The sequence below is a fragment of the Prauserella salsuginis genome (genome assembly GCF_024648885.1).
GTDB classification, from domain to species: domain Bacteria; phylum Actinomycetota; class Actinomycetes; order Mycobacteriales; family Pseudonocardiaceae; genus Prauserella; species Prauserella salsuginis.
The window spans coordinates 461,373-576,283 of the sequence record NZ_JANBBF010000011.1; the positions used below are offsets into that span (position 1 = coordinate 461,373).

General features: G+C 71.3%; 111 protein-coding genes, 2 tRNA genes and 2 pseudogenes (2 of these 115 cut by a window edge). 62 read left to right on the forward strand and 53 right to left on the reverse strand.

Annotation, left to right across the window (positions count from 1 at the left end; all coding sequences use genetic code 11):
* A protein-coding gene (locus LY40_RS17010; RefSeq protein WP_258937419.1) for a helix-turn-helix transcriptional regulator crosses the window boundary here: on the forward strand, positions 1–2,340 show its 3' portion. The gene continues 429 nt to the left of window position 1, outside the view; 2,340 of the gene's 2,769 nt are visible here — the last part of the coding sequence; its start codon lies beyond the left edge, outside the window; it ends in the stop codon at positions 2,338–2,340.
* Positions 2,341–2,613: 273 nt separating this feature from the next.
* Here LY40_RS17010 and LY40_RS17015 read toward each other — a convergent pair whose 3' ends face one another.
* Entirely contained in the window at positions 2,614–2,949 is a 336-nt protein-coding gene (locus LY40_RS17015; protein ID WP_183778368.1) for a cupin domain-containing protein, read from the reverse strand.
* Positions 2,950–3,401: 452 nt separating this feature from the next.
* Positions 3,402–3,683, reverse strand: coding sequence for a DUF2631 domain-containing protein (locus LY40_RS17020; protein ID WP_183778366.1), 282 nt, complete (start codon positions 3,681–3,683; stop codon positions 3,402–3,404).
* Positions 3,684–3,776: 93 nt separating this feature from the next.
* Between LY40_RS17020 and dxr the strand changes: the two genes are divergently transcribed.
* The 11 genes from dxr (at position 3,777) to LY40_RS17075 (ending at position 17,373) form a co-directional block, all read left to right on the forward strand.
* The gene (gene dxr, locus LY40_RS17025) at positions 3,777–4,997 is read left to right on the forward strand and encodes a 1-deoxy-D-xylulose-5-phosphate reductoisomerase (protein ID WP_258937420.1); all 1,221 of its coding nucleotides are present in this window, start codon (positions 3,777–3,779) and stop codon (positions 4,995–4,997) included.
* Between the two features lie 3 nt (positions 4,998–5,000).
* On the forward strand, positions 5,001–6,224 hold the full coding sequence (locus LY40_RS17030) for a M50 family metallopeptidase (RefSeq protein WP_183778362.1): 1,224 nt from the start codon (positions 5,001–5,003) through the stop codon (positions 6,222–6,224).
* Between the two features lie 404 nt (positions 6,225–6,628).
* Positions 6,629–7,780, forward strand: coding sequence for a flavodoxin-dependent (E)-4-hydroxy-3-methylbut-2-enyl-diphosphate synthase (gene ispG, locus LY40_RS17035; protein WP_183778360.1), 1,152 nt, complete (start codon positions 6,629–6,631; stop codon positions 7,778–7,780).
* A 228-nt stretch (positions 7,781–8,008) separates the two neighbouring features.
* On the forward strand, positions 8,009–8,782 hold the full coding sequence (locus LY40_RS17040) for a helix-turn-helix domain-containing protein (RefSeq protein WP_258937421.1): 774 nt from the start codon (positions 8,009–8,011) through the stop codon (positions 8,780–8,782).
* Entirely contained in the window at positions 8,779–9,225 is a 447-nt protein-coding gene (locus LY40_RS17045; RefSeq protein ID WP_258937422.1) for a VOC family protein, read from the forward strand. Before LY40_RS17040 ends, LY40_RS17045 begins: the two co-directional genes overlap by 4 nt.
* A gap of 80 nt (positions 9,226–9,305) precedes the next feature.
* On the forward strand, positions 9,306–10,157 hold the full coding sequence (locus LY40_RS17050) for a GNAT family N-acetyltransferase (protein ID WP_183778348.1): 852 nt from the start codon (positions 9,306–9,308) through the stop codon (positions 10,155–10,157).
* A 30-nt stretch (positions 10,158–10,187) separates the two neighbouring features.
* Complete coding sequence (locus LY40_RS17055; RefSeq protein WP_258937423.1) at positions 10,188–11,975, forward strand: penicillin-binding transpeptidase domain-containing protein; 1,788 nt, start codon at positions 10,188–10,190, stop codon at positions 11,973–11,975.
* Positions 11,976–12,120: 145 nt separating this feature from the next.
* Entirely contained in the window at positions 12,121–12,978 is an 858-nt protein-coding gene (gene map / locus LY40_RS17060; protein ID WP_183778344.1) for a type I methionyl aminopeptidase, read from the forward strand.
* 318 nt (positions 12,979–13,296) lie between these two features.
* A complete protein-coding gene (locus LY40_RS17065) occupies positions 13,297–14,091 on the forward strand; it encodes a 3-hydroxybutyrate dehydrogenase (protein WP_183778342.1) in 795 nt (264 codons plus the stop codon).
* A 55-nt stretch (positions 14,092–14,146) separates the two neighbouring features.
* On the forward strand, positions 14,147–15,550 hold the full coding sequence (locus LY40_RS17070; RefSeq protein WP_307876895.1) for an MFS transporter: 1,404 nt from the start codon (positions 14,147–14,149) through the stop codon (positions 15,548–15,550).
* Positions 15,547–17,373 carry a helix-turn-helix domain-containing protein gene (locus LY40_RS17075; RefSeq protein WP_183778338.1) on the forward strand — a complete coding sequence of 609 codons (1,827 nt, stop codon included), beginning with the start codon at positions 15,547–15,549 and terminating at the stop codon, positions 17,371–17,373. Before LY40_RS17070 ends, LY40_RS17075 begins: the two co-directional genes overlap by 4 nt.
* A 140-nt stretch (positions 17,374–17,513) precedes the next feature.
* Here the strand turns inward: LY40_RS17075 and LY40_RS17080 are convergent, their stop codons facing one another.
* Positions 17,514–18,191: a FadR/GntR family transcriptional regulator gene (locus LY40_RS17080; protein ID WP_183778336.1), complete on the reverse strand. Its 678-nt coding sequence runs from the start codon at positions 18,189–18,191 to the stop codon at positions 17,514–17,516.
* Between the two features lie 100 nt (positions 18,192–18,291).
* Here LY40_RS17080 and LY40_RS17085 point away from each other — a divergent pair, with 100 nt between their 5' ends.
* The gene (locus tag LY40_RS17085) at positions 18,292–19,578 is read left to right on the forward strand and encodes an MFS transporter (RefSeq protein WP_372497688.1); all 1,287 of its coding nucleotides are present in this window, start codon (positions 18,292–18,294) and stop codon (positions 19,576–19,578) included.
* 173 nt (positions 19,579–19,751) lie between these two features.
* Here LY40_RS17085 and LY40_RS17090 read toward each other — a convergent pair whose 3' ends face one another.
* Positions 19,752–21,152, reverse strand: coding sequence for a mycothione reductase (locus LY40_RS17090; RefSeq protein WP_183778335.1), 1,401 nt, complete (start codon positions 21,150–21,152; stop codon positions 19,752–19,754).
* A 105-nt stretch (positions 21,153–21,257) separates the two neighbouring features.
* On the opposite strand from LY40_RS17090, the gene LY40_RS17095 reads away from it, so the two are divergent.
* A complete protein-coding gene (locus LY40_RS17095; RefSeq protein WP_307876896.1) occupies positions 21,258–22,661 on the forward strand; it encodes a CobW family GTP-binding protein in 1,404 nt (467 codons plus the stop codon).
* Positions 22,662–23,091: 430 nt separating this feature from the next.
* Here LY40_RS17095 and LY40_RS17100 read toward each other — a convergent pair whose 3' ends face one another.
* On the reverse strand, positions 23,092–24,585 hold the full coding sequence (locus LY40_RS17100; protein ID WP_258937424.1) for a cobyric acid synthase: 1,494 nt from the start codon (positions 24,583–24,585) through the stop codon (positions 23,092–23,094).
* A gap of 107 nt (positions 24,586–24,692) precedes the next feature.
* On the opposite strand from LY40_RS17100, the gene LY40_RS17105 reads away from it, so the two are divergent.
* From LY40_RS17105 to LY40_RS17120, 4 genes are all read left to right on the forward strand, one after another.
* Positions 24,693–25,505 (forward strand): S1 family peptidase, encoded by an 813-nt coding sequence (locus tag LY40_RS17105; RefSeq protein WP_183784781.1) that lies wholly within the window; start codon positions 24,693–24,695, stop codon positions 25,503–25,505.
* Positions 25,506–25,579: 74 nt separating this feature from the next.
* A complete protein-coding gene (locus tag LY40_RS17110) occupies positions 25,580–26,014 on the forward strand; it encodes a GNAT family N-acetyltransferase (RefSeq protein WP_183778332.1) in 435 nt (144 codons plus the stop codon).
* A 314-nt stretch (positions 26,015–26,328) separates the two neighbouring features.
* Positions 26,329–26,616 (forward strand): Rv1322 family protein, encoded by a 288-nt coding sequence (locus tag LY40_RS17115; protein WP_183778331.1) that lies wholly within the window; start codon positions 26,329–26,331, stop codon positions 26,614–26,616.
* A gap of 115 nt (positions 26,617–26,731) precedes the next feature.
* Complete coding sequence (locus tag LY40_RS17120; RefSeq protein ID WP_258937425.1) at positions 26,732–27,577, forward strand: alpha/beta fold hydrolase; 846 nt, start codon at positions 26,732–26,734, stop codon at positions 27,575–27,577.
* Here the strand turns inward: LY40_RS17120 and LY40_RS17125 are convergent.
* The gene (locus LY40_RS17125) at positions 27,552–28,430 is read right to left on the reverse strand and encodes a phosphotransferase (protein ID WP_183778327.1); all 879 of its coding nucleotides are present in this window, start codon (positions 28,428–28,430) and stop codon (positions 27,552–27,554) included. The genes LY40_RS17120 and LY40_RS17125 overlap by 26 nt on opposite strands.
* A gap of 121 nt (positions 28,431–28,551) precedes the next feature.
* Between LY40_RS17125 and ctaD the strand changes: the two genes are divergently transcribed.
* The 4 genes from ctaD to LY40_RS17145 all read left to right on the forward strand — a co-directional run bounded on the left by ctaD (position 28,552) and on the right by LY40_RS17145 (position 33,142).
* Entirely contained in the window at positions 28,552–30,336 is a 1,785-nt protein-coding gene (gene ctaD, locus LY40_RS17130) for an aa3-type cytochrome oxidase subunit I (RefSeq protein ID WP_183778326.1), read from the forward strand.
* A 2-nt stretch (positions 30,337–30,338) separates the two neighbouring features.
* Positions 30,339–31,568 carry a phosphoserine phosphatase SerB gene (gene serB, locus LY40_RS17135; protein WP_183784779.1) on the forward strand — a complete coding sequence of 410 codons (1,230 nt, stop codon included), beginning with the start codon at positions 30,339–30,341 and terminating at the stop codon, positions 31,566–31,568.
* A complete protein-coding gene (locus LY40_RS17140; protein ID WP_258937426.1) occupies positions 31,565–32,326 on the forward strand; it encodes an aminoacyl-tRNA hydrolase in 762 nt (253 codons plus the stop codon). The genes serB and LY40_RS17140 overlap by 4 nt, the downstream gene beginning before the upstream one ends.
* A gap of 186 nt (positions 32,327–32,512) precedes the next feature.
* On the forward strand, positions 32,513–33,142 hold the full coding sequence (locus tag LY40_RS17145) for a class I SAM-dependent methyltransferase (protein ID WP_258937427.1): 630 nt from the start codon (positions 32,513–32,515) through the stop codon (positions 33,140–33,142).
* 9 nt (positions 33,143–33,151) lie between these two features.
* Here the strand turns inward: LY40_RS17145 and LY40_RS17150 are convergent, their stop codons facing one another.
* The gene (locus LY40_RS17150) at positions 33,152–33,499 is read right to left on the reverse strand and encodes a hypothetical protein (RefSeq protein WP_258937428.1); all 348 of its coding nucleotides are present in this window, start codon (positions 33,497–33,499) and stop codon (positions 33,152–33,154) included.
* A 29-nt stretch (positions 33,500–33,528) separates the two neighbouring features.
* The gene (locus tag LY40_RS17155) at positions 33,529–35,631 is read right to left on the reverse strand and encodes an ATP-dependent DNA helicase (RefSeq protein WP_372497687.1); all 2,103 of its coding nucleotides are present in this window, start codon (positions 35,629–35,631) and stop codon (positions 33,529–33,531) included.
* 179 nt (positions 35,632–35,810) lie between these two features.
* Here LY40_RS17155 and LY40_RS17160 point away from each other — a divergent pair, with 179 nt between their 5' ends.
* Positions 35,811–36,629, forward strand: coding sequence for a hypothetical protein (locus LY40_RS17160; RefSeq protein WP_183778317.1), 819 nt, complete (start codon positions 35,811–35,813; stop codon positions 36,627–36,629).
* Here the strand turns inward: LY40_RS17160 and LY40_RS17165 are convergent.
* The 3 genes from LY40_RS17165 to LY40_RS17175 are packed head-to-tail and all read right to left on the reverse strand — an operon-like array spanning position 36,617 to position 39,446.
* On the reverse strand, positions 36,617–37,570 hold the full coding sequence (locus tag LY40_RS17165) for a sugar kinase (protein WP_183778315.1): 954 nt from the start codon (positions 37,568–37,570) through the stop codon (positions 36,617–36,619). The genes LY40_RS17160 and LY40_RS17165 overlap by 13 nt on opposite strands.
* The gene (locus LY40_RS17170) at positions 37,567–38,139 is read right to left on the reverse strand and encodes a nicotinamidase (protein WP_183778313.1); all 573 of its coding nucleotides are present in this window, start codon (positions 38,137–38,139) and stop codon (positions 37,567–37,569) included. Before LY40_RS17170 ends, LY40_RS17165 begins: the two co-directional genes overlap by 4 nt.
* Before the next feature lie 17 nt (positions 38,140–38,156).
* On the reverse strand, positions 38,157–39,446 hold the full coding sequence (locus tag LY40_RS17175) for a nicotinate phosphoribosyltransferase (RefSeq protein ID WP_183778311.1): 1,290 nt from the start codon (positions 39,444–39,446) through the stop codon (positions 38,157–38,159).
* A 237-nt stretch (positions 39,447–39,683) separates the two neighbouring features.
* Between LY40_RS17175 and clpS the strand changes: the two genes are divergently transcribed.
* The 6 genes from clpS to LY40_RS17205 all read left to right on the forward strand — a co-directional run bounded on the left by clpS (position 39,684) and on the right by LY40_RS17205 (position 43,592).
* Positions 39,684–39,968: an ATP-dependent Clp protease adapter ClpS gene (gene clpS / locus LY40_RS17180; protein ID WP_183655273.1), complete on the forward strand. Its 285-nt coding sequence runs from the start codon at positions 39,684–39,686 to the stop codon at positions 39,966–39,968.
* Positions 39,965–40,522, forward strand: coding sequence for a DUF2017 domain-containing protein (locus LY40_RS17185; protein WP_183778309.1), 558 nt, complete (start codon positions 39,965–39,967; stop codon positions 40,520–40,522). Before clpS ends, LY40_RS17185 begins: the two co-directional genes overlap by 4 nt.
* A 25-nt stretch (positions 40,523–40,547) precedes the next feature.
* Positions 40,548–41,579, forward strand: a complete 1,032-nt coding sequence (locus LY40_RS17190; protein WP_183778307.1) for a P1 family peptidase — start codon at positions 40,548–40,550, stop codon at positions 41,577–41,579.
* A 176-nt stretch (positions 41,580–41,755) separates the two neighbouring features.
* Positions 41,756–42,268, forward strand: coding sequence for a M67 family metallopeptidase (locus LY40_RS17195; protein ID WP_308216672.1), 513 nt, complete (start codon positions 41,756–41,758; stop codon positions 42,266–42,268).
* A 92-nt stretch (positions 42,269–42,360) separates the two neighbouring features.
* Positions 42,361–42,639: a MoaD/ThiS family protein gene (locus tag LY40_RS17200; protein ID WP_183778305.1), complete on the forward strand. Its 279-nt coding sequence runs from the start codon at positions 42,361–42,363 to the stop codon at positions 42,637–42,639.
* Between the two features lie 2 nt (positions 42,640–42,641).
* Positions 42,642–43,592 carry a PLP-dependent cysteine synthase family protein gene (locus LY40_RS17205; protein ID WP_183778303.1) on the forward strand — a complete coding sequence of 317 codons (951 nt, stop codon included), beginning with the start codon at positions 42,642–42,644 and terminating at the stop codon, positions 43,590–43,592.
* Positions 43,593–43,681: 89 nt separating this feature from the next.
* Here the strand turns inward: LY40_RS17205 and LY40_RS17210 are convergent, their stop codons facing one another.
* Positions 43,682–44,308, reverse strand: a complete 627-nt coding sequence (locus LY40_RS17210) for a nucleoside/nucleotide kinase family protein (RefSeq protein WP_258937429.1) — start codon at positions 44,306–44,308, stop codon at positions 43,682–43,684.
* A gap of 246 nt (positions 44,309–44,554) precedes the next feature.
* Here LY40_RS17210 and LY40_RS17215 point away from each other — a divergent pair, with 246 nt between their 5' ends.
* From LY40_RS17215 to rdgB, 5 genes are all read left to right on the forward strand, one after another.
* A complete protein-coding gene (locus LY40_RS17215) occupies positions 44,555–45,220 on the forward strand; it encodes a rhomboid family intramembrane serine protease (RefSeq protein ID WP_183784773.1) in 666 nt (221 codons plus the stop codon).
* A gap of 10 nt (positions 45,221–45,230) precedes the next feature.
* Complete coding sequence (gene murI, locus LY40_RS17220) at positions 45,231–46,013, forward strand: glutamate racemase (protein ID WP_183778299.1); 783 nt, start codon at positions 45,231–45,233, stop codon at positions 46,011–46,013.
* Positions 46,014–46,110: 97 nt separating this feature from the next.
* Positions 46,111–46,881, forward strand: a complete 771-nt coding sequence (locus tag LY40_RS17225; protein ID WP_258937430.1) for an MBL fold metallo-hydrolase — start codon at positions 46,111–46,113, stop codon at positions 46,879–46,881.
* 74 nt (positions 46,882–46,955) lie between these two features.
* Entirely contained in the window at positions 46,956–47,738 is a 783-nt protein-coding gene (rph, locus tag LY40_RS17230; protein ID WP_308216671.1) for a ribonuclease PH, read from the forward strand.
* Complete coding sequence (gene rdgB, locus LY40_RS17235) at positions 47,735–48,349, forward strand: RdgB/HAM1 family non-canonical purine NTP pyrophosphatase (RefSeq protein WP_183778295.1); 615 nt, start codon at positions 47,735–47,737, stop codon at positions 48,347–48,349. Before rph ends, rdgB begins: the two co-directional genes overlap by 4 nt.
* Before the next feature lie 150 nt (positions 48,350–48,499).
* On the opposite strand, the gene bcp is transcribed toward rdgB, so the two are convergent.
* From bcp to LY40_RS17270, 7 genes are all read right to left on the reverse strand, one after another.
* Positions 48,500–48,979 (reverse strand): thioredoxin-dependent thiol peroxidase, encoded by a 480-nt coding sequence (gene bcp, locus LY40_RS17240; RefSeq protein ID WP_183778294.1) that lies wholly within the window; start codon positions 48,977–48,979, stop codon positions 48,500–48,502.
* A gap of 41 nt (positions 48,980–49,020) precedes the next feature.
* Positions 49,021–49,575 carry a hypothetical protein gene (locus LY40_RS17245; RefSeq protein WP_183778293.1) on the reverse strand — a complete coding sequence of 185 codons (555 nt, stop codon included), beginning with the start codon at positions 49,573–49,575 and terminating at the stop codon, positions 49,021–49,023.
* A 316-nt stretch (positions 49,576–49,891) separates the two neighbouring features.
* A complete protein-coding gene (locus LY40_RS17250) occupies positions 49,892–50,068 on the reverse strand; it encodes a hypothetical protein (protein WP_183655237.1) in 177 nt (58 codons plus the stop codon).
* Between the two features lie 169 nt (positions 50,069–50,237).
* Positions 50,238–50,663, reverse strand: a complete 426-nt coding sequence (locus LY40_RS17255; RefSeq protein ID WP_183778292.1) for a DMT family transporter — start codon at positions 50,661–50,663, stop codon at positions 50,238–50,240.
* 62 nt (positions 50,664–50,725) lie between these two features.
* Complete coding sequence (locus LY40_RS17260; protein ID WP_258937431.1) at positions 50,726–51,046, reverse strand: DMT family transporter; 321 nt, start codon at positions 51,044–51,046, stop codon at positions 50,726–50,728.
* A gap of 24 nt (positions 51,047–51,070) precedes the next feature.
* Entirely contained in the window at positions 51,071–51,553 is a 483-nt protein-coding gene (locus tag LY40_RS17265; RefSeq protein ID WP_221212602.1) for a deaminase, read from the reverse strand.
* Positions 51,550–52,146, reverse strand: coding sequence for a DsbA family oxidoreductase (locus LY40_RS17270; RefSeq protein ID WP_183778290.1), 597 nt, complete (start codon positions 52,144–52,146; stop codon positions 51,550–51,552). Before LY40_RS17270 ends, LY40_RS17265 begins: the two co-directional genes overlap by 4 nt.
* Positions 52,147–52,268: 122 nt before the next feature.
* On the opposite strand from LY40_RS17270, the gene LY40_RS17275 reads away from it, so the two are divergent.
* A complete protein-coding gene (locus tag LY40_RS17275; RefSeq protein WP_183778288.1) occupies positions 52,269–52,631 on the forward strand; it encodes a MerR family transcriptional regulator in 363 nt (120 codons plus the stop codon).
* A gap of 30 nt (positions 52,632–52,661) precedes the next feature.
* Here LY40_RS17275 and LY40_RS17280 read toward each other — a convergent pair whose 3' ends face one another.
* The 5 genes from LY40_RS17280 to LY40_RS17300 form a co-directional block, all read right to left on the reverse strand.
* Complete coding sequence (locus LY40_RS17280) at positions 52,662–53,141, reverse strand: nucleoside deaminase (protein WP_183778286.1); 480 nt, start codon at positions 53,139–53,141, stop codon at positions 52,662–52,664.
* Positions 53,142–53,179: 38 nt separating this feature from the next.
* Positions 53,180–53,941 (reverse strand): SDR family NAD(P)-dependent oxidoreductase, encoded by a 762-nt coding sequence (locus tag LY40_RS17285; protein ID WP_258937432.1) that lies wholly within the window; start codon positions 53,939–53,941, stop codon positions 53,180–53,182.
* Positions 53,934–54,353 carry a nuclear transport factor 2 family protein gene (locus tag LY40_RS17290; RefSeq protein ID WP_183778282.1) on the reverse strand — a complete coding sequence of 140 codons (420 nt, stop codon included), beginning with the start codon at positions 54,351–54,353 and terminating at the stop codon, positions 53,934–53,936. The genes LY40_RS17285 and LY40_RS17290 overlap by 8 nt, the downstream gene beginning before the upstream one ends.
* Positions 54,350–55,678 (reverse strand): MFS transporter, encoded by a 1,329-nt coding sequence (locus LY40_RS17295; RefSeq protein WP_183778280.1) that lies wholly within the window; start codon positions 55,676–55,678, stop codon positions 54,350–54,352. Before LY40_RS17295 ends, LY40_RS17290 begins: the two co-directional genes overlap by 4 nt.
* A gap of 146 nt (positions 55,679–55,824) precedes the next feature.
* Entirely contained in the window at positions 55,825–56,739 is a 915-nt protein-coding gene (locus tag LY40_RS17300) for a LysR family transcriptional regulator (RefSeq protein WP_258937433.1), read from the reverse strand.
* A 127-nt stretch (positions 56,740–56,866) separates the two neighbouring features.
* On the opposite strand from LY40_RS17300, the gene LY40_RS17305 reads away from it, so the two are divergent.
* Positions 56,867–57,919, forward strand: coding sequence for a DMT family transporter (locus tag LY40_RS17305; protein WP_183778278.1), 1,053 nt, complete (start codon positions 56,867–56,869; stop codon positions 57,917–57,919).
* Here LY40_RS17305 and LY40_RS17310 read toward each other — a convergent pair.
* The 5 genes from LY40_RS17310 to LY40_RS17330 all read right to left on the reverse strand — a co-directional run bounded on the left by LY40_RS17310 (position 57,894) and on the right by LY40_RS17330 (position 61,274).
* On the reverse strand, positions 57,894–58,070 hold the full coding sequence (locus LY40_RS17310; protein WP_183778276.1) for a helix-turn-helix transcriptional regulator: 177 nt from the start codon (positions 58,068–58,070) through the stop codon (positions 57,894–57,896). The two genes, LY40_RS17305 and LY40_RS17310, sit on opposite strands and share 26 nt — an antisense overlap.
* Positions 58,071–58,096: 26 nt before the next feature.
* Positions 58,097–58,507 (reverse strand): hypothetical protein, encoded by a 411-nt coding sequence (locus LY40_RS17315; protein ID WP_183778274.1) that lies wholly within the window; start codon positions 58,505–58,507, stop codon positions 58,097–58,099.
* A gap of 168 nt (positions 58,508–58,675) precedes the next feature.
* Positions 58,676–59,884: an NlpC/P60 family protein gene (locus LY40_RS17320; protein WP_183778272.1), complete on the reverse strand. Its 1,209-nt coding sequence runs from the start codon at positions 59,882–59,884 to the stop codon at positions 58,676–58,678.
* Between the two features lie 34 nt (positions 59,885–59,918).
* A complete protein-coding gene (locus tag LY40_RS17325; RefSeq protein WP_183778270.1) occupies positions 59,919–60,233 on the reverse strand; it encodes a hypothetical protein in 315 nt (104 codons plus the stop codon).
* Positions 60,234–60,566: 333 nt separating this feature from the next.
* Positions 60,567–61,274: a TetR/AcrR family transcriptional regulator gene (locus LY40_RS17330; protein WP_258937434.1), complete on the reverse strand. Its 708-nt coding sequence runs from the start codon at positions 61,272–61,274 to the stop codon at positions 60,567–60,569.
* A 94-nt stretch (positions 61,275–61,368) separates the two neighbouring features.
* Here LY40_RS17330 and LY40_RS17335 point away from each other — a divergent pair, with 94 nt between their 5' ends.
* Positions 61,369–62,976, forward strand: coding sequence for an FAD-dependent oxidoreductase (locus LY40_RS17335; protein ID WP_258937435.1), 1,608 nt, complete (start codon positions 61,369–61,371; stop codon positions 62,974–62,976).
* A 281-nt stretch (positions 62,977–63,257) separates the two neighbouring features.
* Here the strand turns inward: LY40_RS17335 and LY40_RS17340 are convergent, their stop codons facing one another.
* From LY40_RS17340 to LY40_RS17350, 3 genes are all read right to left on the reverse strand, one after another.
* Complete coding sequence (locus LY40_RS17340; protein WP_183778264.1) at positions 63,258–63,422, reverse strand: hypothetical protein; 165 nt, start codon at positions 63,420–63,422, stop codon at positions 63,258–63,260.
* 392 nt (positions 63,423–63,814) lie between these two features.
* Positions 63,815–64,072, reverse strand: a complete 258-nt coding sequence (locus tag LY40_RS17345; RefSeq protein ID WP_258937436.1) for a BBE domain-containing protein — start codon at positions 64,070–64,072, stop codon at positions 63,815–63,817.
* A gap of 36 nt (positions 64,073–64,108) precedes the next feature.
* Positions 64,109–64,182: transfer RNA gene (locus tag LY40_RS17350), tRNA-Leu, on the reverse strand.
* Positions 64,183–64,300: 118 nt separating this feature from the next.
* Here LY40_RS17350 and LY40_RS17355 point away from each other — a divergent pair.
* The gene (locus LY40_RS17355) at positions 64,301–64,522 is read left to right on the forward strand and encodes a DUF3618 domain-containing protein (RefSeq protein WP_183778257.1); all 222 of its coding nucleotides are present in this window, start codon (positions 64,301–64,303) and stop codon (positions 64,520–64,522) included.
* 211 nt (positions 64,523–64,733) lie between these two features.
* Here LY40_RS17355 and LY40_RS17360 read toward each other — a convergent pair whose 3' ends face one another.
* Positions 64,734–65,459 carry a hypothetical protein gene (locus LY40_RS17360; RefSeq protein WP_228725939.1) on the reverse strand — a complete coding sequence of 242 codons (726 nt, stop codon included), beginning with the start codon at positions 65,457–65,459 and terminating at the stop codon, positions 64,734–64,736.
* Positions 65,460–65,704: 245 nt separating this feature from the next.
* Entirely contained in the window at positions 65,705–66,298 is a 594-nt protein-coding gene (locus tag LY40_RS17365; RefSeq protein ID WP_183784767.1) for a TetR/AcrR family transcriptional regulator, read from the reverse strand.
* 162 nt (positions 66,299–66,460) lie between these two features.
* On the opposite strand from LY40_RS17365, the gene LY40_RS17370 reads away from it, so the two are divergent.
* Positions 66,461–67,930 carry a flavin-containing monooxygenase gene (locus tag LY40_RS17370; RefSeq protein WP_258937437.1) on the forward strand — a complete coding sequence of 490 codons (1,470 nt, stop codon included), beginning with the start codon at positions 66,461–66,463 and terminating at the stop codon, positions 67,928–67,930.
* 160 nt (positions 67,931–68,090) lie between these two features.
* On the opposite strand, the gene LY40_RS17375 is transcribed toward LY40_RS17370, so the two are convergent.
* From LY40_RS17375 to LY40_RS26400, 4 genes are all read right to left on the reverse strand, one after another.
* Positions 68,091–68,594 carry a helix-turn-helix domain-containing protein gene (locus tag LY40_RS17375; RefSeq protein ID WP_183784766.1) on the reverse strand — a complete coding sequence of 168 codons (504 nt, stop codon included), beginning with the start codon at positions 68,592–68,594 and terminating at the stop codon, positions 68,091–68,093.
* Between the two features lie 215 nt (positions 68,595–68,809).
* Positions 68,810–70,273: an LCP family protein gene (locus LY40_RS17380; RefSeq protein WP_258937438.1), complete on the reverse strand. Its 1,464-nt coding sequence runs from the start codon at positions 70,271–70,273 to the stop codon at positions 68,810–68,812.
* A gap of 656 nt (positions 70,274–70,929) precedes the next feature.
* Positions 70,930–73,059 carry a phospholipase A2 gene (locus LY40_RS17385; RefSeq protein ID WP_258937439.1) on the reverse strand — a complete coding sequence of 710 codons (2,130 nt, stop codon included), beginning with the start codon at positions 73,057–73,059 and terminating at the stop codon, positions 70,930–70,932.
* 273 nt (positions 73,060–73,332) lie between these two features.
* The gene (locus LY40_RS26400; protein WP_258937494.1) at positions 73,333–74,565 is read right to left on the reverse strand and encodes a GGDEF domain-containing protein; all 1,233 of its coding nucleotides are present in this window, start codon (positions 74,563–74,565) and stop codon (positions 73,333–73,335) included.
* A gap of 1,133 nt (positions 74,566–75,698) precedes the next feature.
* On the opposite strand from LY40_RS26400, the gene LY40_RS17395 reads away from it, so the two are divergent.
* On the forward strand, positions 75,699–76,589 hold the full coding sequence (locus tag LY40_RS17395; protein ID WP_183778251.1) for an SDR family NAD(P)-dependent oxidoreductase: 891 nt from the start codon (positions 75,699–75,701) through the stop codon (positions 76,587–76,589).
* Between the two features lie 60 nt (positions 76,590–76,649).
* On the opposite strand, the gene LY40_RS17400 is transcribed toward LY40_RS17395, so the two are convergent.
* Complete coding sequence (locus LY40_RS17400; RefSeq protein ID WP_258937440.1) at positions 76,650–78,518, reverse strand: AMP-dependent synthetase/ligase; 1,869 nt, start codon at positions 78,516–78,518, stop codon at positions 76,650–76,652.
* Between the two features lie 143 nt (positions 78,519–78,661).
* Between LY40_RS17400 and LY40_RS17405 the strand changes: the two genes are divergently transcribed.
* From LY40_RS17405 to LY40_RS17430, 6 genes are read left to right on the forward strand one after another with little or no spacing between them, the layout of a single operon-like run.
* A complete protein-coding gene (locus LY40_RS17405; RefSeq protein WP_183778247.1) occupies positions 78,662–79,468 on the forward strand; it encodes an SDR family oxidoreductase in 807 nt (268 codons plus the stop codon).
* On the forward strand, positions 79,461–80,372 hold the full coding sequence (locus LY40_RS17410) for an SDR family oxidoreductase (RefSeq protein WP_183778245.1): 912 nt from the start codon (positions 79,461–79,463) through the stop codon (positions 80,370–80,372). Before LY40_RS17405 ends, LY40_RS17410 begins: the two co-directional genes overlap by 8 nt.
* Positions 80,372–81,121, forward strand: a complete 750-nt coding sequence (locus LY40_RS17415) for an enoyl-CoA hydratase family protein (RefSeq protein ID WP_183778243.1) — start codon at positions 80,372–80,374, stop codon at positions 81,119–81,121. Before LY40_RS17410 ends, LY40_RS17415 begins: the two co-directional genes overlap by 1 nt.
* A complete protein-coding gene (locus tag LY40_RS17420) occupies positions 81,121–81,987 on the forward strand; it encodes a CoA transferase subunit A (RefSeq protein WP_183778242.1) in 867 nt (288 codons plus the stop codon). Before LY40_RS17415 ends, LY40_RS17420 begins: the two co-directional genes overlap by 1 nt.
* Entirely contained in the window at positions 81,984–82,718 is a 735-nt protein-coding gene (locus LY40_RS17425) for a CoA-transferase subunit beta (protein WP_183778241.1), read from the forward strand. Before LY40_RS17420 ends, LY40_RS17425 begins: the two co-directional genes overlap by 4 nt.
* Positions 82,715–83,806, forward strand: coding sequence for an NAD(P)H-dependent flavin oxidoreductase (locus LY40_RS17430; RefSeq protein WP_307876899.1), 1,092 nt, complete (start codon positions 82,715–82,717; stop codon positions 83,804–83,806). Before LY40_RS17425 ends, LY40_RS17430 begins: the two co-directional genes overlap by 4 nt.
* Positions 83,807–83,983: 177 nt before the next feature.
* Here LY40_RS17430 and LY40_RS17435 read toward each other — a convergent pair whose 3' ends face one another.
* Positions 83,984–85,159, reverse strand: coding sequence for an aminotransferase class I/II-fold pyridoxal phosphate-dependent enzyme (locus LY40_RS17435; RefSeq protein ID WP_258937441.1), 1,176 nt, complete (start codon positions 85,157–85,159; stop codon positions 83,984–83,986).
* Between the two features lie 72 nt (positions 85,160–85,231).
* Between LY40_RS17435 and LY40_RS17440 the strand changes: the two genes are divergently transcribed.
* On the forward strand, positions 85,232–85,939 hold the full coding sequence (locus LY40_RS17440) for a PIG-L deacetylase family protein (RefSeq protein WP_307876950.1): 708 nt from the start codon (positions 85,232–85,234) through the stop codon (positions 85,937–85,939).
* A gap of 198 nt (positions 85,940–86,137) precedes the next feature.
* Here LY40_RS17440 and LY40_RS17445 read toward each other — a convergent pair whose 3' ends face one another.
* On the reverse strand, positions 86,138–87,544 hold the full coding sequence (locus LY40_RS17445; RefSeq protein ID WP_258937443.1) for a DEAD/DEAH box helicase: 1,407 nt from the start codon (positions 87,542–87,544) through the stop codon (positions 86,138–86,140).
* A 285-nt stretch (positions 87,545–87,829) separates the two neighbouring features.
* Here LY40_RS17445 and LY40_RS17450 point away from each other — a divergent pair, with 285 nt between their 5' ends.
* The gene (locus LY40_RS17450; protein ID WP_183778239.1) at positions 87,830–88,960 is read left to right on the forward strand and encodes an NAD(P)/FAD-dependent oxidoreductase; all 1,131 of its coding nucleotides are present in this window, start codon (positions 87,830–87,832) and stop codon (positions 88,958–88,960) included.
* Positions 88,961–88,981: 21 nt separating this feature from the next.
* On the opposite strand, the gene yaaA is transcribed toward LY40_RS17450, so the two are convergent.
* Positions 88,982–89,722: a peroxide stress protein YaaA gene (yaaA, locus tag LY40_RS17455; RefSeq protein WP_183778238.1), complete on the reverse strand. Its 741-nt coding sequence runs from the start codon at positions 89,720–89,722 to the stop codon at positions 88,982–88,984.
* A gap of 113 nt (positions 89,723–89,835) precedes the next feature.
* Between yaaA and LY40_RS17460 the strand changes: the two genes are divergently transcribed.
* Both LY40_RS17460 and LY40_RS17465 read left to right on the forward strand, forming a co-directional pair.
* The gene (locus tag LY40_RS17460; protein WP_258937444.1) at positions 89,836–91,584 is read left to right on the forward strand and encodes a proline--tRNA ligase; all 1,749 of its coding nucleotides are present in this window, start codon (positions 89,836–89,838) and stop codon (positions 91,582–91,584) included.
* Positions 91,585–91,613: 29 nt separating this feature from the next.
* Positions 91,614–92,795 (forward strand): DUF8017 domain-containing protein, encoded by a 1,182-nt coding sequence (locus LY40_RS17465; protein WP_258937445.1) that lies wholly within the window; start codon positions 91,614–91,616, stop codon positions 92,793–92,795.
* A 40-nt stretch (positions 92,796–92,835) separates the two neighbouring features.
* On the opposite strand, the gene LY40_RS17470 is transcribed toward LY40_RS17465, so the two are convergent.
* Positions 92,836–93,534 (reverse strand): HAD family hydrolase, encoded by a 699-nt coding sequence (locus LY40_RS17470; RefSeq protein WP_258937446.1) that lies wholly within the window; start codon positions 93,532–93,534, stop codon positions 92,836–92,838.
* Between the two features lie 108 nt (positions 93,535–93,642).
* On the opposite strand from LY40_RS17470, the pseudogene LY40_RS17475 reads away from it, so the two are divergent.
* A pseudogene (locus tag LY40_RS17475) lies at positions 93,643–94,710 on the forward strand (YhgE/Pip domain-containing protein); the annotation flags it as partial.
* On the opposite strand, the gene LY40_RS17480 reads toward LY40_RS17475, so the two are convergent.
* Entirely contained in the window at positions 94,654–95,070 is a 417-nt protein-coding gene (locus LY40_RS17480) for a YjbQ family protein (RefSeq protein ID WP_183778233.1), read from the reverse strand. The pseudogene LY40_RS17475 and the gene LY40_RS17480 sit on opposite strands and share 57 nt — an antisense overlap.
* 157 nt (positions 95,071–95,227) lie before the next feature.
* Between LY40_RS17480 and LY40_RS17485 the strand changes: the two genes are divergently transcribed.
* From LY40_RS17485 to LY40_RS26630, 4 genes are all read left to right on the forward strand, one after another.
* Positions 95,228–96,352 carry an NAD(P) transhydrogenase subunit alpha gene (locus LY40_RS17485; RefSeq protein WP_183778231.1) on the forward strand — a complete coding sequence of 375 codons (1,125 nt, stop codon included), beginning with the start codon at positions 95,228–95,230 and terminating at the stop codon, positions 96,350–96,352.
* Positions 96,353–96,685 carry an NAD(P) transhydrogenase subunit alpha part 2 gene (locus tag LY40_RS17490; RefSeq protein WP_183778228.1) on the forward strand — a complete coding sequence of 111 codons (333 nt, stop codon included), beginning with the start codon at positions 96,353–96,355 and terminating at the stop codon, positions 96,683–96,685.
* Entirely contained in the window at positions 96,682–98,073 is a 1,392-nt protein-coding gene (locus tag LY40_RS17495) for an NAD(P)(+) transhydrogenase (Re/Si-specific) subunit beta (protein ID WP_183778226.1), read from the forward strand. The genes LY40_RS17490 and LY40_RS17495 overlap by 4 nt, the downstream gene beginning before the upstream one ends.
* Before the next feature lie 346 nt (positions 98,074–98,419).
* Positions 98,420–99,184: a hypothetical protein gene (locus LY40_RS26630; RefSeq protein WP_307876900.1), complete on the forward strand. Its 765-nt coding sequence runs from the start codon at positions 98,420–98,422 to the stop codon at positions 99,182–99,184.
* 32 nt (positions 99,185–99,216) lie between these two features.
* On the opposite strand, the pseudogene LY40_RS26635 reads toward LY40_RS26630, so the two are convergent.
* A pseudogene (locus tag LY40_RS26635) lies at positions 99,217–99,495 on the reverse strand (Lsr2 dimerization domain-containing protein); the annotation flags it as partial.
* Here LY40_RS26635 and LY40_RS17505 point away from each other — a divergent pair.
* On the forward strand, positions 99,464–100,870 hold the full coding sequence (locus LY40_RS17505) for a dihydrolipoyl dehydrogenase family protein (RefSeq protein ID WP_258937447.1): 1,407 nt from the start codon (positions 99,464–99,466) through the stop codon (positions 100,868–100,870). The pseudogene LY40_RS26635 and the gene LY40_RS17505 sit on opposite strands and share 32 nt — an antisense overlap.
* Positions 100,871–100,891: 21 nt before the next feature.
* Here LY40_RS17505 and LY40_RS17510 read toward each other — a convergent pair whose 3' ends face one another.
* Positions 100,892–102,745 (reverse strand): hypothetical protein, encoded by a 1,854-nt coding sequence (locus tag LY40_RS17510; RefSeq protein WP_258937448.1) that lies wholly within the window; start codon positions 102,743–102,745, stop codon positions 100,892–100,894.
* 233 nt (positions 102,746–102,978) lie between these two features.
* Here LY40_RS17510 and LY40_RS17515 point away from each other — a divergent pair, with 233 nt between their 5' ends.
* Positions 102,979–103,470 carry a DUF3145 domain-containing protein gene (locus LY40_RS17515; RefSeq protein WP_258937449.1) on the forward strand — a complete coding sequence of 164 codons (492 nt, stop codon included), beginning with the start codon at positions 102,979–102,981 and terminating at the stop codon, positions 103,468–103,470.
* Positions 103,471–103,596: 126 nt separating this feature from the next.
* Entirely contained in the window at positions 103,597–104,190 is a 594-nt protein-coding gene (locus tag LY40_RS17520; protein ID WP_258937450.1) for a hypothetical protein, read from the forward strand.
* An 81-nt stretch (positions 104,191–104,271) separates the two neighbouring features.
* Here the strand turns inward: LY40_RS17520 and LY40_RS17525 are convergent, their stop codons facing one another.
* The 7 genes from LY40_RS17525 to LY40_RS17555 form a co-directional block, all read right to left on the reverse strand.
* On the reverse strand, positions 104,272–105,519 hold the full coding sequence (locus tag LY40_RS17525; protein WP_258937451.1) for a beta-ketoacyl-[acyl-carrier-protein] synthase family protein: 1,248 nt from the start codon (positions 105,517–105,519) through the stop codon (positions 104,272–104,274).
* A gap of 35 nt (positions 105,520–105,554) precedes the next feature.
* Positions 105,555–105,800, reverse strand: a complete 246-nt coding sequence (locus LY40_RS17530; RefSeq protein ID WP_183655120.1) for an acyl carrier protein — start codon at positions 105,798–105,800, stop codon at positions 105,555–105,557.
* 83 nt (positions 105,801–105,883) lie between these two features.
* On the reverse strand, positions 105,884–106,858 hold the full coding sequence (locus tag LY40_RS17535; protein ID WP_183778216.1) for a beta-ketoacyl-ACP synthase III: 975 nt from the start codon (positions 106,856–106,858) through the stop codon (positions 105,884–105,886).
* On the reverse strand, positions 106,855–107,760 hold the full coding sequence (locus LY40_RS17540) for an ACP S-malonyltransferase (protein WP_258937452.1): 906 nt from the start codon (positions 107,758–107,760) through the stop codon (positions 106,855–106,857). The genes LY40_RS17535 and LY40_RS17540 overlap by 4 nt, the downstream gene beginning before the upstream one ends.
* A 202-nt stretch (positions 107,761–107,962) precedes the next feature.
* The gene (locus LY40_RS17545; protein WP_183784753.1) at positions 107,963–109,144 is read right to left on the reverse strand and encodes a PucR family transcriptional regulator; all 1,182 of its coding nucleotides are present in this window, start codon (positions 109,142–109,144) and stop codon (positions 107,963–107,965) included.
* Positions 109,145–109,889: 745 nt separating this feature from the next.
* On the reverse strand, positions 109,890–112,697 hold the full coding sequence (gene aceE, locus LY40_RS17550; RefSeq protein ID WP_183778212.1) for a pyruvate dehydrogenase (acetyl-transferring), homodimeric type: 2,808 nt from the start codon (positions 112,695–112,697) through the stop codon (positions 109,890–109,892).
* Between the two features lie 51 nt (positions 112,698–112,748).
* Positions 112,749–112,904: a hypothetical protein gene (locus LY40_RS17555; protein WP_183778210.1), complete on the reverse strand. Its 156-nt coding sequence runs from the start codon at positions 112,902–112,904 to the stop codon at positions 112,749–112,751.
* A 339-nt stretch (positions 112,905–113,243) separates the two neighbouring features.
* On the opposite strand from LY40_RS17555, the gene LY40_RS17560 reads away from it, so the two are divergent.
* The 4 genes from LY40_RS17560 to LY40_RS17575 all read left to right on the forward strand — a co-directional run.
* A complete protein-coding gene (locus tag LY40_RS17560; RefSeq protein WP_183778208.1) occupies positions 113,244–113,669 on the forward strand; it encodes a DUF3052 domain-containing protein in 426 nt (141 codons plus the stop codon).
* A gap of 125 nt (positions 113,670–113,794) precedes the next feature.
* Entirely contained in the window at positions 113,795–114,256 is a 462-nt protein-coding gene (locus LY40_RS17565; protein WP_183778206.1) for a peroxiredoxin, read from the forward strand.
* Positions 114,257–114,301: 45 nt separating this feature from the next.
* Positions 114,302–114,376 (forward strand) — tRNA-Val (locus LY40_RS17570).
* Positions 114,377–114,460: 84 nt separating this feature from the next.
* Positions 114,461–114,911: the 5' portion of a tyrosine-type recombinase/integrase gene (locus LY40_RS17575; protein WP_183787557.1), read on the forward strand. The gene runs 455 nt beyond the window's last position; only the first 451 of its 906 coding nucleotides appear in the window; the start codon lies at positions 114,461–114,463; its stop codon lies off the right edge, out of view.

Genomic DNA, 114,911 nt, shown 5'->3' on the forward strand with positions numbered 1-114,911 from the left:
CAGTGGGCCGACGAGGAGTCCCTGCGGGCACTGGTCTCCGCGGTGCGGTACCACTCGACGGCGAGGCTGCTGGTGGTCGCCGCGACGCGCACCACCGACCGGGACGTGCTGCGCCAGGCGACGACGACGGTCGTGCACCTGCCCGCTCTCGACGTCCGCGAGGTGGCCGATCTCGCCGCGGCTCACGGCATCGTGCTGTCACGGGCCATGGCCGAACAGCTGGCCCGGCACACGTCCGGCGTCCCGGCGCACGTCGTCGAGCTGCTCACGGAGGTGCCGGCGGACACGTGGCGCCGTTTCGACCCGCACCTGCCCGCACCCGCCGCGGTCGTCCGGCGCGTGGCCGCCGCTCGGGAGCGCTGTTCCGCGGAGGCCCGCAGGCTCATCGACGCCGCGGCGGTGCTCGGACAGGGCGCCGCGGTCCGTGACGTCGCGCTGCTGGCGGGGCTCGGCGACGGCCCGGGTGGCCTGCTCGACGTCGCCGACGAGGCCTGTGCCAGTGGTCTCGTGCGCACCGGGCCGCGCGGACTCACCGAGCTCGGTCCCGCCGACCCCATGGTGCGTGCGGCCGTGCTGGCGACGCTGGGGCACGCGGCGGCAGCGGAGCTGCGCACGCGGGCCGCCGAGCTCGTCGACGATCCGGTGCAGCAGACGCGGTTGCTCGTCGCGGCCACGCCCGTTCCCGACGCGGCGCTCGCCGACAGGCTCGACGCGCTGGCCGCCGACCACGCCGAGGAAGGCGCGTGGGGTGTCGCCGCGTCCCTGCTGAGCGACGCGGGCAGGCTCACCGAGGACCGACTCGTCCGCGAACGCCGTATGACACGTGCCGTCGACGCGCTGATCGGGGCGGGGGACGCCCTGGGAGCGGGCGCGCTCGTCCCCGAGGTCGAGGGGCTGCGGGAGACCCCGCTGCGCAACGCCGTGCTGGGGTATCTCGCCGTCGTGCGGGGCAGGCCGGCCGAGGCACAGGCGCGGCTCGACCGGGCGTGGCGCCTCGTCAACTCCGACCGCGAACCGGGCGTCGCCGCGGTGATCGCCCAGCGATACGTGCTGCACTGCCTGTGCCGGTGCCACGCCGAGGACCTCGTGACCTGGGCCGACCGGGCGATCGCCTTGGCGGGCGAGCACGATCCGACCACGGTGGAGGCGGCGGCCATCCGAGGTCTCGGCCTCGCGGGAACCGGCCGGGGCGACGAGGCGGCCGCGGCCTACTCCGAGCTGGCCGACCTCGTGCCCTCGGGAGCGCAGTGGCAGCGGATCGTGATGGGACGCGGTTGGCTGGGGCTCGGCCGCGACGCGCTCGACGACGCGCGAACCGACCTGGAACTCGGCGTCCCGACGACCGTCCTGGGCGGGTCGACCCGCGTGTCGTTGTGGGCGCGCGGGTGGCTGGCGCGGACGCAGTTCCTCACCGGTGAGTGGGACGAGGCGCTGCGCACGGTGCACGCCGCGCAGGACGTGCTCGACCGCAGCGGTATCGCCGTCACCGGGCCGCTGCTGCACTGGTCGGCGGTCGCCGTGCACGCGCTGCGTGGTGAATGGGATGCCGTCGAGGCGATGATGCAGCGCGTCGACGCCGGGCCGCGCGATTACGAGATCATGCAGGTGCCCTCATACCTGGCGCACGCACTGGTGGCCGAGGTGAAGGCCGACCCCGCGGGCGTGCTGCGGGCGTTGCGGCCGTTGACGAAGCCGTGGGCGCGCAGTTCGGTCGACGACGAACCGGGCCGCTGGCCGTGGGCCGACATGTACGCGCACGCGCTCGTCGCCGCGGGCCGCGTCGACGAGGCCGACACGTTCCTCCTCCCGCACGAACAGCGTGCGGCGGAACGCGGGCCCGCATCGGCGCGGGCCCGGCTGCGCGCTGCCCGCGGCAGGATCGCCGCCGCCCGCGGCGACCTCGGCGCGGCGCGCACCGCGTTGGGCGAAGCCCTCGAACTGCTCGAAGGACTGCCCCTGCGCTACGACCGCGCCCGCACCGAATTCGTCCACGGCCAGGTGCTGCGGCGGGCGGGCAAACGCAAGGAGGCCGACGAGGCGTTCACGGCGGCCCGCGAGGTGTTCGCCGCGCTCGGTGCGGTGACCTACGTCGAGCGCTGCGACCGCGAGACCAAGGCGGGCGGCGTGCGCGCGCCGCGCACCGAGCGGGACCCCGGTGAGCTGACCCCGCAGGAACAGGCCGTCTCACGGCTCGTGGCGCAGGGCATGACCAACCGGGAGGTGGCCGCCGAGCTGTATCTGTCGACGAAGACGGTGCAGTTCCACCTCACTCGCGTGTACGGCAAGCTCGGAGTCCGCTCCCGGTCGGAACTGGCCGCCCGGCTCGGCGGCACGGAGTGACCGGCCTGCGCGGCGAAGGCCATCGATGTAGCCACGCAGCGCGGTGCTCTCCCTGCGCCGTTCTTCCGTGTGGCGTCCTCACCCCAGGCAGACGTTCGCTGCCCGGCGTGGTGACCGCCGCGCAAGCAGCGTTGTGACCGCAGGGCAGTGTTGTTCAGCGCAGCGCAGTGTTGCCGGCGCAGCGCAGTGTTTGTCGGCGCGGGGCAGTGTTGCCGGCGCGGCGCAGTGACCGCCGTGCAGTGCACGCAGTGTTGTCGGCGCGGGGCGGCGTCGTCAGCGCAGGGCGACGGTCAGCAGCACGACGGTGTCGGTGAGGGCGTCCAGGCTGTGCCGTTCGGGCGGCACCGGCAGGAGGTCGCCGGCCTCGACGGACCATTCGCGGTCGGCGGTGTGCAACCGGGCGCGGCCGACGAGGACCTGCAGCGTCGCGGCCGGTGGTGCGTCGTGCTTGCCCAGTTGCGCGCCCTCGGCCAGCGCGATGACCGTTGCCCGCTGGGACGGGCCGGAGGCGATGGTCCGGGCAGCGCGCCGGGAATCGTGCTCGCGTGCGGTGCCGAGCAGCTCGTGGGCCAGGTCGGTGAGCGGGGTCTGCTCTTGAGTGGTGGTCATGTCGCCGGCCTCCGCCTACGCGCGGCCGTCACCGCGTCGATCGTGGGCTTGCCGTCCGAGCGCTTGTTCGCCATGTCCCGCCGCCTCCGTACGAGTCAGGTGGTCCGACGACCTCACCCGGTCATTGTCGGTCGAGTGCCGCCCCGACGCCACGTGGCGAGGGCAGAGCTGGTCTCGCCGCTCGGACGAGACCGCCCGCATCGCTCGCGTGCCGTGTCCGCTGATCGGTTCCGCGATCCGGGGGAGCCGACGACTCGCACGTGGCCTCGTGCGTGATCCGTCGAGCGCAGCGACAGGACCCGACACGACGGTGACAACGACGACGGTGACAACGCGGGACACGCGCGCGGACGCAGCCGCGCGGCGGCGCGTCCATGAGGGTGCGCCGATGAGGAGGAGTGGTCGCCGGCCGACGTCACTCCGGGTGCGTCATGCCGGCCGCGGGGTCCTGCTCAGTTCCGGCGCCAGGCCGTGCGGCGGCGCTTGAGGTCGTAGACCAGACCGAGAGCGATGGCGATGGCCGTGCCGACCAGCCAGACGTTCTCGGTGTTGTTCTCGTGGTTGCCGATCAGCATGATCAGCAGCGCGAACACGGTGAACCAGCCGGCGCCCTGCGTGGCCTTGGGGAACCCGCCGTGCCAGCCCCACTCGGCGGACGGCTCCTCGTGGGGGTCGACCCCGTTCGAGTAACTCACCTCGTTGTCGGTGCGCTTCTCGACCGCGTTGCCAGCCACGTTCGCTCCTCACGTGCTCGGACTCGTGCTCGTCAGGCATGATCCCACATGCCTGCCGTCACGCCGCGGTCAGGAGTCCGAGAGAATGGCCACGTGACCTACCCACGCAGCGTCCTCGTCCTCGGTTCCACCGGGTCGATCGGCACCCAGGCACTCGACATCGCCGGGCGCAATCCGCAGCTGTTCCGGGTGGCCGGCATCGCCGCGGGCGGCTCCGATCCGAAGGTGCTGGCCGCGCAGGCCATCGAACACGGCGTGAACTCGGTGGCGATCACGCGGGCCACGTCCGTCGAAGATCTGCAGCTCGCGCTGTACGCCGAGGCGCAGCGGCGCGGTTACGCCCGCGGCGAGTTCGCGCTGCCGCGGATCTTCGCGGGCGCCGACGCCGTGACCGAGCTCATCGACGCCGAGCGGGTCGACGTCGTGCTCAACGGTCTGCCCGGCTCGCAGGGGCTGCGGCCGACGCTCGCCGCCATCGACACGGGCGCCTCGCTGGCGCTGGCCAACAAGGAGTCACTGATCGCGGGCGGTCCGCTCGTGCTCGGTGCCGCCGCCCCCGGGCAGCTCGTGCCCGTCGACTCCGAGCACTCGGCACTCGCGCAGGCCCTGCGCAGCGGGCGGGCCGACGAGGTCGACCGGCTCGTGCTCACCGCGTCCGGCGGCCCGTTCCGCGGGCGCAGCAGGGCGGAGATGGCCGACGTCACGGTCGACGACGCCATGGCGCATCCCACGTGGGCGATGGGCCCGCTCATCACGATCAACTCGGCGACGCTCGTCAACAAGGGGCTCGAACTGATCGAGGCGCACCTGCTGTTCGACATCCCGTGCGAGCGCATCGACGTGACGGTGCACCCGCAGTCGATCGTGCACTCGATGGTCACGTTCACCGACGGTTCGACGATCGCCCAGGCCAGCCCGCCCGACATGCGCCTGCCCATCGCGCTGGCGCTGCACTGGCCGGACCGGGTGCCCGGCGCGGCCAGTCCCTGCAGGTGGGACACCGCTGCGCAGTGGACGTTCGAGCCGCTGGACGGCGAGGCGTTCCCCGCGGTGGAGCTGGCCCGCGAGGCCGGTGCCGCGGGCGGCTGCCTGCCGGCCGTGTTCAACGCCGCCAACGAGGAACTGGTGGGAGCCTTCCTGGCCGGCAACGCCGGTTTCACGTCCATCGTGGACACTGTGAGTGCGGTGGTCGCCGCAGCCGACGAATGGCGCCGCGAACCCGCGGGCGTCGACGACGTCTTCGCCGCAGAGGAGTGGGCACGTGCGCGTGCCCGCGAGGTCGGGGGACCGATGATCGGTAACGGAGGAAAGTAGCGGGTGCTCGTCTACATCCTGGGGGTCGTGCTCTTCGCGCTCGGCATCTGCATCTCGGTGGCGTTGCACGAGGCGGGCCACATGATCGCCGCCAAGTCGTTCGGGATGAAGGTCCGGCGCTACTTCGTCGGCTTCGGCCCGACGGTGTTCTCGTTCCGCCGCGGCGAGACCGAGTACGGCCTGAAGTGGCTGCCCTTCGGCGGGTTCTGCGACATCGCCGGCATGACCGCGCTCGACGAGGTCACCGACGACGAGCGGCCACGCGCGATGTACCGGTTCAAGACGTGGAAGCGCACCGTCGTCATGGCCGCCGGGTCGTTCACCCACTTCGTGCTGGGCTTCGTCGTGCTGTACCTGATGGCGGTCACGATGGGCCTGCCGAACCTGTTCGGCACGCCGGAGATCTCGCAGGTCTCGTCGTGCGTCCAGGACGCGCGCACCAACCAGCAGTACACGAACCCGACCTGTGAGCCGGGAGCGCCCGCACCCGCCCGCGACGGCGGCATCCGGCAGGGCGACGTGATCGTCTCCGTGAACGGGCAGGAGACCCCCACCTACAACGACGTCGTGGCCGAGGTACAGAACCTGTCCGGCCCCGCCGACTTCCGAGTCGAGCGTGGCGGCGAGGTCATTCCGCTGACCGTCGACGTGGAGAAGGTCACACGGCCGGTCTCCGACCCGGAGAATCCCGAGGCCACCCGGCTCGTCGACATCGGGTCGATCGGCGTGACGTTCACCAACCGCTGGGAGTACGGCGCCGCGGGCGCGGTCGGCGGCACGGCGGCGTTCACGGGCGACCTCGTGGTCGAGACGTGGAACCGGCTGCTCCAGCTGCCCGAGCGCGTGCCGGCGGTCGTCGAGTCGATCTTCGGCGCGGAACGGGACCCGAACACGCCGATCAGCGTCGTCGGGGCCAGCCGCATCGGCGGCGAGGCCGCTCAGGAAGGCCTGTGGGAGCTGTTCTTCTTCCTGCTGGCCAGCCTCAACTTCTTCGTCGGCATCTTCAACCTGCTGCCGTTGCTGCCGCTCGACGGCGGTCACATCGCGGTGACCTGGTACGAGCGTGTCCGCGACTGGCTGCGCAAACTCCGTGGCAAGGCGGCGGCCGGGCCGGTGGACTACACGAAGCTCAACGCCGTGACGATGGTCATCGTCGTCATCGGCGGTGCGTTCGTGCTGCTGACCATCACCGCCGACGTGGTCAACCCGATCCGCATCACCGAATAGGTCCGTCCGGGCGCATCGTCGCCTGTGCCCCGAAGATGACCTTCGGGGCACGAGCACGGCCACGCGTGGGCGTGTCCGTGAGGGCCGGTGGCCGGGCCGACGGGAAGGCGCCACTGATCTTCCCGTGATCATGGTCGCTCGGTTGGGGTTGCCGAGGCGGGATGAACCGGCGCGGGCGCGCGCGGGCCGACTGCACGCGGCCCGCCGGGTTCGCGTGCCGGGCGGGCCGCGAACCGGCGGGGCACGGCGTCATGGTGTGCCCCGCGGCAGAGGTTACGGCCGGGCGGGGACCACACGAAGCTCGACGCCGTGACGATGGTCATTGTCGTCATCGGCGGCGCGTGGCCGATTCGCGCGCGAGTATCGTGGGAGCGAACGCGTTCGCCGACTTTGCAGAGGAATCGATGACCGTCGACCTTGGTCTGCCCGGCACACCACCCCCCGTACTGGCCGAACGGCGTAAGACCCGGCAACTGCAGGTCGGACCCGTCGGCGTCGGCAGTGACCACCCGATCTCGGTGCAGTCGATGACCACGACGAACACCGCGGACATCAACTCCACGCTGCAGCAGATCGCCGAGCTGACCGCCTCGGGCTGCGACATCGTGCGCGTGGCGTGCCCGAGCGCCGACGACGCCGAGGCGCTGCCCGCGATCGCGCAGAAGTCGAAGATCCCGGTGATCGCCGACATCCACTTCCAGCCGAAGTACGTCTTCGCTGCGATCGAGGCCGGTTGTGCGGGTGTACGCGTGAACCCGGGCAACATCCGTAAGTTCGACGACCAGGTCAAGGAGATCGCCCGCGCCGCGAAGGACCACGGCACGCCGATCCGCATCGGCGTCAACGCCGGCTCGCTCGACAAGCGGCTGTTGGAGAAGCACGGCAAGGCCACGCCGGAGGCGCTCGCCGAGTCCGCGCTGTGGGAGGCGTCGCTGTTCGCCGAGCACGACTTCCACGACCTGAAGATCTCGGTCAAGCACAACGACCCGGTCGTGATGGTGCGCGCCTACGAGATCCTCGCCGAACAGTGCGACTACCCGCTGCACCTCGGCGTCACCGAGGCCGGACCGGCGTTCCAGGGCACGATCAAGTCCGCCGTGGCGTTCGGCGCGCTGCTGCGGCAGGGCATCGGCGACACGATCCGGGTCTCGCTGTCGGCGCCGCCGGTCGAGGAGATCAAGGTCGGCACGCAGATCCTGCAGTCGCTCAACCTGCGCCCGCGCAAACTCGAGATCGTCTCGTGCCCGTCGTGCGGCCGTGCGCAGGTCGACGTCTACAAGCTCGCCGACGAGGTCACCGCGGGCCTGGAGGGCATGGAGGTGCCGCTTCGGGTGGCCGTCATGGGGTGTGTCGTCAACGGCCCCGGTGAGGCGCGCGAGGCGGACCTCGGCGTCGCCTCCGGCAACGGCAAGGGGCAGATCTTCGTCAAGGGTGAGGTCATCAAGACCGTGCCTGAGGCGCAGATCGTCGAGACCCTCATCGAGGAGGCCATGCGCATCGCCGAGGAGAACGGTGACGTCGACGGTTCGGGGGAACCGGTCGTCACGGTGGGCTGACGTCGCGGCCCGCCCCGGCGGGCGCCTTCCCCGCGGCGCTGGTGACCGTCGCCCGCTTCTGCCACGCTCGGCGGTGTGGGAGACGGATGGGCCGTTGCGCGACCGCGGCCACGGCTTCGGCCGTGGGTGGCGCGGTACGTCGGCTACCGGTCCGCCACTGCGCCGTCCGCCATCACGCCGGCCGTAATCACGCCGGTCGGCGTTGCGCCGTCCGGCTCGGAAACCGGTGTGACGGTCGGCCGGCGAGCGGATGGGGCCGTCCATCGAGGCCTGCCGAGCGGACACCTGACCCTCAACATCAGTCTGGGCGAGCCGGTCCGCATCGTGGGTATGCCGCGCGGCGACCAGGCGCCCGGCGAGTTCCGTGCACTGCTCGGCGGACTGCACACCGCGCCGGTGCTCATCGCGCGCAACGGCACCGAATACGGGATGGAGCTGGCGCTCGAACCCTCGGGTGCGGCCGCGATACTGGGCGTGCCCGCCGCCGAACTCGCCGGCCACGTCGTCGACCTGGCCGACCTGGGCGGTGACGACTTCGCCGTGCTGCCGGAGCGGCTCGCGGAGGCGCCAGGCTGGCCGAGCCGGTTCGCGATCCTCGACGACGTGCTGAGCGCGCGAGTCAACGAGGACGCGAACGGCCCCGCGACGGACGTCGCGTGGGCATGGCGGCGGATCCGCAGCTCCGGCGGAACCGTCCGGGTGGAGGCGCTCGCCCGCGAGGCAGGGTGGAGCAGGCGCCACTTCGGTGAGCGCTTCCGACGTGAGATCGGGCTGACTCCCAAGCAGGCCGCGAGGGTCGTCCGATTCGAACGTGCCGTGGGGTTGCTGAAGGCGGGCGGTGGCCTCGCCGAGACGGCGGCGCGGTGCGGGTTCTCCGACCAGCCGCACCTGACCGCGGAATGGCGGGCGCTCGCAGGCTGCGCGCCGACGGCGTGGCTGGCCGACGAGCTCCCGTTTCTCCAAGACCCGCTCACCGCTCCGGTCCCAGACTCGGAGCCATGACGGATACGACGACCGACACCACGACCGACCCGGCCACGTCCGGTCACGCCCTGCCCAAACCGGGCGTGTGGCCGGGCGTGCTCTACGACGACATCGCCGCGGCCCGCGGGTTCCTCACCGGCGTACTCGGTTTCACCGAGGCGCTGATCGTGCCCGACGAGAACGGCGCGGTCGTACACGGCGAGCTCCGCTGGCCGGAGGGCGGCGGGGTCATGGTCGGCTCCCGCAGGCCCGACGCGCACGGCGGGACGGGGACGCTCGAGCGGGCGCCGCAGTGGATCTACGTCGTGACGGCCGACCCCGACGCCGTGTACGAGCGTGCGCGGGCCGCGGGCGCGACGGTCGAGCAGGAACCGCACGACACCGACTACGGATCCCGCAACGTCGCGATCGCCGACCCCGAGGGCACCGTCTGGGTCTTCGGCACCTATCCGGGCGCCTGACACCGGCGCGCCCCGCAGGGGATACGCCCACCGGGGTGGTCGTTCCCCGTTACGGGGTGTTCTCTGGCAGGCTGGGCGATGTGTTGCGGGTTGCTGGCGCGCGGCTGCTCGATGACAGGGACTATCCGGCCGTCCGGGCCGCGCTCGGCGCGAACCCGGTGGCGAGCTGCATGGTGTCCGCGCGCGTCGAGATTGCGGGCGTGGACCCGTGGCGCCTCGGCGGTGAGTTGTGGGGCTCCGACGGGCGCGAGACGAAGGGCGCGCTCGACGGACTGTGCTTCGCTGGGCCGAACATGATCCCGCTTTCCGGTGGCAGTGCCGCCATCCGGTCGTTCGCGGACCGTGCGCTGCGTCGATCGCGGCGCTGTTCCTCCGTGGTCGGACCGTCCGAGCAGGTGCTGGGCCTGTGGGACGAGCTCGCCGTGGACTGGGGGCCGGCTCGCGAGGTCCGCGCGGAACAGCCGCTGATGGCGCTCGACCGCAACCCGGACGTGCTGCCCGACCGGCTCGTGCGGCCCGTGCGACCGGACGAACTGGAACGCTACTTACCCGCGGCCGTCGCGATGTTCACCGAGGAGGTCGGGATCGACCCGCGTGCCGGCGACGGAGGTGCCGGGTACCGGGCCCGGGTGGCGGAGCTGATCGCGAGCGGGCGTGCGTTCGCCCGGTTCGAGGACGGCGAGGTCGTGTTCAAGGCCGAGATCGGCGCACTGTCCCAGCACGTCGGCCAGATCCAGGGCGTCTGGGTGCATCCGGACCGCCGCGGTGAAGGCCTCGGCGCCGCGGGCACGGCTGCGCTCGCGTCCCGTCTGGTCAAAGGGATGGGGCGGGTCGCGAGTCTGTACGTCAACTCGTTCAACACACCGGCGCTCGCGTCGTACCGCAAGATCGGATTCCGGCAGGTCGGCAGTTTCGCGACGGTGCTGTTCTGATCCATGGCGAAACGTGCTGCTATCGCTTTCGTGCTGACGGCTGTGCTGACCGTGTCCGGTTGCAGCGTGTTCGGCGGCAGCGAGGCCGAGAACGTCCTCGACGAGTTCCTCACCACGTGGCAGGAGAACGCGCTCGGTGAGGCGGCGGCGCTGACCGACGCTCCGGGCACGGCCCGTGAGACGTTGGCCGGAACTCGGGACGCGCTCGGCGAACCGACTCTGTCGACCGAGATGGGCGAGGTCACCGAAACCGCGGACGGCGAGCGTGCGGACGCCCGCTACACCCTCACCTGGAAGCTCGGCGACCGGCGCACCTGGCGCTACGAGGCACAGGCCGAACTACGCTCGACCGACGACGGCTGGAAGGTCCACTTCGCGCCCACCGTCGTGCATCCGGATCTCGGTGCACAGCAGAGCCTGTCGCTCGTCACCGACACCCCCGCACCCGCACCCGTGCTCGACCGGAACGGTGCCGCGCTGCTGAAGACCGACACCGTCATCGGCGTCATGCTCGACCGCAAGGCCGCCGGCGACCGGCTCGACGAGGTCGCCGGCACGCTGGCCGACACGGTGTCGCAGTTCGACGAGCGCATCACCAAACGCTCCATTCTCGACGGCGCCCGCGACACGGAGGACGGGCAGGGCTACCTCGTCGTCAGCCTGCGATCGGCCGACTATCAACAGGTCAAGCCGCAGATCTACGAGCTTCCGGGGGTGCGGTTCACCAGCAGGGAACGGCTGCTGTCGGCCGAACGAGGTCTCGGCGACACGATCCTGCCGATGATCCGGAACCACGTGTCCGACCGCGTGGCGGGCAAGGACGGCTGGCGGATCGCCGTCAACGACAGCGCCGGTGCGGAGGTGCGCGAACTGCACTCGGTGGAGGCGAAACCGGCGTCGGCCGTGCACTCGACGTTGAGCCTGCCCGTCCAGCAGGCCGCCGAGCGTGCGCTGCAGAAGGTCGACGGGCCTGCGGCGATCGTGGCCGTCCGCCCGTCGAACGGTGACCTGCTGGCGGTCGCCCAGAACGAGGCCGCCGACGACCAGGGTGCGATCGCACTGACCGGCCGGTATCCACCCGGCTCGACACTGAAGATGGCCACTGCCGCCGCTGCGCTCGACGCCGGTGAAACCCGGCCGAACGCGACGGTGGCGTGCCCGGCGACAACCACGATCGGCCACCGGCTCATCCCGAACGAGAACCGATTCGACCTGGGCCGAGTGCCGCTGCACACGGCATTCGCCGAGTCGTGCAACACGACGTTCTCCCAGCTGGCGGCGACGTTGCCCGCCGACGCGCTCACCGAAGCCGCGCGGTCCATGGGAATCGGCGCCGACTTCGTCATACCCGGGATCACGACGATCACCGGGGCTGTGCCGGCATCCGACGACCGAGTGCAGCGCGCCGAGAACGGCATCGGCCAGGGCAAGACCCTGGCGAGTCCGTTCGGGATGGCACTGGCCGCCGCGACGGTCGATGCCGGCGAGATGCCCACACCCGGGCTCGTCCGCGGCGACCGCACCAAGGCGAGTAAGACGGGCGAACCGCTGCCCGGCAACGTGCTGCGGCCGCTGCGGCGGATGATGCGCGAAGTCGTCACCGACGGCACCGCGACCGCGTTGCGGGACCTACCCGGCGTGCACGGCAAAACCGGAACCGCCCAGTACGGCGACGGCAACGACGCCCACGGCTGGTTCGCCGGCTACGGCGACGCCGGACCGCTGGACGACGTCGCGTTCGCGACACTGCTCACCGGCGCGGGCTCGTCGAAACCCGCCGTCGACGTCACCCGCGACTTCCTGTCCGGCCTGCGGTGAGGCCGGACGCCGCGCTGCCGCGCGACTAGGCCCACCCGTCGCCCGGCCGCCACCCCCCAACGCCGCGCTGCCGCGCGACTAGGCCCACCCGTCTCCCGGCCGCCACCCCCCAACGCCGCGCTGCCGCGCGACTAGACTTCTGGGTATGCCCGCTCGTGCTCCGCTGAAGCCCGGCGTCCAGACACCGCGCCGTGAGGTCCCGCCGTCGATCACCCGTCCCGAATATGTCGACAAACCCGCCCCGAAGCGGGACGACAGCGGTGCGGTCCGCACCCCCGAGACCATCGAGGCGATGCGGGTGGCCAGCAAGATCGCGGCTCAGGCGTTGCAGGAGGGTGGCAAGGCGGTCAAGCCCGGCAACACCACCGACGACGTCGACAAGGTCGTGCACGAGTTCCTGATGGACCACGGCGCCTACCCGTCGACCCTCGGCTACCGGGGTTTCCCCAAGTCGTGCTGCACCTCCATGAACGAGGTCATCTGTCACGGAATCCCGGACTCGACGGTCATCGAGGACGGCGACATCTGCAACATCGACGTCACGGCCTACATCGGCGGCGTGCACGGTGACACCAACGCCACATTCCTGGCAGGCGACGTCGACGAGGAGGCCCGCCTTCTCGTCGAGCGCACCGAGGAGGCGTTGAAGCGCGCGATCAAGGCCGTCCGGCCGGGCAGGCAGCTCAACGTCATCGGCCGTGTCATCGAGGTCTACGCCAAGCGGTTCGACTACGGCGTCGTGCGCGACTTCACCGGCCACGGTGTCGGCCCGGCGTTCCACACCGAGCCGACGGTGCTGCACTACGAGGAGCCGAACGTCACCACGCTCATCGAGGAGGGCATGACCTTCACGATCGAGCCGATGATCACCCTGGGCACGATCGACTACGACGTGTGGGACGACGACTGGACGGTCACCACCAAGGACAAGAAGTGGACCGCCCAGTTCGAGCACACGCTCGTGGTGAACGCCGACGGCGCGGAGATCCTCACCCTGCCCTGAATCCGCGGACCGGCGGAAGTCCGGGCGCAGCCGCCCCGTCGAGGGCGGCAGCTTGCGGGGGACTGTCACGTCGCCGAGTTCGGCCACCCGCGGCCGGCCGGCCAGCCTTCCGCCGCTGAGTAGGACCAGGGGAACGGCGCCGTGGCGAGGCGGGCCGTCGTCGAATCCGGACCCCATTGCCGGGGCCCGTCTCATCGCGCCGCGGATTGCCACGTCGTGTGATCAGCCGTGAATGTCGCCGGCATACACTGCACACCCGCGAGGTGTATGGCGTGACCACATAGCAGCGGCGGGGTGTTCCACTTATGGTCGACACCTGTGACCACGACCACTCCCATTGCCGCCGGAGCGGCGGCCACGTCGCCGTACCCGCCGCTGCACGGGCGCAGCGTGCTCGTCACGGGTGGTGCGGGCGGCATAGGCCGTGCCTGCGTCCGCGCGTTCGCGGAAGCGGGCGCGTCGGTACATCTCGTCGACGTCGACGAGCAGGCCGCCGCCGCGGCCGCGGACGACAGCGGGGCCCAGGCGCATACCGCCGACCTCACCGACCCCGCCGCGATCGACGGGCTTCCCTGCGACGTCGACATCCTCGTCAACAACGCGGGAATCCAGCACGTCGCGCCCATCCCGGATTTCCCACCCGAGATGTTCCGCACCATCCAGAGCCTCATGGTCACGGCGCCGTTCTTGCTGCTGCGCCGCGTGTTGCCGGGCATGTATGAACGCGGCTGGGGCCGCATCGTCAACATCTCGAGCGTGCACGGCCTCCGCGCCAGCCCGAACAAGTCCGCCTATGTGGCGGCGAAACACGCGCTCGAAGGACTCAGCAAGGTCACCGCGCTCGAAGCGGCAGCCCACGGGGTGACCAGCAACTGCATCGACCCCGGCTACGTGCGCACACCCCTGGTCGCCGGTCAGATCGCCGACCAGGCCCGCACCCGCGGCATCGGCGAGGACGCCGTCACCGACGACGTCTTCCTCGCCCGCACGGCGGTGAAACGCCTCATCGAACCGGAGGAGGTCGCCGCCGTCGCGATGTGGCTGTGCGGTGATCACGCGGCCTACCTCACCGGCGCGTCGATCCCGGTCGACGGCGGCTGGACCGCCGCCTGAGGCGGCCCGCAGACTCCCCACCCGTCCCCGCACACACAACGAAGTGGTGATCGAGATGACAGATCCGACGTCCGGGCCGACCCCCGGCGCCGCCGAGTCCGGAGAGCAGCCGAAACGGACCTCCATCGTCCGCGTCGTCAGCGCGAGCATGATCGGAACCACCGTCGAGTGGTACGACTTCTTCCTCTACGGCTCGGCCGCCGCGCTCGTGTTCAACAAGCTGTTCTTTCCCGACTACGACCCGCTGGTCGGCGTCATGCTGGCGTTCGCCACCTACGCCATCGGCTTCGTGGCCCGCCCGCTCGGCGGGCTCGTGTTCGGTCACTTCGGCGACAAGCTCGGCCGCAAGAAGCTGCTCGTGCTGAGTCTGCTGCTCATGGGTGTCGCCACGTTCCTCATGGGTCTGTTGCCCACCTACGCGACCATCGGTATCGCGGCGCCACTGCTGTTGATCTTCCTGCGGCTGGTGCAGGGTTTCGCGGTCGGCGGCGAATGGGGCGGCGCCGTGCTGATCGTCTCCGAACACGGCGATGCGAAGCGGCGCGGGTTCTGGGCCTCGTGGCCGCAGGCCGGCGTTCCGGCCGGCAACCTGCTCGCCACCGCGGTGCTGGCGATACTGGCCGCCGTGCAGAGTGACGCGGCGTTCGAGGCCTGGGGCTGGCGGATCCCGTTCCTGCTTTCGGGCGTGCTCGTGGGAATCGGCCTCTGGATCCGGCTCGCGGTCGAGGAATCACCGGTGTTCGTCGAGGCGGTCAAGAAGGCGGGCGACAACCCGGCGCCCGAGAAGGCGCCGATCCTGACGGTCCTGCGGTACAACTGGCGCCAGGTGCTCATCGCCATGGGCGCGCGCTTCGGCGAGAACGCCTCGTACTACGTGATCACCGCGTTCGTGCTCACGTACCTCACCACGCATCTGGAGCTCCCCAAATCCCTCGGCCTCAACGCCGTGCTGATCGGTTCGGCCGTGCACTTCGCGGTGATCCCGTTCTGGGGCTGGCTCTCCGATGTCGTGGGCCGCCGTGCCGTGTACCTGTTCGGGGCGATCGGCATGGGCGTGTGGGCGTTCGTGTTCTTCGCGCTCCTCGACACTGCATCGCCGCTGGGCACCATCGTGGCGGTCACGGTCGGGTTGGTCCTGCACGGCGCCATGTACAGCCCGCAGGCCGCGTTCTTCTCCGAGCTGTTCGGCACGAAGGTGCGCTACTCGGGCGCGTCGATCGGATACCAGCTCGCCTCGATCGCCGCGGGCGGGCTCGCACCGCTCATCGCGACGGCGCTGCTCAGCAGCACCGGCGCCAGCCTGGCGATCTCGCTGTACGTCGCCGCGACCTGCGCGATCACGATCGTCGCGGTGTACCTGGCCAAGGAGACCAGGGGCCGCTCGCTGGTCGACGAGGACGGAGCCGATGACGCCGGCGAGGCCCGTCCGGCCGACACCGGTGCGACGATCGAGCGGTGACCGACGGCGCTGCCCGACTCCTGCGACTGCTGGCCGACGGCGCTTCGGCGGAGGACCTCGCCCGGGCCGACACCGGGGAGACCGACGACGAAGCGCTGCGGCTGGCGTTGACGATCCGGCGCACTCTCGACGCCCACACGCGGCGCGAGACCGAGCTGGCCGCGCTGTTCGACACGGCCAGTGACCTCGCGCGGTTGCGGGACCTGGACGCCGTGCTGCGGTCGATCGTCCACCGGGCGCGCATGCTGCTGCGGGTCGACATGTCGTATCTGAGTCTCAACGACGAGGAATCCGACAACACCTACATGCGCGTCACGGACGGCTCCGCGTCGGCGCTGTTCCAGCAGGTGCGTCTCGGGATGGGGGAAGGTCTCGGCGGGCTGGTCGCGCAGACGGTGCGGCCCTACGCCACGTCGAACTACCCGGCCGACGACCGGTTCCGCCACACCGGGTCGATCGACAAGGCCGTGCGTGACGAGGGACTGATCGCCATCCTCGGCGTCCCGCTGGCACTCGGCGACCGCGTCATCGGCGTGCTCTACGCCTCGGACCGCAGGCCACGGACGTTCACGCCGGACGAGGTCGCGCTGCTGTCGTCGCTGGCCGATCACGCCGCGATCGCGATCGACAACGCCCGTCTCATCGAGTCCAGCGCCGCGGCGCTGGACGAGCTGGGCCAGGCCAACGAGACGATCCGCGCGCATCACGAATCGCTCGCGCGGGCGCAGGACGCCCACGACCGGCTGGCGGAGCTCGTGCTCGGGGGCGCGGACGTCCAGCGCGTCGCCGAGGCCGTCGCGGCGGTGCTCGACGGTGGCATCGTCGTGCACGACCCCGATGGGGTGCGGCTGGCGTGCGCGGGCGCGGAGCCTGCCGACCTGAGTCCGTACGCGTTGGCGGCCTCGCGTGCCTCGGGTCGCGCCGTCGCCGATGCCGGCGACTGGGTGTGCGCGGTCATGGCAGGACCGCAACTGCTCGGCAGCATCACGCTCACCGGAAGGCCCGACCTGGGCGATGCGGATCGGCGGCTGTTCGAACGGGCGGGCATGGTGACGGCGCTGCTGCTGTTGCTGCGCTCGTCGGCTGCCGAGGCCGAGGACCGGGTGCGCGGTGAGCTGCTCACCGACCTGCTCAGCGTCCCCGAGCGGGACCCCGCGACCCTGCTGGAACGCGGACGCAGGCTCGGCGTGGATCTGAACGAACCGCATGCCGTGCTGCTGCTGCACGCCGACGGCGAGGCGGGCCTCACCCGCGCTCGGCTGGCCTCGGTCGCAGCCCGCTACGGCGTGCTCGCCGGTGTGCACGCCGACCGGGTGGTGCTGTTGATCGGAAGCGAACGGCCGGGAGAGGTGGCGCGTACGGTCGCCGCGGACCTCACGCGGCAGCTCCACGGTCCGGTCACGGTCGGTGCGGCCGGTCCGGCAAGCGGGCCCGCGCAGATCGCCGAGGCACACGCCGAGGCCGCCCGCTGTCTGCGCGGGCTGCTCTCACTGGGCAGGCAGGGAACCGGCGCGGATGCGGCGGACCTCGGATTCGTCGGACTGCTGCTCGGGGACAGGGCGAACGTGCCCGACTTCGTGCGCGCCACGCTCGGACCGGTACTCGACTACGACGCCGAGCGCGGTACGGACCTGGTCAACACCCTGTCCGCCTATTTCGCCTGCAACGGCAGTCTGACGCGCGCCAAGGACCGGCTGCACGTCCACGTCAACACCGTGGCGCAGCGGCTCGAACGCGTGTCCTCGCTGCTCGGCGACGACTGGCAGGAGCCGGAGCGCGCGCTCGAACTCCAGCTCGCGCTGCGGCTGCATCGGCTCGGCTGACCACGCGGTCGTCACCGCCGCAACACGGCCGCCGGGAACCCAGTCGCGCGGCCGTGAGGGGTGGCGGTCGGGTGGAGGGGAGAGCAATACGGGCCGGGAACCGCGCCCCGGGGTCGTCGGTGCGTCGTCCGCCGGTGCGTTCAGCTCAGGTTGCTGTGTGCGTCGAGCTCGTCGAAGAAGGCGCACACCTCGGTGGCCGCGCGGTCGGCGTCCCTGGCGACGAGTGCGGCGAGCAGGCCGCGGTGGCCTTCCTCCTTGGGGTGGGGGAGGCCGAGCCTGGTCATCGCCGCGACGCTGGCGACGACCACTTCGGTCAGTCCGCGGTACAGCTCGGTGAGCACGGAGTTGTGCGCCGCTTCGACAGCCGCCTGGTGGAACGCGGCGTCGATGCGGACGTAGTCGTCCATGTCGCGGTCGGCCCATGCGCGGTCGCGGCCGTCGAGCAGCTCGCGTAGCCGGGCGAGGTCGTCGTCGGTGCGTGCCAGGGCGGCTAGGCGGGCACCCTCGACTTCGAGGGGTTTGCGTACCTGGAGCACTTCGCGCAGTTCGGTGCCCGCGAGTTTGCGGATCGCGCCGGACACCTCGCTCGTGGCGCGCACGTAGGTCCCGTCGCCCTGCCGGACGTCGAGCAGGCCGCTGTGCGCCAGTGCGCGGACCGCCTCGCGCACCGTGTTGCGTCCCACGCCGAGGTCGGCCGCCAGCGACGCCTCGGTGGGGATGCGTTCACCGAGTGGCCATTCACCGCTGCGGATCGCCTCACTCAGCTGGCCGATCACCTGGTCGACCAGCCCGGAGCGCTGGGGTGCGGACAGTGGCACGGGCGGCACCTCCTTCGGGATCGGCCATTCTGCCGAACGCCGATCACACCATGAAAGGTTGGTTCGCCCGGTCATCCTACCTTTTGTTAGCGTCGTGGGTATGGCGAGCAGTTCCATGGAGTCCCGTACCGCGGGCCCCGGCACCACGGCTGCCGACGCGGAGGAACCCGACGCCGCGGCGACACCGGCCGCAGCGGGGCGCGGGCGATCCCGGTGGCATGGCGCGGTGGGTGCCGGGGCCGGTCTGCTCGCCGTGGCGGTGGTGCTCGCCGCGATGAACCTCCGGCCGGCCGTGACCTCCGTGGGCGCCATCCTCGACGAGATGACCCGCGCCCTCGGTGCGAGCGGGTCGTGGGCCGGCGCGCTGACGACGATGCCCGGGCTGTGTTTCGCACTCGCCGGCTTCGGGGCGCCCTGGCTGGCGCGCCGGATCGGACTGTCCGCCGCCGTCGCCACGGCACTGGCGGTGCTCACCTGCGGACTGCTGCTGCGCATCGTCGACGGTCCGCTCGTGGTGCTGGCGGGAACGTTCGTGGCCAGCGCGGGTATCGCACTCGCCAACGTCCTGATCCCCGTCGTCATCAGGACCTCGTTCGCCGCCCGAGTGGGCCTGATGACCGGGATCTACACGGCGGCGCTGCAGACCGGTGGCGCGCTGGGGTCCTCGTTCACGCCACCACTGACGGAACTCACCGGCGGCTGGCGAGGCGGTCTCGGTGGTTGGGCGGTGCTCGCCGTCGTCGCGCTGGTGCTGTGGTTCGCCGCGACCCGCGGCGGCGGCCTCAGCGCATCACACGCGGCGCAGTCGGCAGAGCCCCGGCGATCGCTGCTGCGCAACCGGCTCGCATGGATCGTCACCGGCTTCTTCGGCACACAGGCGTGCTTCGCCTACATCATGATGGGCTGGATGCCGCAGGTGCTCATCGACGCCGGGGTGAGCCGGACCAGCGCGGGACTGCTGATGGGGCTGGTGTCGCTGCTGGGCCTGCCGGTCAGTTTCTTCGTCCCGCCACTGGTCGTCGCCCGCGGCGGCCTCGGCTTCTGGTCGGTCGGGCTCGGACTGCTCGGCATCACCGGACTGACCGGCCTGCTGCTGGCCCCCGCCGCCGCGCCGCTGCTGTGGTCCATCCTCATCGGACTCGGCATGGCGGTGTTCTCCCTCGCCATCACCGCGATCACGCTGCGCGGCCGGACCGGCACCGACACCGCGTCGCTGTCCGGCATGGCACAGGGACTCGGCTACCTGCTGGGCGCGCTCGGCCCGTTCGCCTTCGGTGTGCTGCACGACCTCACCGGCGGCTGGACGGTGCCGCTGACGATGGTGCTCGTCGTCGTGACCGCCCAGCTCGCCTTCGGCTGGTACGCGGGCAAACCGCGATACGTCTAGCGGCCGCCTGCACAAGGGCGGCGAGACCCGCGCGGGGCATGATCAGGGGAAGACTCGTGGCGCCCTCCCGTCGGCCCGGCCACCAGCCCCTCACGGACACGCCGATGCGTGGCTGTGCGCGTGCCCCAAGGTGCCCTTGGGGCGCCTCGGGGGCACTGAACCGGGGCGCGCCGTCAGTCGAGCGGCAGGTTCAGCAGCGCGTTCTCGATCAGTTCCGGCATGGCCGGGTGGATCCAGTACTGGCCGCGGGCCATGCTGCGCGCGTCTAGGTCGAAGCTCATCGCCTGGATCAGCGGCTGGATCAGCGTCGGCGCCTGCGGGCCGATGATGTGCGCGCCGAGCAGCTTCCCGGTCGACGGATCGGCGAGCAGCTTGGCGAAGTGCGCCTCGTCCTCCATCGCCCAGCCGTAGGCGATGCCGCCGTAGTCCTGGGTCGCCGTCACGTACGCCACGCCCTGGGCCGCGGCGTCCCGTTCCGTCAGCCCCACCGAGGCGATCTGCGGTGAGCCGAACACCGCGTGCGGCACGAACCGGTGGTCGGCCGCCACGGCGGAATCCTCGACTCCCAGGTCGTGCAGCAGGTTGTGCTGCACCACGCGCGCCTCGTGGTTGGCCACGTGCTTGAGTTCGGCGGGGGAGCTGATGTCGCCCAGCGCGTAGATCCCGTCGACGGCCGTGCGCTGGTACTCGTCGACCTCGACGTGCCCCGACGGTGTCACGGCGACGCCGGTCGTCCCGACGTTCAGCAGGTCCGCGTTCGACCGCCTGCCGGTGGCCACCAGCAACAGATCACCGTCGACCGTCTCGTGTCCGCCCGGACCGTCGAGATCCAGCGCGATCCCCGTCTCCGTGCGGCGGGCGCGGGTCGTGGTGCGGTTGAGGCGCAGGTCGATCCGCTGTGCGGCGAGCTCGGTGTAGCGGCGGCTGACGTCCTCGTCCTCGGCGCGCAGCATCGCCCCGGAACGGGCGATCAGCGTGACCTCGACGCCGAACGCCGAGAACACGTGCGCGAACTCGGCCGCGACGAACCCGCTGCCGAGGATGACCAGCCGTCGCGGCAGCTCGTCGATCCGCATGACCGTGTCCGACGTGTGGAAGCCGGTCTCGGCCAGGCCCGGAACGTCGGGAGCGACCGCCCGGCCGCCCGCCGCGAGCACGAAACGGTCGGCGGTGATCGTCTCCGGCCCGTCGGCCAGCTCGACGGTCAGCTCCTTGTGCCCGGTGAACCGGCCCTCGCCTTCGTAGACGGTGACGTTCGCGTTGTCGTCGTGTTCGATGCGGTACTCGCGGCCGCCCGCGGCGATCGCGTCGATACGCCCGAAGATGCGGTCACGGATGTCGCGCCAGCGCACCCCGTCCAGCGTCTCGTCGACCCCCAGTCGTGCCGCCGCCGCCGGCGTCGCGGCGAGGTCCGCGGGGTGGACGAACATCTTCGTCGGGATGCAGCCCACGTTCAGGCACGTGCCGCCGAAGACGCCCTTCTCGACGATGGCGACCTTCCGGTCGGCGAAACGCTGGTCGAGGATCGAGTTCCCCGAGCCGGTCCCGATGATGACGATGTCGTAGTGCGGCACGTCGGTACCCTCTCAGGCCGTGGGTTTGCCGGTCTGTCCGCCTACCTCAACCCGTCCAGACGCCCGAGTGTTCCCAGGAGGTCGACACGTGGCTGGGAGGCAAGTATGACTGCGAGCGGTCAGCAGCGGCGTCGCGGTGCTGCGGGCCGTGGCGCGGCCCGCCGGGTGCCGGTCGTGATCCTGGCCGGCTTCCTCGGCGCAGGGAAGACGACGCTGCTCAACCACCTGCTCGCGGGCGCACGCGGCACGCGCATCGGCGTCGTCGTCAACGACTTCGGCAGCGTGAACGTCGACGCGCTGAGCGTGGCGGGCCAGGTGGACTCGATGGTCTCCCTCGAGAACGGGTGCCTGTGCTGCGCCGTCGACGCGAGCGGACTGGACCGGATGCTGTCGGTGCTCACCGACCCGGCGGCGGAGCTGGACCTCGTCGTCGTGGAGGCGAGCGGTCTCGCCGAACCGCGCAGCCTCGTGCGGCTCGTACTCGCCAGCGAGGACCCGTACGTCGAGTACGGCGGCCTGGTCGAGCTCGTCGACGCCGCCGAGTTCCCCGCACTGCGCGAGCGGCATCCCGAGCTGGCCGACCAGGTGGCGATGGCCGACCTCGTCGTGCTCAACAAGGTCGACCGCGCCGCCGACGGCGTCGCGGACCTGGTCCGCGAACTGGCGGGCCCGACGCCGGTGCTGCCCGCCGAGTTCGGGCGGATCGACCCGGAGCTGCTGTTCGACCGCGTCACCGCCGCGCCGGACGACGGCCCGCGCCAGCTCACGTTCGACGACCTGCGGCTCGCCGAGGCCGACGCGGACGACCACGATGATCACTCCACGCACGCACACGCCGTCTACGACACCGTCACCGTCGAGACCGGCCCACTGCATCCGCGCCGGTTCGCCGCGTTCCTCGAGGCCCGGCCCGCCGGGCTGTATCGGATGAAGGGCACCGTGACCGTCGGTGTGCCCGCCCGTCGCGAGGGGTACGAGGTGCATACCGTCGGGGCGTACGTGCGCGCTGAGCGGGTGGCGCGGCCCGGCGACCGGGGGAGCAGGCTGGTGCTCATCGGTGCCGGAGTGGACGCCGAGGGGCTGCGCGCCGAGGTGGAGAAGTGTTCGACGGCCGTCGCCGGCGAGGCCGTCGAACAGGATCTGTTGCCGCTGCTGCGGTACGTCGCCGATCAGTCCAGGGACGCGGGTGACGCCGGAGAGGACGTGGACGCAGGGGGAGTGGACGGCGATACGGCCGACGGCCTCGACGTCGCCGACCCTGCGGCTGACATCACCGATCCTGTGGTCGCTGCGGAGTTCACGGCCGCCGACGCCGTGGCCCGGGACGACGCCGTTGCCGGGGACGACGCCGTGGCCTGGGACGACGCTGTGGCCCGGGACGACGCTGTGGCCTGGGACGACGACATGGTTGCGGACGACGACGCCGAGCCGGAGCCGACCGGCTGCGTCGCTCATCCCGAGGCGTTCGACACGCTGGTCGCCCCGGAGGATTTCGATCCCGAGCGGTAGGTGAGACCTGTCCCGCCGCCGGTTCGCCGGGCGCACCACCACGGCCGGACGGCCTCCGCAACCCGCACCTGCGCGCTGCCGTGTCGCGCCGCGTTGCCGTGTCGTTGTGTCGGCGAGGTGGCGGTCGGGCGCCGAGCGTGCGCAACACGGTCCGGTACCTGGTGGCACGGCCCCGGAAATGCAGTCGCACGGGGTGTGCCGGGGACGGCGCCCGGGTTACGGGCGCAACCCCGCTTCCCCGAAGCGGCAACCGAGGCCGCGGGAACACAACATGGGCCCTGGAATCCGCAACACGGCCTCTGGAATCCGCAACACGGCCCCCTGAACCCGCAACACGGGCCCCTGAAAGCGCAACACGGCCCGGTGGGTGCACCGACGGGGCAGAGGCACAGAGGCACAGAGGGTTAGAGAGGGGCAGAGGGTCGGAGGGTCAGCTCTTCGTGAGTGTCAGGGTCGGCAGGTCGGCAGGGACGCCCTCGGTGATCAGCTTCTCGAGGGCGGCGGTGTCCACGTTGTCGTCGATCGCGTCGGCCAGGCCGTCGAGCATCGCCTCGCGCCGTTCGGCGAAACCGGGCGCGTCGGCGGGCACCCAGTCCACTCCGGACTGACGGGCGGCCTCGGCGAGCCACGCCCTGCGGAACGCGTCGTTCTCGAACACGCCGTGCCACATCGTGCCCCACACCGCATCGGTGCGGAGCCCGTCCAGGAACGGTTCCGCGGCGTGTCCGGGATCGTGGCCGGCGACGCCGTGATGGATCTCGTAGCCGCGCACGTCGTGTCCCCGCCACGACGTCGACGGTGTGGCGAGCGTCTTGTCCGCGCTGAAGGTCACCGACATCGGCAGCAGGCCGAGTCCGGTGGCACCGGCGTCGGAGGATTCGATGCCGTCGGTGATCGCCCCGCCGAGCATCTGGTAGCCGCCGCAGATGCCGAGCACCGGCCTGCCCGTCTCGGCGCGGTGGCGGACGGCGTCGTCGAGCCCTCGCTGCCGCAACCACGCCAGGTCATCCACAGTGGACCGAGTGCCGGGCAGGACGGCGATGTCGGCGGCGGCGACCACGTCCGGGTTGGCAGTGACGGTCACGTCGACGCCCGGTTCGGCTGCCAGCGGGTCGAGATCGGTGGCGTTGGACACGCGGGGAAACCGCACCGCCGCCACGCGCAGGGTCGCGCCCGCCCCGCGGCGGTGCCCGTCCCAGCCCGCGATGGCGAGCGCGTCCTCCGAGTCGAGCCACACATCGGGGAGCCAGGGCAGCACGCCGAGCACGGGACGCCCGGTCAGTTCGGTGACCGACCGCAGCCCCGGTTCGAGCAGCGCGGCGTCGCCGCGGAACTTGTTCACCAGGAACGCCGCGAGATGTGCCTGGTCGGCCTCGTCCACGATGCCGACCGTGCCGGCCAGCGCCGCGAGCAACCCGCCCCGGTCGACATCGCCGACCAGCAGCACCGGCAGGTCGGCCGCGCGGGCCAGGCCCATGTTCACGTAGTCGCCGTCGCGCAGGTTCGTCTCCGCGGGGCTGCCCGCGCCCTCGCAGACGACGACGTCGAACCGCTCGCGCAGCTCGTCCAGCGCGGCGAAGGCGGCGTCCGCCAGTTCCCGGCGGCCGTGAGCCCAGTCACCCGCATGGAGGTCGCCCCAGGGGGTGCCGCGCAGCACGACGTGACTGCGCCGGTCACCGCCCGGCTTGAGGAGTACGGGGTTCATCGCGGACTCGGGCTCGGCGCCCGCGGCGACGGCCTGCAGCCACTGGGCCCTGCCGATCTCCGCGCCGTCGGCGCAGACCATCGAGTTGTTCGACATGTTCTGCGCCTTGAACGGCGCCACTCGCACGCCGCGGCGCGCGAGCCAGCGGCACACGCCGGCGGCCACTGTGGACTTGCCGGCGTCGGATGTCGTTCCTGCGATCAAGAGGCCACCACGCACGCCCGTACGGTAGTCCACCCGATCCAGCGACCCCGGATTCGGGCATGTGGGCCGTAGCCTGGGCCGGACTCGATCAGCAGACCTACGAGGGGACCGCTATGCCCGTGATGCCCGCATCGCCGCGTTCCGGCGGTGTCCGTCCGGCCCGCCGCAGCTCGTCCGTGCTCGCCGCGCTCGCGCTGACGGCCCTGACGAGCGCCGCGCTGGTGCCGGCGACGGCGAGCGCCGCGGAACCGTACGTCGTGGGCGGCGAGGAGACGTCCGTGACCGACCACTCCTACGCCGTGTACCTCGTCGACGACGACGGTAGGCAGTTCTGCGGCGGTACGCTCACGTCGTCACGGAAGGTCGTCACCGCGGCACACTGCGCCGACGCACTGCCAGCCGACGAGCTCGGCGTCGTCGCGGGTAGGCAGGACACACGCACCGACCGTGGCATCGAAGCCGGTGTCCGCGACGTGTGGATCGAGCCGAGCTATCAGAACCCCGTGTCGGGCGGAGACATCGCCGTGCTCTCGCTCGACCGCACCGTGCCGTACCGCACCGCGAAGGTCGCCGACTCCTCCGACTCGGAGAAGTACAGCGCCGGCACCGAGGCGACCGTCCTCGGCTGGGGCAGGGTGGACGAATCGGGCGAGCGGTCGCACACCCTGCGTTCGGCCGACGTTCCCGTCGTCGCCGACGACACGTGCTCGCAGGCCTACGACGAGTACGACCCTGAGTCGATGGTCTGCGCCGGTTATCCGGACGGCGGCACGGACGCCTGTCAGGGCGATTCGGGCGGTCCGCTGATGGTCGGCGACACGCTCATCGGCGTGGTGTCGTGGGGCGAGGGCTGCGCCAGGCCGGGTAAGCCGGGGGTCTACACCCGTGTCTCGACGTTCGAACCGCAGCTCGGGGGTCAGGGCGTCGACTCCTGACCGTCGCCGGGCCGGCACTGCGGAGCTCCGCGGTGCCGGCGTGGGTTTTGGCACGGCCGTGTCACACTGGTCGGGTGACCGACCTGGTGGCTCGCCGCGGCCCGGATCTGACGGCCGCCGAACTGTACGACCTGCTCCGGCTACGCGTGGACGTGTTCGTCGTGGAGCAGAACTGCCCCTACGGCGAGATCGACGGCCTGGATCTACTGCCGACGACATGGCATCTGTGGGCGCCCGGCGACGCGGGAGCCGCCGGTTGCCTGCGGGTGCTGGCCGAACCGGGCGGCGTCGCCCGAGTCGGCCGGGTGGTGACGGCCCCGTCCGCGCGGGGCACCGGCCTCGGTGCGCGGCTCATGGACGCGGCGGTCCAGTACATCGGCGATGTGGAGTCGGTGCTCAACGCCCAGACCTACGCGCAGGGCTTCTACGCGCGGTTCGGCTACGAACCCGAGGGTGAGGAGTTCGACGAGGACGGCATTCCCCACATCGCCATGCGCCGGAAGGCGTGACCGGCGCGGCGCCGGACCGTCTGGCCCATTGGCCCAGCGCCGGAAAGCTTGCTGAGAACCCAGCGCCGGGAGGCTTGCTCACAGGCCCAGCGCCGGAAGGCTTGCTGAGAGGTCCACCGCCGGGAACTCGTTCATAGACCGAGCGCTGGACGCTTGCTGATGACAGAGCGCGGGTCTACCGAGCGGTCCAGTGTTCGGATTTCTGCGTTGCCCCGGCGGGCCGGATGCAGAACACGCGGTGCTGGATGCGGAACACGCGGTGCTGGATGCAGAACACGCGAGGGATGTGCTGCGGGCTTCGGTACCGTGGATGAATGCCTCGACGTCATCGCCGATCGCGGGACGAGCGTCCGCGTCCCGCCGTGAGCGGGTGGGCGCGATCCGAGTCCGCCGAGGACGGTGACTGGCTCGTGCGCACCGTGCCGGGCGCGCAGGCGACGAAGATGTACCGCTGCCCGGGGTGTGATCACGAGATCCGGCCCGGCGTCCCGCACGTCGTGGCGTGGCCCGCCGATGAGACTGGTTCGGTGGTCGATCGCAGGCACTGGCACAACGGCTGTTGGCAGGCGCGCGGTCGCCGCGGCCCGACCCGCCGCCGCTGAGCCCGACCGCCGCTGAGCCCGACCCGCCGTCGCTGAGCACGTCCCGCCGACGACCGGACGCGCCGAGCGATCGCCGCCTCGCCGAGGTGGCGGGTGATCGGGAACAATCGCCGCCATGGCGGACCTTCCCCTCGTACTCCTGCACGCGTACCCGCTCGACGCGCGGATGTGGAACGCCGTCCGCGGCCAGTTGTCGGCCCGCACCCGCGTGATCACGCCCGATCAGCGCGGTATGGGCCGCAGTCCCTTCCCGGACGCCCCGACCTCGAACGGCGACTCGCCCGCCTCGGCCACGACCGCTTCGAACGGAGCCGTCTCCGGCGCGGTCGCCTCGGGGAGCGCCGGCCAGCCGGACCGGGAGCCGAATCTCGACGACGCGGCCCGCGATGTCGTGGCGCTGCTCGACCGGCTCGAGATCGACCGGGTGGTGCTCGGCGGCTGCTCGATGGGCGGGTACCTGACCATGGCTGTGCTGCGGGCGGCACCCGAGCGGGTCGGCGGGCTCGTGCTCATCGACACGAAGGCCGAGGCCGACACCGATGAGGCGCGCGCGAACCGGTTGTCGGTCGCGGACCGGGCCGAAGCCGAGGGCATCACGGGCTGGCTCGCCGACGCGACGGTGCCCGCACTGCTGTCCGACTCCACTCGCGAGCGGCAGCCCGAGGTCGAGGCGCTCGTCCGCGAACTCGTCGACTCGCAGCAGCCCTCGGGAGTCGCCTGGGCCCAGCGCGCCATGGCCGCGCGGCCGGACTCCACCGACACCCTCCGCGCCGCGGACGTCCCCGCGCTGGTGCTCGTGGGGGAGCGGGACGGGCTCACGCCGCCGGACGCCGCCAGGGCGATGGCCGACGTGCTGCCCGCCGCGCGACTCGAAACGATCCCGGAGGCCGGTCACCTCACACCGCTCGAGGCGCCCGAGGCCGTGGCCAAGGCGATCACCGACTGGTATCCGGCGGGGTGAGGTACGCGGCGAGCGCCTCGCGTGCCCGCCGCCGCTCCTGACTGCCGGTGGGCGAGCCGCGCGCCAGCAGCATCCGCCAGCAGACGCCGTACAACCTGCGCAGCGCGATGAACGGCGCCAGCGCGTCGGAGTCGGGGGCGTCCGGGTAGGCGGCCACCGCGGCGGCGCCGTCGAGCAGACTCGTCCGCCGCAGTACGGCCAGATCCCACGCGACCGGGCCGAACCAGGTGTCCTCGAAGTCGGTCCACAGCAGGCCCCGTGGTGTGGTGAGCAGGTTGCCGGGGTGCGCATCGCCGTGGAGCGCCTGACCGTGAAGTGCCTGATTCCGCCCCGGCGCTTCCGCCGCTGCACGCGCGAGCCGGTCGAGGTCGGTCCGCAGACCGTCCGGTACGTCGTCGCCCAGGAGGTGCAGCAGCTGCCGCGCCTCGGCCACGGGGCCGTCGGACGGCAGGTCACCGGGGTAACCGCGGGCTGCCGCATGGACCTGCTCGAGGGTGTAGGCCACCTCGGCGGGCGCCGGTACCGCCGACCGATCGTGACGGACATAACGCCAGAACGTCACCGCATCCCCACCCGCGCCGTGCGGGCCCGGCGGCGGGTCCGACGACGGTGGCACCACGGGCGCACCGGCCCGCGCGAGGAACCCGGCGAGCCGGACCTCCCTGGCGAGTGCCGCACCAGGATCGGACCGCAGTGACGCCGTCGCACCGGGCGTCCGTGCGACCACGTCACCCAGTCTGACCAGGAGATTCGATCCCGAGGCGAGTATCTCCGGCTCGTCGGTGCGCACCCCGAACCGGCGGGCCGTGTCCAGGACGGCGGCAAGTCGAGGGGGCACCGATCGGGCACTCATGACGTGATGTTCGCAGCCGCGGGAACCATCGAAACTCGCGACGGCTACGATCTGTCGTAGCCAACGTGGGTCCCCGCCCGTGGCGCAGCAAGGATCGGGGTTCGAAGTGCAGGAGGCAGGAGTGACGGCCGTAGCCCCCCAGCCGATCGCGAAGCGCCCATACCCGGCGCAGAAGTCGGCAAAGGGTTCGTACCTGCTGAGTATGTTCCGGACGACGGATCACAAGCAGATCGGCATCATGTACATCGTCACCTGCTTCGCCTTCTTCATGATCGGCGGAGCGATGGCGATGCTGATCCGTACCGAGCTTGCTCAGCCGGGTCAGCAGTTCCTGTCTCAGGAGCAGTACAACCAGCTGTTCACCATGCACGGCACGGTGATGCTGCTGTTCTACGCGACGCCGATCGTGTTCGGCTTCGCGAACTTCATCCTGCCGCTGCAGATCGGCTCGCCCGACGTCGCGTTCCCGCGGCTGAACGCCTTCTCGTACTGGCTGTTCACGTTCGGCGGTCTGATCGCGCTCGCGGGCTTCATGACCCCGGGCGGCGCCGCCGACTTCGGCTGGTTCGCCTACACCCCGCTGTCCGACGCGATCCACTCGCCGGGCGTGGGTGCCGACCTCTGGATCTCCGGCCTGGTCGTCAGTGGTCTGGGCACGATCCTCGGTGCGGTCAACATGATCACCACGGTCGTCTGCCTGCGTGCCCCGGGCATGACGATGTGGCGGATGCCGATCTTCACCTGGAACATCCTGGTCACCAGCATCCTGGTGCTGATCGCGTTCCCGATCCTGACCGCCGCGCTGATGGGCCTGCTGGCCGACCGCGCGATCGGTGCGCACGTGTTCGACCCCGCCAACGGCGGTGTGATCCTGTGGCAGCACCTGTTCTGGTTCTTCGGCCACCCCGAGGTGTACATCGTCGCGCTGCCGTTCTTCGGCATCGTCTCCGAGATCTTCCCGGTGTTCAGCCGTAAGCCGATCTTCGGCTACAAGGGCCTCGTGCTGGCGACCCTGGCGATCGCCGCCCTGTCGGTGGCCGTGTGGGCGCACCACATGTACGCGACGGGTTCGGTGCTGCTGCCGTTCTTCGCCTTCATGACCTTCCTGATCGCGGTGCCGACCGGTGTGAAGTTCTTCAACTGGATCGGCACGATGTGGAAGGGCCGCATCACGTTCGAGTCGCCGATGCTGTTCTCCGTCGGCTTCCTCGTCACGTTCCTCTTCGGCGGTCTGACCGGTGTCCTGCTGGCGGCGCCCGCCATCGACTTCCACGTGTCGGACAGCTACTTCGTCGTCGCGCACTTCCACTATGTGCTCTACGGCACCATCGTGTTCGCCACATTCGCCGGCATCTACTTCTGGTTCCCGAAGATGACCGGCCGGATGATGGACGAGAAGCTGGCCAAGCTGCACTTCTGGCTGACGTTCCTCGGCTTCCACGGCACGTTCCTCGTCCAGCACTGGCTGGGTGCCGAGGGCATGCCGCGCCGGTACGCCGACTATCTCGCCTCGGACGGCTTCACCACACTCAACTCGATCTCTACGATCGGTGCCTACGTGCTCGGTGCCTCGACGCTGCCGTTCATCTGGAACGTCTTCAAGAGCTACCGGTTCGGTGAGCTCGTCGATGTGGACGACCCGTGGGGCTACGGCAACTCGCTGGAGTGGGCGACGTCCTGCCCGCCGCCGCGGCACAACTTCACCGAGCTGCCGCGGATCCGTTCCGAGCGGCCGGCGTTCGAGCTGCACTACCCGCACATGATCGAGCGGCTCCACTCCGAGGGCCACATCTCGTTCACCGGCAGGCAGATCGACAACCCGCATGCCAAGGAGGCGCCGTCCCAGGTCGCCACCAGGACGGTCATGCCGGGCGACCACGATAAGGACAACGCGAGCGAACAGTGAGTATTACCAGCACCCCAGTCCTGATCACCGCGACCGGACCGGACAAGCCGGGCGTATCGTCCGTCCTGTTCGCCGCTCTCACCGCACACGGCGTCGAAGTCCACGACGTCGAGCAGGTGGTCATCCGCGGACGATTGGTACTGGGGGTGCTGGTCGCTGTCGACAGCGATCCGGAAGCCCTCCAGGAAGCCGTCGAACAGGCCATGGCGACGGTCGCGATGTCGGTCGACGTCAAGATCGGTGACGAGATCGGCACCGAGCCGTTCGCGCAAGGCAGGCAGGATTCGACACACGTCCTGACGCTGCTCGGCCGCCCGCTCACGGCGCAGTCGATCTACGCGGTCGCGGGCAAGCTCGCCTCCGTCCACGCCAACATCGACGCCATCCGGAGCATCGCCGACTACCCGGTGACGGGCCTCGAGGTCGAGCTGTCGGTCGAGAAGGACACCCCGGAGGCGGACGCCGAGCTGCGCTCGATCCTCGCCGACTTCGCCAACCGCGGCGGGCTGGACGTGTCCATCCAGCGCTCCGGGCTGTCGCGGCGGGCGAAGCGGCTCGTCGTGTTCGACGTCGACTCCACCCTCATCCAGGGCGAGGTCATCGAGATGCTCGCCGCGCACGTCGGGGTCGAGCCGCAGGTGCGGGAGATCACCGAGGCCGCGATGCGCGGTGAGATCAACTTCACCGAGTCGCTCGAACGTCGTGTGGCCCTGCTCGAAGGGCTGCCGGAGACGGCGATGGACGAGGTGGCCGACGCGATCGAGCTCACCCCGGGTGCCCGCACCACGATCCGCACGCTCAAGCGCCTCGGTTTCCAGTGCGGCGTCGTGTCCGGCGGTTTCATGCGGATCATCGACCGTCTCGTGGACGACCTGGGGCTGGACTTCGCTGCGGCGAACGAGCTCGAGGTCGTCGACGGCAAGCTCACCGGCCGGGTCGTCGGCGAGATCGTCGACCGTCCGGGCAAGGCGAAGGCGCTGAACCGGTTCGCCGACGAGTTCGGCATCCCCGTCCAGCAGTGCGTCGCCGTCGGTGACGGTGCGAACGACATCGACATGCTGTCCGCCGCGGGCATGGGGATCGCGTTCAACGCCAAGCCCGCGCTGCGTGAGGTCGCCGACGCAGCACTGTCGTACCCGTACCTGGACGCGATCCTGTTCATGCTCGGCGTGACGCGCACCGAGGTCGAGGCCGCCGACGCGGCCGACGGCCTCGCGCTCGCTCGGCCGTGACCGGGCTGCTCGCCCCACTCGCGGCGCGCTACGCGTCCTGGCTCGACCTGCCCGCGGCCGACACGGCCGTCGTCGAGACCGACCCCGCCGAGGTGCGGGCCATGCCGGTGATCCTCCGCATGGAGAAGGCGTCCCCTCCCGCGCGCACGCCGCTGCTGGAGGCGGCGGCGTGCGCCGCGCTGGCCGTGTGCCTCGACGAGCGGTGCGCACCCGGTGGCCCGTGGCACGAACCGATGCGCGACTGGCTGGCCGGCCACATCCGCAAGGTCTCGCGCCGGGCCAGGGGCGCGCACTGGGACGCGGTGCAGCAGTTGCCCGGCATCACGACCGACGTCGACGGCGCACAGGTACGAGCGCTGCTGCCCGGACGCGTCACGGGCGTGCCCAAGGAAGTCTCGCGGCTGCAGGTGTCCGGCACGGACCTGCCCGCCGACGAACCCGGCCCTGCGCCCGACGACCGCCCGCTGCTGCTGTTGAACCCGGACGTTCCGATGACCGCCGGCAAGGCGGCCGCCCAGGTCGGGCACGCCACGATGCTGTTGGCTGCCGTGCTCGGCGACGCGGAACGCGAACGCTGGCGGGACGGCGGCTTCCGCTGTGCCGTTCGCACAGCCACGCCGGCCCAGTGGGCCGAACTCGCCCCGGGGGATCCGGCCGAGACGTGGCGGGACCGCGGCGTGATCGCCGTGCGCGATGCGGGCTTCACCGAGATCGCCCCGGGCACGATCACCGTGCTCGCCACCCGGCGAGGTCTCTGACCCGACACCCACCTTTCGGGATCAACCCCGCCCGCCCAGCCTCCGGGGCCGCGTCGCTCGACGCCGGGCGTCTCCGGCCGGCCGCTGGCCGACGCGTCCGTCACGGCCCTGTTGCCGGTTCGGCAACGGAACTCGCCGTGGTGGCAGCCGCCGTGGCAGGGTGCGAACCGGAGGTGATCGGCGGCGATGGACGGGACGTTCGACCGCGACTTCTGGGAGCGGCGCTGGGATCAGGTGGTGCGGGAACATCCGGATGCGATCGCGCGTCGCCCGCCCAACGCGCACCTGCTCGCCGAGGCAGGCGACCTGCGCCCTGGGGCCGCGCTGGACGCGGGCTGCGGCCACGGCGGCGAGGCCGTGTGGCTGGCGTCGACAGGATGGCGGGTCACGGCCGTCGACTTCTCGCCGACTGCGCTCGACGCAGGTCGGGCGATGGCGGCCGGGTTGGGCGCCGACGTCGCGGAGCGGATCAACTGGGAGGAAGCCGACCTCGGGACGTGGAGCCCGCCGCCGGGCCGGTACGACCTCGTGACGAGCCTGTACGTGCACATCGACGGTTCGGTGGGCGAGTTCGTCACGCGGCTCGCCGGCGGCGTCGCGCCCGGCGGCACCCTGCTGCTGGTCGGCCACCGCCCGGTGGATCCGGAGACCGGTGCCGACACCCCGGCGGCCGGACAGGTCCAGGTGTCGGTCGACGAGACGACCGCCGCGCTCGACGCTCTCGGCGGCTGGCGTATCGAGGTGGCCGAGCAGCGCAGGCGCGCGGCCGAGGGCAGCGGCGTCGACGCCGTCGTCCGTGCCCTCGCGCCAGGGTGACGGGACGGCTCAGGCCGAGTTCTCGCCCGCTTTCCACACGACGTAAGCCTGGTCGGCGTCGGTGGTCATCGCCTCGACGAAGGTCTCGTGGTCGAACCCGGGCAGCGTCTGCAACCGCTCGATGAGCGCATCCGCGGCCGGGTCACCGCTCGGCACGGCGGTGCCGGTGCCGTCGGCCGCCGCGAGCATCAGGAAGACGTCCTCGTCCGACAGTCCCTCGGGGATCACACGGACGACCACGGCTGCGAGGTCGTCCCAGTCGACCCGCTCCTCGGAGCCGTCGGCGAGCTGCCGCCGGACACCGGTGTCGTCGACACTGACGGCGCGGGAATGGGCGGTGGAGGAATCGGGGGACACGAACTCTCCCTTGGGCTCGGGGGTGGCGTTCACCGTAACGCGGTGGACGTGCTGGACCTTCCCGGGGCGGCGGCGTCGAGCCGCGTGAGCGCGTCACGCGCAACGGCGGGATCCTGCGTTGGCCAGAACGGCGGAATCGAGGCGCGCAGAAAGCCGCCGTAGCGCGCGGTCGCGAGCCGCGAGTCGAGCACGGCGACGACGCCGCGGTCGTTGGACGACCGGTGCAGCCGGCCCGCGCCCTGGGCGAGCAGCAGCGCCGCGTGCGTGGCCGCGACCGTGAGGAATCCGTTGCCGCCCTTGGCCTCGATCGCGCGCTGCCTGGCCGAGGCCACCGGGTCGTCGGGCCGGGGGAACGGCAGTCGGTCGACGATCACCAGCTGCAGCGACGGCCCTGGCACGTCGACGCCCTGCCACAGCGACAACGTCCCGAGCAGGCACGTCCGCGGCTCCTCGGCGAACTGCGCCACGAGGGTCGACGTCGAGTCGTCGCCCTGGCACAGGATCTCGTAAGGGAGGCGTTCGCGGAGCTCCTCCGCGGCCCGTTTGGCGGCGCGCATCGACGAGAACAAGCCCAGCGTCCGCCCGCCCGCGGCCTCGACGAGCGCGGCGATCTCGTCGAGCGTGGCGTCGCCGAGGCCGTCGCGGCCCGGCGGCGGGAGGTGCTTGGCGACGTACAGGATGCCGTTGCGGCCGTAGTCGAACGGCGAACCGACGTCCAGTCCGCTCCACCGGAGGCCGTCGTCGGCATCGTCGGCAGGGGCGGGCTTGTCGGTGGCGGTGCCGTCGTCGACGGGTACGGGCGTCGGTTCCGGGGGCAGCCCCCACTGGCGGGCGAGCGTGTCGAACCGGCCGCCGAGCGCGAGGGTCGCCGACGTCAGCACGGTCGTCGAGCGGGCGAACACGCGCTCGCGCAGCAGTCCTCCCACGGCAAGCGGTGCGACGTGCAGCGACGGCGGCCGCGGCGACGAGGAGTACGTGTCGTTGGAGATCCACACGACGTCGGGCCGGTTCGCCTGGTCGGCGTCGAACGCGTCGACCAGCCGCACGGCGGTGTCGTGGATCTCCTCGACGGCCGACCGTGCCAGTTTGCGCGCCGTGGCCTCCTCGACGTCCTCCTTCCTCTCGCTGCCCAGTGCCGTCAGGCACGCGTGCGCGGCGTCGCGCACCACGGTGACCGCGCCGCCCAGCGCCTGCGGCAGCGTGTCGAGCCGTCCCGCGGGCAGGTCGTCGAGCACGAGTGCCAGGCCCTCGCCGGCTTCGAGGAGCCGGTCGGAGGTGTCGGCGTCGATGATGCGGCCGCAGCGCCGCGTGGCCGCCGAGACGGCCGACGCGGTCAGCTCGGCCGTGGCCGCCGACGTGACCCGGTCGACCAGCTCGTGTGCCTCGTCGATGACGACGAGGTCGTGTTCGGGCAGCACCCGCTGCTCCTGGAGCGCGTCGATGGCCAGCAGCGCGTGGTTGGTCACGACGACGTCGACCCGCCCCGCGTCGGCGCGCGCCTTCTCGGCGAAGCAGTCGTCGCCGACGGGGCAGCGCGCGGCCCCGAGGCATTCGCGGGCACTCACCGACACCTGCCGCCACGCCTGCTCCGACACCCCGGGCACGAGCTCGGTGCGGTCGCCGGTCTCGGTCTCCGAGGACCACTCGTGCAGCCGTTTCACCTCGCGGCCGATGCGCGAGACGGTGAACGCGTCGAACAGGCCGCTGTCCTCGGGTTCCTCGGGGGCGCCGGAATGCACGCGGTGCATGCACAGGTAGTTGCGCCTGCCCTTGAGGATCGCGAACGTCGGTTCACGCCCGAGTGGCTTCTTCAGTGCTTTCGCCAGCCGCGGGAGGTCACGGTCGACGAGCTGGTTCTGCAACGCGATCGTCGCCGTCGACACGACGACCGTGGTGTGCTGTTCGACGGCGTACCTGATCGCGGGCACGAGGTAGGCCAGCGACTTGCCCGTGCCGGTGCCCGCCTGCACGGCGAGGTGTTCGCCGGTGCGGATCGCCCGCGCGACGGCCTCGGCCATGCGCACCTGTCCGTCGCGCTCGGTGCCGCCGACCGCTTCGACGGCGTCGGTGAGCAGCTCACGGACGCCGGGCAGCGCGCGGGTCTTCTGCAGGGTGCTGATCTCGGCGGGCACGGAGCGCAACCTTACCGATGGAGACCGACGGTCGGCGCGACCGATGCTGTCGGGCACGCGCTGTCGGGAACGACCGCGCGGTCACACGGCCGGGTGGTCTGGGCCGGGCCGGGTCAGGCTCGGGTGTGCGGCTGCCGATGTCGGGGATGCGCCAGTCACGATTCGGGAGGACGTCACACATGACACGCATGCGCACCGCACGCCGGGCCGGTCGACTGTCGGCGGTGGGGCTCGCCTCACTGGCGCTGACCGCTGCGCTCGCAGTCCCCGCCCAGGCCGACCGCGGCGGCGCCGCGCACACCGGATCCCAGTCCGGCGAGGGCGCGGCCACTGAAACCCAGGGCCTGAAGGCCGGAAGCGCCGCGACAGGGGAGGCCGACACCGGCGATGCCGCGACGCAGGCGGTTACGGCTCACGACGACTGGGCGCCGACGGCCACCGGCACGGTCGGCATGGTCGACGTGGTGCAGGACGGCACCGACGTGCGCGTCGGCCCGATCGCGGCATGCCACGTCGACGGGGAGGCCTCCGGCAGCACGCCGGGCCTCACGGTCGGTGAGGACGGCGAACTGGCCGCCTACGGCCGGGGTGAGACGTCCTGCGAGCGCTCCGAGGGTCGGGCGCAGGCTGAGGTGTCGGGGAATCGGTTCGCCACGTCCGTGCTGGAGCAGTACGGCGGCCCGAAGATCCGCGTGCGCTCCTACTCGGCGTCCTGCCACACGACCGACAACGGCAGCGCCTCGTCGATGTGGCTCTCCGGGGTGACCGGGTTCTCCGTTCCCGAGGAGATCCCGCCGAACCACGAGGTGCTGATCCCCGGCGAGACCGAGAACGACCCGCCGATGGCGCGCATCGTGCTCAACGAGTTCACCGCACCCGAGCCGCCGGACGGCAGCCTGGCCATGTCGGCGATGCGGATCGAGCTGTTCCCCGAAGGCGGCCCGGTCACCGGCGACATCCGCGTCGGCTCGTCCCGCTGCGCCCCCTACGGCGACTGACGCGCGAGCCGGTGCTGGCGCGGCAGGTCCACCAGATCGCCGCGTTCCGGCAGGCTGTCGGCGCCGCCGGGCACGGTCATCGCGGCCGCCCGGCACGCCGCGGCGGTCCGGACGCGCCGGTCGGCGGGTTCGCCTGCCAGCAGGTCGGCGAGATACCCCGCGACGAACGCCTCGTCCGCGGCATCGGGATCGACCTCGTGCACGGGGTAGGACGGCACGTCGTAGCGGGCGCCCGCGATCTCGGCGACCGCGCCGCGCGGGCCCTGCATCACGATCACGTCGTCCGGGCCGAGTGCGGCCAGGTCCGCGACCAGGGAGTCGGCGTCACCGTCGAACCCGAGCAGCCTGGCCTCGTCGGTGCGGGCGAACACGATGTCGGCGTGGGAGACGAGGTCCAGCAGCGTGTCGCGGGCGTCCTCGGGATGCCACAGCGCGGGCCGGTGGTCGAGTGACAGCGACACGGGCACACCCGCCTCGCCCGCGATCTCGGCCGCGGCGAACGTGGCGTCGTCGGCCGTCTCCGACAACGCCGCCGTTGCGCCCGACAGGTGCAGCACGCCCGCGCCGGCGATGAGGTCCTCGCGCAGGTCCTCCGGCGCGATGCGGGTGCCCGCACTGCCGGTTCGGTAGAAGGCCGACCGGTTGGCATCACGGGAGCGGAAATCCCGCAGTACCAGCCCGGTGGGCGAATGTGCGTCCGTGACGGCCGCGGACGTGTCGACGCCTTCCTCGCGCAACCGGGTCAGCACGAGCGCACCGGGCTCGTCGGCGCCGATCCGGCCCGCCCACGCCGCGCGGGCACCGAGCCGGGACACGCCCACGGCCACGGTCGCCTCGGTGCCGGCGATGCCGACGTCGACGGATGTCGCGTGCCGGAGTTTGCCCGTCGAGGTGCGGAAGGACGCCAGCGCCTCGCCGAACGTCACCAGGCCTGGGCTCACGCGCCGACCCGGGGAGTGCCGACGATCTCGACATCGGCGTCGACGAAGTCGGTCAGCGCCCGTTCGGTCGTCTCCACCGCGACGCCCGCGGTCAGATCCGCCAGCACGCGTACCGGGAACCCGGCGCCCGCGGCGTCGAGCGCCGTGGCGCGGACGCAGTGGTCCGTCGCGATGCCCACGACGTCGATGGCCGTGACCCCTCGCGAGCGCAACCAGTGCTCGAGCGTCTCACCGGTGTCGGTGGCCGACTCGAATCCCGAGTAGCCGTCGCTGTACTGGCCTTTCGAGAACACGGCTTGGATCGGGCCGACGTCGAGCGCGGGGTGGAAGCTCGCACCGGGCGTGCCCGCCTCGCAGTGCCGGGGCCAGGAGGTCACGAAATCCGGCTCGTCACTGAAATGCGCGCCCGGGTCGATGTGGAAGTCGCGGGTGGCCGCGACGCAGTCGTACTCGCCGCGGCGCAGCAGTTCCGACACGGCGCCTGCGACGGCCGTGCCGCCCGCGACGGCGAGCGCACCGCCCTCGCAGAAGTCGTTCTGTACGTCCACGACGATCAACGCGGTACTCATGATCGCCTCCCGCCTTCTCAGATGAATGTCGTCGGAATGGCAGGCTCGCCGCCGGAGAGCTTGAGACCTTCCCACGGCAGGCTCACCATGCCGCGGCGCAGTCGGGTGCGCGCGTCTTCCAGTGTGGGCAGTCCACCAGCGGGTTTGCCGGCCCGCATCAGCGGGATCGGCACGACCCGGTCGTGCTCACCGAGCTCGGGTGGCGTATCCGCAGGGTGCACCACCTCTTCCAGTGCCGTGCCGGTCGCCTTGTGCCTGCGCACTGCCGACTTCCGGCCTCCACGGGAAGCCTTGTCCTCGCTGCGCTTGGCGACCGGGCGCCCGTCCACATCGACGAGTTTGTACACCATTCCGGCGGTCGGCGCGCCCGATCCGGTCACAACGGACGTACCGACACCGTAGGCGTCGACCGGTTCGGCACGCAGCGCGGCGATCGCGTGCTCGTCCAGATCGCCGGACACCATGATCCGCGTGTCCTTGGCTCCGAGGTCGTCGAGCTGCTCGCGGGCCTTGCGCGCGAGCACGCCCACGTCGCCGGAGTCGATGCGGATCGCACCGAGTTCCGGCCCCGCCACGCGCACGGCCGTGTCGATCCCCGTGGTGATGTCGTAGGTGTCGACGAGCAGCGTCGTGTCCGGTCCGGCCTTGGCGACCTGCGAACGGAACGCGGCCTCCTCGCTGTCGTGCAGCAGGATGTACGCGTGCGCCGTGGTGCCGCGCGTGGGGATGCCGTAGCGCCTGCCCGCCTCGAGGTTCGACGTCGTCGCGAAGCCCGCCAGGTACGCGGCCCTCGCGGCCGCGACGGCGGCCAGCTCGTGGGTTCGGCGTCCGCCCATCTCGATGATCGGCCTGCCCGACGCGGCGGCCGACATGCGCGCGGCCGCCGACGCGATCGCCGAGTCGTGGTTGAGAATGGACAGGATCAGTGTTTCCAGCACGACCGCCTCGGCGAAACTGCCGCGCACCGTGAGCAGCGGCGAACCGGGGAAGTACAGCTCGCCCTCTGGGTAGCCGTCGACGTCGCCCGAGAAGCGGTAGTCCGCCAGCCACGACAGCGTCGCCGAGTCGACCACGGCGGTCTCCTCGAGCTGCGTCAGCTCGGCGTCGGTGAACCGGAAGTCCGCGATCGCGTCGAGCACCCGGCCCGTGCCCGCCACGACGCCGTACCGCCTGCCGCCGGGAAGCCTGCGTGCGAAGACCTCGAACACGCACTCGCGGTCGGCGGATCCGTCGGCCAGTGCGCTGCCGAGCATGGTCAGTTCGTAGTGGTCGGTCAGCAGTGCCGTGCTGGGGCCGATCTGTTCCATGCGGAAGAACCTATCCGCGAGCGGGTGGGCCGCACAGTCGTGGGTGCCGGCCGCGGGCAGGCCGTCCCTCGTCGGCGTGTCGACGAGGGACGGTGGCCGGGCTGGGAGAGATGCCCCGAAGGGCACCTTGTGGCATTCAACGCCCCGAAGGTGCCCTTCGGGGCAGCAGACACGGGTGACAAGGGACTTGCGGGGTTCCGGGCAGGGCGTTAGAGGGGGCGTGCCAACATGGAGGACATGACGACGCCGGTCGAGGCCGAACAGACACTCGGCGAGGACACCAGCGCCGGGGACCAGCCGTGGCAGACGATCGTGTGGAACGACCCGGTCAACTTGATGTCGTACGTGACGTACGTCTTCCAGAAGCTGTTCGGGTACAGCCGCGACCATGCCACGAAACTGATGCTCGACGTCCACCACAAGGGTCGGGCGATCGTCACGTCGGGCAGCAAGGAGAAGGTCGAGGGCGACGTCGCGAAACTGCACGCGGCGGGCCTGTGGGCCACGATGGAGCAGACGTGAAGGGTTGGCGGCGCAAGGGCGGCCGTGTGCTCGGCGGATTCGAGCAACAGGAGGCGGCCGTGCTGCGGGGCCTGGTCAGCCAGGTCGACGACATGCTCCGCGCTCGCGCGGAGGAGGCGCCGCAGGACGAACTGGCGGAGCTGACCGGCATCAAGACCGGCCCGTCGGAGGGCCCGGACGACCCCGTGCTCGGGCGGCTCCTGCCTGACTTCCACAAGCTCGACCCCGATCAGCCCGCGCAGGAGGACATCGACTCGGCGTCGGCGCTGCGTTCCTTGCACGAGCCGCAGGTGCTCGACGCCAAGCTCGGTGTGGCCGCCGAACTGCTGAACACGCTCCCTCCCGAGGGCGGCAACATCAAGCTCACCTACGAGCAGGCCGACGCCTGGGTGTCGGCCCTCAACGACGTCCGCCTGGCCCTGGGCACGGCGCTCGACGTGAACGACGACATGCCCGAGGAGCTGCCGGAGGACGATCCGCGTTCCTCGCATCTGGGCATCTACCACTGGCTGACCTGGGTACAGGAAAGCCTGGTGCAGGCGCTCACCGAGTAGGGCGACGAGGGAGCAGGAGGCCGCGATGCCGGGTGAGTTCAACGCGATCACGGACGTGCCCGGCGTGCTCGTCGGCCATCACCACCGTCTCGGGCGCGGCTGGGCGACGGGGGCGACCGCGGTGCTCGTGCCGGGACAGGCCGTCGGCGCGGTCGACCAGCGGGGCGGCGCGCCGGGCACCCGCGAGACCGACCTGCTGGCACCCGAGAACCTGGTGCAGCGGGTCGACGCGATCTGCCTTTCCGGCGGCAGCGCCTACGGACTCGCCGCCGCCGACGGTGTCGTCCGCTGGCTCGGTGAGCGGCAGCGCGGCTTCCCCGTGGGCACCCGCCCGTTCGAGGTGGTGCCGATCGTGCCCGCCGCCGTCGTGTTCGACCTGCCCCGGAGCGACTGGGGCAACCGCCCCGACGCGACCTTCGGTTACGCGGCGTGCGAGGCGGCCACGGCGGGGCCGGTCGCGCAGGGCACGGTCGGTGCCGGGACGGGCGCGCAGGTCGGGTCGCTGAAGGGCGGCGTCGGTACCGCGAGCGAGCGGGTCGGGGAGTTCACGGTCGGTGTGCTGGCCGTGGTCAACGCCGCCGGCGAGGCGGTGCGCACGGGCACCGGCGAGCCGCTGGCCGCCGACCACGCGGAGCCGGGCGAGTTCGGCGTCGCGCGGTGGCCGCGCCGCGCCGTCGACCTCGGCGGACGGGCCGAGCGCAAGGACCTCAACACCACCATCGGCGTGGTCGCCACCGACGCGGAGCTGTCGAAGGCCGAGGCGCGCAGGCTCGCCGTCGCCGCGCAGGACGGGCTTGCCCGTGCGGTGCGGCCCGCGCACACGATGTACGACGGCGACACGGTGTTCGCGCTCGCCACGGGCGCGCGGCCGTTGACCGAGCGGGCAGGCAGGCTCGGCGGAGAGCACGAGGCACGCCGCGCCGCGGCATTGGACGGGCTGTGCTCGGCGGCCGCCCGGGTGTTCACCCGGGCCATGATCCACGGTGTGCTGCACGCCACCTCCGCCGCCGGGTTGCAGGCCTACCGCGATCTCTGGCCCGAGGCTTTCGAGGACTGACGGCCACCGCACGTGGCGGTGCGGGCTGTGGTGCACGCGGCGGCACGGGCGGGCCGAGACGGCTCGGCGGCCGGGGAGTGCTGGTCAGGCATGGTTCGGCAGCCCGGGGGAGGGATGGGCCACAGCAGCCGTCTCACACTGTGAACACGCTTTGTTCAGCCAGTAAGATAGGGGACGTGCTTCGGATCCGCCGTGACCATGTCGACGCGATCGTCGCCCACGCCCGTCGCGATCACCCCGACGAGGCCTGTGGGGTCATCGCGGGACCCGACGATGGCAGCGACACCCCAGAGCGCTACATCCCCATGGTCAACGCGGCGCGCTCGCCGACGTTCTACGAATTCGACTCGGGCGACCTGCTGAAGCTGTACCGCGAGATGGCCGCGAACGACGAGACACCCGTCGTGATCTACCACTCGCACACCGCCACCGAGGCCTACCCTTCGCGGACCGACATCTCGTTCGCCTCGGAACCCTTCGCGCACTACGTGCTCGTGTCGACCCGGGAGGACGACGTCGCGGACTTCCGGTCGTACCGGATCGTCGAGGGCGAGGTCACCGAGGAGCCGGTGCAGATCGTCGGGGAGGCAGGCGCCGAGAGCCCGTCGATCCGGCTCAACCCGGACGTCACGCCCGTCGAGTCGTACATGTTCGCCAACACCGGCAGCGACGACGTCCCCGACGCCTGATCGCTCCCCGGCGTAGCCCGGGTCACACGCGGAATTTTCCCGCGTGCTCAAACGTCTGTCCTCATCGACAAGCCATTCTGCGGAGGTAACCCATGGCCGTGACCGTGTCCATCCCGACGATCCTGCGTACGCACACCGACGGCGAGAAGTCCGTCGAGGCGTCCGGCAAGACTGTCGCCCAGGTGATCGACGACATCGAGTCGCGTCACGGCGGCCTGAAGGACCGTCTGGTCAAGGACGAGAAACTGCACCGGTTCGTCAACGTCTACGTCAACGACGAGGACGTCCGGTTCGTCGGAGGCCTCGAGGCCGAGGTCACCGACGGGGACACCGTGACGATCCTGCCCGCCGTCGCCGGCGGTATGCGCTGATCATGGCCCGCTACGAGTCCTTGATCGACACGCTGGGTGGCACGCCGCTCGTCGGTTTGCCGCGTCTGTCGCCGTCGGACGACGTCCGGCTGTGGGCAAAGCTCGAAGACCGTAACCCGACCGGGTCGATCAAGGACCGTCCGGCGCTCAAGATGATCGAGGAGGCCGAGAAGGACGGTTCGCTCCGGCCCGGCGCCACGATCCTCGAGCCCACGTCGGGCAACACCGGCATCTCGCTGGCCATGGCCGCCAAGCTGAAGGGCTACGGTCTGGTCTGCGTCATGCCGGAGAACACGTCCGCCGAGCGCAAGCAGCTGTTGCAGGCCTACGGCGCGCGGATCATCTTCTCCGAGGCCGCGGGCGGGTCGAACGAGGCCGTCCGCAAGGCCAAGGAGCTCGCGAAGCTCAACTCGGACTGGGTGATGCTGTACCAGTACGGCAACCCGGCCAACATCGCCGCCCACTACGAGGGCACCGGCCCTGAGCTGCTGGCGGACCTGCCGACGATCACGCACTTCGTCGGCGGCCTCGGCACCACGGGCACGCTCGTCGGTGTCGGGCGGTACATGCAGGAGGCCAAGCCCGAGGTCCAGATCGTCGCCGCCGAACCGCGGTACGGCGAGCTGGTCTACGGCCTGCGCAACCTCGACGACGGTTTCGTCCCCGAGCTGTACGACCCGGACGTGCTGAGCGGCAGGTACTCCGTCGGCGCGTACGACGCGCTGCGGCGCACCCGCCAGCTGCTCGAACAGGAGGGCATCTTCGCGGGCATCTCGACCGGTGCCGTGTTGCACGCGGCGCTGGGCATGGCCGAGAAGGCGATCGCCAGGGGCCAGTCGGCCGACATCGCGTTCGTCGTGGCCGACGCGGGCTGGAAGTACCTGTCGACCGGTGCCTACGCCGGTTCGCTCGACGAGGCCGCCGAACGTCTCGACGGCCAGCTCTGGGCGTAGCGACGGTCGCGCACGGTCCTGTTTCGACACGACTGCGGTCCCGCCGGGTTTCCGGTGGGACCGCAGTCGTTTTCAGTCGCCGACGGCCGTCAGTCCTTGACGGCCGGGTTCCGCGGGCGGTCCATGCGCACGACGACGTCCGCGGTGTCGGTGGGGGAGACCTCGCGTTCGTACCGTTCGTAGGCCGGCAGCGCCCAGCGGCCGTCTGCGGGTGTGTTGCGGTTCAGCGCCGCCGGTGACAGCCACAGGTGGACGGAGAGGTCGAAGTCCAGTCCCCGGCCGAGCAGCAGTTCCCCGTCGACGAGCACGACCGCACCGCGGGACAGCGTCGCGCGCGGCAGCCGGTAGGCCCGGTCGGCCTCGGCGTCCCACAGTGCCGGCAGGACCTCGCCCGTGCCGCCGGGCCGCAGTGGGTCGAGCACCTCGCGGCGCAGTGCTCCCACGTCGAGCCAGTCCTCGTACCGCGTGTCGGGGTCGTGGCGGCCGCGTTCGAACCGCAGCGATGCCGGTCGCAGGAAGTCCCACGCGGACACGCGCAGCACCTCGCGTCCCGCGATACGCAGCGGGTCGACGAGTGCGTCGGCGAGCTCGGCCGGGTCGGTGGCGCCCGCCGCCCCGTCGAACGCGACGACCGGGTTTCGGTCGGCGGGCCAGGACCCGATCCGTTCGGCGAGTTCGGTCACGAGGCGATCGAACGAGATGGGCCGGAAACGCACGCCGGCGATCGTACGGACCAGGGCGCCGGCAGGTGTCGTCATGGCTGCGGTCGCCAGGTCGTGGAGGGCGGAGGGCGGGAGCAACACGGGCGCCGAATGCGGAACACGCGTGTCCGGGCGCAGAACACGCGGTGCCGGGTGCAGGACACGCGGTGCCGAGTGCAGAACACGCGCGGTCGGGGGTGGATTTCAGGGTCATCACCGAGGCCCGGCAGGGGTGCGGAGCCGTAATCTGGACCCGTGAGTATGCAGCCCGTTCCCACGCCCGGTGCCGGTGAGGCCAAGCAGGCGCGCCCGCCCGTCAAGCGGATCCTGCCGCCGAAACCCCTCGCGGCCGGCATCGTCGCGGCGGCCTTCACCGTCGTGCTGTACGTGATCGAGCTGATCGACGTCATCCTGCCCGCGAGTCTCGACGACGGCGGCATCGTCGCGCGGTCGCTCGGCGGGCTCGACGGCATCGCGTGGGCCCCGCTGCTGCACGACGGCTGGGGGCATCTGCTGGCCAACACCGTGCCGGTGCTGGTCTTCGCGTTCCTCGCGATGGCGGGCGGCATCGGCCAGTGGGTGATGGTGACGGCGACGATCTGGCTGGTCGGCGGCGTCGGCGTGTGGCTGACTGCTCCGCCCGGCGTGATCACTGTCGGCGCGTCGGGACTCGCGTTCGGCTGGCTCGCGTTCCTGCTGGTGCGGGGCGTGTTCAACCGGAGCGTCGCGCAGCTCGCCGTCGCGGCGGTGCTGCTGGCGATCTGGGGCGGCATGCTGTGGGGCGTGTTGCCCGGCCAGGCCGGCATCTCCTGGCAGGGCCACCTGTTCGGCGCCCTCGGCGGCGTGCTGGCCGCCTGGCTGGGCGCGAAGGCGGACCGGGCGGCGAGCCGGAAGACGGCGGGCGGCGTCGGTCCGGCGGCGGGATAACCTTCAGTACGTGAGCGCCCCGATCGGAATCTTCGACTCCGGCGTCGGCGGGCTGACCGTCGCCCGCGCCATCGCCGACCAGTTGCCCGCCGAGAGCCTGCGCTACGTCGGGGACACCGCGCACGCCCCGTACGGCCCGCTGCCCATCGCGCGCGCCCGTGAACTGGCGCTGCAGGCCCTGGACGGGCTCGTCGACGACGGGGTGAAGGCGCTGGTGATCGCCTGCAACACGGCTTCGTCGGCCTGTCTGCGGGACGCCCGCGAGCGCTACGACATCCCGGTCGTCGAGGTCGTGCTGCCGGCGGTGCGCCGCGCGGTCGCCACGACCCGCAACGGCCGCGTCGGCATGATCGGCACCGAGGGGACCGTCCGGTCACGCGCCTACGACGACGCGTTCGCCGCCGCCCACGACGTGCGGCTGACCAGCGTGGCCTGCCCGCGGTTCGTCGACTTCGTCGAGCGGGGCGTCACGTCGGGACGGCAGGTGCTCGGGCTGGCGCAGGGGTATCTCGAACCGCTCGCGCGCGACGGCGTCGACACGCTGATCCTCGGCTGCACGCACTATCCGTTGCTGACGGGCGTGCTGCAGCTGGCGATGGGTCCGGAGGTCACGCTCGTGTCCAGCGCCGAGGAGACGGCCAAGGACGTCGTGCGCGTGCTCACCGAACGCGACCTGCTGGCCGAGTCGGGGCAGGAGCCCCGGCACGTCTTCCACGCCACCGGCGATCAGGAACGGTTCACCCGGCTGGCCGGCCGGTTCATGGGGTTCGGCCCCGCGCTGACGGTCGCCTGAACGGGGCGCGGCGCGCCCGTGCCGGCCGCCACCCGCGGCGTGCTCGCCGCCACGTAGTGCAGGCATCCGGCGATCCGGCTGTGGCAAGGTACGACCCGTGCGACTCTCGATCCTCGGTTGCTCGGGCAGCATTCCCGGGCCGAACAGCGCGGCATCCGGCTACGTCGTCGAGGCCGACGGTTTCGTGCTCGGTCTCGAACTGGGCAACGGCACCCTGGCGCAGCTGCAGGCCGTGCGGGATCCGTTCGACCTGGACGCACTGGTGCTGTCGCACCTGCACCCGGACCACTGCGCCGACGTGAGCGCACTGACGGTGCTGCGCCGCTACCACCCCGCGCCGCCGTACGACCCGGCACAGCGCCGCCTCCCGGTGCACGCGCCCGCGCAGGCGCCCGTGCGGCTGGCCAACGCGTTCGCCGCCGACGAGGACGAGCGCAGCGACGCGGACCTGTCGGACGTCTACGACTTCCACTCCCTGGAGGACGGCACGCGGAATCTCGGCCCGTTCGAGGTGGTGACCGTGCCGATGCACCATCCGACGCCCGCGTTCGGCGTCCGGTTGTCCCATGGTGGGCGCACGCTCGCCTACACGGGCGACACGGGGCCGTGCGACGAACTGGACACGCTCGCGGACGGTGCCGACGTGCTGCTGGCGGAGGCGTCGTGGACCGACGCGCCGGATCGGCCGGCAGGGGTGCACCTGTCCGGCAGGCAGGCGGGCGAGCTGGCCGCGCGCGCCGGGGCCGGCAGGTTGCTGCTCACCCACATCGCACCGTGGACCGACGCCGCCGCCGTGCTCGCCGAGGCGCGGGCGGCGTTCGGCGGTGAGGTCGACGTGGTGACCCAGGGTGAGGTCTACGAGGTCTAGCGCGGGCCGCGGATCTCAACCGGGGCGGCCCGTCGGGGCGAAACCGGGGTGGGCCGGGTTGTAGGGTCGGCCCCGTGGTGCGAAAAGACGGCAGGAACGACGACCAGCTCCGCGAGGTACGGATCACCCGCGGTTTTCAGCAGTGGCCCGCGGGGTCGGTGCTGATCGAGTTCGGCGACACGAAGGTGCTGTGCGCGGCGAGCGTCACCGAGGGCGTGCCGCGATGGCGGGCGGGATCCGGGCTCGGCTGGGTCACGGCCGAGTACGCGATGCTGCCGTCCGCGACACACGACCGCAGCAGCCGCGAGTCGGTGAAGGGCAAGATCGGCGGCCGTACCCATGAGATCAGCAGGCTCATCGGCCGGTCGTTGCGTTCGTGCATCGATCTGGCGGCGCTCGGCGAGAACACGATCCAGCTCGACTGCGACGTCATCCAGGCCGACGGTGGCACGCGCACGGCCGCGATCACCGGCGCTTACATCGCGCTGGCCGACGCCATCACGTGGCTCGACGCGGCGGGCAAGCTCGCCGATCCGAAACCGCTGTCGGCCACGGTGTCCGCGATCAGCGTCGGCGTGGTCGACGGGCGGGTGCGGCTCGACCTGCCCTACGAGGAGGACTCGCGGGCCGAGGTCGACATGAACGTCGTGGCCACGGACACGGGCACGCTCATCGAGGTTCAGGGCACCGGCGAGGGCGCCACCTTCACACGGTCCACATTGGACAAGATGCTGGATCTGGCGCAGGCCGGGTGTGCCGAGCTCGCGCGCAAGCAGTCGGAGGCGCTGGCCGAACCGTATCCCGGCACGCTGCCCGAACCCGCGCCCGCGGACAAGAAGTCGAAGGGCTCCAAGTGACGACGCGGATCCTGCTCGCCACGCGGAACGCGGGAAAGCTCGACGAACTGCGGCGCATCGTCGTCAAGCGCGGCCTCGGTGACGTGCGGGTGCTCGGGCTGTCCGATGTGGAGGACTTCCCGGAGGCGCCGGAGACCGGTGCGACGTTCGAGGAGAACGCGGTCGCCAAGGCGCACGACGCGGCGAAGGCGACCGGGCTGCCGGCGATCGCCGACGATTCCGGCCTGAGCATCGATGCGCTGGGCGGCATGCCCGGCGTGCTGTCGGCCCGCTGGTCCGGGCGGCACGGCGACGACGAGGCGAACCTGCGGCTCGTGCTCGGCCAGCTGCAGGACGTGCCGGACGAGCGCAGGAGCGGTGGATTTGTGTCAGCGGCCGCGTTCGTCGTTCCCGACGGCAAGGAGATGGTGGTGCGCGGCGAGTGGCGCGGCACGATCATCCGCGAACCGCGCGGCACCAACGGTTTCGGCTACGACCCGATCTTCGTTCCGGACGGCGAGACACGGACGGCCGCCCAGCTCCAGCCGGCCGAGAAGGACGCCGCGTCGCACCGGGGCAAGGCGCTGCGCTCGCTGCTGCCGCACCTGCAGGAGTACGTCGAAGCCCTGTGAGCCACGTGGGCGCCGGCACCGACGCGGGCAACGCCGCGCCGGTGCCGGGCGCGCTCCACCCGGAGTCGACCGGCGGGCCCGGGCCGTGATGCGGTCGCCGTCGAGGGGCCTTCCGCCGAGCCCGGCCACTCGCGGTTCGGCCGGGCGCGCTCAGCCGTCGAGTTTGAGTTCCTTGAGCAGGCGGGCCACGTGGCCCGTGGCGCGGACGTTGTACATCGCCTTGACGATCACGCCGTCACCGTCGATCACGAACGTCGAGCGGATCACGCCCTGCACGATCTTGCCGTAGTTCTTCTTCTCGCCGTATGCGCCGTACGCGGTGAGCACCGTCTTGTCGGGGTCCGACAGCAGCGGGAACGGCAGCCCCTCGTTCTCGGCGAAGGTGGCGAGCTTGCCCGGCTTGTCCGGCGAGATGCCCAATACCTGGTAACCGGAGTCGCCGAGCAGGGCCAGGTTGTCGCGGAAGTCGCACGCCTGCGTGGTGCAGCCCGGCGTGCTCGCGCGCGGGTAGAAGTACACGACGACGGGGCCGCCGCGGAAGCTCGCGAGGGAGACGTCGTTTCCCTCGCTGTCGGGCAGGGTGAAATCGGGTGCCTTGTCGCCGGGTTCCAGTCTCGTCTGCTCGGTCATGCTCGCAGCGTATCCGGAGTGGGCGCGGGCGTGGCCGGGCGTCACACCTGACCGTGGTAGATCGCCTCGTCCGCCCCGGACGTGTCCGGGCACACGGTGAGTTCGAGGGACCCGCGGTGGGCGGGCACGGCGAAGGCGTAGGGCAGTTCGATGCGGTCACCGGCGGGCAGGTCGCGTTCGGCGTCGACGATGCCGGTGTAGCCCTGCGTGGGGTCGACGACCTGCGGGGTGCGTTCGTCGCCGGAGGTTGCGCGCACGGACAGTTGCGAGAGCCGGTAGGCCTTGTCCGTCTCGTTGCGCACCGTGAGCGTGAACGCTGCGGCCCGGTCCGCGTCGGGGAAGGCCGAGTCGCTGGGGGTGAACGTTTTCGGTTCGGACACGTTGACGATCAGGCCGGAGCCGAATCGGTAGTCGCCGCCGAACAGCACGGCCGGCCGGGCGGGCGTCTCGTGGGCGCTCGTCTGGGAGGCGGCTGCCCGGCTGGTGGTGCCGGGGGGAACGGCTGCGCCGCCCTCGGGAGCCGTGGGCTCGGCACCGCAGCCGGTGAGCGCCAGGAGGAGCGCGCAGACGGCCAGTGCCGGCCTGCCCTTTCGCACTGCTGTCGCTCCTGTTCCGCCTGCCGGTGTCCCGCACCGCCGGCCTGTCGTCGCTGCGGGCTGCCGCAGGCCTCACCGGCCTGTGCGGTGTCCGCACCGGGCGCCGGGTGACGCCCGGGACCACTGTGCGTGCGCCTGGCAGGTGGTGCCACCCGCACGGCGCGGTTGAGGCGTTCCTGGTTCTGGGCTGTGTCCTGCCCGTGATCCGCGAATGTCGTGGGTCACACGGTCGGGTACCGCCGAATGGTGCAGCCCGGTGCGTTGCCGCGTCGGGCATCGGGACTGCTCCGGGAGCACGGCGCGGCTGCGACGCCTGTCAGAGCGCGAAGGCGAACAGGAGGATGAACACGGCGACCGTCACCAGCCACGCGACGATGAGCCAGCCCCAGTCGCGCCACGGGTCGACGACGCGGTTGTCCTCGCCGGGTACGTACACGCCGCGCAGTTCGAACCAGTCGGCGAGACGTCCCGGCCAGCTGAGCGGGTTCCGCACGGGAAGGTCACCTCCTGTCCTGTCGACGACGGTGTCGTGACCGTACTGCACGCACGTGGCCGCCGGGCACCGCCGCGGGTGTTCGCATCGCGCCCGCGGCGGCACCCGGCCGGGCCCGGTCCGCCCGGCGCGGCGGTCCAATGCTCCTGGCCCGGCTTCTTCCGTCCTCTCAGGTCGTGGTCGCGGGCTGCTTCCCCGGTTCCGGCCTGTCCGCGAGTTTCAGCCACACGAGGCCGACGATGATCACGGCGAGCCAGCCGGCCTTCGCGAGGGTCAGGCTCTCGTCGAAGAAGACCGGCCCCAGCGCCGCCGCTCCCACGGCACCGGTGCCCGCCCACACGGCGTAGCCGATGCCGACGTCGATCGTGCGCAGGGCGTGGCTGAGTGCGAACAGGGTCAGCAGGAAGAAGACGACGGCGACGGCCGACCAGGACGGCACGGTGAATCCTTCACTGCCGCCGACGGCGAGCGCGTAGCCGACCTCGAACGCACCCGCGAGCAGGAGGACGAGCCAGGCCCGGCCTCGCCGGTTGACCGGCGCCGCCGCAGTCGGTGCGGTGGGGTGGGGAGCGGCGGAATCAGGGGTGGAGGTCATGGTGGTTCCCTTCTCGAATGGCGGGCCTGGAGTGCGGGCCCGGTTAGTGGTCGGTGCCGGCGTCAGACGGCGCCGCTGAGTTGAAGGCCGGCGACGCCGACGATGACGACGGCGATGCCCAGCAGCTTGCGGCCGCGCAGTGACTGTCCGAAAAGGATTGCTCCGAGGACGACGATGCCGACGCCCGCGGCCGACGTCCAGATCGCGTAGCCGACGCCGACGTCGAACGTGAGCAGCGCGAGGCTCAGGAAGTACGTGGCGATGCCACCGCTGAGCAGCGTCGCCGCGGTCCAGCCCGGGCGGGTGAAGCCGTGTGCCTGACTCGCCGAGAGGGCCACGGCGATCTCGAAGACGATGGCGACGGCGAGAAACAGCCAGTTCATGATGGTTCCTTCGATCGGGGCGGTTCAGTGGTCGGTTCGATGGAGCGCGCGGTAGCGGGCGAACGGCGCGAGCGAGCCCGCCACGAGGAGGGGCCGTGCGGTTCTCGCCAGCGGCAGGCGGTCGGTGCCCGCCGCGGCGTAGCCGTCGCGGTAGTCGAAACCCCACGCGGCGGCGGTCTCGGCGGCGACGGCGAAGCGCACCGCGGCGATGCCGCGCTCGGCGGCGACGTCGTAGCAGAGAGCGCACGGTTCGCCCGTCGCCAGCAACGTCGCGCCCGCGACGGGAGGGCCGTCGGGGGTGGCCATCGCCGTGCGGATCGCGACGATCTCGGCGTGCGCGGTCGGATCCGCGGTCTCCCGGACCCGGTTGACGCCCGCGGCCGAGATGCGACCGTCGTCGGCGACGAGGACGCCGACGAACGGCAGGCCGCCCGCATCGACGTGCCGCGTGCCGAACTCCACCGCGCGCTCCATGGCGGCGTACAGCACCGCCGGATCGGCACTCATGCGGCGACCACCTCGTCGAATGCCCGGTGGAGCGCGTTCTCGGTGACGACGCCTTCGAGGCGGCGCCCGCCGACGAACACCGTGGGCACGACCGTGATGCCGAGTCGTTCCGCCTCGGCGAGCGCGTCCCGGTGGCGCCGGGCGTAGGAGGGGTCGTCGAGTGCCGCGGTGAACCCGGCCGGGTCGAGGCCCACGTCCTGTGCCAGCCGGACCAGGACGCCGCGGTCGCCGATGTCGAGGTCGTCCCGGAAGAACGCCGTCAGCACCCGCCGGTGGTAGGCGTTCGCAACGCCGCGGTCCGAGGCGTAGCGGAAGCCGCGGAACGCGAGTTCGGTGCGGGGCTGCGGCGAGACGGTCGGCAGCGCCATGGGCACACCGAGCCTGCGTGCCATCGGATACACGGTGCTGGTCCACACGCCCGGCAGGTACGGGTCCTCCGGGCGCAGCGTCCGAGCCGGATAGGGGCGCAGTTCGTGCGGATGATGCTCGATCTCGACGTCGGTCCGGCCCGCGGCGGCGCGCGCCACCAGCTCGTCGGTGATGAGGCAGAACGGGCAGACGTAGTCGGACCAGATGTGGACGTGGACGGTCACGGACAACCTCCGATGTCGTGTCGTCACCACCCGTGGTGGTGGGGGCGAACCGATCGTGGAAGTTGACACCGGTGTGAAGTGCAAGACTGGGTTGCAGACGGCGGCCGTTACCGGGAGGTGTCATGCGTATCGGCGAGCTGGCCGACGCCAGCGGGGTCAGCACCCGTTCACTGCGGTACTACGAGCAACAGGGCTTGATCGAGGCACGGCGTACCGCGGGCGGGTGGCGGGACTTCGACGAGTCCATGGTCGAGCGGGTCGTGATGATCCAGCACCTGTTCGCCGCCGGGCTGTGCAGCGGCACCGTCAACCAGCTGCTGCCGTGTCTGCAGGCTCCGCCGGACGAGCGCAACGGGGTCATGGAACGGCTGCTCGCCGAGGAGGTCGCCAGGCTGGAGGACAAGCGCCGCGACATCGACAGGGAACTGGACACCCTGCAGGCGCTGCGCCAGGACACCGCCCTGAATCCGGATCAGACCCCGTAGTGGGTGGTGGCCGCGTGCGGCGGGCCGCTCTCAGGACGTGCGGTGCCTGCGCACGTGCAGGGCGCGGACCTGCTCGGCCAGTTCCGGTACGGGCCCGTCGACGTCGGTGTCGGGGACGATCTCGCCGATCGGCAGCGGGCGCACCCGCGCCGCCGGGGTGCCCAGTTCGGTGAGCCACGCGGTCAGCTGCTGTGACGAGGACGCGTACACGATGCGCCCCAGCCCGACCCAGCCGTGCGCCGCCGAGCACATCGGGCAGTGCTCGCCGGAGGTGTAGACCGTCGCGGCCGCACGTTGTTCCGGAGTCAGCTGCTCGGCGGCCCAGCGCGCGATCGCGAATTCCGGATGCCGGGTGTGATCGCCGCCCGAGACGTGGTTGTGGTCCTCGAACACCCTCGTCCCGTCCCCGGTGACCAGCACCGAACCGAACGGCTCGTCACCGGCGTCCAGTGCCTCGGCCGCGAGTTCGACGCAGCGCCGCAGGTGCTCCAGATCCGTTTCGTCCACCATGGCGGGCAGTCTCGCGCACTCGCCGCACGCTCGCCAGATCAGCCCGCGACGCCCTGGACGCTCCACCCGCCGTCGATCGGGACGACCGTGCCGGTGATGTACGAGGCGAGCGGAGTGCCCAGGAAGAACGCGAGCTCGGCGACTTCGGCTGGCAGGCCGAACCGGTCCATCGGCACGCGCGCGAGGAACTCCTGCTCGTCGATCACGCCCCGCCGGAGGAACTCCGCCGACAGCTCGGTCTTGATCGGCCCTGGTGCGATGCCGTTGACCCGGATTCCGCGGGACGCCCATTCGGCGGCGAGCCCGCGGATCAGGCCCGCGACGCCTGCCTTGGCGGCACCGTAGGCCGTGCGGCGGGGAAACCCGCGCATGCCGTTGATCGACGACATCAGCACCAGCGCGCCACCCGACGGCATGCGGGCCGCGGCCTGTTGGGCGCCGACCATGGCGCCCGTCAGGTGCACCCGGAGCAGGCGATCCCAGTCCTCGGCCGCGTAGTCCAGCGAGTCACCGGCCTTGGCGTGACCGGCGTTGGCGACGAACGTGCCGAGCCCGCTCGGCGTCGCGGCCGCCCGCTCGCAGGCGTCGGCGAGGTCGTCGGCCGATGCCGCGTCCCCGGTGATCGCCACATGACCACGGCCGGGCCAGTCGGCCACGGCCGCGCCGAGACGGTCGCCGTCCAGATCGACCCCGACGACGGGATGTCCGGCATCGGCGAAGCGTGCGGCGATGGCGGCACCGATGCCCTGCGCGGCACCTGTCACGACGACGGCCGGTGCCGGACGTCGGGCCTCAGCCATCGCGGGGTTCCATGCCGAACGTCTGCTGCACATCGATGCGTTTGCGGGCGATGCGCCACCCGTCACCGTCCGGCACCAGCAGGTCGTCGTACTCGCCGAAGACGGCGATCGCGTCGTCGGCGGTTCGCGAGACGGCCTGGAAGTACGCGGTGACGGCGAGACCGTCGCCGCGTGGCCGGACGAGCACGTTGGTGATCATGTGCTTGCTCCACACGGTCGGCCCGGCGAACACGGAGCGGTAGAAGGCGAGGACGGTGTCGCGGCCCTCGCGCAGCCCGTCGACGCGTTCGAAGGCGACGTCCGCGGTGAACACCTCGGCGAGTGCGGTGTCGTCGCGAGTGTCGACGGCGCGGGCGTAACGGTGCAGGGTCGTGCGTGCCGCCTCGCTGTCGGCGGCGGTGGCGGTGGTCATGCGGTTCCTCCTCGTACGGGCTCGGGTTCCGTGGCGGTGCCGAGCGGGGCACCGTCGAGATGGCGGCGGGGAAGCAGCAGCACGAGGCCGATGCCGATCGCCGCGGGGATCAGGAAGACGTAGAAGCTCCACTGCACGGGCAGGTCCGCGGCGGCGATCAGCCCGCCGAGTATCGGCCCGACGATCCCGCCGAGACGGGCGACGGTCATGATCGATCCGAGGGCGGTGGCGCGGATCGCGGCGGGGAACCACGTGGCGATGAAGCCGTTGAGGATCACCGCCGTGCCGTTGGCGCCGACGCCGGCCAGCGCCACGGCCGCGTACAGCACAGGGGTCGGCGGTGCGAGGCTCATCGTGACCAGCGACAGCACACCGATGCCGAAACCCCAGGCGGCGACCGTGCGCGCGCCGATGCGGTCGGCGAACCACGACATCACGGTGGCGCCGGCGATCGCGCCGAGGCTCATCGTGGCGAGGAAACTCAGCGCCGAGCCGAGCGGATATCCCGCCGAACGCATGATCGCGGGCAGCCACGTACTCAGGCCGTAGATGAACAACTGTCCGATGAGGGTGGCCAGCGCGAACACGACGGCGGTGGTGAGCAGTGGCCTGCGGAGCAGGTCGCGCAGGCTCGCGCGGGGCTCCGTCGCGGTGCCGGGCCGCGCGCGTTCCGGAAGGCCGTAGCGGTCGGCGACCGCGCGGGCCTGCTCGTGTTTTCCCTTGCTGTGGAGGAAATCGGCGGACTCGGGAAGTCTGACGTAGGCGACGGGGACCAGCAGCACGAGCGGGAGCACGCCGATGGCGAACATGGGCCGGAAGCCCCACTGCTCGATCACGACGAGGCCGATGAGGGACGCGGCGATCGTGCCGACCGAGAATCCCGAACTCACCAGTGCGTTGAACAGGTTGCGGCGACCACGCGGCGCGAATTCTGCCGTGAGCGCCAGCGCGGTGGGCAGCAGTCCGCCCAGGCCGATGCCCGAGGCGAACCGGAACAGTCCGAACAGGCCCGGATCGGGGGCGAGTGCGCACGCCCCCATGAACACCGAGAACCAGGTCATGCTCGCGATCAGCATCCGTCTGCGGCCGAGCAGGTCCGTGGCCAGCCCGCAGATCAGCGTGCCGACGAGCATGCCCATGAACGCGTAGCTCGCGATCATGCCCGCCTGAGCTTCGTCGAGCTGCCACGGTTCGTACTCGAGCAGGGCCGGGATCGTCGTCGCGTACACCGAGAGGTCGTAGCCGTCGAAAATCACCGCACAGCAACAGATGACGGCGACGAGCGTCCCGCTTCCGGCGCGTGGGGGAGTGGTCGGTCCGGCCACGTGGGATCCTCCTCGACCTCGACGTAGTTCGGCCAGGGCTCAGCGCCCTCCGGTGGATCATGTCAATGATGACCATAAATGTCTACGGCGTGGACCGGCGGTCGTATCCGGTACCCAGCAGCTGGGAGCCGGCGAGGCCTGCGGATTCAGGGAGTTGCGTGGTCGAGCTGGGCCGCGTCGGCGAGCGCGTCGAGGCAGGCGCTGACAGCCGGTCGTGGCTGGGAATCGGCCGTGACGGCGTACAGCGTGCGGCGCGGTGAGGGATCGTCGAGCCGCAGGGCGCGGACGTCGTAACCGGAGGCCACGGCCAGCGACATCGCGGGCATGAGCGCGGTGGCCCCGAGACGGGTGACGAGCGAGAACTGCGTGGCGTATCCGGTGACGTAGTGCCGCACGTCCGGTTCGACCCCGCGCTCGCGCAGCGTGTGGCACAGCCAGGCGTGCGCGCGCGAACCCGCAGTCCACGACACCCAGCTGTCCCTGGCCACGTCCTGTGCGCTGATCGTGTCCGCAGCGGCGCGCGGATCTCCGGCGGACAGCATGACGCGCGCGGTGTCGTCGCGCAGCGCCCGCCACGTGGTGTATGGGAGGCGGGTGAGCGGCATGTTGTCCCAGCTCTCGACGACCGCGATGTCGAGCTGGCCGTTGACGAGCATCGGCAGGCTCTTCTCCGGTTCGGCCTCCACCACGGCGGGCTCGACGGCGGGATGGCCGGTCACGAGCGTGGTGAGCGCCTCGGTGACGAACACGTACACCCCGGTCGGGATCGTGCCCACCCGCACCGGCCCGGTGATGCTGCCGGACAGTGCGTCGATCCGCGTGCGTGCCCGGGTCAGCTCGTCGAGTGCGGCCTCCGCGGACTCGGCGAGCACCTTGCCCGCGGGGGTGAGCTTCACCGTGCGGCCGTGCGGCACGAGCAGCCGGACACCCGCATCACGTTCCAGTTTGGACAGTTGCTGGGACACGGCCGACGGCGTCAGGTGCAGCGTCTCGGCCGCGGCGGCGACTGAACCGTGTCGGTCGACGGCGTGCAGCGCCTGGAGGCGTTCGATGCGGAACACATAAGCAACGATACGGGTTCACTGCGCCGGCCACGCTGTGACGCGATCGTCTCATCACGATTCGTGACGGGTACTCGTCAGTTTTCATCGCTGGTGTCCATGCCGGTGCGCAGGTCTGATGGATGTCGTGACCGATACCGCCACGCCTGCCGCCGTCCGCCTCCCCGCTCCCGACTCCGTTGTCGCTCCGGCTCCGCGTTCGACCACGCCCGCCGCGAATGGTTCGACCACGCCCGCCGCGGGTGGCGCGGCGCCGTCGTCGCCGGGTTTCCTCGACCGCCTCGACCCGCGACTCGTCGCCGTGGCCGGGGCGCTGACGATCGGCACGACGCCGCTGTTCGTCGCGCTGGCCGACGCCTCCAGTGCGACGGTGACGTTCTTCCGCTGCCTGCTGGCCGTGCCGCTGCTGCTGGTGCTGGGTCTGCGCGCGGGCGTCCGGTGGCGGTTCCGTCCGCGGCACGCGCTCGCCGGGCTGTTCCTCGGTCTGGACATGGTGCTGTGGTCGGAGTCGATCGGCGCGGTGGGTGCGGGAGTCGCGACGGTCATGGTCAACATTCAGGTCGTGCTCGTTCCGTTGGCATCCCTGGTGCTGTTCCGGGAACGCGTGCGCACGGCGTTCTGGGTGGCGGTGCCGCCTGCGCTCGGCGGGGTGGCGCTGGCCGCCGGTATCGGTGACGCGCACGCCTTCGGCGACGCACCGGTCTACGGCGCGGTGACGGGCCTGCTCGCTGGCGTCGCCTACGCCGGTTACCTGCTGGTGCTGCGCCGCGCCGACGAGCCCGGTTCGCAGGTCACGATGCTGACCACCGTCAACGGTGCGGGCGCCCTCGTGGCCCTGGCCGCCGGTATCGTGACGGGCACCCTCGACCTCGTCCCGTCGCCGTCGTCGTTCGGCTGGATCGCGGTGCTGGCCGTGACGGGACAGATCCTGGGCTGGATGCTGGTCGGCTCGGCGATCCGCAGACTGCCCGGCGCACTCGGTGCGACGCTGCTGTTGATCCAGCCGGTGGCCGCGGTCGTGCTCGCCGTCGTGTTCCTGGGGGAGACGCCGTCGTCGCTGCAGCTGCTCGGATGCGGGCTGGTCGTCGCAGCCGTGGTCGCCGTGACGAGGACGACGTCCACGCCGGCGGCGCGCCAGGCAGGCCGCGGACGCATCAGGCCCCGTTCTCGTCGGGCGTGAAGATGTCCTCGATGGGGCGGTCGAACGTGCGCGCGATCCGGAAGGCCAGCGGCAGACTCGGGTCGAACCGGCCCTTCTCGATCGAGACCACCGTCTGGCGCGACACGCCCAGCAGCTCGGCGAGGTGTGCCTGCGACCACGCCTGCTCCACCGCGGCACCCCGCGGGTGTGCGAGTGTCAGACCCCGAACAACGCGCGCGGAGCGTCGTGCCGGTCCGACCAGGGCAGCCACGCGACGTCGGTCGGGCCGATGGCGCACTCGGTCACGCGCCAGGCCCGCGGATCGTTGTCGGTGATCGTGGGATCGGCCTTCTCCAGCAGCGCCATGTACGCGTCGGACATCACGCCGTCGGCGCGGCGAGCCTCGAAGACGGTGTCGGTGTAGTTCGGCGGCCCACCGTCCGCTCCGCGCATCGTCCCTTGCAGGAACACCCACGACCCGATGCGGTTGAGGCGTTCCACCTCCACCCGGAGCCGGTCGCCGACGGAGTTGCGAAGTGGTGCGGTGGCGGCCTGCAGTACCGCTTCCCCGGCAGGATCACCGGGGCTCAGTGACTGCGGGGCGGGTTGCGCGGGCGGGTTCTGCATGGAGCTACCTCCCAGAGAACAGGGCAGCGGTTCGGCCGAGTACAACGACCGCGTCGTCACGTCGACGTCGGACGCTGCGGGTCGGCCGGCCCGGCCCGGGTGATGTTACAGCGTCGAGTGGGTACGGGACGGGACGTTGACCTACCGGGCGACGGTGGGCCTCGCCGATCAGGTCGGCGGGGTGAGCACCTCGACCAGGCCACCGCCGCCGCCCATGCTGACCTGTTGCGAACCGTCGGGGTTGATGTTGTTGGAGCCGATGAACTGGCCGTCGCCCGCGTAGAGCACGACGTGCCCGCCTCCGTTCGAGACCACCACGTCGCCGGGTTTCGCCTCGGACAACGGCACCGACTGCCAGCCGTCCGCCTTGAGGTTGGCCGAGAGCTGGTCGACCGAGGCACTGGCCTGGCTCTTGTCGATCAGCCCGGCGGCCTCGAGGGTGCCGGACACGAAGTTCGCGCAGTTGACGTTGTTGGGCACCCACGACTCCATCGCGGGCAGCTCGCCGCTGCTTTTGAGGTCGCTGGCGTTACGGCCGAGGAACTGTTCGGCGATCTTGGCCGGGTTGTCGCCGCGCGCGTCGATCGGCTTGGCGGGCTTGCCGTCGCCCTGGACCGCGGCGACGGCGCCACCACCACCGGAATCCCCGCCCCCGACGGGGCCGCCTCCGCCGACGGCGGGAGCGTTGCCGCCGCTCGTCGACACGGGGCTGGGGCTGGCGCTGGAGGTCGTGGTCTGGCTGGAATCGGCCGGAAGCAGCTCCACGAAGCCGCTGTCGATCTCGATGCCGAGGGGCTTGAGGAGTTCGTCGATCTGGTTCTCGGCCGTCTCCAAGGCCTGCTCGATCTCGTCCTTCTTGCCGCTGGCGTCCTTCTCGTTGAGTTCCCGGAGCCGGGCGATGTCGGCCGCCGCGGACTCGATCTCGTTCTCGTCGTCGGAGCTGTTCTTCCGCTGCCGGGCCGCGCCGATCAGCTTGCGATTCTCCGCGTCCTTGTCGTTGGCCTCCTCGGCCAGCTGCTCGACCTTCTTCTTGACGTTCTCCAGGATCTCGGACACGCGCTGGAGGATGTTCTTGGCGGCCTCGGCCTTGTCACTGACCTTGTAGCTGGCCTTGCTCAGCTGGTCGAGATGATCGGCGACGGCGTCGGCGTCCTTGCCCTCCCAGCCGCGCAGCACGTCGTCGCGGAAGATCTTGAGATCGTTCCCGAGTTCGTTGGAGCTGGTCGCGGCGCCGTTGGCCTTGTTCGCCTGGTCGTTGACGGCCGACGCGTCGAGCTTCTTGGCCTGCTGGGCGTGCGTGTCGACGGCGTCCATCGACTTCGGACGGTCGAGTGACGGGTCGTCGAGCGTGTCCGACTGCTGTCCTGCGGTGGTCATCGGCAAATCCCCTGGTTCCGTGTCCTCGATCCGATCAAGCCAGCTCGGGGTCGTTGCCCCTGAAGGTGTGCACGCCCTCGTCCTCGTCGGTCCGCATGCGCTCGGCGGCGCTGCTCAGCGCCTGGGACGCGGCGTCGACGAGGTTCGCGGCGGCACTCAGCTCGGAGTTCACGCCGTTGTAGAAGTGCTGCATCGTCTTGCCCGCGCTCGCCGCGTTGTTCAGATCACCGAAGGCCCCACCGGGGTTGCCGTCGCCCAGATCGGTGCTCGCCTTGCTGAAGTTGTCCTTGAGCCGGCCGACCTTCGAGGCCAGCTCGGCGATGTGATCCGGATCGAATTGGCGGCTCATGTGTGACCTCTCCCCATGATGATGTCCGCGCCGTGCCGACGCCGGTGTGAACCACCGCGCAGGCCGGTGGGTTCATCCCCACATGCGCGCACGTTGTTCCCGAAAACGAGACGGCGTTGATGGTACCGACGCACACGGGCCGGTACCGGTTCCATCACGCAATGCGGCGGATCTTCACCACCGGGCTGCGGGTGGGGTCGCGCAGGTGCGGGCACCCCGCCGCGGCTGCCGGGGTGTGCCGGGACCGTGCGGAACCCGGCGACGGTGGGGCGGCGATGGCACCCGGCCGGTGGCGTTCGCGCGACGGCGATCATCGGCGAGGGCAGTGCGGGTTCATGGCCGGACGTCGGCGTGGGCGGCCAGTCCGGCGATGAACACGTCCAGGGCGAACTCGAAGTGGTCCGGTTCGGTGCCGTGGGGCATGGCGTGGTTCATCGCCTTGAGGTTCGGCAGCTGGTCGGCGGGCAGTGATTGCAGGTAGTCGCCGATCTGTCCGAGCCGCCGGTGCGCCTCGTCCGACTGCCCGCTGGGCGACTGCCACAGGCTCGCCTCGTAGGCGTACGCCGTGACGTGGAGCGCCAGCATGTCACCGGCTGCGGCGATGCGGTCGTCGGGGATCCCGGAACATCGCAGGATTCCGAGCATTCCGTCCATCGCGACGAGGATCCCCGGGGTAGTGGGGATCAGCGTCTCCATCGCGATCTGCGCGATGCCGGGGGTTTCGGTCAGTACCCGCGCTTGCTCCAGGCAGAGCTGTTTGAGCTGGGTGCGCCAGTTCTGCGGGTCCGGTTCCGGCGTCTCGACGACGCGCATCGCGGCGTCCAGCATCAGCTCGTGCAGCTCCCGCTTGTCCTGGACGTGCGCATACAGCGAGCCGGGTCCCGTGTCGAGCTCGTGGGCGATGCGGCGCATCGTCACGGCATCCGGTCCTTCGGCGGACAGCACGGACAGCGCGGTGTCCACGATCGTCTCGGTGGTCAGCTGCCGGCGTGGCGTGCGCGTGGCGCGCCGCCACGGCGGAGGGGGCAGGGGCGCGTTCACGCAGCCACCCTAGGGGCGATCCCCGATTGACGCGAACACCGTCCGTTCGTAGAACGGTGTTCGTAGAACGAACAGCGTTCGACAGGAGGGGTGGATGAGAACCGAGGAGAGCGTTCCCGTGCTGGTCGTCGGAGCCGGATTGGCTGGTGCCTCGGCGGCGATGTTCCTGGGGTTGCACGGCATACCCGCGCTGGTGGTGGAACGGCATCCGGCCACGTCGAATCAGCCGAAGGCGCGCGGACAGTCGTGGCACACGATGGAGGCACTGCGCATCGCGGGCGTGGCCGAGCGGGTGAGCGAGGCGGGCTACGACCTGAGTGTCGGTATGCCGATCGTGATCGCCGAGAGCGTCGCAGGCCGCACCCTGCACGAGATCGTCGGCGAACAGCCGCCGGACTGGTCGCACCTCACGCCCGTGACCATGGCGATGGCCAGCCAGGAGAAGGTGGAGCCGATCCTGCTGGACCGGGCGCGCGAGCTCGGCACGCAGGTACGGTTCGGCACCGAGGTGCTCCGCCTCGACCAGCACGGGGACGGCGTCCGCGCCCGCGTGCGGGACTCCTCGGGCGAGTACACGGTGGCCGCGCAGTACGTCGTCGCCGCGGACGGCTGGCGAAGTCCGATCCGGCAGGCCCTCGGTGTCGGAACCCACGGCAGGGGCGCGCTCGGGCACTCGGTGATGGTGCAGTTCAGGGCCGAGCTCGACGAGCTAGTGCAGGGGCGGGATTTCGCGCTGTTCTACCTGCAGGGCAACCCGGGCGGGAACGTTTTCGTGAGTACCGACGAGCCCGGCCGGTGGGTGATGGGTTTCGACTACGACCCGGACACCGGTGACCGTCCGGAGTCCTACACCGACGCGGAACTCGTCGATAGGGTCCGCGCGGTGGTGGGCGTCGACGACCTGGACGTCACGATCGTCGACCGGGTCGGGACCGGACTGGCACACCGGGTCGCGGACACCTTCACCGCAGGGCGGGTGCATCTCGTCGGGGACGCCGCGCACACGATGCCGCCGCACGGCGGGCAGGGCGGCAACACGGCCGTCATGGACGGGTTCTACCTCGCATGGAAGCTCGCCGCCGTGTTGCAGGGGTGGGCGGGCCCCGGCCTGCTGGACAGTCACGACACCGAACGCCGCCCCTACGGCGACCTCATCGCCGCGCAGCAGTACGCGAACATGATCGTTCGTTCCGCGCCGGACAAGGCCGACGGGACGGAGGATCCGCTCGTGCCGCCCGAGCAGCAACTGCTCGGGTACCGCTGTCCCGGCGGCGCGATCGCGGCCGAGCCCGCCGACGACGGCGGGCTGCTCGAGGATCCCGCGCAGCCCACCGGGCGCCCCGGCTCCCATGCCCCGCACGTGTGGCTGCGGGACGGCGTGCCCGCCCTCGACGTCTTCGGCCGTGGATTCGTCCTGCTCACCGCGTCGCCGGCATGGGCGGAGGCAGCCGAACGCGTGGCCGACGACCTGGCGGTGCCGCTCCGGGCGCAGTTGCTGGACGAGGGGGAGTGGCTCACCGCCTACGGCATCGGGGCGGCGGGTGCGTCCCTGGTCCGCCCCGACCGGTTCATCGCGTGGCGGGCGACGGGTGTGGGCAGTGCCGCCGAGCTCTCGGCCGCGCTGTGCACCGTGCTCAGCCGGGACGACGGCGGGTCCGTTCGGTCGAGTGGGCCCGGTGGGACTCGAACCCACACCGGCTAGGACAGGGGTTGGCACCGGGCGTGGCCGCGACCTTCGGCAGCGTAGCGGTCGGCCGCTGCCCGATCGTCAGGTATTCGCGGGCGGCGCGGCGCACATCGACGATCGGCATCTCGACTCGCCGGGCGGGGCTCGGTGTCGTTGTCGTGGTGGAAGTACAGCGGCGATGACAACGCCCGCACCGGCACTGCAACCCCGGCGACCGAGCGCAACCCGTCACGCCCCGAGTGTCGATTGCCAAGACCGATCACCACGCCGTAGTGCTCACCCCAGCGACGACTCGTTCACAACAACAGGCTCCACGCCGCGAACACCAGCCCCACGGCTATCGCCAGAGCCAGAGCCGAGAACCCCAGGGTCAGGAACCACAGGAACCCCAGGAAGTCGGTGTACCGGTTGCGCATTGCCCACGCCTCCACTGTCGGGACGCCCAGAACCGGGTCGGACATCCATTGTCCGCCTGAGCTGCGCTCGGCACTACGCGAAGTGGACAATCCCCGATGACGCGCCCGCGCACACGGACGTGACCCGATGACACGACACCCTCGTCACCGGCCCACCGCGCGCCGGCAGGACCAGGTGGGTCCGGTGACACGGCGCGATGCCGGTCGACACTCGTCCGGCGCTCCCGGTCGCGGATCGGGTTTCGCCCTTCGGTAGACGTGGCGACCGGATCGTCGTAGGCGAGCAGGCGTGGCAACCGGGCCAGCCGTTGGGACACAGCCGGACCGGTACCGGTTCCCTCACGCGATGCGGCGGATCTTCACCACCGGGCAGCGGGATCGCTGCGGTGCGGGCACGGTCGCGGCCTGGAGAGGTGGTGACCGTGCCCGCGCTCCGGTCAGGGCGCCGAGGGGTGGATGTTCTGGTTGACGTGGAAGAGGTTATCCGGGTCGTACCGCTGCTTGATCCGGCTCAGCCGGTCGTAATTGCCCAGGTAGGAAGCCTGGACACGGTCCTGATCCTCGTCCATCAGGAAGTTGACGTAGGCACCGCCCGCCGAAGTGGGGTGCAGTGCGGACCAGTAGTCCTTCGTCCACGCCGTGATCGCGGGTGCGTTGGCCGCATCGGGGTCGACGCCGGTTCGTCGTGGTCGCACTGCTTACCGGCCGGCAGGGCATGTGCGTCCGTCGAGTGGGCCCGGTGGGACTCGAACCCACACTGGCTAGGACCTAAACCTAGTGCCTCTGCCGATTGGGCTACGGGCCCGACGGGGGAGTAGCTTAACGGTCCCGGTCACGTTCGGCGTGGCCTGTGCGCCCTCGGGGTGCATCGTGATCTACCGTGACACCCTGCGCGCAATGCATGCATTCAGCGAGGAGGACACGTGGCTCGCAACCCGGACGCCATCGAACGCGAGATCGAGCGGTCTCGCACGGCACTGGCCGGCACGATCGATCAGCTCGCGGTGAGGGCCAACCCGCAGCGGCTCGCCGACAACGCCAAGACGAGCGTCCAGGCCAAACTCGAAGAGCCGAAGGTGAAGTTCCCGCTGATCGGCGCCGGCGCGCTGATCGCGGTGCTGCTGGTGCGCAAACTGATCCGCTGACACTCCGCCGTCACCCGGGCGCCGCCGGCGCCCGGGCCACTGAGGCCTCCCCGGGCCGCTGACGGCCGGGGCGCCGATACCTGGGGTACTGATACCTGGGTTACCGACACTGGGTCGCTGACACACAGCACGCCGACGGCCGCGCATCGGGCGCGGGACCGTCGGCGTGCTGGTTTCGAGTGCCGGTCCTGGTGGGGCGAGTTCGCTCCGGTCAGCTGGCGGCCGAGCTGGTGGCCGTCGCGTAGGTCGCCTCGTCCGACTCGTCGTCGGAGTCCGCGGCGGCGTCCGGGCTCTTGGTGATCTCCTTGCGCGGGACGCCACTGCCGGGCACGCTGCCCTGCGCGGTCGCGCCGTTGGCGGAACTCGTCGAGCTGTCCGGTTCGGCCGCCGCCTCGTCGTCCTCCGCGGTTGCCGACTCCGCTACGGCGGCCTCGCCGTCCTCGGCGGCGACCTCCTCGGACTCGGTTTCGGCGGCCGTGGTTTCGGCGGCGTCGGCCGTGGCTTCGCCGGACTCCGTGGCCTCGCCGGACTCCGCGACGTCGCCCTCGGCGCTTTCGGTCTCGTCGCTGTCCGGCTCGCCGGTCGCCGCCTCGGCCGTGGACGCGGTGTCGTCGTCCTCGGTATCAGCGGTGCCAGTGGTGTCAGCGGACTCGGCGGTGTCGGCGGACTCGGCCTGGTCGGCGGTCTCGGCACGCGAGAGTCGTGCCGTCATGTACGCCGAGGTGAACTCGAACGCGCTGCCGTTGAGCAGATGCACGACAGTCGGGTCGTCCTCGCCCCCGGTCCTCGGTGCGATCTTCTCGATGAGCTGATCCGCACGGTCGCGCGCGGCGATGATGCCCGGAGCCTTGTCGGTCAGCTCCTGACCGTCGCCGGCCACCGTGACCGTGTAGTCGTCCTCGTCGCGCACGTACACCGCAGTGATCGGCTGCGCCACTGTCCTCACCCCTCTCCCAACGGCAGGTCTCACTGTGCAGGACGCCCCCGCCGTCGTCCTATGACGCCGATTCGTTGACCACACGATCGAGTGGCAACCCGGCGCCGTTCTGGAATTGTGTAACGAACAGGTGCCCACAGCAATACGAGCCGGTGTCGGGAATTACGCAGGGTGAGAACGGTCTCAGTGTCGGAGTCGGGATCGTCACGGAGCGCCACGGTGTGAGCGGAGCCGGTGAATTTCCATCAACGGCCGGCGATTTGCGCGAGTCCGCCCCATAGCAGGTTGACGGCGTATTCGGCGACGATCTCGGGGGTGAGGTCGTCGCGTTGTTCGGACCAGATCGCCAGCCGTTCACATCCGCCGACGACGAATTCCGCAGCCGCCTGGAGTAGTCCCGACTCCTCGGCGAACCGTGCTGTCTCGGGGTCTGTGAAATCACCCATAAGTGTGGCGATGAGGTCGGTCTGCTGTTGCCGGGTCGTCTCGAGTTCCTCGGAGGCCGTGCCGACCAGGCTCGCCTCGTGGCGTACGAGCAGCCACGCCTGCTTGCGATCGCGGATGAAACCGAAGAACGCGCGCAGTCCTTGCCGCAGCGCCTCCTCGCCGGTGGGGGAGTTCGCGACGGCCTGTTCGGTGACGCGTCGCAGCTCGGCACGTGCCTCGCGGATACATGCGACGAGCAGGCCCTCCTTCGAGTGGAAGTACTCGTAGAGCATCGGCTTCGACACACCGACGCGTTCCGCGATCTCGTCCATCGAGGCCGCGGTGTAGCCGCGCTCGGCGAACACGGCCTCGGCGACCTGGATCATCTGCCGCTCGCGCTGCGCACGGGGCATGCGCTTGCGGGGCTTGCCCTGGCCCGGCCCGGTCGCGGCCTCGGTGGTGTCGGGGGCTTTCGCCGTAGAACTCACAGCCCTATGCTACCGGAAGTAACCTACTTCGAGTAAGGTGGACTCGCGGTAACAGGCAACGGGAGCAGACAGCGGCTGGAGGCACGCATGGGCAACCGCATCGAGGCGGGCGTCATCATCGTCGGGACCGGGTTCTCCGGCATGGGGATGGCGATCAAGCTCCGCCAGGAGGGGCGCGAGGACTTCGTGGTCATCGAGAAGGCCGACGAGGTGGGCGGCACCTGGCGCGACAACACCTATCCCGGCTGCGCCTGCGACATCCAGTCGCACATGTACTCGTTCTCGTTCGAGCAGAACCCCGACTGGTCGCGGGCGTTCTCCCGGCAGCCGGAGATCCAGGACTACCTGCGCGCCACCGCCAGGAAGTACGACCTCTACCGCTCGATCCACTTCGGCCAGGAACTGACCGGCGCTCGGTGGGACGAGGAGAACCGTCGCTGGTACGTGAGCACCGCGCGCGGCGACGAGTTCGTCGGCAAGCACCTGGTCGCCGGTGTCGGCGCCCTGCACATCCCGCAGATCCCCGAACTGCGCGGCGCCGAGAAATTCCAGGGGCCCGCGTTCCACTCCGCGCAGTGGGACCACGACGTCGACCTGCGAGGCAAGAAGGTCGCGGTAGTCGGTACCGGGGCGAGCGCGGTGCAGTTCGTGCCGCAGATCGCCAAGGAGGTCGACCGGCTGACGCTGTTCCAGCGGACGCCGCCGTGGATCATGCCGAAGCCCGACCGCAAGATGCCCGGCTGGGTCCGCACGCTGTTCGCGCGCGTTCCCGGTGTCCAGCGGCTCTACCGCAGCGCCATCTACTGGATGCTCGAGATGCGTGCCGTCGGGTTCAACGGCGACCCGAGGATCATGAAGCTCGCCCAGAAGGTGGCCGAGCGGCACGTCAAGAAGCAGGTCCGCGACCCCGAACTGCGGGAGAAGGTCACACCCGACTACGTGATGGGCTGCAAGCGCGTGCTCATCTCCAACGACTACTACCCGGCGCTGGAGCGCGACAACGTCGACGTCGTCACCGACGGGGTCGCCGAGGTGACCGAGAACAGCGTCATCGATTCGGCGGGTGTCGAGCATGAGGCGGACGTGATCATCTACGGCACCGGTTTCCATGTGACCGACGCGTTCGACCACCTGAACATCGTGGGCGTCGGGGGGCAGGATCTGGGCAAGCTCTGGGCGACCGAGGGGATGCAGACCCACAAGGGCATCACGGTCGCGGGTTTCCCGAACCTGTTCTTCCTGCTGGGCCCGAACACCGGGCTGGGGCACAACTCGGTCGTGTTCATGATCGAGCAGCAGATCCGCTACATCGCCGAGGCCATCGAGTACACCGAGCGCAAGGAGGCCGAGGCGATCGAGGTGCGGCCCGAGGTGCAGGACAAGTTCAACACCGACATCCAGCGCAAACTCGAAGGTGGCATCTGGAGCCGCGGTGGCTGCACCAGCTGGTACCTCGACTCGCAGGGCGTCAACCGCACCGTCTGGCCGGGTTTCACCTGGCGGTACTGGATGCAGACCCGCAAGCTCGACCCGAGCGACTACACGTTGACGAAGTGACGTCCCCGCGAGCGTGAGCATCCGACCGGGCTCTTGCGGCGCGGGTGCAGCCGACCCGGGTGCAGGCGACCCGGGCGCAGACGACGCGTAGCGGCCGGGTGACGGGACCTCCCGTCACCCGGCCGTTCGCGTTTCGGCGGGCGCCCGGACGGTCCGCGGCTCAGGTGCGGCCGCCGCCGGTGTCGGTCCGTTCACCTGTGCCGGGGTTCGACGACAGCTCGGCGAGTTTGGCCAGCAGTTGCGCCGTGGGCATCCGGCACAGCTCGGCCATGCGCTCCACCGCGGAGCGGTCGAGCTGGATCTCCGGCGTGTTCGACTGTTTCAGCCGGTCCTCGGCCCAGCGCCGCAGTGGTGCCAGCCCGGGGCTGTCATCGGCCACGACGCCGGCGAGGTTCACCCTGACCTGTCCGGGATCGTCGCCGAACACGCGGCGGTGCACCCGTGCGAGCAGGTCTTGCGGCGGTTCCCCCAATGCCATGCACAGCTCGACCAGGCGCACCACGGAACAGTGCCGGGTGCCCAGTTCGTAGGTGGCGAGTGTCTGCAGGGAGATGTCGCTCTGCAGCCGCTCGTTCAGTTCTTTCCTCGTCCAACCGCGCTGCCTTCTGAGTTTGCGCAGTTCTTCCCCCAGGACGCGCTGGAAGGCGTCCGCGTCGATCAGCACTCCTCGTCCCCTGCCCGCATCATCTGCCGGGTGCCCCGGCGCTGCGTCCTTCACCCGAGTGAAAGTGCGGAGGAGCGTCGTGCTGACGCGACTCTGCGAAAAAGTTTCGCTCTCCTGGTCAACTTAGTCCGTGTGGGTGATCGCATTCCTCCGAACGGGCTCACCCCGTGTAAATGGATCTCACCTGTGTGACTCGGCGTGTGTTCGGCCGGATATCAGTTCACGCAGGTGACGCCGTCGGCGCTGATCGGCTCGTCCCCGGGCTGCTGCTGGCTCGGCTCGGGCTGTGCCTGCGCCCGCAGTCCCGACGGCGCGCCACCCGGAGCACTGCCCGGCGCCGCACCGCCGCCCGAGTTGGCCGGAGCCTCGTAGTCCGGGCCGAGCAGCACCTGGACCTGACCCGCCGGCACCGAGGCGTTCGTCTCCACCGAGACGTCGCCGAGCGTCTCGGCAACCTTCTCGCCCGTCGCCTTCTCACCCTCGGCGGCCTGTACGACCGTCGTGGTGCGGGGATCGGTGTTGCCGACCTCGCCCTGGCCGAATCCGGCCGAGGTCAGGGTCTCCGACACGCTCCCGGCCAGGCCGGTGATGTCCGAGCCGTTGAGCACGTCGACCGTGATCTTCGACGGTTCGGGCGCCGGTTTCGACGACTCGTCCGAGTTCTTCTGTCCAGCCAGTTCACGCACGTACGACTGCACCTGCGCCGGATCGACCTGGACGGCCTGGCCGTCGGACGGGGTTTCGTACTCGGGGTTGGCGACCGGGATCGTCGTGAACTCGATGTTGCCCGCCGACAGTCCCTGCAGCTGCTGGGCGAACCCGAGCAGATCCCAGCCCTTGTTGACCACGACCGACTTCTGCACGGAATCGATGAGGCCGTTGAGCTTCGCCGGGTCCGCGAGCGTGCCCGCGGAGACCACCTTCCTGGCCAGTCCGGCCATGAAGACCTGCTGACGCACGACACGGTCGAGGTCGCCGCGCAGCAGGCCGTGCCGCTGCCGGACGAACGCCAGCGCCTGGTGGCCGGAGATCGTCTGCCTGCCCGCGTCGAACTTCGCACCCGAGTACGGGTCGTCGACCGGCTGGTTGAGGCACACCTCGACGCCGCCGATGGCCTTGGTGATGTCGTGGAAGCCCAGCAGGTTGATCGACGCGTAGTTGTCGATCGACGCGCCGGTGACGCCTTCGACCGTCTCGATCAGCTTCTTGGCGCCCGCCTGGTTGCTGCGGACCTCGAGGTCGGACTCGTCGGAGACGCCCTCGGCCTGCAACTGCTGTCGCGCATCCGACTTCGCCCTGGCGTACGCGGAGTTGATCTTGTGTTTGCCGTAGCCGGGGATGTCGACGTACGAGTCCCGCGGCAGCGACATCGCGGTGGCTTTGCTGCCGTCGTTCGGGATCCGCACGAAGATGAGTGTGTCGGTGTTCAGCTCACCGTCTGCGACCCCGGCGTTGAGCTTGGCCAGCATCTTCTTCGGCAACGGGTTGCCCTGCGCGTCCGTACGGCTGTCCATCCCGACCAGCAGGATGTCGCGCGCCCCGTCCGCGGGTTTCGGCCCGTCGTCGATCACATCGGCCATCGTCAGGCCGTTCACCAGGCCCTGCATCGCGGCCCACGCGTACCCGGTGAGCGACATGACCAGCAGCGACACGATCGCCAGCGCGACCTTCGGCGCCATGAGCCCGCGACGCCGGTTCGGCGGCACGGGCCGGCCGTTTCGGGGCCGGTCGCCACCCTTCCCCGGCGGCGGGGTGCGCGACCCCGTGGCCGACGACGCTGCGGGCGGCCGCTGCCTGCCCGGTGGGGGAGGGCGGCGCTGGGAGCTTTCAGCGGGGCCACCGCGCGCTGTCTGCGGCGGAGGCGGCCCCTGTCGCCGCGGGGGCTGTTCCGGCCTGCCGGCCGGGTGCTCCGGTCCCGCGGGCCGCGGCGGGTTCCCCGGCCCCTGTGGTCCGCGGGGCCCCGGCTGTCCCGGACCGTGCGGGCCGCCACGGGCACCGTCGGCGCCGCGCTGCCACGGCCGCTGCGGACCGTGCCCCTGAGACGGGTTCCGCGGTGGTTCGTTCACGCCGACGGCTCCCTTTCTCGACTCGTACGGGGCGCAGGTTGCGCGCTCGGTCTGCGGGCCCGCGGTGGGGCTCGCGTGCCGGGGTTCCGGTACCGGCTACCCGCAGAGCCGGACGACGACCGGAATCCGGCCCTTCCGTGGGACGCGGCGGTGCGACCGTAGGTTGTTCGTAGCCTGGCATATCGGGGCCCCGTTGTGGCCCAGGACACGACATGCCAGCCGGGGTGCGCCCGGAACGCGGCCGGTGTCGGGTTTCGGGCAACCCCGGGTCAACGTCCGGCCGGTCCACCCGCCGGGGTTCGCCACAACGACCGCAGTGGCCGCGACGCCCGGCGCGCGGCCCACACGGTAGCCACGACTGCGGCGACGGCGAGCACCCCGGTCCCGGCGTAGACGACCACGCCCACGGTGAACACGCCGTGTCCGGCCGTCGCCGACAGCAGCGGCGGGACGCAGGCCAGCGCGGTGAGCAGCCACGTGCGAGGGGAGTGGCTGTCGCCGGTGCGGACGGTGTGGAGCAGCGACATCCCCAGCAGCAGGTGGACCAGGCTCTGGACCGGGTCCAGCGGCAGCTCCGGCAGCAACGGTGTGTCGCCGAACGCGCGGAAGCTGGACAGCGCGAACCCGAAGACACCGATCGTGGCGTAGCCGACCCCGGCGGCCGTGGCGGTGTGGGCGAGCAGTCGTTCCAGGCGGGCCGTGGGCAACTGTGCCGGTGCGGTGGGTGGCCGGTGGGCGGCGTGGCGCTCGAACCACCAGAACACGGCGAGTGCGGGCACGGCCAACATGGCGACGGCCAGGCTCACCCGGAGACTGCCGGACGGCAGCAGGTCCGGCAGATATACGGCAGCGACCAGCAGGATCATGCCGGACAGGTACAGCAGGTACAGGCTCATGGGTGCCCGCGCGGCGTGCCCGGCGGCCAGCCGCAGCCGGGGCCACCGTGCCAGCGCCGCGAACGGGGTGCGTGCCAGCCGCAGCACGCTCAGCTGCACCAGGCCGAGCAGGAGCACCGGCACGACCGGCCCCGCCAGCGGTGGCGGGCCGTCGGAGGTGCCGAGGACCGTCGCGGGGACGAGTCCCTGCCACGCGCCCGCGGCGAGCAGACCCGTTCCGAGGACGGCCGTGACAGCGGCAGGCCAGAGCGAGCGGAGCCGCCCCGCCGCGTGGACGAGCGCGAGCTGTTGCGCGATGAGGGCCATGACCAGGGCGGCGAGACCTGCCAGCACCGGAGTGCCCGTGCGCTCGGCGGCCAGCACCAACCCGCCGAGCGCGGCGACGAGGGCGACCGTCGTCACCGCGCTCGCCCTGCGGTGCAGCAGGTGCATCACCGGTGCCGCCACGGCCGTGAGGACGTAGACACCGAGCAGCCACAGCGGATGCAGTGCGATGCGCACCGCGACCTCGACGGTCGACGACGGCACCGCCATCAGTTCGAGCGCCGTCGGGACGGCGAACGCGACCAGCGCGAACACCAGCGCCATCCGCAACAGCCAGCTCGTGCGATGCGCCAGGTACTCGCGGTAGCCGCCGCCCGCGCTCCGGACACCGAGCCAGTCGGCGAGATTCGCGTGCCCGCCCGCGAAGAAGAACACGAACGCGAACTGGGTGAGCCAGGTCGCCGGCCACAGCCATTCCTCGTCGGCGCCGGCCCACCCGGCCAGTGCCACGGCCGATTCGCCGAACACGATCGCGCCGATCGCGACGACCCCCAGCAGGGTCCACCGATTCGCCGGTGCCGCGGGTCGGGGCGGTGCGGTCACGACGCGCGGGTGCGCCCGGCGGCTTCTCCGCCACGTCCGCAGCCGGAAGGCCAGCAGCAGGCCGATCGCGGCGACCCCGGCCAGCAGCGGTCCGATCGGTTCACCGGTGGGCGGGCCCCAGCGCTGGTGCCACGAGTTGACGTCCAGGCCCGCCGCGTACAGCGAGGCGACGGTGTGACAGGCGCGTTCGGAGCCGCGCGGGTTGTCCTCGCAGGTGGTGTGCATGTCGTCGGCCAGCCGCTGGTCGAGAGCGTCACGCAACGCCGGGTCGAGCGGGTGGCCCTTGGTGTCCGCGTAGCGCAGCAGGTCGTAGCCGAGGTCGTGTGCCCGGCACGCCGTGTCGAAACTCCAGCGCGTGCCGTCGTCGCCCCAGGGGGCCGAGCATCCACCGTCGATGTGCACCGATCGCACGGTGCCGTCCCGCGCGGTCTCCTCGCCGGCTGCCGCACCCGTGACTACGTTGAAGTCCGCGGGGAGCAGCTCGTGGGCCTGGCCGGCCGTCCGCGGATCGAGCAGAGCGTGCGCCGCCTGCTGCGCCATGGCCACGTCGCCGTGGGGCTGACCCGCCTCGGTCGGCGGCGCGGACCGGGAGGCGAGGAAGCCGAACCCGACGACCACGACGAGCAGGAGCAGCACGCGACCGGTCGTGCCCAGACCATGCCCGAGACCGCGCCGCCCGCGCCGGCCGCGCGGTGGTGGCGCGGCCGGCGCCGGCGACGCCGGCGCGTCGGAGGAATCGGTGGTCGTCGGGTGGGCCATCGCCGTCCAGGGTGGCAGCGTCGGTGTGAAGCGGATATCCGGGTAACCCCCGAAAGTGGGGCGAGTCGGTGACGCCGCCCACCCGATTTCGTCACCCGGCGCAGGCTTGCGGAGCGCGACACCACCGGACGAGTGGACCACCCCGGCGGGTCACCCGTCCGCCGGCTCCGCCAGGTACACGGCGTCCCGGCCGGTCTCCTTCGCGGTGTAGACCGCCGCGTCGGCCGCCTGGGTGAGCCCGGTGAGCGTCGTCGCGTGATCCGGATACACGGCGATGCCGACCGACGCCGTCGGCCCGGCGATCGTGACGTGTGACCCGCGCTTGTCGGTCGTGTCGATGTGCAGGTCGGCGATGGTCGCGCGGATGCGTTCGGCGGCGTGCCGTGCCGCGTCGGCATCGGTGTCGGGGAGCAGCAGCAGGAACTCCTCCCCGCCGAATCGGCCGACGATGTCCGCGGGCCTGGTGGCCTCGCGCAACACGTCCGCCACCCGCGCGAGGACGTCGTCGCCAGCGGGGTGGCCGTAGGTGTCGTTGATCTCCTTGAAGTGGTCGAGGTCGATCATCAGCACCGCGAGGGTGCCGTCGGCACGGCGGATCCGGCTGAGCGCCCGCCCCGCGGCGTCGGACCAGCCGCGCATGTTCCGCAGCCCGGTCTTCGGGTCGCTCGCGGCGTCGGCCTGCAGTTGTTCGATCTCGGCGAGCCGGTTGAACACCACCGCCACCGCGGTCATGATCAGTACGGCGGGCGGCAGAGTGACCAGCAGCACCGCGGTGACGGCGCCCAGCCCGGTGGCGATCGCCTCGAGCAGGTTGTCGGCGGGGCTGCCCAGCACCGCGCGCGGTGTCGGCGCCGGTCCGCTGAGGGCGATGGCACCGCCGACGTAGACCAGCTGCACTCCCTCGTAGACCGCGGCGGCGAGCAGGATCAGCGCGAACTCGCGCAGCGAGGCGGCCGGGGTGAGCGCATCCCAGTCGGCGGGACCGAGTGCGCCGTGCAGCGTCGCCGCCAGTGTGGCCGCGAAACAGTGCGCCACCGTCGAGAACACGAAGTTGTGTGCGGGACGGCGCGCGATGAGCCAGCGCTGGGCGCGTACGGCGACGATCAGCGCCACGGTCAGTGTCACGGGCAGCACCAGCACCGCAGGGAACACCCACACCGCGTTGAGGTCGATCAGTACCGACCGCATCCGGCTGCGACGGCGCTCCTCCAGCCGCCGTGTCAGCTGGATGTGGACGGTCGCACCCGCGAAGAGCAGTGCGAGGCGGAACCAGTCCGTCACCGTCGGCGTGTCGGCCGACGCTGCCGCGAGCACGACCCCGGCGACCGCTAGGAGCTCGGCGACGACGACGAACACGATGAACCACGGCGGCCGCCGCCACAGTGCCCACCCGGCCGGACTGCGCGGTCCGGGGACGTGGCCACCCGTGGCTCGGCCCGTACGGCGCCCGCGCCGGGCCGGGTTCCGGCCGGCGGGTCCCTCCGCCGTGGTGCCGTCGGGTGCGGCGCCGGCGGCAGGGGTGTGGGAGGCGGCGTCGGGGGAAGCAGCGTCGTCGCGGGGAGGCGTGGCGTCGGGGGGAGGCGTGGCCGATGCGCCGCCCTCCGATGTGGCGGCACGGAACGCATCGCCTGCCGGCCCATCGCGCGCCGTGGCGGCGGAGGGGTGAGAGGGAAGCCTGGCATGCCGCTCGCGCCGCACGGGTACCTCCCTGTCGTCCTCGTCGCGGTCGTCCTGGTCGCCGGATCGGTCACCGCCCGCACCGGGCCGCGATGGCGCGCCCGCATGCCGGTGCCGGGTCTGCGGATACCCGCCGGTCCGGCCCTTCTCGCACGTCCCGCCGAACACGTTGGGTGTTCGGCGGTGACGGCTTCGTGACAGTGGATCATGGCGGTGCCCGGTGTGTCCGGGTACGGAGCGGCCGAGGGGGAGAGATCACCGATAAGGGGACGGCCGGCTCGCTCGAACGCGGTGCTCCGACCGGGGCCCGAGGGCCGGATTCCCTGGTGACGGGGCATGGCGCGGACTAGGATGACACCCACACGGTGCGGGCGGACCGTTCGCCCGGCTCGCCGCCCGGGGAGGTGAGGGGAGGTTCCGTGATGCGCGACCGTGACTTCTGACCTGTGATCTCCGACCGGCCGACAAGTGGGTCCCGACGTGTGCGGTGACGAGGGCGCTCCCGTGCGTCGGCCCGCTGCTCGCACGCCGTCTTGCGCCCGCGGCCGTCCGGTCGGTCGACGTCGCAGAGATGTCGCCGCGCCGGAGTGACCGGCCGCGCTGTTCGGCTCCCCGCGCTGTTCCGTTCTCGCGCTGTTCGGCTCCACTGTTCGGTTCCGCTGTTCCTCGGCGCCGATCGGTCGCTGTGCGCTCGGCGCACCTACCCGTCCGTCCGCCGAATGGCAGGCATGTGCTGCGCCATCGGAGGGAAAGACTGGGAGCGACCGCTGCTGTGGGTAGAGCCACGTCTGTGTGGAGCCCAGCGCGGTCGGACCGGGTGCGGACTGCGGGAGGTCGACATGGACGGGTTACTCGGCGGGAAGGCCGTCGTCGTCACCGGTGCCGGGCGAGGACTGGGAGAGGCGTTCGCGGTGCATGCCGCGCGCGCCGGGGCCGGTGTGGTCGTCAACGACGTGGATGCCGGTGCCGCCGAGGCCGTGGCCGCGAACATCCGTGACCACGGCGGCCGTGCCGTCGCGAGCGTCAACGACGTGTCCGACGCCGACGGGGCGGCCGCGGTCGTGGCGACGTGTGTCGACGAGTTCGGCGCCGTCGACGGCCTCGTCAACAACGCGGCGGTGAACCACGAGGCGCTGCCGTGGGACGACGAGCCGGCCCGGGTGCGCACGCTGATCGAGACCAACGTGCTCGGCGTGACGTTCACCGGCATGGCCGCGGCACGCGCCATGGTCGACGCGGGACGCGGCGGGTCGATCGTCAACATCAGTTCCGGCGCGTCCCTCGGGCAGCGCAAACTCGGCGCCTACGCCGCGAGCAAGGGTGCGGTCGCCTCGCTGACCTACTCGTGGGCCCTCGATATGGAGGACGAGGGCATCCGCGTCAACGCCGTGTGCCCGCTCGCGCACACCCGCATGGTGTGGACGTCCGAACGAGCGCTGCGCGGCTGCCCGCCGGACCGCACGCCCAGCCGCATCGCACCGGTCGTGCTCTACCTGCTCGGCGACGGCTCGGCCGGCATCACCGGCCAACTGGTGCGCTGCAACGGGCCGCAACTGCACATCGTCGGCCAGCCGTACCTGAAGGCGCCGATCCTCGAACGCGACGTGTGGGACACCGAAGGCGTGCAGCGTGCGTTCGAGGAGGTCTTCGGTGGGCACCTCGAGCCCTACGGCCTGGAGAAGCGGATCCCGCCGCGGCTGCGCAAATGGCTCAGCGTCACCAGTGCCTGACCGGCCGGCACGGCGTCCCGGGACCGCAGCGGAGGCGGACCGGGACGCCTGCGCGGCCGATCACGCGCCGTACAGCGACTCGATGTCGTCGCGGTAGCGCTCGTTGATCACGCGGCGCTTGAGCTTCAGCGTCGGCGTCAGCTCGCCGCTCTCGGGCGTCCACGACCGTGACAGGACGCGGTACTGCTTGACCTGTTCCACTCGCGCGAGCCGTTCGTTCGCGGCGGTGACGGCCTGCTCGATCTCGGCCTTGATCTGTGGTTCGGCCGCGAGCGTCGCCGGCTCGGTCGCCTCGATGCCGCGCGCGGCCGCCCATGCCGGTGCGATCTCGTCGTCGAGCACGATCAGCGCGCTGATGTACGGCCGGTCGTCGCCGATCGCGATCGCCTGCCCGATCAACGGGTGTTCCTTGAGCAGGCTCTCGATCCGCGAGGGCGCGATGTTCTTGCCGCCCGCGGTGATGATCAGCTCCTTCTTGCGGTCGGTGATCGTGACGTACCCGTCCTCGTCGATCGTGCCGATGTCGCCGGTCGCGAACCAGCCGTCGTCGTCGGTCACGTCCTCGATCGTGCCGTCGGCCTGCAGGTAGCCGAGGAACACGATCGGCCCGCGCACGAGCAGCTCGCCGTCGTCGGCCACGTGCACCTCGATGCCGGGCAGCGGTTTGCCGACCGTGCCGGCGCGGAAGGCCTCCGCCGTGTTGGCGGTGACGGCGCCCGTGGTCTCGGACAAGCCCCAGACCTCGTGGATCTCCACGCCCAGGCCGGCGATGAAGTAGAGCACCTCGACCGGCAGCGCCGCGGCGCCGCTCGAGGCGAGGAACAGCCGGTCCAGGCCCAGCATGCTGCGGACGGGTGCGAGTAGCGTCTCGTCGGTCTCCGCGATGCGCTGGGCAAGTTCTGCGGGCACGGGCTCGCCTGCGCTGCGGAGCTTGTAGCCCTGCTGCAACAACTCGTTGGCCTGGATCAGCGCGGTCTGCTTCTCCTCGGGCAGTCCGGCGAGCATGTTCTTGAGTCCTGCGACCATCTTCTCCCAGACGCGTGGGACGCCGAAGAACTGCTGGGGATGAACCCGGCCGAGCGCGGTGACGACACCTGCGGGGTCGGCGAGGGTGTGTACGTGGCCCGCGTTGACCGTCGGCAGATAGATCGACAACACGCGCTCGGCGATGTGCGCGAGCGGCAGGTACGAGATGTTCGTCAGGTGCGGCGGGTTCTCGTGGACCTCGCGCAGTGCCACTGCCTGGTGGAGCGCGTTGCGGTGGGACAGCACCACGCCTTTCGGCATCCCCGTCGTGCCCGAGGTGTAGATCATCGACAGCGGGTCGTCGGGCCGGACGTCGGCCACGGTGCGGTCGAACGTGTCGGGGTCGGCCGCGTGCGCGGCCGCACCCTGGGCGTGGACCTCGTTGAAGGCGACGAACCGGTCGTCGTCGGTGGGAACGGTGTCGGTGTCCATCACGACCACGCGGTTCAGTGCGGGCAGTGAGTCCAGTACCGGTCGCCAGCGGGCCAGTTCGTCGGCGCCCCCGAGGACGGCGACCGGTGCCGCACTGTGCTCGGCGACGTAGGCGATCTGCTCGCTGCTCAGCGTCGAATAGGCCGTGCACGGGATCGCGCCGAGGCAGGCCGCGGCCAGGTCGGCGACGATGTGCTCAGGCCTGCTGGGCGCCATGATCAGCATGCGCTGCCCGGACCGCAGCCCGAGGTCGGCCAGTCCGCGTGCCACCGCGGCGACCTCGTCGAGCAGGTCGGACCAGGTCAGCGTCGGCGCCCCCTCGACGTCGAGTGACGTGAGGGCGGGCAGGTCTGTGAACTCGCGCGCGTTGCGTTGCAGCAGCGCGGGAATCGTGTCGGTGCCGGGATCGGCGGTGACGAGCTGCGCCTCTGCTGCGGTGTCGGTGGGGCGATCCGCGGACGGTGCGGCCATGGGGACTCCCGGGTTCTGGTCGGCGCTGACGAGAGTTCCCACCCTATGTGCTCGGTGTCACCCCGGAAAGTCCGTACGCAGCATCCTTGTCGCGAATAGAAACATGTTCTAGTTTTGTTCTCACACGAGGAACGGAGGTGTTCGTGGCGACCCGAGAGCTCTCGTACGACGGGGCGGTCGTGCTCGTAACCGGCGGAGCTCGCGGAGTCGGTGCGGGAATCTCCGACGTGTTCCGTGAACTCGGCGCACAGGTTGTCGTTTGCGGGCGGACGGCTCCCGAGGGAGGCGGTGCCGATTTCGTGTCGTGCGACGTGCGCGACCCCGCGCAGATCGCGGCGATGATGGAACAGGTTCTCGAGCGCTGGGGCAGGCTGGACGTCGTCGTCAACAACGCGGGGGGAGCGCCGCACGCCGACGCCGGCACCGCGTCCCCCCGCTTCCACGACAAGATCGTGCAGCTCAACCTCCTCGCGCCGCTGCACGTCGCGCAGCAGGCCAACGAGGTGATGCAGCGGCAGGACGGCGGCGGGTCGATCGTCATGGTCGGCAGCGTCAGCGGCCGGCGCTCCTCGCCCGGCACCGCCGCCTACGGCGCCGCCAAGGCGGGAATCGACAACCTGACGGCCAGCCTCGCCGTCGAATGGGCGCCGAAGGTGCGGGTCAACGCCCTGGCCGTCGGCATGGTGCGTACCGAGCAGACGCACCTGCACTACGGCGGAGCCGACGGCGTCGCCGCCGTCGGCGCGACGGTGCCGCTCGGCCGGCTCGCCGAGCCCGCCGAGATCGGGCGGTGCGCGGCGTTCCTCGCCTCACCGCTCGCCTCCTACGTCACCGGTGCATCCCTGCTCGTCCACGGCGGCGGGGAGCGCCCCGCCTTCCTCGCCGCGGCCGAGGCGGACGGAGCCGGTGTCCCAGACCGCGAGATTCGACGGGAGAACGCACATGGGTAACGGGCTGTGCCGCGACCGGGTCGTCATCGTGACCGGCGCCGGCCGCGGCATCGGACGGGCGCACGCGCTCGCGTTCGCCGACGCGGGCGCGCGGGTGGTGGTCAACGACGTCGGCGTGGCACTCGACGGCGCGCGCACCGGGGAGGGACCCGCCGCGGACGTGGTCGCCGAGATCGCCGACCGCGGCGGGACGGCACGGGCCAGCACCCACGACGTCGCCGACTTCGACGCCGCGAAGGCACTCGTCGACGAGACCGTGACCCACTTCGGCCGTCTCGACGTGCTCGTCAACAACGCCGGTGTGGTGCGGGACCGCATGCTCGTCAACCTCGGCGCGGACGAGTGGGACGCCGTGATGCGGGTGCACCTGCGAGGGCACTTCGCGACGCTGCGCCACGCCGGTGCGTACTGGCGGGCGGAGGCGAAGGCCGGCCGTACACCGGACGCGCGGGTGATCAACACGAGTTCCGGTGCGGGACTGCTCGGCAGCGTCGGGCAGGCGAACTACTCCGCGGCGAAAGCCGGCATCGCAGGACTGACCGTCGTGGCGGCGGCCGAACTCGCCCGGTACGGGGTGACCGTCAACGCGATCGCACCGTCGGCGCGCACGCGCATGACCGAGGACGTCTTCGCCGACATGATGGCGCGCCCGGACGGCGGATTCGACGCCATGGCACCGGAGAACGTCTCGCCACTGGTCGTGTGGCTGGCCAGCGCGGAGTCGGCGGACGTGACCGGGCGCGTGTTCGAAGTGGAGGGCGGCAAGGTCTCGGTGGCCCAGTCGTGGCGCCGCGGGCCGGAGGTCGACAAGGGAGCGCGCTGGGAACCGGCCGAACTGGGCCCGGTCGTGGCCGACCTGCTGGCGAAGGCGCCGGCCCCGGAACCTGTCTACGGAGTGGGCTGATGACTGTCACGAGGAAACGCGTCGACGAGCACATCGAGGTCGTCACGGTCGACGCGCCGCCGGTCAACGCGCTGACGGTCGCGGGGTGGTTCGACCTGGCCGACGCCGTGCGCGCGGCGGGCGCCGACCCCGGCGTGCACGTCGTCGTGCTGCGGGCCGAGGGCCGCGGCTTCAACGCGGGTGTCGACATCAAGGAGATCCAGGCGAGCAGCGGATACGAGGCGCTGGTCGGCGCGAACCGGGGCTGCTACGCGGCGTTCGGCGCCGTCTACGACTGCGCGGTGCCGGTGATCGCCGCGGTCCACGGGCACTGCCTCGGTGGCGGTATCGGGCTGGTCGGCAACGCCGACGTCGTCGTGGCCTCCGACGACGCCAGCTTCGGCGTGCCGGAGGTGGAACGCGGTGCACTCGGCGCGGCGACGCACCTGGCCAGGCTCGTGCCGCCGCATCTGATGCGGACGCTGTACTTCACCGCGCGCACGGTCACCGCGGCCGAGCTGCAGGGATTCGGTTCGGTGTACCGGGTCGTGCCGGGCTCCGAACTGGACGAGGCCGCACTGGACGTGGCGCGCTCGATCGCCGCGAAGGACACGCGGGTCATCCGCGCGGCGAAGGAGGCACTCAACGGCATCGACCCGCAGGACGTGCACCGCAGTTACCGGTTCGAACAGGGCTTCACGTTCGAGCTCAACCTGCTCGGCGCTTCGGACGAGGCCCGGCAGTCGTTCCTTGACGAGAAGGGGTCGTGATGGGCGACAAACGCACCACCGTCGACGACGCGGTCGCCGAGCTGCGCGACGGCATGACCATCGGCATCGGCGGCTGGGGCTCCCGCCGCAAGCCGATGGCCGCGGTACGCGCGATCCTGCGCAGCCCGGTGAAGGACCTGACCGTCGTCTCCTACGGCGGGCCCGATGTGGGACTGCTGTGCGCCGCGGGGAAGGTGCGGCGCGTCGTGTTCGGATTCGTGACGCTCGACTCTATCCCGTTCGACCCCCACTTCGGCCGCGCGCGAGAGAACGGTGACGTCGAGGTCACCGAGTACGACGAGGGCATGTTCGGACTGGCGCTGCAGGCCGCGGCCCAACGACTGCCGTTCCTGCCGACACGGGCCGGACTGGGTTCCGACGTGCCACGGCTGTCCCCGCAGCTGCGGACGGTGCGCTCGCCGTACGACGACGGGGAGGAGCTGCTGGCCGTTCCTGCGCAGCCGCTCGACGTCGCGTTCGTGCACCTGAACCGGGCCGACGCGCGGGGCAACGCCCAGTACCTCGGCCCGGACCCGTACTTCGACGACCTGTTCTGCCTCGCCGCACAGCGGCGTTTCGTGTCGGCCGAACGGGTCGTGTCCACGGCGGAGCTGACCGAGGCCGGGGCGGTGCAGTCGCTGCTGCTCAACAGGTCGGCTGTGGACGGTGTGATCGAAGCGCCGGGCGGCGCGCATTTCACCACCGCGGCGCCGGATTACGGCAGGGACGAACAGTTCCAGAAGCACTATGTCGACTCTGCGAAGGATCCCGAACGCTGGCCGTCGTTCGTGGATCGGTTCCTGTCCGGCGACGAGGCCGGTTACCAGGCAGCGGTCGACAGGTTCGCAGCGGAGGCGGTCGCATGAACGACGTGACGAGGGCCGAGATCGCCGTGGTGGCGGTCGCCGAACTGTTCCGAGGGGACGGCGAGATCGTGGCGAGCCCGATGGGCACCGTCCCGTCGCTGGGCGCGAAGCTCGCGCGGGCGACGTTCGAACCGGATCTGCTGCTGTCGGACGGACAGGCGTACCTGGTCGACGGTGACGGAACGGTCGAAGGGTGGCAGCCCTTCCGGCGGATGCTCGACACGATCGTGCCGCACGGCAGGCGGCACGTCGTGATGGGAGCCAATCAGATCGACCGGTTCGGCAACCAGAACATCTCCGCGATCGGCGAGCACGGCCGTCCCGCGAAACAACTGCTCGGCGTGCGCGGTGCACCGGGCAACACGGTCAACCACCGCACCAGCTACTGGGTACCGCGGCACGGCACGCGGGTCTTCGTGGAGTCGGTCGACGTCGTGGCCGGCGTCGGCTACGACAACGTGGCGAAGGCGGGCGCGGCCGCGCAGCGGTTCCACGACGTGCACCGGGTGGTGACGAACCTCGGCGTGTTCGACTTCGGCGGACCGGACCACGCGATGCGCGCGGTATCCCTGCACCCCGGGGTGAGCGAGGCCGAGGTGGGGGAGGCGACGTCGTTCCCCGTCGACTGCGCGGCGGCCGGCACCACCCGCACGCCCACGGACGGGGAACTGCAGCTGATCCGCGAGGTCCTCGATCCGCAGGGCGTGCGGGAGAAGGAAGTGCCGTCATGACGGCCGATACCGGCGCGGTGGCCACAGTGGACACTTCGCTCACGCGCCTGGCCGGTGTCCGGCATCCGATCGTCCAGACCGGGATGGGCTGGGTCGCCGGCTCACGCCTCGTCGGAGCGACGGCCGAGGCGGGCGGACTCGGCATCCTCGCGTCGGCGACGATGACCTACGACGAGCTGGCGGCCGCGATCACCGAGACGAAACGGCGTACGGACCGGCCGTTCGGCGTGAATCTGCGGGCCGACGCCGAGGACGCCGACCGCCGCGTCGACCTGCTGATCTCGGAAGGCGTGCGCGTGGCGTCGTTCGCACTGGCCCCGCGCAGGGAGCAGATCGCGAAGCTCAAGGACCACGGCATCGTCGTACTGCCGTCGGTGGGAGCGGTGCGGCACGCGGAGAAGGTCGCGTCATGGGGCGCCGACGCCGTGGTGGTGCAGGGTGGTGAGGGCGGCGGGCACACCGGGTCGGTGGCGACGACGGTGCTGCTGCCGTCCGTGGTGGACGCGGTCGACATCCCGGTCGTCGCCGCAGGCGGGTTCTTCGACGGGCGTGGTCTCGCCGCCGCGCTGTCCTACGGCGCCGCGGGAATCGCCATGGGCACCCGATTCCTGCTCACCACCGACAGCACGGTGCCGGCGGAGGTCAAGCGTCACTACCTGGAGCGGGACGTCTCCGGCACCGTCGTGACCACCCGGGTCGACGGCATGCCGCACCGCGTGCTGCGCACCGACCTCGTCGAGCACCTCGAGTCGTCGGGCCGGTTCACCGGCGTCGTCAGGGCGTTGCGCAACGCCGTGCGGTTCCGTGCGCTGACGGGGCTGTCGCCGGTCGCCATGGTGCGGGAAGGGCTGGCGATGAAGCGCGGCAACGATCTGACGTGGAGCCAGGTGCTGATGGCGGCCAACACGCCGATGCTGCTGCGTGCCGGACTGGTCGAGGGCCGCACCGACACGGGCGTGCTCGCCTCGGGACAGGTCGTGGGCGCGGTCGACGACCTGCCCACGGTGGCCGAGCTGATTGACGGCATCGTCGCCGACGCGGCCGCCGTGCTGCAGGCGAACGCCGGCCTCGTCGTCCGCTCCACCTGACGCGCGACTGCGCCCACCGCGTGTCCTGCACTCAGAACGCCGAGTTCTGCACTCGGTACCTGGAGCTCTGCGCCCAGTACCGTGAGTTCTGCGCTCGTACGGCACCCGGCCACACCGCGCCGGTGTGCCGACGCGCGGCAAGGTCCTCGCGCCGAGACCCCGCGCGGCGGGGCGCCCTCAGGAACGCGGAGCGGTTTCGGCGATGACCTTGACCGCGGTGTCCACGTCGGACTCCGAAAGGCCGGCGCGGGCGGTCAGTCGGAGCCGAGTCACCCCGTCGGGGGCGACCGGCGGGCACACGCGTCCCACGTGCACGCCGTGTTCGGCGCACGCGTCGGCCCACGAGGCGGCGGCGGGCGCGCTGGGCGCGGGCAGCGACACGATGGCCGCGGCGGGCAGGCTCGTCCGCAGTCCCGCCGCGCGCAGGCCCTGCGCGAGCGACATGGCGCCGTCGACGGCGGTGCCCGGCAGCTCCGGTTCCTCCCGCAGCGCGGCGAGTGCGGCCAGCGCGGCAGCGGCGTTGCCCGGTGCAGGTGCCGCGTCGTAGCCGTAGGCGCGGGCGACGTCGATGACCTGCCGGATCGCCCGGCGCGGCCCGAGGACCGCCCCGCCCTGCACGCCGAGGGCGCCACCGAGCGACAGGGTCGTCACCACGTCGGGTGCCGAGGACAGACCGGCGTCGTACACGGCACCCCGGCCGCCCTCACCCAGCACGCCGAACCCGTGAGCATCGTCGACCAGCAGCGCCGCACCGTGGTTGCGGCACGTCTCGACGAGCGCGCCGAGGTCGGCCGCGTCCCCGTCGACGGCGAACACCGATTCGGTCACCGCGAGAGCCCGCGGTTTGCGCCGTGTCGACAGGGCGTGGGCGACCGCGTCCGGGTCGAGGTGGGCGACCGCCGCGATGTCGCCGCGAGCGAGGCGGCAGCCGTCGACCAGCGCGGGCTGGACGCATTTGTCGCTGACGATCGCCGATTCCGCGCCCGACAGCGCGGTGACGGCCGCCAGGTTCGCGGTGTAGGCCGAGGGGAACACGGCCGCGGCCTGCGCTCCGACGAACCGGGCGAGCTCGTGCGCGAGTTCGGCGTGCAGTTCGAGCGCGCCGCCGAGCAGCGGCGTTCCGGCGGCGCCCGCGCCCCACTTGAGTGCGGCTGCGGCCGTGGCGCCTGCGACGCGCTTGTCCCGCGCCAGCCCCAGGTAGTCGTCCCCGGAGAGATCGATCTCGCCGGGGGTGGGCGTGGCGCCGCGCTGCCGTGGCCTGCGCGTGAGACCGGAATCGCTCCGGCTGGCTGCTTCGGCGTCGAGCCAGTCGAAAACCTCGTCGGGCGGAAGAGCTGGACCGGGTGCGTTCACGGGTGGCAGTGTCGCACCAGACCGACGACCAGAGGGGAGCGAGGGGTGGCCGACAGCGCGGAACTGGAGATCATGCCCGGTGATTGGAATCGGGCACTGGCCGTCGTGGCTCATCCGGACGATCTCGAGTACGGCGGCGCCGGCGCGGTCGCACGGTGGACCCGGGAGGGCAAGTCGGTGGTCTACACCCTCGCCACGCGTGGCGAGGCGGGAATCGACGGCATGGCGCCCGAGGAGTCGGCGGTCGTGCGCGAGCGCGAGCAGATCGCCGCGGCACGGGTGGTGGGTGTCGACACGGTGGAGTTCCTCGACCACGCCGACGGCGTCATCGAATACGGCCTGCCGCTGCGCAGGGACATCGCCGCGGCGATCCGCAGGCACCGGCCGGAGCTGGTGATCATGACGAACCACCGCGACACGTGGCCGGGCGGGCCGTGGCTGAACATGGCCGATCACCGCAACGTCGGGCTCGCGACATTGGACGCCGTGCGGGACGCGGCGAACCGCTGGGTCTTCCGCGAACTCATCGACGACGGCCTCGAACCGTGGGACGGGGTGCGCTGGGTCGCAGCCGTCGCATCACCGCAGGCCACGCACGCCGTCGACATCACCGACACGTTGGACCTGGCGGTGGACTCGCTGCGCGAGCATCGCGCCTACCTCGACGGGCTCGGTGACGCCTCGATGGCCGACCCGAGCTTCCTGCGCGAGGCCGCCGCCGAAGCGGGTGCCCGTTTCGGCGGCGTGCCTGCGTGCGAATTCGAACTGTTCCCGATGTAGCGCCCTCCAAGGACACCCTGGTCGCGGCGTTTTGGCGCTGCGCTCTGCGCTCTGGCGCTGCGTTCTGGCACTGCCGAGAACGCCGCGAAGGGCACCTTCGGGGCGTTCTCGGCAGCCCGGCCACCACCCCTTACGGGCACGCTGACGCGTGGCTGTGTTCGATGCCCCAAGGTGCCCTTCGCGGCAACCGGGATCGGGTCAGGCGTCGATCGGCCTGCGGGGCCTGCGGCCGCCGCCACGCCGCGGACCGCCCTGGCCGCCGCGACCCTGGCCGCCACCGCGACCCTGGCCGCCACGGTCGCCGGGACGGCCACCGTTCCTGCCACCGGGGCGACCGCCGCCGGGCCGCCCACCGCCCGAACGGCGCTGCTCCTGCTGCGGCTGCTTGTCGACCAGCGCGACACCGCTGGGCCTGCGCGCACCGGTGATGCGCGTCAGCTCGCCGTCGCCCGGCGTGACGAGCAGCGACTTCGGCTTGACGCCCGCCTTGTCGGTGAGCCGCAGCGTCTGCCTGCGCTGGTCCCGCGTGATCAGTGTGACCACCGTGCCCGATGCGCCCGCCCGGGCGGTCCGCCCTGCGCGGTGCAGGTAGTCCTTGTGGTCCGCGGGCGGGTCGACGTGCAGCACGAGGCTGACGTCGTCGACGTGGATGCCGCGCGCGGCGACGTCCGTCGCGACCAGCACCGTGGTGCGGCCGTCCTTGAAATCGGCGAGCACGCGGTTGCGCTGCCCCTGGGTCTTGCCGCCGTGCAGCGCGCCCGCGGGCACACCCTGGGAGCGCAGCTTCGTGGTGAGGCGGTCGACGTGGTGCTTGGTCCGCACGAACATGATCGTGCGGCCTTCACGGGCGCCGATCTCGGTGATCACGGGCATCTTGTCCGACTGCGCGAGCTGCAGCAGGTAGTGGTCCATGTTCGTCACCGACGCTGTCACGGGCGCGACCGAGTGCGTCACGGGGTCGTGCAGGTAGCGCTGGACGAGTTTGGACACGTCACCGTCGAGGGTGGCGGAGAACAGCAGCCGCTGGCCGTCGGCCGGCGTGAGGTCGAGGATCTCGCGCACCTGGGGCAGGAAGCCCATATCGGCCATCTGGTCGGCCTCGTCGAGCGCGACGTAGCCGATCTCGTCGAGGGCGCACGTGCCCTGGCGGACGTGGTCCGAGAGCCGGCCCGGGGTGGCGATGAGCAGGTCGACGCCGCGGGACAGCGCGTCGGCCTGCCGGTTGAAGGCCATGCCGCCGACCGCGGTGCGGCACCACAGGCCCAGCGTCTTGGCCAGCGGGATCAGTACCTCGGCGACCTGCATGGCCAGTTCGCGCGTGGGCACGAGCACCAGCGCGCGGGGCTTCTTCGGGCGGGCCTTGCCGCCTTCGAGGCGGGCCAGCAGCGCGAGGCCGAAGGCGAGGGTCTTGCCGGAGCCGGTCTGCGCCCTGCCGAGGACGTCGTGGCCGGCGAGGGCGTCGGGCAGCGAAGCCGCCTGGATGGCGAATGCGTCGGTCATGCCGTCGGCCTCCAGCGCGCGCACCAGCGGGCGCGGCAGCGGCAGGTCGGCGAACGGGACGGACGCGGTGGAAGTGGATGCGGACGTGGACAGGTTTGTGCTCACACAGGCCTCTCGGACGTGGCACGTCGCAGGGAGGCCCGGGAGAGTCGCACGTCGGTGGTGCGGTGGGCGTTCACAAGGACGAACCCGGCGCGCCGGAATCTGGTGCCGTCTCCGGCCGATGTGGCGCGCCAAATGGATGGGAAATCGGATCGCCGTGTGAAGGAGCCCTTCGGCTCACGGCGCTCCAGGCACTCTACCCCAACCGGGGCCGCCCCGTCAGCCGAGGTCGTGGTGACGGACAGCACCGACGATCCTGTTCCGGCCGCGGCACGGCATAGTGGCCGCATGCGCATCGTGATCATCGGATCGGGCATCGCAGGCGCGGGCACCGCATGGCAGCTGGCGCGACGGGGTGCCGACGTCGTGGTGGTGGATGCCGACCACGCGGGACGGGCGACGGCCGCCGGCGCCGGGATCGTCTCGCCGTGGAACTCCCGGACCCTCGAGAGCGAGGAGCTCGCCTTCCACGCGGAGGGCGCCGCGTACTACCGGACGCTGGTCGACGACCTGGCGGCCGAGGGCGCGGGGGAGACGTCGTTCGCGATCGTCGGCGGGCTCGTCGTGTCGCCGGACGAGACGTGGCTGCGTGAATTCCACGGACGGGCGCTCGAGCGGGCGCGGCGCTGGCCCGAGATGGGCGAGGTGAGCTTGCTCGACCCGGCCGGTGTCGCCGAGCGCATGCCGCTGTTGGCTCCCGACCTCGGCGCGGTGCACATCGCGGGCGGAGGACGGATCGACGGCCGGACGCTCCGCGAGACGTTCCTCGCCGCGGCCGCTGCCCGGGGAGCGCGGCTGCGCAGCGGTACGGCCGAACTCGAGGTCCGCTCCGGCCGCGTCGTCGGGGTGCGGGTGGCCGGTGACGTGGTCGAGGCCGACGGCGTGGTGCTGGCCGCGGGCGCGTGGACCGCGTCGCTGGCCGCGTCCCTGGGTGTGACGCTCCCGGTGGAACCGCAGCGCGGCCAGATCAGCCACTTCGGGGTCGGGGGTCCCGGCGACGAGCCCGGCACCGCGTCCTGGCCCGTGGTCTCGCCGGTCGGATCCGGTCACTACATGCTCGCGTTTCCCGACTCGCGGGTCGTCGCGGGCGCGACACGCGAGACCGGTTCGGGTTTCGACCACCGCGTGACGGCCGAGGGGCAGCGCGAGGTGCTCTCGGAGGCGCTGGCCGTCGCGCCCGGTCTCGCCGACGCGACGCTGCTGGAAACGCGCGTGGGCTTCCGTCCCGTCACACCCGACGGCAGGCCCGTCATCGGTGCGCTCGAGGCGCACCCCGAGGTGACCGTGCTGACCGGTTTCGGCGCGGGCGGGCTGACGATCGGGCCGAACGCGGCGCGCCTGGCCGCGGCCGCCGCACTCGGGGAGCGGCCGGACATCCCGGAGTTGTTCCGCCCCGAGCGGTTCGACGGCGCCGCGTGAGCGCCCGGCGGGGGTGGGCGATCAGTGGTCGGTGACGAGGACGAGATCGGTCTCGCCCGCGCGCTCCATGGTCATCCCGGCCTTCTCCGCGACGGCCACGACCTTGTCCACAGTGGACGGTTCGGTGCGGCTCGTCGCCAGTGCGGCGGCGAGCCGGCCCTTGTAGGCCTTGTTGTGGTGACTGACGGTCTTGCGCTTGCCGGACGCGTCCTCGGTGACCACGCGCACCGTGACGGCGCCGGGGATCCGTGCCAGCGCCGCGTACGCACCCGAGCGCAGGTCCACGATCAGCTCGTCGGACTGCAGCATCGGCTCCAGCGCCGGGCGCCACACCGACCGCAGAGCCGCGAACCCGGGCAATGAGCTGCCGCCGGAGAGTCGGTAGGCCGGGATCGGGTCGCCCGCGCGGACGACACCGAACAGTGCCGACGCCACGGCGAGCCGGTCGTCGGCCCGGCCGGCTTCGGCACCGGTGAAGGAACCGGCGTCCAGCGCGTCGTAGAGCACGCCGGTGTAGCGCCGCAGTGCAGGCATCGTCGGCGACGTCCACAGCGCCGCGTTCCGCTCCACCTCACCCGCCTGCCGCTCGGAGAGCCCGAGTGCGGCCAGGCTCGCGGGCACGTCGGCGGCCAGTTCGACGAGTGCGTCGGCCAGCTTGCGCCGCACCGGGTTCAGTTCGGGCAGCGACAGCGCGTCCAGGTCGAGCGGGGCGCCGTCACCGCCTGCGGCCTTGGTCTCGGAAGGGGGCAACAGAACGAGCACGCCGTCCGAGGGTAGTGCCGCCCCGGCAGCGCTCCGATAACCGGTTGTCCCGGCCCGCGGCGCGCCGACTACCCTTCGTCCATCACCGCTTTCCGTCTCCCTAGGAGCACACCGTGATCACCAGGATGTCGTCGTTGTTCCTGCGCACGCTGCGTGAGGACCCGGCGGACGCCGAGGTGCCCAGCCACCGGTTGCTGGTGCGCGCAGGCTACGTCCGCCGTGCCGCTCCGGGCGGCTATTCCTGGCTGCCGCTCGGCCTGCGCGTACTGCGCAACATCGAGCGGGTCGTGCGTGAGGAGATGGACGCCATCGGCGCGCAGGAGATCCAGTTCCCCGCGCTGCTGCCGAAGGAGCCCTACGAGGTGACCGGCCGGTGGAGCGAGTACGGCGACACGCTGTTCCGCATCAAGGACCGCAAAGGCGCCGACTACCTGCTCGGGCCGACGCACGAGGAGCTGTTCACGCTCACCGTGAAGGGCGAGTACAGCTCGTACAAGGACTACCCGGTGATGCTGTACCAGGTGCAGACGAAATACCGGGACGAGGCGCGGCCCCGCGCGGGCGTGCTGCGCGGGCGCGAGTTCGTCATGAAGGACTCGTACTCGTTCGACCTCGACGACGAGGGGCTCGAGGCGTCGTACCAGAAACACCGCGCCGCCTACGTCAAGATCTTCGACCGGCTCGGGCTCGATTACGTGATCGTCGCGGCCACGTCGGGTGCCATGGGCGGTTCGGCGTCGGAGGAGTTCCTGGCGACCGCCGAGTCCGGTGAGGACACCTACGTCCGCAGCACCGACTCCGGCTACGCGGCCAACGTCGAGGCCGTCGTGACGCCCGCGCCGCCCGCGCGCTCGCTCGAGGGGCTGCCCGAGGCTCAGGTGCACCACACGCCCGACACACCGACGATCGAGACACTCGTCGACTTCCTCAACGGCGCAGGCCTCGGCCGCGAGTTCACCGCCGCGGACACGCTCAAGAACGTGCTGGTCAAGACGCGCATGCCCGGTACGAAGGAGTGGACGCTCCTCGGCATCGGCGTGCCCGGTGACCGCGAGGTCGACATGAAGCGCCTCGAGGCCGCGCTGGAGCCCGCCGAGGTCGCGTTGGTCGAGGAGGCCGACTTCACGGCGAATCCGTTCCTGGTCAAGGGCTACATCGGGCCGGGAGCACTGCAGGCGAACGGCGTCCGCTACCTCGCCGACCCGCGCATCGTCACGGGAACCGCGTGGGTCACGGGTGCGGACAAGGCCGACCACCACGTCGTCGACCTCGTGTGCGGTCGCGACTTCACCCCGGACGGCACCGTCGAAGCCGCCGAGGTGCGCGAAGGCGACGCCTCGCCCGACGGCAACGGCACGCTCGTCGCGGCGCGCGGCATCGAGATCGGCCACATCTTCCAGCTCGGCCGCAAGTACGCCGACGCGTTTGAACTCGACGCGCTCGGCCCCGACTCGAAGCCCGTGCGCATCACGATGGGTTCGTACGGCGTCGGCGTCTCGCGGCTGGTCGCGGCGATCGCCGAGCAGCACCACGACGAGCTCGGCCTGGTGTGGCCGCGTGCGGTGTCGCCCGCGGACGTGCACCTCGTCGTCGCGGGCAAGGACGACAGCGTGTTCGAGGGCGGCGAGCGCATCGCGGCCGAGTTGTCGCAGCGCGGCGTGTCGGTGCTCTTCGACGACCGCACCGTCTCGCCGGGCGTGAAGTTCGCCGACGCGGAACTCATCGGCGTGCCGACGATCGTCGTCGTGGGCAAGGGCCTCGCGAAGGGCGTGGTCGAGGTGAAGGACCGCGCCACCGGCGAGCGCACCGAGGTGGACGCCGACGCCGTCGTCGACCACCTTACGGGCCTCGTGCACGGCTGACCCGCCGGTGAACTGGGGGAGGGACACCGGTGATCTTCGGTCGCAGGAAGCGTGACGAGACGTCGGCGCGTTACGGCTACGAGGACAAGGCCGCGCTGAAGGGCGTCGGCGGTTACGAGCCCGCCGACCCGGGTGACGCGTACCGGCCGCAGTCGTCACCCACGCCCGATCCCACCGCCCACCATCCGGCGGTGCACCGCCCGGCCACGCCGTACCCGGCGACGGACGGGCAGGGGACGCAAAACTCGGCAACCCAGGACCCGGCAACCCAGGACCCGGCAACGCAGAATCCGGCGACCTGGAATCCGGCAGCGCCGGGCACCACGCCCCAGAACACCGCACCCCACGGTCCGGCGACCCAGCCGCAGTCGGCACCGGGTGAGCCGGGCCAGCAGGCCCCTCCGCAGGGCTCTGGCGGTCAGGTGCCGCCGCCCCGCGTGAAGACGTCGAGCACCAAGCGCCGCGGCGGCGGCTGGGCGTTCGTGCTCGTGGTGGCGCTCGTCTACGGCCTGCCGCAGTTGCTCGGTGTGTTCGACGGCGACGACGACACGAGCGCCGACCCGGACCCGGTCGAGCCGACCTCCGAGTACACCCCGCCGCCGGTCACGCGGGTCAGCGTGCCGCCCGCGGTCGACGGGTGGCAGTCGGTGGCCGGTGGCGACGGCGCCTACGCCTACGACGTCCCGCCGGAATGGCAGCCCGAACAGGGGGTCGTGCACGGCTGGGAGCCCGGCGGCGGCTATGACGACCGGTTCTCGCTGTCGACGTCGGCGTTCGCGGGCAAGGAGTGCGACGACGCGACGCATGCCGGCGGCGCCGGTGTCACCAGCTACGACCGGCCGGTCGACGCTGCGGCCCGGCCGCTCGTCGAGGAGGTGTCGGCGCGGGCCTACGCCGCCGACGGCGGTGCGAAGCCCCAGGTGCGCGTGGCTGCCGAGGACGCGGGCCGGTTCACCGGCGGGGAGAGTGGGCGGACGCGGTCGCTGATCGCCGAGGTGACGCCCGCCGAGCCCGGAGGCTGCGTGCCGGAGCGTGCCGTCGTGGGCACCAGGGCCGTCGAGGCCGCCGAGGGCGACGGCACCGTGGTGGCGCTCGTCGTCTACGCCGACGCGCAGCTCGTGTCCGAGGAGGACGTCCGGCGGATCCTCGACAGTTTCCGCGGGGTTCCGGAGTCCGACCGCAGCACGGTGACGGTCACGCCGACCGGCTGACCGCACTCCGGGCGCCGCAGGCGGGGTGCGTGCGCACCGTCTATCCCAGGATGGCCGCCAGTGCGGCGTCCGTGTCCCCGAGGTCGGGCAGGACGGCGTGGGCTCCGGACACGCGCAGTGCGTCCATGTCGTGCCTGCCCGTCGCGACGGCCACGGCGACGGCGTCGCACGCGAGCGCGGCTGCGACGTCGTTGGGGGTGTCGCCGATGACGACGACCTGCTTCGGGGCGCGGCCGTGTTTGGCGGCGGCGAGTTCGACGGCCTTCGCGACGAGTTCGGGGCGGTGGGCCGACAGCGAGCCGTAGCCGCCGATCTCGAAGTCCAGGTGCGGGTGCAGGCCGAACGCGCTCAGCTTGTGGCGGGCGATCGCGGGCAGGTTGCCGGTCACCAGCGACTGCACCACGCCGTCGGTTCCGGTCAGCCGGGTCAGCACGTCGGTGACGCCGGGCAGGACCGTTCCGCGGGCGCGCAGGTCGTCGGCCGGATCGGTGGCGAGTGCGGTGAGTTCCTGCCACAGCCGGTTGACCAGGTCGGGTGTCGGTTCGACCCCGTGCGCGGTGAGCAGCTCGGTTGTGATCGCGAGCTCGGTCCGGCCGGGAAACGGCGGCATCCGTTCGAGGGTGATGCCCGCGACCGTCGCGAGCGCTTTCCGGTACCAGTCGCCGCCGCTGCCGGACAGGTCGACGAGCGTGAGGTCGATGTCCCAGAGCACGAGGTGATCGGGCTGGCTGAGGGTCACGCGGCACACGGTATCGGACCGCTTTTCAACAAGCGTTGACATCTTCCCCGGGGGCGTGTGTACCTTGAATTCAACAGTCGACGAATTTTTCGGGTAAGGGAGATCGCCATGTCGGAGACCGGGACGCGGGCGCGCACGCTCGTCGTGGGCACGGCGGTGGCGGGCGCGCTGGTCGCGATCGTGCTGGGATTCCTCACTTTCGGCGCGCAGGTGAGCGCGCAGCCGCATCGGCTCCCGGTGGCCGTGGCCGTGCCGGGGGACGCTCCGCCACCCCTTCACGCGGCCGCCGAACGCGTCGCCGCGACCGGTGGGGAAGCGCTGGAGTGGCGGGTCGTCGATCCCGCCGACGGCCGCGCGCTGCTCGTCGACCAGGACGTCTACGGCGTGCTTGAACTCGGGGTCGGCCGCGACGGGCTCACGATCACCGCGGTGACGTCCGGCACCGTCAACCCGGCGGGAACGCAGATCGCCGGGCAGGCCGTCGCCACAGCGGGGCAGCGGATCGCCGGTGCCCTCGGCGAGACGGCGGTGTCGCCGCCGGTGCGCACGGAGACCATCCACGACACTGGCCCGGCCGGACGGACGGCACCGCTCGGCATCAGCGCGCTCGCGTGGGTCGGCGGACTGGCCGGCTCGGCGCTGCTGGCGGTGCAGGTGCGCCGCGGCCGGTTGCGTCCGGGAACCGGTGCACGGTGCGCGCACCTGGCACTCACCGGAGCGCTCCTGACCGGCGTCCTCGCCGGATTCCTGGCGCTGTGGAACTCGTCGTGGGACCTCGGCTGGCCGGTGCTGGGCTTCCTCGCCCTGACCGCGACCGCCTTCGTCGCGGTGCAGGGCGCGCTGTTGCGGTGGCTCGGGTTGCCTGCGATGGCCGTGCTCGGGCCGCTCTACCTGCTGGCACCCTCGGTCGCCTCGCAGGTGCCGGAGACGCTCGAACCGGCCTACCGAGTGCTGTTGTGGTCCTGGACGCCGCTGCGATTCCCCGCCGAGGGGCTGCGCAGTCTGCTCGCCGAATCACCGGGTACGGACCAGGTCATCGTCGCGGTCTGGGTGCTCGGCGCGATGCTCGTGGTCGGCGTAGGCGCGCTGTTGTGGCCGCGGCGGAACACGGAGCGGGGTTCAGCCGGCGAGGAAGCTGAACCGGACGCGGCGGACGGCGTTGTCGATGTTGGTGTCGACGAGACAGACCGACTGCCACGTGCCCAGGGCGAGAGCCCCGCCGAGCACCGGCACGGTCGCGTACGGCGGTAGGAACGCGGGCAGCACGTGGTCACGGCCGTGGCCGTGACTGCCGTGGCGGTGCCGCCACCGGTCGTCGCGGGGCAGCAGCTCGTCGAGGGCGGCGAGCAGGTCGTCGTCGCTGCCCGCGCCGGTTTCGAGGACTGCCAGTCCGGCGGTCGCGTGCGGTACCCACACGTGCAGCAGGCCGTCCTCGGCCCCGCCCGGCACATCCGCGAGGAAGCGTTCCACCTCGCGTGTCAGGTCGGCCACCACCGCACTGCCTCCGGTGCGGATCTCGATCTCGGTGGAGTGCATGCCCCCACCGTACGCAGCGCGGGCGAGATCCGCGGAGACGATCACCTGCCAGCTTGCGCTTCTACGCCACGCCTCCACGGCACACAAGAGGTGATCTCCGTTACATCATGGTCCATGATGGTGATCGACAGGTTCCTCGACGAGGAGGACGTGCAAGGTGGCAGGACCGCTGACGGTCGGTGTCGTGGCCGAGACGGCGCCGGGGGAACGACGGGTCGCACTGGTGCCGAAACTTGCCGAGCGCCTGGCAGGCCGGGGGCTGCGGGTCGTGATCGAACCGGGGGCGGGCAGCAGGGCGGGGCTGCCCGACGAGCTGTACACCGCCGCCGGTGCGGAGCTCGGGGCCGGGGCCTCCGGCGGTGACGCGGCCGATCCCCGTCGCAGCGACATCGTGCTCACCGTGACGCCACCGTCCGAGGAGGACATCGCGCGGCTCACGGCCGGCACCGTCCTCATCGGATTCCTCGACCCGCTCGGCGCCCCCGAACGGGTCCAGGCCCTCGACAGCGCCGGGATCGTCGCGCTGGCCGTCGAGTCGATCCCGCGGATCTCACGGGCACAGGCGATGGACGCGCTGTCGTCGCAGGCGAACGTCTCCGGGTATCGAGCCGCGCTGCTCGCGGCCCAGCTCGCGCCCCGGTTCTTCCCCATGCTCACGACAGCCGCAGGCACGGTGCCGCCAGCGACGGTGCTCGTGCTCGGCGCGGGCGTCGCCGGGCTGCAGGCACTCGCGACGGCGAAACGGCTCGGCGCACAGGCGACCGGCTACGACGTGCGTCCCGAGGTCGCCGAACAGGTGCGGTCGGTGGGTGCGCAGTGGCTGGACCTGGGCATCGAGGCGATCGGCGACGGCGGCTACGCCCGCGAACTCACCGACGACGAACGCGCCGAGCAGCAGCGCAGGCTCACCGAGGCCATCAGCGGCTTCGACGTCGTGATCACCACGGCGCTCGTGCCCGGCCGCACGGCGCCGACCCTCGTCACCGCCGACGCCGTGCGGGGGATGCGGCCCGGCAGCGTCGTCGTCGACCTGGCAGGGGCGACCGGCGGCAACTGCGAGCTGACCCAGCCCGGCGAGGACGTCGACGTCGGCGGCGTGACGATCAGCTCGCCGCTCAACCTGCCCGCCGGGATGCCGTTGCACGCCAGTGAGTTGTACGCACGCAACCTCGTCGAACTGATCGAACTGCTCGTGGACTCCGAGGGCCGGTTCGCGATCGATCCGGCCGACGAGATCGTCGCCGGCGCCTGTGTCGCCGGCAGGCCGGAGGAGGTGGCGTAGGTGCCGATCGAAAGCATCGCGATCCTGGTGCTCGCCGGATTCGTGGGCTACACCGTGATCTCCAAGGTGCCCAACACACTGCACACCCCACTGATGTCGGGGACGAACGCCATCCACGGCATCGTGCTGCTCGGCGGGCTCATCGTGCTCGGCCACGGCGTCGACGGGGTACTGAACAAGATCCTGCTGGTCGTGGCCATCGCCTTCGGGATGATCAACGTGGTGGGCGGATTCCTCGTCACCGACCGCATGCTCGGCATGTTCAAGCAACGGCCCGGCGGGCAACGGTCCGGCGGACGCGGTGCCGGCGGGCGTGAGGGGGGCGAGCAGTGACCACGCTCGTCTCCGTGCTCTACATCGTCGCGTTCGTCCTGTTCATCTACGGCCTCATGGGGATGACGGGGCCGCGCACCGCGGTCCGGGGCAACTGGATCGCGGCGGCCGGCATGGCGATCGCGGTCGTCGCGACACTGCTGCTGCCCGGCATGGGCAACTGGCTGCTCATCGCGCTCGGACTCGGTATCGGGGCGGTGATCGGCGTGCCCGCGGCCCGACGGGTGAAGATGACCGCGATGCCGCAGATGGTGGCCCTGTTCAACGGTGTCGGCGGCGGCGCGGTGGCGCTGATCGCGTGGGTGGAGTTCCGCGTGACCACCGGCTACGAGGACGAACCGCTGTACGTGGCGATCGCGTCGCTGTTCGCGGCGATCGTCGGCTCGGTGTCGTTCTGGGGCTCCGGTGTCGCGTTCGGCAAATTGCAGGAGATCCTTCCCGGCAGGCCGGTGACGCTGGGACGGTTGCAGCAGCCGCTGAACATCGTCCTGCTGGCGGCCTCCGTCGCGTTCGCCGTGATCATCGCCTCGGGCGGGCGGTCCGAATGGTTGATCATCGGCGTGCTGGTCGCCGCGGGCCTGATCGGTGTCATGGTGGTGCTGCCGATCGGCGGTGCCGACATGCCGGTGGTGATCTCGCTGCTCAACGCGTTCACCGGGCTGTCGGCCGCGGCGATGGGCCTCGCGCTGGACAACACGGCACTGATCGTCGCCGGCATGATCGTCGGCGCGTCCGGGTCGATCCTCACGAACCTCATGGCGCAGGCCATGAACCGCTCCATCCCGGCGATCCTCGCCGGCGGGTTCGGCGGGGCCGCTCCGGGTGGTGCGGCGACCGTGAGCGGCGCCGGGGGTCGCCCCGTGCGCAGCACCAGTACGGCCGACGCCGCGATCCAGCTCGCCTACGCCGGTCGCGTCATGGTCGTGCCCGGCTACGGGCTGGCGGTCGCCCAGGCGCAGCACGCCGTCCGTGAGATGGCCGACCTGCTGGAGGCCAAGGGCATCGACGTGGCCTACGCCGTGCACCCCGTCGCCGGGCGTATGCCGGGGCACATGAACGTGCTGCTGGCCGAGGCCGATGTGCCGTACGAGGCGCTGAAGGAGATGGACGAGAGCAACTCGGCGTTCCCGCAGGTGGACGTGTCGCTCGTGATCGGCGCGAACGACGTGACCAATCCGGCCGCACAGTCCGATCCGAGTTCCCCGATCTACGGCATGCCGATCCTCAACGTCACGTCGAGCCGGTCGGTGATCGTGCTGAAACGCTCCATGGGTTCCGGGTTCGCGGGCATCGACAACGCCCTGTTCACCGACGAGAAGACGGCCATGCTGTTCGGCGACGCCAAGGAATCCGTCGGCGGCATCGTCGAAGAGCTGAAGGCGTTGTGAGCCGGTACGGTCATGTGTGCGGCCCGAAACCGGTGAGTGCCGGCACGGTGAGCGACCGGTGAAGGGCCCGGTATGAACGCCCGCCGCGAACGGCTCGGTGTTGACGGCCCGCCGCGAACAGCCTGCCGCGCACAGCCCGTTGTGAACAGCCCGTTGTGAACAGTCGAGTGCCGGTGGGTGGCCGGGAGCTCAGTGGGCGGCCGAGAACGTGACCTGCGGGATCGGCGGCTTCGGGCGTGCCTTCCCGGTGGAATGCTCCGGGGCGGACTGCGGCTCCGGGGAGGACTGCGACCCCGCCGTGGCTTGCGGTTCCGCGGCCGGCTGAGGAGCGGGGGGCTGAGGAGCGGTGGGCTTCTCGGGCGCGGTCTTCGTGGCTGTGGTTTTCGCTGTGGTGGTTTTCGCGGTGGCCGGGCCCTGCTTGGCGGTGGAGGTCGTCGCGGCAGTCGAGCCTGTCGTGGCCGCCGACGTCTTCTTGGCCGCCGAGTTTTTCTTGGCGGCCGACGTCTTCTTGGCTGTCGCGGTCTTCTTGGTTCTCGACGTCGTGGTGTCCGCCGAGTCCTCGCCGGTGGTCGGGGTCGTCGCCGCGGTCGTGGTTTCCGGGGCGGTCGTGGTCGTCGCGGCGCGCTTCCTCGTGGTGGTCTTCGCGGCACCGCGCGCGGTCGAACCGGATTTCGCCGCGCCGGTCTTGGCCGCGCCGGTCTTGGCCGCGCCGGATTTCGCCGCGCCGGCCTTCGTGGCTGCGGTCTTGGCCGCCGAAGCCTTCGAGGTGGTGGCCTTCGAGGTGGTGGTCTTGCGCGCCGTCTTCGGTGTCGTCGCCGTGGTTGCGCCGGGCGAGTCCGTGGCGGTCGTCGTCGCGGCTGCGGACTTGCTCGTGGCGGCCTTGCTCGCGGCGGCCTTGCTCGCGGCGGTCTTCTTCGCGGTGGCCTTGGTCTCGGTCGTCTTCTTCGCGGTGGTGTTCTTCTCGGCGGTCTTCTTCGTAGCCGGTTGCGTGGCGGCGGCCCGTTTCGAAACCGTCTTCGTCCCCGGCGCCGCGGCTGTGCCGGAGGAGCGGGAAGTGATCATCCGGCGGGGACTCTTGCGCCCGCCGGTGCGGCGTCCGCTGTCGGCGTAGCGGGTGAGGGTGGTGCGCAGAATCTCGGCGTTGGCCGTGGCCAGGTCGATCTCGTAGTGAACGCCATCGAGCGCGAACCGCACCATCTCGTGGGCGGGTTCGCCACTGATGTCGTCGAGCACCTCGACCGCCGTGTTCCGTGCCACCAACGTCCTCCGCGTTTTCGTGTGTGCGCGGGCGTTCCCGCCGTCCCGTGGGCCGTCGGCCCGCGTTGTCCGCTCCCTGGCGAGGGTAGTTGCCGGGTTGCGGGGGAGTGCGCGGTGGTGTGCGCTCGACGGTATGGCACAGCATGCGTATGACGTCGTGGTCATCGGAGCCGGTCCGGTCGGGGAGAACGCGGCCGCCCGTGCCGTGGGTGGCGGTCTGACCGTTGCCCTCGTCGATCACGAACGGTTCGGCGGGGAGTGTTCGTACTGGGCGTGTATCCCGAGTAAGGCGTTGTTGCGACCGGGAAATCTGCTCGCGGCGGTGCGGCGCATGCCGGGGGTCGACCACGACGGCGGGCTCGACCCGGCCGCGGTGTTCGCCCGCCGTGATGCGTTCACCAACGGCGGGGACGACAGTGCACAGGTCGACTGGGTCCGCAGTGCGGGTATCGAGCCGGTACGCGGGCACGCGCGGATCACCGGGGAGCGGGAGGTGACCGTCGGTGGTGACGTGTTCCACGCGCGGCAGGCCGTGATCGTGTGCACCGGCAGTGTGGTGCGGATGCCGTCGGTTGCGGGACTCGAGCAACTGCCCGGCGAGTTGGTGTGGACGTCGCGGGATGCGACCACGGCGTCGGCCGTGCCGAAGCGGCTGGCGGTGCTGGGTGGTGGTGTGGTCGGTACGGAGATGGCGCAGGCGTGGGCGCAGCTGGGCGCCGAGGTGCACCTGCTGATGACCGGACCGCGACCGCTGCCCGCCTACCCTGAGTTCGCCGGGGACGCGGTCGCCGACGGGCTCCGTTCCGCCGGTGTCCGGCTGTATCCGGACACCACAGCCGAACAGGTGTCCGAAGTGGATGGCGCAGACGTGGGTGCCGTGCGGATCGCGCACAAGGGTGATGTCGTCGACGCCGACCGGCTGTTGATCGCCACGGGCCGCAAGCCTGCGACGGCGGAGCTCGGACTCGACGCCGTGGGACTGGAACCGGGCGATCCGATGCCGGTCGACGACAACGGTCTCGTGTCCGGAGTGGACGGCGGCTGGCTGTACGCCGCCGGTGACGTCACCGGCCGTGCTCCGCTGACGCACCAGGGCAAGTACCAGGCACGCATCGTCGGCGACGTCGTGGCTGCGGCGGCCCGCGGGGACACCGTGTACCGGTCGCCGTGGAGCTCCCACACCACGACCGCCGACCACCACGCGGTGCCGCAGGTGGTGTTCACCGACCCCGAGGTGGCCTCGGTCGGCGTGCGCGAGCCCGCGGGAGCGGGACAGCGGGCCGTGGAACTGGACATCGCGGTCGCGGGATCCGCGCTCCAGGCCGACGACTACGCGGGCCGGTTGCGCGCGATCGTCGACACGCGGCGGGACGTGCTTCTCGGCATGACGTTCGTCGGCCCCGACACCGCCGAGCTGTTGCACGGCGCCACGATCGCCATCGTCGGCGAGGTGCCGCTGCACCGGCTGTGGCACGCCGTGCCGGCATTCCCGACCATCAGCGAGGTCTGGCTCCGGTTGCTGGAGGAGTACGGCCTGTGACGGGGCCGCGGGTCGGCGCGTTCAGTCGTTGAGCTTCACCAGGCCGAGCGCGGCCTCGGCGGCTTCGGCGACCTCGGATGAGTCGTCCGAGGCGCGGTCCCGCGGCGACGCCAGCACGAGCCGCACCGTGGACCCTTCGAGATCGCTGACGTAGGCGGCGCCCGACCAGTCCGGTGCGGGCGGCGTCCACCGGCCGGATGCGGTCGCGAGGTCACGGATCGTGCCGGTGCCCGGGGTGTCGGCGACCTGGAGGAATCGCTGCGCCGCCTGCTCGTCGGGGAAGGTGAGGGCGGCCACCGAGACGGCTACGTCGGTGCCACCGACCGTGGTGTCGAAACTGCCACGGCGCAGTTCCGTGCATCCGCCGTCGGCCAGTGCCACGCTCAGGTCGCCCACCGCATGCGCTGCGCACTCCTCGGTGAGCTGTGCCGCGCGCTGAGTGAACTCCAACCCGCCCGCACGCATGCGGATCGGCTGGTGCTCCTCGTCCCCGCCGCCCATGACGCTGAACGTGATGATCACGACGAGGGCCACGACGAACACGGCACCGGCTGTGATCCACCGCCACGTCCGCGCCGACAATCGCCGCCACCAGGGCTGCCGCGCCGCGCCGACCCGCATCGGCGCCCCTCCGGCGGGAGCACCCGCGGCGGGCGCGGCCCGCGACCCCCGGTTCGCACCGGGCCGGGTGGTTCCGGTCTGCGTGGCCGCCGACTGTGTGGCTGCTGACTGTGTGGCTGCGGGCGGTCCGGACGGTTGAGCCTGCATGCCCGCCTGGGGCGGGTGCCCGGTCGGGGGCGCCGCCATCGGGAAAGGGACGGAGCCGGCGGTCCGCGCACCGGGCTGTGTCCCCGGTGCCGCCGCGGCCTGACGGCCGGCCGCCTGTTGCGCATCGGCGGGCGGAGCCGGTGCCGCCCGCCCGGGCGTGGCGGGCTGTGTGGGCGGCACCGTGGCGGGCGCGCTCGCCGCGGTCGGGGTGGCGGTGGTCGACGCCGTGGCCGGCGCGCCGCCGCCCGTGGCGGTCGGAGCCGTGGTGCTCGGGCTCGGGGCCGTGGTGCTGGGGGTCGGGGCCGGAGCCAGGGTGCCGGCACTTCCGTCCTGCCCGTGATCCCCCTGTCCGGCCGTCGCAGGTGCGGCCACACCGGCCACACCGGCCACACCGGCGGCGCCGGGCCACGCTGCGGCAGGCCACGCTGTGGCAGGCGAGGCTGTGGCAGGCGGTGACGTGGCAGGCGGTGTCGTGGCAGCCGAGGTCGTGGGGGCGAAACCCTCACCGGCGAGAGTGTCGTCGTCGAACTCGGTGTCGGGGGACAGTGCGGCGACGACGGCACGCGCCTGCTCGACCGTGAGCGGCTGCGGTGCGAAGGACAGGGAGACGATCGAGGCCAGCAGGCTCGTCGAGGTCGGATACACGATGCGGACCGGGCCGGAGAGTTCGTCGGCCGGCTGTTCGACGTGCTCGACGAACGGTCCCACGGCGATGATCGTCCCGACCGCGGTGCCGGGGGAGCCGACTGCCGTCCGGACTCGCTCCGCCACCCGGTCGGACACCGCCAGCGCCTCGGTGGAGGGGTTCCCCGCGTCCGAACCGGAGTCGTCGTCGCTGCGGGTGAGTGGCCAGTCGTCGGCCTTCCACACGCCGCGCAACGGCGCTTCCAGTCTGATGGCCGGATCGGGCAGGTCGACGCCGACGACGACCACGACGCCATGACCTGTGATGATCACCGCGTCGACCGGGGTGTCCGTCCCCGGAGGTTGCACACCGACCAAGCCGACTCCGCCGACCCTGTCGTCGCCGCGTCCGAGGGAGGTCAGCGCCGCACGGATGTCCGGCGAGATCTGCGCGGGACGGGTCGAGAACCGGACGAGTCGCACCCCTCATGCCTCCCTGCGCCTGGCGAACTGGCATCGGGAATCTACCGGCTCGCCGGGTGGGACGGGTCCACCTGGCCCAGGTCGAGGTGTGAACTGTGGGGTCCGTGTGGCGCAATGGGCTCCTGCGGTGCAAAATGTGCGAGAGAAAACTGAAGCGGTGTTCATGCACTGGGCTCGGCGGGTTCGCGAGGTCGTAGGGGAAGACGCCCCTCGTCGAACAGCGGAGGTCAGCAGTGAGCACACGTGGCGTTGTGTACGTCCACTCGTCGCCGTCTGCGGTGTGTCCGCACGTCGAGTGGGCGATTTCAGGCACGCTCAGCACGCGTGCCGAGTTGCGCTGGACTGCGCAGCCTGCGGCACCCGGCCAGCTGCGCGCGGAATGCGAGTGGCGCGGTCCGGCGGGGACCGCGGGCAAGCTGGCCGGCGCGCTCAAGGCGTGGCCGATGGTCCGGTTCGAGATCACCGAGGAACCCAGTCCGGGCGTCGATGGTCAACGTTTCTGTCACGTGCCCGGCCTGGGCCTGTGGCACGCACGTACCAGTGCCAACGGCGACATCGTGGTGCCCGAGGACCAGCTGCGCAGCCTGGTCGCCAAGAGCCGCGCCTCCGAGCAGCTCGCGCACAAGATCGACGAATTGCTCGGGGCGGGCTGGGACGAGGCGCTCGAGCCGTTCCGGCACGCCGGGGACGGGGCACCGGTGACGTGGCTGCACCAGGTCGGCTGATCGGTCGGACGGCCGGTCCGGTCGGCTGAGGGCGTTCGCCCGGGCGCGCCGCGGGCCCACGGGCCGGTGCGGCGTGGTCGGCCGTTCGCCGGGCACGAGGTGCCGTGAGAGCAGTAGTCTGGACCGGTGCCGACCACGTCTCTACCGCACCGGCGCTGGCTGGTGCCGGTGCTCGTCGCGGTCGTGGCGCTGACTGTCGGGGGCGGACTCGTCGCACGGGAGGTGTACCAGTCGCCGTCCCGGACGTCGCGGCCCGCGGCCCCGGCGACTTCCGCCGCACCGAACTCGGTGGAACCGGCCGATCAGCCCGGCCCCACGCGAGTGCAGCTCACGAGCGATGCGGCCGCCCATCCGGACGCCAAGGTCGTGCGTGGTGTGCTGCAGAACTATTTCGACGCCATCAACCGGCGTGACTACGACCTGTGGGTCACGACGGTCGTCGCCGAACGCGCCGCGCTGCAGAGCGAACAGGAGTGGCGGGAGAACTACCGCAGCACCCAGGACGGCAGTATCCGGGTGTATCGGATCGAAGCCGCACCCGACGACGGGCTGACGGCGCTGCTCGGCTTCACAAGCCTGCAGGACGCCGCGGACGCGCCGGACGATCTGCAGTCCGACTGCATCCGCTGGCGCCTGGCGTTCCCGCTCACAAAGGCGGAAGGGGATTGGCGGATCGGCACGGTCCCGCCGGGGACGGTGCCGGAACAATCCCGCTGCTGACGCGGGCGCGCTGTCGGCTCGGACCAGCAATCCTCCGGACAACTGGCCCGAGCCGACAGTCGGTGTTCAGACCATCGCCGTTCAGGCTGTGGTGAACAGCAGCGCGGTGTTGTGGCCGCCGAAGCCGAACGAGTTGCTGATCGCCGCCGACAGCGCCACCTTGCGCGGTTCGCCGGCGACGACGTCGAGCTCCACCTTCGGGTCGAGCTCGCCGAGGTTGAGGGTCGCCGGCACGATGCCGTGGTAGATCGACAGCAGCGTGGCGATGCCTTCGACCGCGCCCGCACCGCCGACCAGGTGGCCGAGCGCGCTCTTCGGTGCGGTCACCACCGGGTGGTCGCCGAGCGCCGCACGGATGGCTGCGGCCTCGCCGACGTCGCCGACCACCGTCGACGTCGCGTGCGCGTTGACGTGCCCCACGTCGCGGGCGGTGATGCCGGCATGCTCGATGGCCTCGCGCATCGCCGCGATCTGGCCGATGCCGTCCGGGTGGTTGCCCGTGATGTGGTAGGCGTCCGACGTGATGCCGGTGCCGGCGACCTTGCCGTACACGCGCGCTCCGCGCGCTTCGGCGTGGGCCGCGCTCTCCAGCACCACGACGCCCGCACCCTCGCCGAGCACGAACCCGTCGCGGTCGACGTCGAACGGCCGTGAGGCGTGTTCCGGGTCGTCGTTGCGGGTCGACACGGTGCGCGCCTGTGCGAACCCCGCGATCGTGATCGGGTGGATGCACGCCTCGGCGCCACCGGCGACCACCACGTCGGCCTTGCCGGAGCGGATCATGTCGAAGGCCTTCGCGATACCTTCCGCGCCCGACGCGCACGCCGACGCGGGCGAATGCACGCCGGCACGGGCCCGGAGCTCGATGCCGACATGAGCGGCGGGCCCGTTCGGCATCAGCATCGGCACGGTCAGCGGCGACACCTTCCGCATGCCGTGCTGTTCGAGGTTGTCGTCCTGCTCGAGCAGCGTCACCGGACCGCCGATGCCGGTCCCGATCGACACGCCGAGCCGTTCCGGTTCGACGTCCTCGCCGTCGTCGGACGGCAGGGCGAACCCTGCGTCCTCCCAGGCCTGCCACGCCGCGATGAGCGCGACCTGCTCACAGCGATCGAGCCGCCGGGCCCGCACGCGCGGGATCTTCTCGGTCGGCTCCTCGGCGAGGGTGGCGCCGATGCGGACCGGGAGATCGTAGGTCTCCGCCCAGTCCGTCTCGAGGGCGCGAACGCCGCTGCGCCCGGCGAGCAGACCGTCCCAAGTGGACGTCACATCCGGTCCGAGCGGCGTGGTCGCACCGATACCGGTGATCACGACGTCGGTGTTGCTCATGTGGGGTCTCCCCGAGGTAGCCGGCCGAGTGGCGTTTACTTGGAGTTGGCGGCGACGTAGTCCACGGCGTCGCCGACCGTCTTCAGGTTCGCGAGTTCGTCGTCCGGGATCTTCACGCCGAAACGGTCCTCGGCCTGCACGGCGATCTCGACCATGGACAGCGAGTCGATGTCGAGGTCGTCCACGAACGACTTCTCGGCGGTCACGTCGTCCTTGGCGACACCGGCGACCTCCTCGACGATCTCGGCGAGTCCGGTCAGCAGCTCCGTCTTGTCAGCCACTTTGGTGTTCCTTTCGTTGCTTGTGGATAGATGGTCGGGACGAACACTAACGGACCAGGCCGCTTCGTCGTCCGCGTTTCGGGTTAAGGGCAGATGAGGACCTGTCCCGCATACGACAGACCGGCGCCGAAACCGACGGCCAGTACGACGTCGCCCGACGAGACGGTGCCCGCCGCGCGCATGTGGTCGAGCGCGAGGGGGATCGACGCCGACGAGGTGTTGCCGGAGTAGCGGATGTCGTCGGCGACCACCATGTCATCGCGCGCCCCCTGGGCCCGCAGCCGCTTGGCGATCGACTCGACGATGCGCAGGTTGGCCTGATGCGGGATCAGCACGTCCACATCGGATAGCGCGAGGCCCGCACGCTCGACGGCCTCCGTCGCGACGGGGGCGATCTGCGTGGTCGCCCAGCGGAACACCGACTGTCCCTCCTGGAACAGGTACTTGTGTTCGCGCATGTAGATCATGTCGACCTGGTCGCCCGCGCTGCCCCACGACACCGGTCCGATGCCCGGTTCGTCCGACGGTCCGACCAGCGCCGCACCCGCACCGTCGGCGAAGATGATCGCCGTCGAGCGGTCGGCCGGGTCGACGACGTCGGTGAGCTTCTCGGCGCCGATGACCAGGACCTTGCCTGCCGAACCGCCGCGGATCAGGTCGGAGGCGAGCGCCAGCCCGTAGCAGAACCCGGCGCACGCGGCGTTGATGTCGAACGCGCCGGCACCCGCGATCCCGATCCGGTCGGCTACCTGAGCGGCCGCGTTGGGGATGGGGGAGGGCATCGTGCAGTTCGGCAGGATGACCGTGTCGACCTCGGAGGGGTCCGTGCCCGCGTCGGCGAGCGCCTTCGCTCCCGCGGTGACGGCCATGTCGACCAGTCGCTCGTCCTCGCTCGCGAAGCGGCGTTCCACGATGCCGACGCGCTCGCGGATCCACTGGTCGCTGGTGTCCATGTGCTGCGCGAGCTCGTCGTTGGTCACCGCCCGGTCGGGCTGCGTGCTGCCGATGCCGAGTACGCGGGTCGCGGCGGGTCCCTGCCGGAGGGTCAGCGCGCTCATGCGGCGGGGTCCACGTCGTCGATGTCACCGGGCTTCTTGAGTGCGACCGTGGAGGTGACGGTGCCCTTGAGTTCGCGGCGGACGAGACCGCTCAGCGTCCCCGCGGGCGGCAGTTCCGCGGTGGCGGTTACGCCGAGGCCGGTGAGGCCCCGCATCGTCAGGTCCCACCGCACCGGCTTCGTGACCTGCGCGACGAGGCGGTCCAGGTACTCGGCGCCGTCGGTGACGACGGCGCCGTCGGCGTTCGACAGCAGCGGCCGGGTGGGGTCGGCGGGGGAGAGGCTCGCGACGTGCTCCCGCAGCGTCTCCTCGGCCGGGGCCATGTACCGGGTGTGGAACGCGCCGGCCACCTGCAGCGGGCGCACCTTCGTGCCCGCCATCGGCTCGGCGACGATCGCCTCGATCGCCTCGGCCGAGCCGGACGCCACGATCTGGCCCGCCCCGTTGCGGTTGGCCGCTGCGAGGTCGTGGTCGGCCAGCCAGGCGACGACCTCGTCCGGGTCGCCCAGCATGACGGCCGCCATGCTGGTGGGCTCGAGCGCGCAGGCCTTGGCCATCGCGGCGCCGCGTGCGGCCGCCAGCGCGACGGCCTCCTCCGCGGGGAACACACCGGCGATCGCGGCTGCGGCCAGCTCACCCACCGAGTGGCCGGCCACGGGCGCGTCGGAGGGTGTCTCGGGCAGGTACTCGGCGGCCAGCAGCGAGGCGGCCACGGTCAGCGGCTGGGTGATCGCGGTGTCGCGGATCTCCTCGGCGCCGGCCTCGGTGCCGAGGTGGACGAGGTCGAGGCCTGTCCTCTCGGACCACTCCTGTAGCCGCCGGCGGGCACCGTCGAGTTCGAGCCAGTCGTTGAGCATGCCAGGGGATTGCGCACCCTGGCCCGGGCATAGCAGCGCGATCACGTCACCAGACAACACGCTGGCGGGTCGGTGCGGGGATGCCGACGCTTCACGAACTCGGGCCGCCTCGGTTGTGGGAAGCCTACAAACGTTTTCTGCGTCCGCCGTTGTCCTGCGAGATCACCTTGTCGGTTCTGCGCAGTTCGATCGTGGTCCGGGGCATGATCGTGATCGTTGTCACGGCACCCGGCGGGACGGTGGGCGGTCACCACTGGCTGCGGGCACCGGCGAGCCTGCTCGCGGCCAGCGCCACGCGCAATACGAGTGCATCCCGAGGATCGGCGGCGTTGCGGCCGGTCAGTTCGGCGGCCTTGCGCAGCCGGTAGCGCACCGTGTTCGGGTGCACGAACAGCTGGCGGGCGCACATCTCGAGGACACCGCCGGTCTCCAGATATCCCTCGACGGTGGCCAGCAGCGCGGGGCCCGCCTCCTCCAGTGGCTTGGCGATCTCGTCGACGAGCCGCCGTTCCGCGGACGGGTCACCCGCGAGGGCGCGTTCGGGCAGCAGGTCGACCGAGCGCACCGGACGCGGCGCGCCGGGCCACGCGACGACCGCGCGCATGGCCGACAGGGCTTCGGCGGCGCTGGCGTGTGCCTCGCCCAGGCCTGCGACCGTCGGTCCCGCGACGATCGGCCCGTCGCCGAACGCCGCCGCCAGGGTGTCCAACAGGGCGCCGTCGCGGGCCTGCTCGTCGTCCGCGCCGCCCGCCACCACGACGAGCCGGGTGCCCTGTACCCCCAGCAGGACGGGACAACCGGCGCGCGCGGCCCGGCTGCGCACTTCGAACACGACGGTCGGTGGATCGTCCGACGGCGACGTGCCGACCATCACCGTCGCACTGGCCGCGGGGTCCCAGCCGAGCGCGGCAGCGCGTGAGAGCACCGACTCCTCGGCGTCGCCGCGCACGATGCCGTCGACGACGAGCGCCTCCAGGCGGGCGTCCCACGCGCCCCGGGCCTCCGCGGCCGCGGCGTAGGAGCTCGCGGCGGCGAACGCCACCTCGCGGCCGTAGCGCAGGATGCCTTCGACGAGCGCGGCGTTCTCCGCCTCGTCCGCGGCGAAATCGGGCAGCTGCTGTTCGAAGACCTCGATCGCCAGCCGTACCAGCCCGACGGTCTGGCGCAGGCTGATCCAGCGCGAGAGGTCGCGCGGGGCGGCGCGGAACGCTTCGGTCGTCAGTTCCAGGGCGTGTTCGGGGTCCCGTAGCCAGCGGACGAACCCCGCAGCGCCGGTCTGGGTGATGAGCAGGACGCTGGCGCGCTGGTCGGCGGGCAGCCTGCTGAACCAGGACAGCCGCTCCTCCATGGCGGCGACGCTGGCCTTGGCGAGGCTGCCCGAGGCGCGCTCCAGCTCGCGCAGCGTCCGGGCCGACAGCCGGTTCGGCATCCCCGTGATGCCCGGTTCCGGATCGGGCGACGACGCCGGGGTCGCGTCGGCCGGAGTCGGGTCGGTCGGGGTCGGGTTCGCCGGGGTCGGGGACTTGGCGCGTGAGGCTTTTCCGGCCTTCGCGGGTGTCGGCCCCGTCGAGGCCTTGGGGGTGGTCGGGGACGCCGTTCTCGCGCCCCTGTTCGACCGGGTGCGCCGGGGATCGTCGGAGGTCATTTGCCTGCGATCGTACGTCGCCCGCGGTCGGAGCGGCCACGGCGGAGCGGCACCCGCCGAGCCGGTCGCGCCCGCAGGGGCGGCCACGGCGGAGCGGTCGCGCCCCTCGGGGTCGCCGGGCACCGGCCGGCGTGGTGGCCCCGGCCGGCCCTGCGGTGCGGCGACCCCGGTGTGCTCTGCGAAACCGGCAGACCCTGCGACCCTGCGAAACCGGCAGGCCCGCGAAACCGGCACGGCCGACCCGCGAAACCGGGAGACCCGCGAAACCGGCAGACCATGCAAGTCCGGCGGGCCCGCGAAACCTGCAGATCATGCGAAACCGCCCGATGCGGCGATGAATCGCTGCATCGGGCGGTTTCGTTCTCCCCGGTCCCCACCGGTGATTCCACTATGGACCGGCGAGATCGTTGCTGGCCAGGGGCCTCACTCGTTCGTGGAACGACCTCACGCGAACGGCGAAACCGCCCGCGCGATGGCCTCACTTTCAGTGGTGGGCGTCATCCTTTTCGTCCGGAAACTCCTGCGGAGATCAGGCCACACCGGAGTCGGACGTCTGCGGTCCGGCCGCGCCGACGTCGTCGATCCGATACTGCTGTGCCGCACGGGACACCGTGGCCTGGTCGACCGCGCCCTGCTTCGCCAACGCCGTGAGCACGCCGACCGTGATCGACTCGGCGTCGACCAGGAAGTGGCGGCGCGCCGCCGGGCGCGTGTCGGAGAAGCCGAAGCCGTCGGTACCGAGCGTGAGCATGTCGCCGGGCACCCACGGGCGGATCAGGTCCGGCACCGCCCGCATCCAGTCGGACACCGCCACGAACGGACCGTCCGCGCCCTGCAGCGCCTCGGTCACGTACGGCACACCCGGCGTCTCGCCCGGGTTCAGGAAGTTGTCCCGGTCCACGTCCACGGCGTCGCGGCGCAGCTCCGTCCACGACGTGGCCGACCACACCGCGGCGCGCACGCCCCACTCGTCGAGCAGCATCTGCTGCGCCCGCAGCGCGTCGGGCATCGTCACGCCGGAGACCAGGATCTGCGCCTCCGGACCGTTGCCCGCCGGTGCCTCGGCGTAGCGGTACAGGCCCTTGAGCAGGCCGTCCACGTCGAGCCCCTCCGGCTCGGCCGGCTGCTGGTACGGCTCGTTGTAGATGGTGAGGTAGTAGAAGACGTTCTCGCCGTTGCCGTCGGGGCCGGTCTCGCCGTACATGCGGCGCAGGCCGTCCTTGACGATGTGGGCGATCTCGAACGACCACGCGGGGTCGTACGTCACCGCGGCCGGGTTCGTGGCCGACAGCAGGATGGAGTGGCCGTCGGCGTGCTGCAGGCCCTCACCCGTGAGGGTGGTGCGGCCCGCGGTGGCGCCCAGCACGAAGCCGCGCGCCATCTGGTCGGCCGCGGCGTACAGGCCGTCGCCGGTGCGCTGGAACCCGAACATCGAGTAGAAGATGTAGATCGGGATCATCGGCTCGCCGTGCGTGGCGTAGGACGTGCCGATCGCCGTGAACGACGCCGTGGAGCCCGCCTCGTTGATGCCCTCGTGCAGCAGCTGACCCTGCTCGGACTCCTTGTAGGCCAGCATCAGCTGCGCGTCGACCGAGGTGTAGGTCTGCCCGTGCGGGTTGTAGATCTTGTTCGTGGGGAACATCGAGTCGAGGCCGAAGGTGCGCGCCTCATCAGGGATGATCGGCACGATGCGCTGGCCGAGCTCGGCGTCCTTGGCCAGCTCGCGCACGAGCCGGACGAACGCCATCGTCGTGGCGACCTCCTGTTTGCCCGACCCCTTCCGGATCGTGTCGTAGACCTTGTCGCCAGGCAGCGTGAGCGGCTTGGCGCGGGCGGGACGGCGCTCCGGCACGTAACCGCCGAGGGTCTTGCGGCGGCCCTGCATGTACTCGATCTCGGGCGAGTTCTCACCCGGGTGGTAGTACGGCGGCAGTTTCGGGTCGCGCTCGAGTTCCTCGTCGCTGATCGGGATGCGCTGGGCGTCCCGGAACGTCTTGAGGTCGTCGAGGGTCAGCTTCTTCATCTGGTGCGTGGCGTTGCGGCCCTCGAACGCCGGGCCCAGGCCGTAGCCCTTGATCGTGTGGGCGAGGATCACGGTCGGCTGGCCGTGGTGCTCCATCGCCGCCTTGTAGGCCGCGTACACCTTGCGGTAGTCGTGCCCGCCGCGCTTGAGGTTCCAGATGTCGGCGTCGGAGAGGTCCTTGACGAGGTCCTTCGTGCGCGGGTCGCGGCCGAAGAAGTGCTCGCGGACGTAGGCGCCGTCGTTGGCCTTGTACGTCTGGAAGTCACCGTCAGGGGTGACGTTCATGAGGTTGACCAGCGCGCCGTCGCGGTCGCCGTGCAGCAGCGCGTCCCACTCGCGGCCCCAGACGACCTTGATGACGTTCCAGCCCGCACCGCGGAAGTAGGCCTCCAGCTCCTGGATGATCTTGCCGTTGCCGCGGACCGGACCGTCGAGGCGCTGCAGGTTGCAGTTGATGACGAAGGTCAGGTTGTCGAGGCCCTCGCCCGCGGCGACGTGGATGAGGCCGCGTGATTCCGGCTCGTCCATCTCGCCGTCGCCGAGGAACGCCCACACGTGCTGGTCGCTGGTGTCCTTGATGCCGCGGGCGTGCAGGTAGCGGTTGAATCGCGCCTGGTAGACGGCGTTCATCGGGCCGAGGCCCATCGACACCGTCGGGTACTCCCAGAACTCGGGCATCAGCCGCGGGTGCGGGTACGACGGCAGGCCGCCGCCCTCACCCGCGTGGGAGAACTCCTGGCGGAAGCCGTCCATCTGGTCGGCGGTGAGCCTGCCTTCGAGGAAGGCGCGGGCGTAGATGCCGGGGGAGGCGTGGCCCTGGATGAAGACGTGGTCACCGCCGCCCGAGTGGTCCTTGCCCCGGAAGAAGTGGTTGAAGCCCACCTCGTACAACGCCGCCGACGAGGCGTACGTGGAGATGTGCCCGCCCACGCCGACGCCGGGGCGTTGCGCCCGGTGCACCATGACGGCCGCGTTCCACCGGATGTAGGCGCGGTAGCGGCGCTCGAGCTCCTCGTCGCCGGGGAACCACGGCTCGTTCTCGGTGGGGATGCTGTTGACGTAGTCCGTCTCGGTGAGCGGAGCGACGCCGACGTTGCGCTCCCGTGCCCGTTCCAGTACCCGCAGCAGCAGGTACCGGGCGCGCTGCATGCCGCCGGTGGCCAGCGCTGCGTCGAAGGAGTCGAGCCATTCGCCCGTCTCCTCCGGGTCGATGTCGGGCAGGTGTGCCGCCAGGCCGTTGCGGATCACGTGGACGCGCGCCGGGTTGCCCTGGCCGGTGTCGTCGCGCCCGGCCTTGTCGTTCTGCGGGGCCAAGGGGTCTCCTCGCCAGTCGTCGCTGTTGTTTCCAGCTTCTCGTCACTGTTGTCACTGCGGTTGTTCGGGACGCGCCTCGTCCGAGGTCCGGCCGCCGGATGCGCGCGGGTGTTCGGCGCGGTCCGGCGAGCCGGGCACGGATTCGGTGCGGTGACCCGGTGTGGGCCGTTCGAGGGACATGGTCGTCGCATCCACGAGCCTTGTCATCGCTACTCGGCGGTAACGCTGACGCGGCGGTTTCCCGGTCATCGGCCCCGGTCAGTCCCCTGTCGGGGACCGGTGAGCCCACCCTAGACCCGCCGCGCTCGCGGCGTGTGTCGAGTCGGTTCCATGCCTCTTCTACGCGCGCGCGTGCGCGCGCGTCAACTCCGGGTTCCGGCAGGACTGCGGCCGCGCCGGCGTGCGATGCTGGGCACAGGCGACGGGCCAGATCCGGTGTGGACGGTTGCATCGGAGCCGCGCTCAGTGTTCGCTTGACCCAACCGTGTAAGCAGTGCGGCCGGAATCCGCCGGTCGCGCATCGTCGTTCGTTGGAGGATTGAAGTCGTGGTCGCCGCGGGAGACGCTGATCAGCACAGCGTCGCCGAGAGGCTTGGCATCAAGCCGGACATGGTGGTCCAGGAGATCGGCTGGGACGAGGACGTCGACGACGACCTGCGCGCGGCCATCGAGGAGCACACCGGTGCGGAACTCCTCGACGAGGATGCGGACGAGGTGATCGACGTGGTTCTGCTGTGGTGGCGGGACGGCGACGGCGACCTCGGCGACGCCCTCGTCGACGCCAGGGCGCCCCTCGACGACGAGGGCGTCGTGTGGGTGCTGACCCCGAAGACCGGGGAGGCGGGTCACGTCGAGCCCAGCGAGATCGCGGAGGCCGTGCCGACCGTGGGCCTGTCGCAGACCTCCAACCTGTCGGTCGGGGACGGCTGGACGGCGACGCGGCTCGTGCCGCGGTCCACGTCCCGTCGCTGAGATCATCCGCCGTAGATCACCGGCGCCCGCTGTGGCCCTGCCGGGTCGCGTTAGGGTGGACGGGCACATGCGGCCGCGCCGGGTCTCGGCGGGCCGGACGAGCACGCGCGCGAGAGGAATCTCCTATGGCGGTCGAGGTCGGTTCGCAGGCCCCGGACTTCACGCTGAACGACTACAACAAGCAGGAAGTCACCCTGTCGTCGTTCCGCGGGGACAAGCCGGTACTGCTGGTCTTCTACCCGTTCGCGTTCAGCGGCATCTGCCAGGGTGAGCTCTGCCAGCTCCGTGACGAGTTCGCCGACTACGACAACGAGGGCGTGCAGGTTCTCGGCGTCTCGGTGGACACCCCGTTCTCGCTCAAGGCGTGGGCCGAGCAGCAGGGCTACCAGTTCCCGCTGCTGTCGGACTTCTGGCCGCACGGCGAGGTCGCCACGAAGTACGGCGTGTTCAACGACCAGGCCGGTCTCGCGGTGCGCGGTACCTTCCTGATCGACAAGGAAGGCGTCGTCAAGTACGCCGAGGTGAACCAGCCCGGCGAGCCGCGTGACCAGGAGGCCTGGAAGAAGGCCGTCTCGGAGCTCGGCTGACGAGGTTGTCGGGTGGCCGGTGCCGCAGGCGCCGCCACCCGTGACGGGCGCATAGCTCAGCGGAAGAGCACCTGCCTTACAAGCAGGGGGTCGCTGGTTCGAACCCAGCTGCGCCCACCATATAGCTCTCACCTGCGGAAACGCCGATTTGGGGCTCGAACCGATAACTTGCACAGCGCACAGCGAAACGATAATTTTGCCCTCATGCGTGCGCAATGGGAGTCGTTGATCCGGGACTTCGGCAAGGTGCTGGCCGCCGAGAACAAGGCCGATCGCACCATCGAGGCCTACCTTTCGTCGGCCCGGTCGCTGGCCGATTGGCTCGAGGAACACGACCGGCTCGTCGCGCCCGACGACCTCACGCGCCATGATGTCGGCGACTGGATCGCCGATCTCGTGGCGACCCGCTCGGCCGCGACGGCGAACGTGCGCTACCGCAGCGCGCAACAGTTCTTCAAGTTCCTCGTGGTCGAGGAGGAGATCGAGCGCTCCCCGATGGAGCACATGAAGCCGCCGCACGTGCCCGAGAAGCCGGTCGATGTGCTGCCGCTCGAGACCGTGCGGGCGCTGCTCAAGCAGTGTGACGGGCGCGATTTCCTGTCCCGACGCGACGCGGCGATCATCCGCCTGCTGATCGACACCGGCGGGCGCCTGT

Coding starts and splice junctions, on each gene's coding strand:
- LY40_RS17015 (WP_183778368.1), bottom strand. CDS start 2,949: ATGACCACCACTCAAGAGCAGACCCCGCTCACCGACCTGGCCCACGAG.
- ispG (WP_183778360.1), top strand. CDS start 6,629: ATGACCGTCGACCTTGGTCTGCCCGGCACACCACCCCCCGTACTGGCC.
- LY40_RS17045 (WP_258937422.1), top strand. CDS start 8,779: ATGACGGATACGACGACCGACACCACGACCGACCCGGCCACGTCCGGT.
- map (WP_183778344.1), top strand. CDS start 12,121: ATGCCCGCTCGTGCTCCGCTGAAGCCCGGCGTCCAGACACCGCGCCGT.
- LY40_RS17070 (WP_307876895.1), top strand. CDS start 14,147: ATGACAGATCCGACGTCCGGGCCGACCCCCGGCGCCGCCGAGTCCGGA.
- LY40_RS17085 (WP_372497688.1), top strand. CDS start 18,292: ATGGCGAGCAGTTCCATGGAGTCCCGTACCGCGGGCCCCGGCACCACG.
- LY40_RS17095 (WP_307876896.1), top strand. CDS start 21,258: ATGACTGCGAGCGGTCAGCAGCGGCGTCGCGGTGCTGCGGGCCGTGGC.
- LY40_RS17105 (WP_183784781.1), top strand. CDS start 24,693: ATGCCCGCATCGCCGCGTTCCGGCGGTGTCCGTCCGGCCCGCCGCAGC.
- LY40_RS17115 (WP_183778331.1), top strand. CDS start 26,329: ATGCCTCGACGTCATCGCCGATCGCGGGACGAGCGTCCGCGTCCCGCC.
- LY40_RS17120 (WP_258937425.1), top strand. CDS start 26,732: ATGGCGGACCTTCCCCTCGTACTCCTGCACGCGTACCCGCTCGACGCG.
- LY40_RS17125 (WP_183778327.1), bottom strand. CDS start 28,430: ATGAGTGCCCGATCGGTGCCCCCTCGACTTGCCGCCGTCCTGGACACG.
- LY40_RS17145 (WP_258937427.1), top strand. CDS start 32,513: ATGGACGGGACGTTCGACCGCGACTTCTGGGAGCGGCGCTGGGATCAG.
- LY40_RS17160 (WP_183778317.1), top strand. CDS start 35,811: ATGACACGCATGCGCACCGCACGCCGGGCCGGTCGACTGTCGGCGGTG.
- LY40_RS17170 (WP_183778313.1), bottom strand. CDS start 38,139: ATGAGTACCGCGTTGATCGTCGTGGACGTACAGAACGACTTCTGCGAG.
- LY40_RS17175 (WP_183778311.1), bottom strand. CDS start 39,446: ATGGAACAGATCGGCCCCAGCACGGCACTGCTGACCGACCACTACGAA.
- clpS (WP_183655273.1), top strand. CDS start 39,684: ATGACGACGCCGGTCGAGGCCGAACAGACACTCGGCGAGGACACCAGC.
- LY40_RS17190 (WP_183778307.1), top strand. CDS start 40,548: ATGCCGGGTGAGTTCAACGCGATCACGGACGTGCCCGGCGTGCTCGTC.
- LY40_RS17200 (WP_183778305.1), top strand. CDS start 42,361: ATGGCCGTGACCGTGTCCATCCCGACGATCCTGCGTACGCACACCGAC.
- LY40_RS17205 (WP_183778303.1), top strand. CDS start 42,642: ATGGCCCGCTACGAGTCCTTGATCGACACGCTGGGTGGCACGCCGCTC.
- LY40_RS17215 (WP_183784773.1), top strand. CDS start 44,555: ATGCAGCCCGTTCCCACGCCCGGTGCCGGTGAGGCCAAGCAGGCGCGC.
- bcp (WP_183778294.1), bottom strand. CDS start 48,979: ATGACCGAGCAGACGAGACTGGAACCCGGCGACAAGGCACCCGATTTC.
- LY40_RS17255 (WP_183778292.1), bottom strand. CDS start 50,663: ATGACCTCCACCCCTGATTCCGCCGCTCCCCACCCCACCGCACCGACT.
- LY40_RS17260 (WP_258937431.1), bottom strand. CDS start 51,046: ATGAACTGGCTGTTTCTCGCCGTCGCCATCGTCTTCGAGATCGCCGTG.
- LY40_RS17265 (WP_221212602.1), bottom strand. CDS start 51,553: ATGAGTGCCGATCCGGCGGTGCTGTACGCCGCCATGGAGCGCGCGGTG.
- LY40_RS17275 (WP_183778288.1), top strand. CDS start 52,269: ATGCGTATCGGCGAGCTGGCCGACGCCAGCGGGGTCAGCACCCGTTCA.
- LY40_RS17280 (WP_183778286.1), bottom strand. CDS start 53,141: ATGGTGGACGAAACGGATCTGGAGCACCTGCGGCGCTGCGTCGAACTC.
- LY40_RS17285 (WP_258937432.1), bottom strand. CDS start 53,941: ATGGCTGAGGCCCGACGTCCGGCACCGGCCGTCGTCGTGACAGGTGCC.
- LY40_RS17290 (WP_183778282.1), bottom strand. CDS start 54,353: ATGACCACCGCCACCGCCGCCGACAGCGAGGCGGCACGCACGACCCTG.
- LY40_RS17315 (WP_183778274.1), bottom strand. CDS start 58,507: ATGCAGAACCCGCCCGCGCAACCCGCCCCGCAGTCACTGAGCCCCGGT.
- LY40_RS17320 (WP_183778272.1), bottom strand. CDS start 59,884: ATGACCACCGCAGGACAGCAGTCGGACACGCTCGACGACCCGTCACTC.
- LY40_RS17325 (WP_183778270.1), bottom strand. CDS start 60,233: ATGAGCCGCCAATTCGATCCGGATCACATCGCCGAGCTGGCCTCGAAG.
- LY40_RS17335 (WP_258937435.1), top strand. CDS start 61,369: ATGAGAACCGAGGAGAGCGTTCCCGTGCTGGTCGTCGGAGCCGGATTG.
- LY40_RS17340 (WP_183778264.1), bottom strand. CDS start 63,422: ATGTCCGACCCGGTTCTGGGCGTCCCGACAGTGGAGGCGTGGGCAATG.
- LY40_RS17365 (WP_183784767.1), bottom strand. CDS start 66,298: ATGCCCCGTGCGCAGCGCGAGCGGCAGATGATCCAGGTCGCCGAGGCC.
- LY40_RS17370 (WP_258937437.1), top strand. CDS start 66,461: ATGGGCAACCGCATCGAGGCGGGCGTCATCATCGTCGGGACCGGGTTC.
- LY40_RS17380 (WP_258937438.1), bottom strand. CDS start 70,273: ATGGCGCCGAAGGTCGCGCTGGCGATCGTGTCGCTGCTGGTCATGTCG.
- LY40_RS17395 (WP_183778251.1), top strand. CDS start 75,699: ATGGACGGGTTACTCGGCGGGAAGGCCGTCGTCGTCACCGGTGCCGGG.
- LY40_RS17400 (WP_258937440.1), bottom strand. CDS start 78,518: ATGGCCGCACCGTCCGCGGATCGCCCCACCGACACCGCAGCAGAGGCG.
- LY40_RS17410 (WP_183778245.1), top strand. CDS start 79,461: ATGGGTAACGGGCTGTGCCGCGACCGGGTCGTCATCGTGACCGGCGCC.
- LY40_RS17415 (WP_183778243.1), top strand. CDS start 80,372: ATGACTGTCACGAGGAAACGCGTCGACGAGCACATCGAGGTCGTCACG.
- LY40_RS17420 (WP_183778242.1), top strand. CDS start 81,121: ATGGGCGACAAACGCACCACCGTCGACGACGCGGTCGCCGAGCTGCGC.
- LY40_RS17425 (WP_183778241.1), top strand. CDS start 81,984: ATGAACGACGTGACGAGGGCCGAGATCGCCGTGGTGGCGGTCGCCGAA.
- LY40_RS17430 (WP_307876899.1), top strand. CDS start 82,715: ATGACGGCCGATACCGGCGCGGTGGCCACAGTGGACACTTCGCTCACG.
- LY40_RS17440 (WP_307876950.1), top strand. CDS start 85,232: ATGCCCGGTGATTGGAATCGGGCACTGGCCGTCGTGGCTCATCCGGAC.
- LY40_RS17450 (WP_183778239.1), top strand. CDS start 87,830: ATGCGCATCGTGATCATCGGATCGGGCATCGCAGGCGCGGGCACCGCA.
- LY40_RS17480 (WP_183778233.1), bottom strand. CDS start 95,070: ATGCACTCCACCGAGATCGAGATCCGCACCGGAGGCAGTGCGGTGGTG.
- LY40_RS17505 (WP_258937447.1), top strand. CDS start 99,464: ATGGCACAGCATGCGTATGACGTCGTGGTCATCGGAGCCGGTCCGGTC.
- LY40_RS17525 (WP_258937451.1), bottom strand. CDS start 105,519: ATGAGCAACACCGACGTCGTGATCACCGGTATCGGTGCGACCACGCCG.
- LY40_RS17535 (WP_183778216.1), bottom strand. CDS start 106,858: ATGAGCGCGCTGACCCTCCGGCAGGGACCCGCCGCGACCCGCGTACTC.
- LY40_RS17545 (WP_183784753.1), bottom strand. CDS start 109,144: ATGCCGAACCGGCTGTCGGCCCGGACGCTGCGCGAGCTGGAGCGCGCC.
- LY40_RS17555 (WP_183778210.1), bottom strand. CDS start 112,904: ATGACAAGGCTCGTGGATGCGACGACCATGTCCCTCGAACGGCCCACA.
- LY40_RS17565 (WP_183778206.1), top strand. CDS start 113,795: ATGGCGGTCGAGGTCGGTTCGCAGGCCCCGGACTTCACGCTGAACGAC.